Raw genomic sequence first — 112,821 nt, forward strand, 5'->3', positions numbered from 1 at the left:
ATAATGATTCTGTTTTATTTGATCTCGATTTTCAGTTCTATTTTCCTACCTGGTGAAAATCCCCCTTCTATTTTTTTTCCCTTTCTTTTATTTCACATGTCTTTAATGATCGGAATTCCTTATTTCGTAATCAGGCGAAGTGTTAAAAGAATGGTTTACGATGTAGAAAGAGACTTACATTACTGGGTAACAAAAAATTAATTATCCTACTTGTTTAAAGTACCAATAACCCAAATTCACGCAAAGTGTTTATCGGTTTAGAATACCAGAACAATTCGAAATCTTCTAGCGAACTTTCAAAGTCATTTTTTACTTCTTGAAAAGTGTAATTTTTAGCGTTTGAAATTGAGATTTTAAACAAAATTGAAAGCAGCCACTCGCCTTCTTCTTTACTGGTTTGAATATCAAAACTTTGTTTTTTATCATGAAAAGTTAAAGCCATCATTTCCCAGCTTCTTCCTTTTTTAGATTTTGTAAAGTTTTCTGCAAATGGTTTTCCGCCAAGCCAGACTACTTTAGCATTTGGCTTTGTATTGAAATCGTTTTGCTCTTCTAAGGCATTGAAAATAAAATCGGGATGAATTTTGGTTTTCGGAATTTTAAAATCGAACCAATCTTGCAATTCATAATCAAAACAGATTCCGTGCATGAAATTAAAAAGTGATTTTTTTAGTCCAAAACTAAATTTATCATGATTAATTCCTGTTGAATCGCTGTATTCAATATCGTTATTGGCAAAAGTCCCAATTGCTTCTGTTTTTTTGGTCACGCCAAATTTCTCTGGATACAGCCCTACCGGACTATGTGCCGTAAGTGCAAATTGATGCCAAAATCCAGATTGCAAAACCCCAGCTTCAAATAATTGCCGAACCATCTCAAGACTATCAATAGTTTCCTGAATAGTCTGCGTTGGATATCCGTACATTAAATAGGCATGAACCATAATTCCTGCTTCGGTAAAATTTCGGGTCACTTTTGCTACTTGTTCCACCGTAACGCCTTTATCAATTAGTTTTAGCAATCGGTCTGAAGCTACTTCTAGACCACCAGAAACGGCAATACATCCAGAAGCTTTTAGCAATAAACACAAATCTTTGGAAAAGCTTTTTTCAAATCGAATGTTTGTCCACCACGTGACAGCTAGTTTTCGTTTTAAAATTTCAAGCGCTAAAGCACGCATCAATGCCGGCGGTGCAGCTTCATCAACAAAATGGAATCCGTTTTGTCCAGTCTGCTCAATCAATTCTTCCATCCGATCACAAAGCAGACTTGCGGCAACGGGCTCGTAAACTTTTATATAATCTAAAGAAATATCACAAAAAGTACATTTTCCCCAATAACATCCATGCGCCATTGTGAGTTTGTTCCAGCGTCCGTCACTCCACATTCTGTGCATCGGATTTACAATTTCGATTACCGAAATATATTTATCCAAAGGCAGATCTGAATAATCTGGAGTTCCGACGTATGCTTGTTTATAATCGTGTTTTAAAGAATTATTTTTGTAGACAACTTCTCCATTTTCTAATAAAAAAGTTCGCTTATATCGCTTCTCGTCCCTCGTCTCCGCTCGGGATGACAAATTATCAACAAGTTCTTCAATTGGAACTTCGCCGTCATCTAAAGTGATAAAATCGAAAAACTCAAAAACACGTTTATCCGAAATAGAACGCAATTCGGTATTTGGAAAACCGCCTCCCATTGAAACTTTTATTTCAGGATGATTTTGTTTTACCCATTGCGCACATCGAAAGGCACTGTATAAATTCCCTGGAAAGGGAACAGAAATTAAAAAGAAAGTGGGTTTTACAGTTTCAATTTTCGCTTTTAAAAGTGAAATTAAAATCGAATCAATATAAGTTGGCTCTTGCTGAAGCGCTTCATATAATTCATCAAAAGAATTGGCGCTTCTTCCCAAACGTTCGGCATATCGGCTGAAGCCAAAATTTTCATCAACACATTCTACAATAAAATCGGATATATCTTCAAGATACAAAGTTGCTAAATGTTTTGCTTTATCCTGCGTTCCCATTGTTCCAAAAGCCCAGTCGAGTTCTTCCAATTGTGCAAAACGGGAAGCTTCGGGCAGAAAATCCTCCTGACAAATCTGTAATGCCAATGTTGGATTTTTTCCCTGCAAAAACTGAATTACAGAATCGATCGTTTTTATATATTCGTCTTGTAAAGCAAAAATTCGTTTTGAATTATCAGATATATCATTTCCAACAACTTGAAACTTTGAACTTGAAACTTGAAACAAGCTAATAAGACCTTTCTTCGAAAACAATTCTAAAATTACATCAATACCCAAATCTGCCTGAACCGATTCGATATTTTTAGTATTTAGGAAACCTTTTATATACGCCGTTGCTGGATACGGAGTATTCAGTTGCGTAAATGGCGGGGTAATTACAAAAAGTTTCGTTTTCAAAAGGGAATTGTTTTTTTTTGCAAAAATACGTGTTATTATGGACTTTTCATGAAAAGATTCCTGATACTAATTTTAGTTTCTTTTTGTAGATATTTAATTACATTTGTCTCATCCGAAAATTAACCTATGAAACATAAATTACTTATTTTATTTTTATTTTTTTCACTTTTTTGCTATTCCCAGGAAAACTGTAACAATGGAATTGATGATGATGGTGACGGTAAAATAGACCTAAATGATGAAGATTGCGCTTGTAATATTCTTACAAAAAAATCTTTACTTCAAAACCATTCTTTTGAAGAAAAAACAAATTGCCCTCAAGGTTACGATGACATTCTAACAACCACTTATTGGACAAAAGGCACAACCCCCTCCCCAGATTATTTAAACAAAGACTGTTATCTTTTTAATACTATTTACAATAAAAATCTTCAAAATTTCCCCGATGGTAAAGGAATTGTAAGAGCCGTATACAAAAACAATAAAAAAGAATATATCGCTGCAAAATTATCAAGCCCGTTAAATAGTGGAATAAAATATCAGTTAACACTGAATATTGCTACATTGATGAGTATCGAAACAAATAACTTAAGTAAACGTTTTGATTTTAATTTCTTAGAGCCTACTTACATAACACTTTACGGAAGTAACAATAAAGACAATTTACCGTTATATACCACTTCAGATCCAAATTCATTTGACCCATCTTGGATTGAAATTGGAAAAGTTTTATATCAACCGCAGACTAATTGGGGAGAAATAACAATTAGTTTTACGACAAATATTGATGTTAACGCAATAATGTTAGGACCAGAAAAAATACTACCTCCTTCATTTAATACTGATTATGAACCTTCTTTCTTATATGATAATTTAAGATTAAATACTGCTGAAAATTTTGGTGTTACTATTGTTCAAAGTGGCAATTTCTGCAATAATGATTTAACGTTGACTGCTAACCTGACTAAAAATGTGCATTTAGCAACAACTTTTCAATGGTATAAAAATGGAATAGCGGTAAATGGCGCAACTAATAAAACGTATTATATTCCTTCAGTTAAAACAAATTTAGGAGAATATTCTGTAAAAGTTACATCTGATAATGATTGTTTCATAAGTTCAAGATTAACTATAAACAATTCGATTCCTAATCCTTCTTTAACAGTAGTTCAGCCTACGTGTCAAGATATAAACGGTTATATAAAAGTTAACGACCCAGGTATAGAATATAGTTTTGATAAAGGTTTGGCCTTCCTTTCGGATGACAACTATGTTACAAAAGATTTGGTATGGCAAACAGATGCAACCTTTGCCACAAAAGAATATGGCAAATATTATGTTCAGATAAGAACCGCTTCTGGCTGTATTTCTACACCTACGATTGTAACAATTAATCCCCCAATATTATTAGACCGCCCAGCAGTTTCAATTATTCAACCAACTTGCAGTTCTGGCGGAACTATTACTATAACAACTCCGGGATCACAATTTAGTTTTGATAATGGTTTAACTTGGGAAAACAGTGCTGCCAAAACAAATTTACCAATTGGAAATTATTTACTTAAAATAAAAAATAGTAGCGGATGCGAATCCTATTCTCAAAGCGTCTTGCTTTTTCCGTCATATATTAATTCGCCAGACTATACCTTAATTCAACCTAACTGTAATCAAGGAGGCAGTATTACTATTACTACACCTGCTTCCGAATATAGTTTTGATAATGGAGAAACATGGACTACAAATTCAACTGCAACTAATTTACCTTCGGGTTATTATAATGTTAGAATTAAAGATAAATTTGGATGCGAATCGAAACCTTATTTTAATCAAATTTACTTTAATCCATTTTCTAAATCATATCCAGAAATTAAAGTTACTCAACCGAATACTTGCAGCAATACTGGACGTATAACTTTTTTAAAGTCTTCGCCTAAATATAGTATTGACAACGGATTAACATGGCAGGAAACACCTACTTTTAATAATTTAAAACCTGGCAATTATGTACTAAAAACAAAAAATGAACTAGGTTGTGAATCCGAAGTTTATCCAGTTAAAATAAATTTTTATTTATCTAAGCCAACTTATACCGCAATAAATCCTGCATGTACAACAAAAGGAAGTATTACTATTACAAGCCCAGCATCCGAATATAGTTTTGATAATGGAGAAACATGGACAACAAATCCAACGGCAGCTAATTTATCTTCGGGTTATTATAATATTAAAATTAAAAATGAATTAGGCTGTGAATCCGATGTTGTATATGTCAATTTACCTGCTTTTTATCTTGATGTGCCTACCTATAAGATAATAAATCCTAATTGTGAAACGGAATCAAAATGGAGTATTTCAATTACAACCCCTGCTGCATTTTATAGTTTTGACGGGGGAGCAACATGGGGTACAAGCCCAAATATTTCTAATTTAGATTATGGAAGTTATTTCTTGAAAATAAAAAATTCTTTAGGCTGTGAATCCAATTATGCATTTGCCAATATAAGTAATGCTTATTACTTAGCACCTCCCGAATTTTTAGTTACAAAACCTACCTGTACCACTCCTGCACGTGTTACCATAACTACTCCTGCTGCATTTTATAGTTTTGATGATGGAGCAACATGGAGTACGGATCCAAATCTTACTAAATATCCTAATGGTGGTGTAAGTGGCTTTCTTAGGATTAAAAACAAAGCAGGCTGTATAAGTGAAAATAATTGGTTTGGTCTTAACCTCAATTTCCTTGATGCTCCTACTTATACAATGGTGCAGCCAATGACTTGTGACAGTAATGCTGCCGGAAGTATTACCATTACTACATCTGCTGCTTTTTATAGTTTCAATGGTGGTTTAAGTTGGAGTACCAACCCTACAGCTTCAAATCTTCCTGTAGGATTTAAATATCAATTAAAAATTAAAAATAAAGATGGGTGTGAGTCTGGAAACCTTGTAGTTGAATTCACTCCTGTTAAAATAAAAGAACCCGAATACAAAGTTATTTATCCTAGCTGTGGCAAAGGAGGTTCGATTACGATTACAACACCAGCACCCTTTTACAGTTTTGATGGTGGTGAGACATGGGGCACAAGTCCAACCGCTGCAAATTTACCGATTGGTTTTTATTACCCTAAAATAAAAAATGAATCTGGATGTATCTCAGAAACACGTTATTCTGTGAATTTCAATGAAGAATATTTATCTAATTTTGATATAAAATTAACACAGCCAACTTGTGAATCAAAGAATAAAGGGAGTATTACAATAGACCCCCTATTTGATCAATATAGCTTTGATGATGGTAGAACCTGGAGTCAATACAACACAGCCACAAATCTATCTCCTGGTACTTATTCCATAATAGTAAAAAATAATTTAGGTTGCGAGTCCTGGTGGAGAGTTGTCACGCTTTATCATTTTTATTTACCTAAACCAAATTACACTACAACCGCTCCTGTATGTGGGACTGGGGGAAGTATTACAATTACTACTCCAGCTGCATTATATAGTTTTGACAACGGAGAAAATTGGACAACTAACCCAACGGCTGCAAATTTAGATGAAGGATATTACACAATAATTATAAAAAATGAATTAGACTGCCAATCCTACCCAATCTCTGTTTACATACCTAAATTTTACCTTGAAGAACCTTTATTTACAGTTACTCAACCTAATTGTAAAATTTTAGGAAGTATAAATTTTACAACTTCTGCTTCAGAATACAGCATTGATAATGGAAATAACTGGGTTTCAGATCCTATAATTTCAAATGTGAAAGAAGGAAGTTATTATTTAAAAATAAAAAATTCATATGGATGTGAATCTAATTCCAAATACATTTTCCTTTCTGATTTAAACCCCGCAGCTGAAAAACCAAATATTACAGTCCAACAACCAAGCAGCTGCACTTCCTCAGTAGGATTTATTACAGTATTAACAAATGCTTACCAATATAGTTTCGATGATGGAGTTACATGGTCTACCAATCCTCAGGCTCGCAAAACAACTCCTGGAGATTATTTGGTTCGAATTAGAAATAGTGCAACAGGCTGTCCGTCACCTTCTACAAAAGCGACAGTTAATCCTCCTTTAGACGCTATTAAAGTTCCTACTTACAATATTTCTCAACCTGTCAGCTGCACTAATCCTTTTGGAACTATTAAAATCACAACTTTAGCTTCAAAATATAGTTTTGATAATGGTTTAAGCTGGAAAACAGATTCAGATTCTGGTAATTTAGCTGTTGGAAATTATAAAATTAAAATTCAAAATGTAGCGGGATGCGAATCTGAAGCCGTTTCTGTACAAATAAATGCACCTGCAGATTCTCCAACTATTCCAACATTCAGCATAATTGAACCAAACTGTAACAATAATAAAGGAAAAATAACAATTTCATCTATTGCAGCAGAATACAGTTTTGATAATGGTGAAACCTGGAGTGTTAATTCAGCATCTCAATTTCTAAATCCTGGGCAATATTATCTAAAAACAAAAAATTTAACTGGATGTGTTTCCCAAGCTATAAAAGCTACTATAACACCTTTTGTTAATTCTGTACCGACTCCCGAAAGTTTAAATTCTCAAATCTTCTGTATTCAGCAAAACGCAACCTTAAATGATATACAAATTACCGGTCAAAATATAAAATGGTACGATGGCGCAACTGCAGAAACACCTTTACCGATCACAACATTACTTCAAGAAAACAAAAGTTATTTTGCTTCACAGACTATAAATGGCTGTGAAAGTGCGAGAGCGGTAGTTACGTCAAGAATTTTAGATACCTCAAAACCAACTGGAAATGCAAATCAATCTTTTTGTACGGGACAAAAAGCAACAATTGCTGCTATTCAGATCACAGGAACTTCCATAAAATGGTATGACTCATTAACTAATGGGTCTTTAGTAATAGAAACAGCAAATCTTGAAGATGGAAAAACTTACTATGCTTCTCAAACTATTAACGGTTGTGAAAGCCAAAGATTTGGAGTTGCAGTTTCAATTGTTAACACTCCTTCTCCACCAACAGGAAGTGGAAATCAAGCTTTTTGTAAAAAAGAAAATGCAACTTTGAATAACATTCAGGTTTCTGGACAAAATATAAAATGGTACGATACCAGTTTTTCTGCTGCTGCGCTGCCAAGTACAGCTTTATTAGAAAACAATAAAACCTATTATGCATCGCAAACTATAGGATGTGAAAGCGACAGGGCTCCGTTTTTAGTTCAAGTTCAAGATGCTGCCTTACCAGTTGGAAACAGCCGTCAGCAATTTTGTATAGATGAAAATGCATTAATTACAGATTTAAACATTACAGGAACAAACATTAAATGGTATGATGCACTAACAAATGGTAATATCTTACCTGAAACAACAGCATTACAAAATGGTATTTATTACGCCACACAAACTTTAAACAATTGCGAAAGCGAAAGATATGCTGTAACCGTAAAAATTCAAGATACTCCAAGTCCAAATGCAAATTCGCCACAGACATTTTGTGTTCAAAAAAATGCCCAAATAAGCAATATTGCTATTAGCGGGCAGAATATAAAATGGTTTGAAAGCATTTCTTCTAATAATACTTTATCTGAATCCACTATTCTTGAAAACGGAATTACTTATTATGCGACACAAACCATAAGTAATTGCGAAAGTGACAGAATACCTATTACGATAAATATTCTTGAAGCAAAAGATAGAGACTGTATTAATTTAGTTGAAGAACTTCCTTTTCCAAAATTCTTTACTCCAAATGGTGATGGTTTTAATGATCTTTGGACAATTGAACCAGAATACCTTGCTCCAAATACAGGAATTAGAATATTTGATCGTTATGGAAAATTCATAAAAGAATTAGCGCCAGGCACTTCTTGGGATGGAAATTATTTAGGCAGCCAAGAACCTGGATCCGATTATTGGTTTATTGTCACCAGATTAAACGGAACAGAATTTAGAGGTCATTTTAGTTTAAAAAGGTAAATAAAAAAAAGTCCGCAAAGTAAAAGTAAACTCTGCGGACTTTGTGTAAATATTAGTGTTTAAAAAAGTCTTTAAAACTTATGTTCTTCTTTACTAATTAACAAAAATGAAATTAAGGAAATTAGTGCCGCAGCGATTAGATAAAAACCAACGTAACTTACACTATAAGTCGAAGCCAGCCAGATTGCTATCATAGGTGCAAACGCAGCTCCCAAGATCCCTGCCATATTAAAGGTTAAAGAAGCACCAGAATAACGAACATTTGTTGGAAATAATTCAGATAGAAAAGTTCCTAAAGGTCCATAAGTGAATCCCATTAAACTCATTCCAATACAGGCAAAAGTTGTCACCAAAACAATGTTTCCTGAACTTAAAAAATAAGAAAAGAAAAATCCGAAAACGGCAATACCTGCTGTAGCTATAATAAGCATTTTACGGCGCCCAATTTTATCTGCGACTACAGCCGAAACTGGGATAAAAGCAGCAAAAAACAGTACCGAAAATAACTGAATCAACAATCCATCTCTTTTTACAATTCCTAAGTCTGAAGTAGCCCAGCTTAATGTAAAAACTGTCATTAAATAAAAAACTAAGAATGTTGTAATTGCGGCAAACGTTCCGAAAATCAGCTGGTTTTTATAAGATCTTACAAGCTCTAAAAATGGAACTTTAACTTCTTCATGTGCATTTCTAGAATTTTCAAAAGAAGGCGTTTCTGTAATTTTTGTTCGAATGTAAAACCCAACTATTACCAAAAGTGAACTGGCAATAAACGGAATTCTCCAGCCATAATCCATAAAATCTTCATTACTCATAGAATCTGTTAAGAACAAAAAAGTACCTCCAGAAAGCAGCAATCCTATTGGCGCGCCTAATTGCGGAAACATTCCGTACCAGGCACGTTTATTTGGTGGTGCATTTTCTATCGCTAATAAAACCGCTCCACCCCATTCGCCTCCTAAACCTACACCCTGTCCAAAACGACAAAGCATTAATAATAAGGGCGCAGCAACACCAATACTGGCATAACTTGGCAAAAATCCTATGGTAACTGTCGAAATACCCATGGTTAGCAAAGCTGCTACCAATGTGAATTTTCGACCAATTTTGTCTCCATAATGTCCAAAAAAGGCAGAACCTAGCGGACGTGATAAAAATGCAATTGAAAAAGTAGCTAACGATTCTAGTGTTGCCATTGTCGCATCTGAACTAGGGAAAAACAGCTGCGGGAAAACCAATACTGCTGCATTGGCATAAATATAAAAATCAAAAAATTCGATTGTCGTGCCAATAAGGCTTCCAAAAAGAACATGTTTTAAGGAGTTCTTTTGATTCGGGTTCGTTTTCATGTAAAATAGATATAACTTTTTTTTTGATTACAAAAATATAGTTTCGTTATTAATAATTCATCTTTAAAAGAATTAGTTTTAGAACAGTTATGGCTTTTTAACAAATTACATGTGATTTATATTTTAAAAAACATTATTTCATCTCATTTTAAAAACCTGATTACTGGAACTTTAAAACAAAAATTAAAAATCAAATCTTAAGCAATCGTTAAAAGCATTTTTAACTGTATATTTTCATTAAATTTACAGCTGTCAAAAATAAATTTAAAATTATGCCTACCGACTGTATCAGCTTTCAATCTTCTGGATATTTTTCTAAATTGATGCAAGATTATTTAGATCAAAAAACAGAATTAAAACCGCTGTACAACCACTTTCCTACAATAGAAAATTTCGAAAAACAAATTGCCGAAAAAGCAGCTAATTTTGATAACAATAACCGAATTGCATTAGTTGAAACTTTAAAAAAACAATATGAAAATATTGAAATTTCTGAGTCAACACAGCATAATATTGCACTTTTAGCATTAGAAAATACGTTTACAATTACAACTGGGCATCAATTAAATTTATTTACTGGTCCGCTGTATTTTTTATATAAAATAATTTCTACGATTAATTTAACTAAGGAATTAAAATCGAAATACCCTTCTTCTAATTTTGTTCCCGTTTACTGGATGGCAACTGAAGATCATGATTTTGAAGAAATTAATTATTTTAATTTTAAAGGAAAAAAAATACGCTGGAATGCCGAAAGCACTGGTCCCGTTGGAAGATTATCTACAAAAGGATTAGAAGATCTATTTGAAATTTATTCTAAAGAATTGGGCGCAAGCACAAACGCGAATACGTTAAAAAAACTTTTTGAAGAGGCCTATTTAAAACATGAAAATCTAGCCGATGCCACACGTTTTTTAGCCAACAGTCTTTTTGCAAATTATGGTTTAGTAATTATCGATGCTGATAATGCCGATTTGAAACGTGCTTTTATTCCATTTGTAAAAGAAGAGCTCGAAAATCAAACTTCATTTAAAGAAGTTCAAAAATCAATTGAAGATCTTGAAGCTTATACTGTTCAGGTAAATCCGCGAGAAATTAATTTGTTTTATATTGAAGATAAACTTCGCGAAAGAATCATTTTTGAGGATAACAAGTATCTTGTAAACAATACCAAAATTTCATTTTCTAGAGAAGAAATTTTAAATTTAGCAGAAAGCAATCCCGAAAAATTCAGTCCGAATGTAATTATGCGTCCGCTGTATCAGGAAATAATTCTTCCTAATCTTTGTTACATTGGCGGAGGCGGGGAAATTGCGTATTGGTTAGAATTAAAAGGATTTTTTGATGCTGTAAATATTACTTTCCCCATATTATTAGTTCGTAATTCGGTTCTTTTAGCTACCGAAAAGCAAGCTAAAAAAGCCGATAATTTAGATTTAAGCTGGAAAGATTTATTTAGTAAATCTGAAACTTTAATCAATACGATTACACACAAACTTTCTCCATTTACAATTGATTTAACAGAGCAGAAAGAAGTGTTGAAAAAACAGTTTGAATATCTTTTTGAATTGGCCGAAAAAACCGACAAATCTTTTTCTGGTGCCGTTAAAGCACAAGAATTGAAACAGAAAAAAGGTTTAGAAAATCTAGAAAAACGTTTATTGAAAGCGCAAAAAAGAAAATTGCAGGATCAATTGCAGCGCGTTACCGATTTGCAATGCGAATTGTTTCCAAATCACAGTCTTCAAGAGCGTCAGAGTAATTTTTCTGAATTTTATCTAGAAAATGGAGAACAATTAATTCCGCTCTTAATTCAAAAATTAAAACCGCTGGAAAATAATTTTAACATCATAATCACCTAAAATAATTATCTTTAAAAAATTTAAGTAATTATTTCGGAACAAATAACCAGCTCATTTCCGAGATTATTGCTTCTCTCAAACCAAATAGAATTATATTTTATAACCTATTAACTAACTAACCAAATGGTAAGAGAACGCCTAATTTCGCTTGATGTCTTTCGCGGACTGACTATTCTATTAATGACTATCGTAAACAATCCGGGAGACTGGGGCAATGTTTATCCGCCGCTTTTACACGCACATTGGAATGGCTGCACACCAACAGATCTTGTATTTCCTTTTTTTGTTTTCATAATGGGAGTTGCGGTACCGCTTGCAATGCCAGACAAAATTTACGACGACAATACGTTTAATAAAATTCTCGTACGTTCGTTAAGAATGTTATGTCTCGGAATATTCTTTAACTTCTTTGGCAAAATTCAATTATTTGGTCTGGAAGGCATTTCGTTACTAATCGCGCGATTAGCCATTACAATTGCTGTTGGCTATGCATTAATGGGAAATTTCAGCACTAAAATAAAAAACATTTTAGCCTTTTCTATATTATTTATTTATCTCATTTTAGCCTACGGCGGTTTTGAAAATTATGCAGATGTGAGACTTCCTGGAGTCCTACAGCGTATTGCAGTAGTTTATTTTGTTGTTTCTCTTTTGTATTTGAAAACAACTAAGAAAACGCAGATTATTACGGGAATCATTTTGCTTTTAGGATATTGGGCAGTTATGACATTGATTCCTGTTCCTGGATTTGGTGAAGCCAATTTAGAACGAGGAACCAATTTAGCCGCCTGGGTAGACAGTGTTCTACTAAAAGGACATATGTACCGTGAAACAAATACTTGGGATCCAGAAGGAATTTTGAGCACGATTCCCTCAATTGTAAATGGAATTATCGGTTTATTAATTGGACAATTACTACTGCAAAATATTTTGAAAACCGAGAAAGCAAAAAAAATGGCAATTGCCGGAATCACTTTAATTATCGGCGGGTTAATTTGGAATTTCGTTTTTCCAATCAATAAATCACTTTGGAGCAGCAGTTATGTTTTATACACAACAGGTTTAGCTGCAACATGCCTTGCCTTACTATATTATATTATCGATATTGCTGAATATAAAAAAGGCTTTAAACTTTTTGTTATTTGGGGAGTAAATCCAATGATCGTTTTCTTTGCTTCTCAGATAATCCCGCAGGCATTGACAATGATTCGATTTCAAAATCCGCACAATCCAGAAGAACAAACCAATCTTTTAGATTATTTATACCATTTTGGAATCGCTCCCTTTTTTAGTAATCCTATGGCAGCTTCCTTGGCAGGTGCTTTAACTTATGTAGCAATTTGGACATTTATTCTTTGGATTTTCTACAGAAACAAACAAATCTTTAAAGTATAAAATTTCAATAAAACTCATTTTAAGACCCACATTTGTGCGTCTTTTAATTTACTTATATTTTGTATTTCACATCTTTCTTAATCAAAACATCGTTCTGCTACGTTTTAATTATGAATTTATTAAAATCAATTCACAAAAAAAGTATACTTTTGCACAAAATTTAATAAAATATAAAATGGCAACAAATAGAACTTTTACAATGATTAAACCAGATGCTGTTGCAAACGGACACATCGGGAATATCTTAGCAATGATTACTAATGGTGGTTTCAAAATCGTTTCATTAAAATTAACTCAATTAACTGTGGCAGATGCAAAAGCATTTTACGCAGTTCACGCAGAAAGACCTTTCTACGGAGAATTAGTTGAATTCATGTCACGTGGACCAATTGTTGCTGCTATTTTAGAAAAAGATAACGCAGTAGAAGATTTCAGAACTTTAATTGGAGCTACAAATCCAGCTGAAGCTGCTGAAGGAACTATTCGTAAAGCATACGCTACTTCTATCGGAGAAAATGCAGTTCACGGATCTGACAGTGACGAAAACGCCGCTATCGAAGGTGCATTCCATTTTGCTGGAAGAGAGCAATTCTAATTTAGACTTCTTAGATTTAACGTAACTTAGATTTCCTAGGATATAAAAAAGAAAACCCGCTTCATTACTGAAGCGGGTTTTTCTTTGCCAGTTAAAAAATTAATTATAGTTTTTCCGTAGTCTTTTTAACCATTTTCTCAATTCTGCTGTCTAAATCTTTTAAAAGCTCATCTAATGCGCTTTCACACATTGGCAATACTTTATCAAAAGACAAAACAGGAATTCCACCTACAATTGTGCCCGTTTTTTTAGAGTTTGCACCTTCATTAAAAGCAAATACTTTTTTTCCGTTTTTATCATATAAAGCAATTCTTGCGTAAGCTCTCATCTTAACAGTACCAGTTCCACCAACAGCAAATCCTTTTACCAACGCAAAGTGAATTTCAGTAAATAAAACGCCGTCAGCATTATCTTTAAACATAGTAGCTGTTGCTACTTCATTTGCAGAACCATTTGTTCCCTCATAAATATATTTATATCCAGGATAATTGATAATATACTTTCCAGCTTCACCTTCTTTGTCAAAATGAGGAACGTAATCGATGTATTCCTGTTTTTGAGTTACTTCATTTTCAGGAATTAAATCAAAAGGAAATTTTTTCGAGTAATCATTAAAAAAAGCAGTATGATATTTCTCCAAAATTGGTAATAAATTAAAGTTCGGATTACTTCCTAAATCTGTTACTGCGGCAAGACCATTTAAGCCAAGCTCAGAAAGATCAATTGTTTTGTCGGTATAAAAGGAAACAACAGCCACCTTCTTCTTTTGTGAGTAACCATTCAAAGTAAATAATACAGTTAAAATAAGTAATGCTTTTTTCATAGATTTTTTTTCGGATTTATTAATTAAGTAAGTATTATTAAAAAAATACTTACGGTTCAAATATATCATAAAAAAAACACTTCTATAATAGAAGTGTAAAATTTATTTTTCGATATAAAACCAACAATTTAGAATCAGCGCAAAACCACTTCTTTCACCACTTCACGTCCAAGTTCTTCATTAATCATTTTAACAATTTTGGACTTTCCGTGGCTTAATTCTTCACGTAGAACTGCAGATCCCAATTCCACATAAAGTGTACTGCCTTTTAAAACAACATTTTTGGTATATGTATTTACACCGCTGCCCATAAGCTGTTTCCAGGCATCACGAACATCGATTTGATCCATTCCAGGCTGTAATTTATTTACCTGAATAATCTGTTGTAAAACAGCACTGATTGTGGATTCGCTATTTAGTCTTTTCGCCATCGTTTAATAAATTAATTGGTCCCGCTTTTTTATAATGATATTCTATTTTTTGTGGATTTTTAACCACTAATTGTTCATCAGAAAGCGAAATAATTTCTTCACTCCATTTTGCATAATCCGTTTTATAATCTAAAAAAACCTGTTCACCAGCAAAACGAACTGAGACTTTTTCAAAAGTATCTGTTGATAAAAATGTACCGTCAAACTGCGGCATCACTTTCGTTCGAACTCCTTTATTATCTTTAATTTGAAAAAAATCAAAAGTTTCATTCATTTTATAGTCTTTCTCTTCTCCTTTGTCAAAAACTACTTTTTCAATTTCCCAATAACCGTTTAATTTAGCAATGTCTGCTGGTTTAACATCTTGCTTGCAGCTAACAAACAAAAGAGACAAAATCAAAATCAAAAAAGTGTTTTTCATAACTATTATAGTATTAATCAGGAGCTGAAACCTGCTGTCCGCTGTATCTTTTCCTTTTTAAAGAAAAAAGAAAAAGGATGCCGCTTCCATCAGGGCTAGGGCTTCAGTTTTCAAAAGAAATTGCAGCGAACTACAAAGATAAACTTATAAATTTCAAAAGAAATCTTTATCACTTAATTTATTTCATTCACATAAAACAAACAAAAAAACTTAAGTAAAATTGTCCTATTTTAACAATAAAAAACCTTTTAAAGGCAAAATAAAAACAAATTTTCTAAGATTTTTATATCGAAAATTACTTTTTGAAAACCATACAGAAAAGATGAAAAATATATTGATATTACTTTTTAGCACAATACTGCTATATTCTAAATGCAGCACACCACAATCAAATGCAAAACTAAATAAAAGTCAAATTACTTTAATTAAAAACGATAGTATTAAAATAAAGACTGATTCTTCACTAAGCGACATTAAAGAAATCTCACCAATAAATATCATAAAAGCAAAGTTGCTTGAAAATGAGTATTCACATCATAAAGACATTCAAATAACTTTCAAAAACTCAGGCAAAAAAAGCATAAAAGCAATTAAATTTGAGTGGTTCTGCATCAATTCATTTGACAAGCCAGCAAACGGGAAATATTTTTACGGGGAAGGAAGATTTACTGAAAATTTCACATCACTTATACACCCCAATCATACAAAAACAAAAATTTGGGAAGACTTCTCTACAGATGCCTATAAAATAACAAAAATAAGAGTTTATTATATTGTATTTAATGATGGAACAAAATGGGGAAATGATGATCACTAGATCCAAGTAAGAATAAATGTTTTCTCAAAAATTAAATAAATTGCCAGCCTTTTGCTTTTAAAAACGTTTTGCATTTAAAGCAAAAGTCTTTTTCTTCATCAAGTGGGTTTCCTCCCTTAGCGTCACGCATTAAACAAGTTTTAATTTCGCAATGAGGCAAACCCGCTGTGTGACCAAGCTCATGAAGCACTAACTTATAAAACTGATTGTTTTTATTCTCTTGAGACAGTCTAAAATCAGATACCACACAGGCTTTTCCCGGTTTATAACCTAAACCATTACACCCCAATCTTTAATTCCGTTTTTAGTAGTGCTAATATCAAAATTAAACAAACCAACAATTACGGAATCTTTGCCAATGTTATTTTTAAGGCTCTTAATAATATTATCAGCTCGATATCTGTTTCTTGGTTTATAAAATGAATTTTCAGGAAAAGGAATGTTTTTTCTTAGAACTACATTATCACTTATAGCTTTAATTTCTATAAAGACTTCCTCAGCCTGTTCAATTTTAAAATTACCCAAAGGCTGAATTACAATTACTTTTTGAATTGCTATCTGACTTTCATTATTTTTCTTTTTCCCATTTGTGCAAGAAAGCATAATAAAAAGAAAAACAAGAAAATAATATTTCATAATCAAAGAATGTCAAAAAACAATTATTGCTTAGTGCGTAATCGTTTAATAACTCCCATAAAGAATAAAATAACCCCAACAACCAACAAGACATAATAAACAGAAAGATTACTATCTTTCAATACATTTGCTAAAACAAAACATATCACACTTGCAAAATAAAAAGCAACGGCTGATATATTTTTTAAAGATTCAAAACTCATTATAAATTATTTAAAGAAACTATCAACGAATTCATATTTATTAAAGACCTGTAAGTCTTCAATTCCTTCGCCAACACCAATATATTTTACCGGAATTTGAAATTGATCTGAAATACCAATAACAACTCCGCCTTTTGCAGTTCCATCCAATTTAGTTACAGCTAATGAAGTTACTTCTGTCGCTGCTGTAAATTGTTTTGCCTGCTCAAAAGCATTTTGACCAGTTGAACCATCTAAAACTAAAAGTACATCATGAGGTGCATCAGCAACAACTTTCTGCATTACACGTTTTACTTTAGTCAATTCGTTCATCAAATTGATTTTATTATGAAGACGGCCCGCAGTATCAATTATAACCACATCTGCGTTTTGTGCAACTGCAGACTGTAAAGTGTCAAAAGCTACAGAAGCTGGATCGCTTCCCATATTTTGTCTTACGATCGGCACATCAACACGATCTGCCCAAACTTGCAATTGGTCAATAGCTGCTGCACGAAAAGTATCAGCTGCACCTAAAACCACTTTATGACCTGCTTTCTTAAATTGATAAGCCAATTTACCGATTGTTGTAGTTTTTCCAACACCGTTAACTCCAACAACCATTAAAACGTAAGGTTTTTTATCTTTCGGAATTTCAAATTCTGTAGCTTCACCCGAATTAGTTTCAGATAATAAAGCTCCTATTTCTTCTCTCAGAATCTGATTCAATTCATCTGTTCCTAAATATTTATCTTCAGCAACACGTTTTTCTATTCTTGAAATTACTTTTAAAGTTGTATTTACACCAACATCCGAAGCCACTAGAATTTCTTCCAGATTATCTAAAACGTCATCATCAACTTTAGATTTTCCGGCAACGGCTTTACTTAATTTAGAGAAAAAAGTAGTTTTTGTTTTTTCAAGACCTTTGTCTAAAGTCTCTTTTTTTTCGGTAGAGAATAATTTTTTAAAAAAACTCATTTTTTGTAGATTTTTAGATTTATTAGATCTCTTGATTTTCAGATCAGAAATCCAAATCTTTAAAGAAAGTGCAATTGTTTTTCAATTAACCTTGGTTTAAACAGAAATCCATATTAAAAAAAGTCAATTACTGTTTTTCTTTAAATTTATAGACAAATATAGGTAATAAAAAAGCTACTTCCGAAAGAAAGTAGCTTTTCTATATAATGTAATTGTAATTATTTCTTTTTCAAGAATTCATCAACTTCTTCAGGAGCCATAATAGATTCTACGAATGTATATGCACCAGTTTTAGGAGATTTTACCATTTTGATGGCTTTTGATAATCTCTTAGAAGATGTTTGTAACGATGCTACGGTTTTCTTTGCCATGATTCAAATGTTATTTGAAGTTTTTATAAAACTCGCATGGCAAAACCATTCGAGATTTACAAAAATCTCTAATTATTACTTAATTTCTTTGTGAACAGTTACTCTTTTCAAAACTGGATTAAATTTTTTAATCTCTAATCTGTCTGGAGTATTTTTTTTGTTCTTAGTTGTAATGTATCTAGAAGTTCCTGCAACACCAGAAGCTTTGTGTTCAGTACATTCTAAAATTACCTGGATTCTATTACCTTTCTTTGCCATCTTGCTATATATTTATTTAGGAAAAGATTATTTGATAAATCCTTCTGACTGTGCTTTTTTCAAAACAGCAGTGATTCCATTTTTATTAATTGTTTTTATCGTAGATGCTGCTACTCTAAGAGTAATCCATCTATCTTCTTCTGGAAGATAAAAACGCTTTTTAACTAAGTTTACAGAAAACTTTCTCTTAGTTTTGTTCATAGCGTGAGAAACGTTATTTCCTACCATCGCTCTTTTACCTGTAAGGTCACAAACTCTTGACATTATACTTATCTTTTATCGTTATTCAAAATCAGGGTGCAAAGAAAAGAAAAATAAACCATTGTAGCAAAAAATTATTGCACAAATTTTAAAATTTCTTTCTGTAATATTTCTAAACTCTTAACTGTTGCCCTATCTACCACTTTTTCACGAGGTTGTCCGAAGTTAAATTCTTCTACAATTACCTCCGTTGGGGTTGCCAAAGCAATAAAAACGGTGCCTATTTCCGCAGCTGAATCACCTTTTGAGGGTCCGGCATTCCCAGTCGTAGCAATACCATAGTCCGTTTTTAGTAAGTTTTTCACATTCAAAGCCATAGCCGAAGCAACAGCGGCGCTCACGACAGAATGTTCCTTCACAATTTCTTGTGGCACTCCTAAAACATTTATTTTAGCTTCTGTTGCGTAAGACACAATACTTCCTTTAAAATAACTAGAAGCTCCCGGAACGGCAGACAAAAGCGACGCTACACGACCGCCCGTAAAACTTTCTGCAGTCGAAACTGTTTTATTTTGTTTCGTCAAAATCTTACCAACCACAGATTCTATGGTTTCATTCTCCTCATAACCCACAATAATATCATGGATAATCAAGTCTAACGAACGCACATTTTCTTCGATTGCAGCTTCTAAAAGCTCTTTATCAGTTCCTCTTGCCGTTAATCTTAAGCGAACGCGGCCTGGATTTGGCAGATAAGCGAGTTTTATAAATTCTGGAAGATTGTTTTCCCAATGTTCAATACGTTCTGCAACTAAACTTTCGCCCTGACCATAAGTCAAAATGGTTTTATGAATAATATACGGACGTTTGTATTCACGAACTATTTTTGGAATTATTTCTTCTTCTACTAAATATTTCATTTCATAAGGAACTCCCGGAAGCGAAATAAACACGGTATTTTCTTTCTTCATCCACATTCCCGGCGCAGTTCCTACTTGATTATGTAAGACCGTACAAGTTGACGGAACCAAAGCCTGATCTTTATTAAGCTGTGAAATTGGTCTCTTATAAAATCCTTCGATTAATTGCGTTACGTGTGCTAAAACTTCTGGATTTACAACAAGTTCATCATTAAAATAGTCGCAGAAAGTTTTTTTAGTAACATCATCTTTTGTCGGACCTAATCCGCCTGTTACAATTACAACATCCACTTTATTTTGCAATAGAGCAAAAGTATCTAAAATATGTTTTTTATCATCGCTGATCGAAAGCATCTCTATTACCTCAACTCCAATTCTATCCAGCGATTTAGCAATAAAAGCCGAATTTGTATCTACGATTTGACCAATTAAGATTTCATCTCCAATTGTTATGATTGCTGCTTTCATATGTCTATAAGGAAATTTTTACCTGCCTATCATTCACAGGTTTATTATATGAAGATTGTTAGTGGCACTATATATTTCTACCACATTTTACCCAAAATCATAAAGAACTAATTTCTCTACAAATTGGATAAAGAAAACCCAATTCTCTTTTAAGAAAACAAGAATTGGGTATTTTATATTTTACAAATCAAAGTCTTTTTTAATCTCTTTGATCGCATCTTTAACTTGTATTCTAATACTTTTAAAGGTTTCAATAATATCTTTTTTCTTGCCTTCTGCTTTTGTCCAAGCTTCAACTTGAAGAATCTCTTCAAAAGCCACATTTAACCCCATTAAATCTAAAGTAGGCTTTATCTTGTGAGCATATGAATAGGCGTATTTATGATCCTTTTTCTTTATTCCTTCTTTAATTTGTTTTAAATCTTCGGGAACTTCTGTAACAAATAAATTTAAAATTTCGTTTACAAATTCAGGGTCGTTGTCTGAAAGCGCATACACTTTCGAAAGGTTGTATTTTAAAGCCATTATTTTACTTGTATTCTGAATAATTTTTTATCTTCTAAAAAGCCTTCTAAAACATCATTTGGTTTTACAGCTGCAACACCCTCCGGCGTTCCTGTAAAAATAATATCTCCAATTTTTAACGTAAAAAACTGAGATACATAAGAAACTAATTCATCAATTTTCCAGAGCATCATGTTTGAATTTCCTTTTTGAACTGTTTCTGCATTTTTTTTCAACTCAAAATTAAGGTTTTCCATAGAAACAAAATCAGTTTTTGGCAAAAAATCACCAATAACTGCCGAGCCGTCAAATGCTTTGGCTTTTTCCCACGGAAGTCCTTTTTCTTTTAACTTACTCTGAAGATCTCGCGCTGTAAAATCTATTCCAACACTAATTTCATCATAATATTTATGAGCAAATTTTGGTTCGATGTATTTCCCAACTTTATTAATCTTTACGATTATTTCAAGTTCATGATGAACATCTTCCGAAAATTCTGGAATTACAAATGGATGTTGCTTCAACAAAACCGCCGAATCAGGCTTCATAAAAACCACAGGCTCACTTGGACGCTCGTTTTTTAATTCCTCTATATGATTGGCATAATTCCTGCCGACACAGATAATCTTCATGTTTTTAGTGTTCAGTTCTCAGTTTTTAGTGTTCAGTAAAAAGCTACGCATCCAAAAACTGAATACTAATTCCTGAACACTGAATACTTTATTTTGTGTTTAATTTTCTCAATTTAATTGCCGTCAAAACTTTTTTGGTATACAAAGGAAAATCGGCGTTTTGAATCCAGCTGAAATATCCTGGTTCCGTTTCCAAAACTTTATCCACTTTAGCGCCTTTATGTTTTCCGAAAGTAAAAATTTCTTCATTATCAGCATCAAATGCAATCATTCCAGCAAAATCTGCTATCTTTTTACGAGTTGTAAATTCAGACAATGATTTCATATCATTCTCCAATTCTGGATAACGATCTAACTGTGCTTTTAAAATTTCATAAGTTGCCATTGTATCTGCTTCTGCCGAATGGGCATTTTCCAGACTTTTTCCGCAATAAAATTTTAAAGCCGCACTTAATGTACGTTCTTCCATTTTATGAAAAATAGTCTGCACATCTACAGATACTTTATTTTTCATATCAAAATCAACACCTGCACGAAGTAATTCTTCGGCAAGAAGCGGAATATCAAAACGATCTGAGTTAAAACCTCCCAAATCACTATCTTTAATCATATTATGAACCTGCGGCGCTAATTCTGCAAAAGTAGGTTCGTTGGCTACTTTTGCATTAGTAATACCATGAACTGCAGTTGTCTGCGGAGGAATTGGAATAGTTGGATTAACCAGCCAGGTTTTACTTTCTTTATTTCCGTTAGGAAAAACTTTAAATATTGAAATTTCTACGATTCTATCTTTACCGATATCAATTCCCGTTGTTTCGAGATCAAAAAAGCAAATTGGTTTGTTTAGTTTGAGTTCCATTTCTAATTTTTATAAGTTTACAAATGTAATTTTTAAAGCCGAATTTCCTCGTTTATTCTTATTTTTTTTGTCGAAAAAAGCTTTCATTTCGCAATTTTAACTTTTCAAAAATGAGTCTTAATAAAGTTCTAGTTTTGATTTCTAACCTTTTCTTACAAAAGAAAAATCCGGTAAGTTCTTAATACTTACCGGATTTAAATTTATTTTTAGAATATTTTTTAGAAATCTCTATCTACATCAAAAGCTTCTAAATATTCTGCTACCCTTTTTACAAAACTTCCTCCTAATGCACCATCTACTACTCTATGATCGTAAGAGTGTGACAAGAACATTTTTTGGCGAATTCCAATAAAATCTCCTTCTGGAGTTTCTATTACTGCTGGCACTTTACGAATCGCTCCAAGTGCAAGAATTCCAACCTGAGGCTGATTGATAATCGGCGTACCGAAAACGCTGCCGAAAGTCCCCACGTTTGTTACTGTATAAGTTCCGCCTTGCGTATCGTCTGGTTTTAGTTTTCCAGCTTTTGCACGGTTTCCTAAATCGTTAACCGCTTTAGCCATTCCAACAAGATTCAATTGGTCAGCATTTTTAATAACAGGAACAATTAAATTTCCGTTTGGCAATGCTGCTGCCATTCCTAAATTGATATTTTTCTTTTTAATAATATAATCACCATCAACAGAAATATTCATTCCAGGGAAATCTTTTAATGCTTTTGCAACCGCTTCCATCATAATTGGAGTAAAAGTAAGTTTCTCGCCTTCTCTTTTTTCAAAAGCAGCTTTTACTTTCTCTCTCCATTTTACAATGTTCGTCACGTCAACTTCAATGAACGACTGTACGTGCGCAGAAGTCTGAACAGAAGCCGTCATATAGCCCGAAATCAGTTTACGCATTCTGTCCATTTCTATAATTTCGTCTCCTCCATTTACAGAAACTGGAACTGCCTGCTGGCTTTTTTGAACAACTGGTTCCGGCGCTTTTGGAGTAACTGGCGCTGCAGTCGCAGTCGCAGTCTCAATTGGTGCACTTTTAGGAGTTACAATTCCAGACTTACGATCTTCTATATATTTTAAAATATCTTCTTTGGTAACTCGGCCGTCTTTTCCAGAACCTGCCATGTTTTCCAATTCACTCAAAGAGATATTTTCTTCTTTTGCGATGTTTTTTACTAATGGAGAAAAGAATTTTTCTGATCCTGAGAAATCTTCACCTGCAACAGTTTCTTTAACCGCTTCAATTGTGTTTTCAATCTCAACTGCTTCCGCAGGAACAGCAGATTCTTCTACTGCATTTGTTTCTGTAATCACTGCATCACCACCTTCAGTTTCAATAATGGCAATCGTCTGCCCTACTTGTACTAAATCATCTTTACCAAACAACTGCTCAACTAAAATTCCTGATACTTCGCTAGGCACTTCGCTGTCAACTTTATCTGTTGCAATTTCAAGTACTGCTTCATCAGCTTCAATTTTGTCTCCAACTTCTTTCAACCAATTTGTGATAGTTGCTTCAGCGACACTTTCTCCCATTTTTGGAAGCTTTAATTCAAATCTTGCCATATTGTTAATCTAAAAGATGTTTTTGATTTTCAGATTGCGAAATTACTGAATATTTTAAATATAAATTACATTTAATATAATTTTTTACTCCATTTTTATAATTTGACCTCTGTCATTTCGAGAATCACTTCCAATAATAAAATTGGTGTTTTTGGGTAAAATTTTAAAAGTAATACTCTTATCTTTAAGAGATTCTATGATTTTGATACATTTTTTGAATGAAACATACTGATTATCCAAAATTATCTCCAGCTTTTTACCCTTAAAAACAAGGCACGAATTTACCATTTTTTCCGCGGGGATTTCTAAAAAGCTGACTTTATTTTTTAAAGTTAAGGCTAATTTTTCAGACAAATCTTTATTTAAAGAGTAAAAAACATACGATTCAGGACTGGTCTTTGTTTTCGTTTTTCCTTGAAACATTTTTACAAAAGAGAAAAACCAAGTTCCAATTTGAATGAAGAAACTAAAAAACAATGATTTTTTAAAATGCTTTTTGTAGAAAAAATTCATGGCTTCCTGAAAATGCATCATATATTTTTCATCTTTCACAGTACTTTCACCTTTATAATGCAAAACCGTTGTTTCGTGAAAATAAAAATTAGCTTTTTGTTTTTGTAAAGCACGGTAAGACAAATCAATATCATCAGCATACATAAAACAGTTTTCATCAAAACCATTTAATTCTTGGTATAATTTACTTTCCAAAAACATAAAAGCACCAACCAGAATATCAACTTTTCCTGTTTCATTTTCATTTAAATGCTGGGCGTAATATCGATTAAAAAGTTTTGTTTTAGGAAAGATTTTATACAAACCGAAAATCTTAGTAAATGCAACCCATGGCGTCGGAATACCGCGTTTGCTTTCTGGAAGAAAATCCCCCGTTCCGTCTACCAATTTACAGCCTATAATTCCGAGATTAGTCTGCCTTTCGGCGAAAGCCAGAATTTTCACAAAAGTATCTTCGGCAACGACAGTATCAGGATTTAAAATGCAGATGTACTTTCCTTTCGCTTGACGAAAACCAATATTATTTCCCTTTGGAAAACCAAAATTTTCATTGTTTTGAATTAATTGTACTTCTGGAAATCTTTCCTGCATCATCAAAACACTATCATCTGATGAATTGTTATCCACTACGATAATTTCTGCATCAATGTCAGTTATTGCTTCCTTAACACTTAAAACGCATTGTTCCAGAAAGTAACGGACATTATAATTGAGGATAATAATGGATAACTGCATGAATATTTGATCTGTAAATTCGGGTCGAAAGTTAAAAATTTTCTGATAACCCCAAACGCAAAGACCAATCGTTTTTACTAATTCCGTAATCGAGTGCTAAATTACTGCCGTTTCGTTTGTTCCATTTAATGCGAATTCCTGTTCCAACAGCTGGATTCCATTTTTTAAAATCGTAAGTTTCCAATTTAGAAACCGAAGAAATATTGGTGAAAAATACGGCGCCAAAAAATCCGTTCCGACTAATATCGGTTCTATATTCGGTTTCAAAATAAATCAAGGCGTTGCTTCTATAACGGTTTTTTGTAAAACCTCGTCCCGTTTTTCCTTCGCGGTCCCAGCCAATACTTGGAAGATCTAAATAATGTGGTTTTCCACCAAAAGTAGACCAATAAAAAGCTCTTGAAGCCCAGACTCTGTGTTTGGTTTTATTAAAAGAATGGTATTTTCGGGCATCAATATATAAGGACTGCCACTTATCGCCTTCTACTCCGCTGGTATTAATCCGTAAATCGGCTTCTACGTATAAACCTTGGTCTGGATTGATACTATTTTTTCTTGAATCGTAAAGACCTTGAATTGCAAATCCTAACGAACTTTCATTAGAATAATCGCCATTCATATATTGAAAATAGTCGGTTTCACCATCTATATAAGATTCTTCAGAAATATTCTGATAATTATCAAAAAGAAAACCAACTCCTAAACGATAATTGCCAACAATCTTTCGAGTTACAAACTGATAAAAACGCCATTGCTGATAATCGAGAGTCGACATTTCTTCTTTAGAATCGTGCTCGCCTAAACCGTAAGTAAGCTGCGGATAAATCATATACCGATAATCTCCCATAAAATTCCATTTGTCTTCACTGGTATAAATATAGGATTGAATAGGAAAAACATATTGTTTGGTAAAACTAAAATAAGGCGAAAATGTAACTTGAGACATTTTTGTTTTTTGATGGTCTTCGCCTAAATAAAATGTCGTTAAAAAAGAAACCACCAAACCCGTACTAGAATTTACATCTACAGGAACTGGCAATAAAGAGAAAGCTAATTTCTTTTGATTGTCTTTTTTGACCGTATCATTTTTGTGAAAAACTTTATGAATAACATCTAAAATATCTCGAGTACCCGTACTTATACTGTCGTTTTGAGCGTTGCAAAACGAGGCTGTAAAAAAAAGCAATAAAATATATGTAATTTTTAAACTATTCACTTACAACATTTTAAAAACCATCTCTTACAAATTTAAAATTTTATTAAGAATAACAATCAAAAATTGTAAGGGAATAAAAAAGATTTTTAAATGAGGTAAAAAAACTAAATTTGGTTTGAACTAATCATTTGATTTTGAAAAAAATTGTGCGCTATTTTACTCTTTACTTTTTACTTTTCTTCCTTTTAGGATTTTCTGCAAAATCTCAAGAAAAACAAACAGATCTTGTGAAGTCTAACAAATGGTTTATTGCCGGACCAGCTAAAGAAAATGGAGAAGAGATCAATCGCATCCGTAAACAAAAAGGAATTATTGCTGTTAGCGCCAAAGATAATCCGAAGGGGGAAGTAGAATTGAATGTACTAATTACTTCATCTGAAACCAATGATGGAATTCCGACGAATCTTTCCGACGAATCAAAATATGTTGAAATTACCTATCAGTCTACTCAAATTATAAAACTGCAAGCGAGAGAAGGAAATCATGAAGGAACGGGCTGTGTACATGGAGGATCACATCCAAGAGTTAGTCTGCCTGCGTCTCCAAACCAATTTAAAACCATCAAAATTCCTTGGTCTAATTTTAAACAAGATGAACTGCCTGACGGAAAGGTTTTAAATATTCATAATTTATGTAAATTCAACTTTGTGAATTACAATCCTGTTTCTGGATCTGTATTGAAGATAAAGTCGGTTATTATTTTTTAGTTTTCAAACCCAGTCTTCATTCACAGTCTGTTAACTAAAAACTGTGACTGCGACTAAAACCGAACATTAAAGCTGCATCTGTATTTTATATCTATTGAGGATTTTCATAACTAAAAGCATAATTGTAGAAAACACCAAAGACCAAACAATTCCAGGAATTCCTTCTCTGAAATATTCTGGTATAAAATGAATATTAAATGCATCACAGAAATAATAAATAACACCCGGCAAAATATAAATCAATAACGGATTTGCGGCGGCAGGCATGAAAAAATCACTCCATTTTGTTTGTTTTTTAACTTCCATAAGCCAATACAAAAAATAAAACAAAATAGTGCAAATTCCTGCCGATAACATTGCCCAAGATGGAGTTCCTTGTATTTTTGAAATTCCGAAATACGGTCTAAGAAAAAATCCAACGGCAAAAAACAAAACTATAAAACCAATAACCGGCCAATTGATTTTACTTTCGATTTTTCTATCAAAAAATAATAACGAAATAACGATTCCAGCAGCAGCTAAAGCTGCATGTGTAAGATGTCCAGCAATAAAACTAAGCCAAGAAATATTTTGAACAAATGAATTTTCGGTTAGGTTTAGCGAATTCATAACTACACAAAAAACTAAGAATCCAATCATTGCCCAAAGATTTCCAGAAACCAGCCAATAATAAACAACCGTAAAAAGATACGCCCAGCCTATAAGTCCCAAAATCCCCCACCATTTTGGAGTCATTCCCCTTTCTCCAGTATCTTGAATGTATAAAAAGTAAAGTGCGATTAAAACCAAGATTCCACCATATTGAAGTACATTTTTTAACCACAGAGGAAAATCTTTAGGATATTTATTCCAAATGGGAATTGGCATTGAATAAGCCAAAAGTCCCCAAAAAGCTGGTGCTATAATCATTTTAGCAGCGTCATAACCATATTCGGCATTGACCATAAAAACGCCGATTATTATTAAGGCTAAAGCTCGTTTGAAAGTATGTGTCCAAATTGTTTTTGCAGAGTCGCCTTTTAGCAGTCTGGCATTAAAAGCAAATGGAACAGACATTCCGACAATAAATAAAAAAGCAGGAAAAACTAAATCTACAAAAGTCATTGCATCTGCATCTGCAGGCATGTGTTTCATCCATTGCGGGACATTTTTAATACTGGCCAGTTCATTAACAAAAATCATTACAAAAATCGTAATTCCACGTAGAGCATCAATAGAAATAATCCTTTGATTGAACAAATTCTCTTTTATTTTCATAATTTTTTACTATTTTACTAAAAATCAAATATAGTATAATTCTAAAATGTCTTGTTACGATTTCTATGTTAATTTTGCATTTATAAACTGAGTTAAACACATCTGCCCCATGTTTACATTCTTCAAATCAAAACCTGTATTAAAAGATCTGTTTGACGGCAGCTTTGTCGATATTCATTCTCACCTTTTACCAGGAATTGATGATGGCGCCAATACTCTTGAAAAATCTGTTGAGCTTACTAAATCTTTTCAAGAATTAGGAATCAGCCAAATTATCACAACACCGCATATAAGTCATTTCATTTGGAACAATACTCCTGAAATTATAGAGTCAAAACTTCAGGAAACAAAAAATGCATTAGAAGAAAACAAAATTGAGATTCCATTTAAGGCATCTGCCGAATATTTTATGGATAATTGGTTTGACAATCATTTAAAAGAAGAAAAACTATTGACTTTAAAAGAAAATTATGTTCTTGTCGAAATATCTTATTTAAGTGCTCCCTTAAATCTTTACAAAACAATTTTTGACATACAAGTTGCTGGTTACACGCCTGTTTTAGCGCATCCTGAACGATATCTATTTTATCATGAAAATTTTAGTGAATACGAAAAACTAAAAAACGCAGGATGTTTTTTTCAATTAAATCTTCTTTCTGTTGTTGGATATTATGGTTCAAAAGTTGCCAAAACAGCAGATGAGCTGCTAAAAAAGGGAATGTACGATTTTTGCGGAACTGACGTGCACCATCGAAAACATATTGCATCGTTTAATGAAAAAATAAAAGTCGCAAATATTGATACTTTAAAAAAAGTTGTTGCCAACAATCAATTTTTTAAATTCTAGAAATAGTGGTTAATATGCATTTTCTTCTCCTTTAAGAATATTGATTACTGTTTTTACAATAATCTTTATATCAAGCAGAAAGCTCCAGTTTTCGATATACCAAATATCGTATTCTACTCTATTTTCCATATCACTTAAAACCTTCGTTTCTCCTCTAAAACCATTTACCTGAGCCCAGCCGGTAATTCCTGGTTTGGCATATTGGCGTACAAAGTAATTATCGATCAAATCGCTGTATTCTTTGGCAAGATTAACCATATGCGGTCTAGGTCCAACTACAGACATGTCTCCATAGAAAACATTAAAAAACTGCGGTAATTCGTCTATACTGGTTTTACGAATAAAAGCCCCAAATTTAGTAATGCGACTGTCGCCTTTTTCGGCCTGCTTATTATGTGCTAAGCCATTAACATGCATACTTCTAAATTTCAAGCACATAAAAGACCTATTATCCCTTCCTGATCTTTCCTGCTTAAAAAAAATAGGCCCTGGAGATTCTAATTTTATAATAATCATAATTATAGGAAACAGCCAAGGAAAAACAAGCAGGATTACAAGACTAGAAAAACAAATATCAAAAATCTTTTTTAAAAGTCTGTTAGATGCAAACTCTAAAGGTTCTGTACGGAACATTAATACAGGAGTATTTTCATAAAAAGCAACTTCTACTTTACTGGCTTTTGTATACAGCTGGAAGTCTGGAATAAATTTAATTCGAACCATGTTTTGTTCGCAGATTCTAATTAATTCTGTAATTATTTCGATGTTATCGATGTGTAATGCTACATACATTTCATCGATTTTCTTATCAATTACAAAATTTTCAATGTTTTCAAACTGCCCAACAATAAAAGCTGGATCAACAACTTTTACATTTTCTCTTTTATCAAAAAAACCTAAGAAACGATATCCGTACGTTAGATCTTTTGCAAGTACTTTTCTAATTCCCTCACCGGCTTCATTTGCACCGACAATTATAAATGTTTTAAAATTGTATCCCTGCGCTCGAATATATTTTAAAAGTTTCATCGATAAAAATCTGGAAACCATTAAAAGCCCGAAGAAAATGAGATAAAAATATACCATTCGGAGTCTTGATATATCGGCATATTTTAGGTAAACAACAAATATGGAAACTATTGCAGCGTGAATTAATACTTTCTTCATTGTCCTCCATAAAATAGATTCTATAGGTTCAACACGAACACTTCTATTTGAATCATTTTGAAGAAGCAATGTAATCCAGATTAAAATCGCCAAAAGAGCAATTGTTCGTTCCTCTTTAGACAACAAGTGCTCTAAACCGCCAAATCTTGCAAATGCAGAAAGTACTGTTGCTAAGTTTAACAATACAATATCTACTACAACAAACAAAAGTTTGAAGTAACGCGAGATTCGGTAATGAGACAGTTTTTGTAAAATCTTCATAATGGGGAAGAATTCTATTCTAAAGAATAAAATTTAATTGCTGCAAAGTAACATTTTAATTATATTTTTTGTAGTTATTTTATTCTAATTATTTAAAACTTTAATTTTAACCTATGCAACTTTAATTTTGCAATCATGATAAAATATTTTTTCTGCTTTCTTGTAATTACAACCTCTTCTTATTCACAAATTTCAGGATGCACAGATCCGATGGCTGAAAATTTCAATCCAAAAGAAACAGAAAACGATGGAAGCTGCAGTTACAAAAAAGTAAAATTAAAACCAGAGTTTTCGAAAGATTTAAGCGATTCTATAAAAGAGACTTCTGGATTAATTGCGTTCGATAATTTACTTTGGACACATAATGATGACCACGACAAAACAATTTACGGATTGGATTCTTTAGGAAAAATTAAAAGAAAAATTGTTCTAAATGATATTGTTAATCATGATTGGGAAGAAATTGCTCAAGACAGTTCACATATTTACATAGGTGATTTCGGAAATAATTATTCTGGAAACCGATCTGATTTAAAGATTTTTAAGATTGACAAAAAATCATTTTTAGAAGAAAAACCAAGAATTGAGACAATTTCGTTTTCCTATTCTGAACAAACTGATTTTTCTGCTTCAAAACCAAACAAAACAAATTTTGACTGCGAAGCTTTTATTGTCTCTAAAGACAGCATTTATTTGTTTACCAAAGAATGGAAATCTTCTAAAACCAGTATTTATGTTTTACCAAATCAAACAGGAACGCAGACAGCAAAACTAAAATCAAAATTAGACACTAAAGGTTTGGTAACTGGTGCGACCTACTTAGAAAATAAAAATCTAATTGTTTTGTGCGGTTATACCAAAGTCGGAAAACCATTTTTGTATCTGCTTTACGATTTTAAAAATCAAGATTTTTTGTCTGGAAATAAAAGAAGAATAAAATTGAAGCTTCCATTTCATCAAATTGAAGGAATTGCAACTACAGATGGTCTGCATTATTTTTTGACTAATGAAGCTCTTGTTCGAAAACCTATTATAAATGTACCGCAGCAGATTCATTATTTGGATTTGAGTCCTGTTTTGAACCTTCATTTAAAAAAATAAGCGTTACAATATTGCAACGCTTATGTAAAAAATCTTATTTGCCAGCCTCTAATAATTTTGCCTGAAAATCTGAAATTTTGGTAAATGCAAACATATTTCCTGTCAAATACAGGTCATTACCCTTAATTTTCATCTTATCAGCATCATTCAAATTAAGTGTTGAATGGTCTTTTCCTATTTGCACTTTTAACTCACCTCCTTTATATAAGGAAAGCGTACTGTTTTGCTGGTTTAATTTATAGATTCCTTTCTTCTGAACCAAAACAAACAAATCACCATTAGAATCAACAGCAATACTAGAATAAATATCTGTTGTAGTAGAAATTAACGTAGAAACTTTCCATCCTGCATCCAAAAGTTCAACTTTTCTAATGTTATTTTGTTTCCCTTCAATAGCTAAGCCGTCTACAACATATAATACATTATTTTTAGCAGCCATCAAATAAATATCTGAAAATCCTGCCTCAGTATTAAATCCATCTTTTACTTCTTTTAAGCCGGAGCCAGCAACTGGAATAGCCGCATTAATTCCTGGAGCTATTTTTCTAATTGCCATATTCCCATAATCAAAAATAAAATAAGTGTCATCATCATTTTTTGCAATTGCTCCAATTGATGCGGCATTGATATCTGGTTTTACGGTGTAAAAAGATTTTACTTCAGAAAAATTATTCTCAAAACGAAACAATTCATCACTATGCGCATTATCAAAAGTAAACATCAATACCTGCCCTGCACTATTATACGACAACCTATTATTGAAGAAAATAGACTTGTCAAGATTTAGCAAAGAGCTTTTTTTGCCATCTAAATCTATTTTATTAAAAACCATTAAATTTTGAGACGCACTATTTAATTGTCCTGTATAATAAACCGTATTGTCTGTATTTACAACGAAATCTTCAATTACACCTGTATCTACTCTATAATCTACCTTTACTTCACCCTTAATTGCCTCAGGAGCACTCTCAGAATCGCTGCTGCACGAATAAAATAAAGTTATGACAAAACTTAGCGCTAAAATTTGTTGTTTCATTTGTTTTTTTTTTAATGATTTTTAATTCTTTAAATAATGATTATGTGGTATTTTTTTCTGTTCTTATTTTAATCAAAATCCAGAAAAAGAAAGCAAAAATACTGTTTTGACAATTAGAAAATTAACAGGAAAAATAAAAGAGTAAGACTTTTATTAACAATTAAACCGATCTTAGAAATAATTCGCAAATCGTAAGATAATAGTTTACTTTTGCAAAAAATTTTATTCTTGTGAATTACTTATCTGTAGAAAATATATCGAAGTCATTTGGCGAAAGAGTCCTTTTTGACAACATTTCTTTTGGAATCAATAAAGACCAAAAAATCGCTTTTATTGCTAAAAATGGTTCTGGAAAAACAACCATTATGAGCATTATCAATGGTTTGGATGAACCAGACACAGGACAAGTTGTTTTGCGAAAGGGAATTAGAATGGCATTTTTATCGCAGGATAATAATCTGCAGGATGAGCTTACGATTGAAGAAAGCATTTTTGCTTCAGATAATGAAACTTTAAAAATTATCGAAGCTTACGAAAAAGCACTTGAAAACCCAAACGACGAAGAAGCTTACCAAAAAGCTTTTGACGGAATGGATCAGCATAATGCTTGGGATTTTGAAACACAATACAAGCAGATTTTATTCAAACTAAAACTAGAAGATTTTAAACTTAAGGTAAAAAATCTTTCAGGAGGGCAAAAAAAACGTCTTTCATTGGCTATCATATTAATCAATCGTCCTGATTTATTGATTTTGGATGAACCAACCAACCATTTGGATCTTGAAATGATCGAATGGCTTGAAAGTTATTTTGCCAAAGAAAATATTACCTTATTTATGGTTACGCACGACCGTTTCTTTTTGGAGCGCGTATGTAACGAAATCATCGAATTGGATAATGGAAAACTATACCAATACAAAGGAAATTATTCTTATTATTTAGAGAAAAAAGAAGAACGAATTACCTCTGAAAATGCGAGTGTTGACAAAGCCAAAAACTTATTCGTAAAAGAATTAGAATGGATGCGCCGTCAGCCAAAAGCGAGAACGACTAAATCAAAATCGCGTCAGGATGACTTTTACGTAATTAAAGAAAAAGCACAAAGCCGCCGCCAGGAAAACAAAGTCGAGCTTGAAATCAATATGGAACGTATGGGAAGCAAAATTATAGAGCTTCACAAAATTTCTAAAAAATTTAAGGATCACGTTATTTTGGATGATTTTAGTTTTGATTTCCAACGTGGAGCACGTATCGGAATCATTGGTAAAAACGGAACCGGTAAATCCACTTTCTTAAATCTTCTTACAGGGACACTTCCGCTTGATAGCGGCCGTGTTGTAAAAGGTGATACGATTAAAATTGGTTATTACACACAAAGCGGAATCAACCCAAAACCAAATCAGCGTGTAATTGACATTATTAAAGAATACGGAGAATATATTCCGCTTGCAAAAGGAAAAATCATTTCGGCTTCTCAATTGCTGGAGCGTTTTCTTTTTGATGCGAAAAAACAATACGATTATGTTGAGAAATTAAGCGGTGGAGAGTTAAAACGTCTGTATTTATGTACGGTTTTAATTCAGAATCCTAACTTTTTAATTCTTGATGAGCCAACAAACGATTTGGATATCGTAACGCTTAACGTTTTAGAAAGCTTTCTTTTAGATTATCCAGGATGTCTATTGGTGGTTTCGCACGACCGTTACTTTATGGACAAAATTGTGGATCATTTATTTGTGTTTAGAGGAAATGGAGAAATCGAGAATTTTCCAGGAAACTATTCTGATTTCCGTGCTTATGAAGACAGCGCCGACGTTGCTCAAAAAGAAGAAAACAAAGCTGAAAAGAAAGATTGGAAACAAAATAATCCAACTGGAAATCTAAGTTTTAACGAGCAAAAGGAATATCAAAAACTGGAAAGAGAAATTAAAGATTTAGAAATTGAAAAAACTAAAATCGAACAATTATTCTCTGACGGAAAAGTTGCCGATGCTGATATTGAGAAGAAAGCAAACGAATTGCAAAACATCATAAATAAAATCGACTCAAAAGAAGAACGCTGGTTTGAACTTTCTGCAAAGATTGAGGGATAGTATTTTTCTTTCAGGTTTCAGGTTTCAGGTTTCGAGTTTTAAACTGAGATAAAAAAAACAATTTTATTATATTAGAATTTTAAATACCACATGAAAAAATTATTAGCTGCATTATTTAGTTTAACGTTATTTGTTTCTTGCTCAAATTCTGAGAAAGACGCACAAACTGATTACAAAGAGCAAAACGAACAAGAGATTAAAGATTATATTACTAAAAATAATCTAACTGCTCAGCGAACAGATTCTGGTTTATATTATATTATTAATGAACCTGGAACTGGTAAACAGCCTACCGCAACATCGTCTGTTACTGTTGCATATACCGGATCTTTTACCAGCGGAAAAACATTCGATCAAAGTAGTAGTGCAGGAATTACTTTTCCTTTAAACGAAGTAATTCAAGGATGGACAGAGGGAATTCCTTTATTCAAAGAAGGTGGGAGCGGCGTACTATTAATCCCGTCACATTTGGGTTATGGAAGCACGAGCAGACCTGGTATACCAGGTGGTTCTGTACTTATATTTGATGTGAAATTGATCAAAGTAAATTAATTATTTGTTTCTAAAATGCTGTTTCAAATAGAATCTTATCTTAAATTTCTCTGGAAATCTAAAAACGAACATGCCGTTCATTCGCCCTTCGTTTTTAATCTATTGACGAAATGTTTTTATGATAGGAAGCCAAAACCAGAATATGCAATTCTTAAAAAGTACAGAAAAACACTTTTAGAGAACAAAAACTTCATTGAAGTAACTGATTTTGGAGCAGGTTCAAAAGTCTTTAAATCAAATAAAAGACAAATTTGTAAAATTGCGCAGACAGCAGGAATTTCACCCAAACGTGCCGAATTACTGTTCCGAGTAACAAACTATTTTCAACCAAAAAATATTTTAGAAATAGGAACATCATTAGGCTTGGCGACTTCTGCCCTTGCTCTTGGAAACACAAATGCAAAAGTTGTTACTTTAGAAGGTTGCCCGCAAACGGCAAATCAATGTCAATTACAGTTACAAAAATTCAATTTCAATAATGTAGATTCGGTTATAACTGAATTCCAGAGCTATCTGGAGGACATCAAACTGAGATTAAAAACTGAGACTGAAGAATTTGATTTAATATATTTCGACGGCAATCATTCTAAAAAAGCAACTTTAGCTTATTTTGAGCTTTTACTGCAAACTATCAATAACGATTCGGTTTGGATTTTTGATGATATTCATTGGTCAGAAGAAATGGAAGAAGCTTGGGAAATTATAAAAAAGCATCCCAAAGTAAAAGTTACAATCGATACTTTTCAATGGGGATTCGTGTTTTTTAGGAGAGAGCAGGAAAAAGAACATTTTATAATAAGAGCATAAAAAAATGGCAATCATTTCTGATTGCCATTTTTTTACTAATTCAAAATAATTTTATTTTTTTGCTTCTTTGTTTTCTTCAGATTTTGCACCCATTCTGTTAACAGTATACATTGGTGCAAATTTCACTTTCAAACCTGCAATCTTTCTATTATCTTCAGATGAAAGTCCTTCTTTTTCAACAGTGTTCTTTCTACTGTCTAATGCTTCATACAATAATTTAATTTCGTCCCAGTCTTCTCTAGAATAACTGTCTTTATTATTTTCTACTGTATGAACAAATTGTTGGTAAACACTATGAATATTTTGAGCGTTAACCCAGCTAAAACTCATATCGTCTCCAATTTTTCCTTCACCAAACAAAGCATTTCGCAACTGTTGTTTAGGACTCGCAGCTGGCGGGGCAATAAGGGTGGTCATTTCGTTTTTAAAATCCTCATATTTCGCTTTACTCGTATTTATTTTTTCAGTTTGAGCAGCATTATCTTTAATGTCAGCAAGTGCTAAACTAGCTTCAGCAGCTCTTCTGTCATATTCTGCTTCAACAGCATTCCAATTTTCTTTTAAATCTTCGGCTTTAACATTTTTAACCGAATCTACGTAGGTTACATAAGAATCAATTGTTCGCTGTGCCTTTTCTTGTTTTTCATCTTTACACGACGTAAAACTTAACGCCAATAATGCAATTACTGCAGTTATTTTAATATTTTTCATAATCTTGATTGTTATAATTAATAATATCAAATTTACTTAAAACATCATACCTTAAATTACATTATTACCACTTTTTTAATATTTAAAACATATTAATACTATAAAAATTAAAAAATAATGAAAATTATACAAAACACAGTAAAAACCATATAACATCTTTCAAAATTTCACGTGCTGAAATTAACATTTGATTATAAAAGAGGTCTTTGTAACAAAAACCAAATACCAGCTACTAATCAATTTATTCAAAAGTGTTTTGTACTTTTAAATCCAAAATTATAAAAACGAATGGCTGAACCATTAATTAAAATAACTGACATCAAACGAAATTTTGTTTTAGGTAACGAAATTGTTTATGTATTAAAAGGAATAGATTTAGAAATAAAAAAAGGCGAATATGTTGCTTTAATGGGACCTTCTGGATCTGGAAAATCTACATTAATGAATTTATTAGGCTGTTTAGACACGCCAACGTCTGGACATTATGTTTTAAACGGAAAGGATGTCAGCCAAATGAGAGATGATGAACTAGCCGAAATTAGAAATAAAGAAATTGGTTTCGTTTTTCAAACTTTTAATTTACTGCCAAGAACAACTGCACTTGATAACGTTGCGCTTCCAATGATTTACGCCGGTTACGGAAAATCTGACCGAATTGCAAGAGCAACTGAAGTTCTCAAACAAGTAAACCTTGCCGACAGAATGGATCACCAGCCCAATCAGCTTTCTGGAGGACAACGCCAGCGTGTTGCTGTTGCCCGAGCTTTAGTCAATAAGCCTTCAATCATTCTAGCCGATGAGCCGACAGGAAACTTAGACAGTAAAACTTCTGTAGAGATTATGAAACTTTTTGGAGATATTCATGCACAAGGAAATACTGTAATTCTAGTAACTCACGAAGAAGATATCGCTGCTTACGCACATCGTGTAATTCGTTTACGCGATGGATTAATTGAAAGTGATGTAACTAAATAGTTTTAGTCCTAAATACTATAATAATGACATTAAAAAGCAAAAAACTTTTACCTATATTTTTATTTATGCTTAACTGTGTCAACGCACAAACAAGTGCACCCTTAAAAGGAAAGGTTATTGTTGATGACGGATATACAGTGGGTATAATTAAGTACGACAAAACAATTGATTATTATGTTGAAGATTCCTTAAACAATCCTGTTTCTATCAAAAAAATTGAGGCATCAGTTATGTTTAAATTTTCTGACAATACGAACAAATTTCTAAAAGGCTCAAAAAATAAAAAGAAAAATGTTTTTTCATCTGAAATACCAACAGAAGACAAAAAAATAGAAAATATTGCCATACTTATTAAGATTAACGACAAAAAATACGTAGCCGCTTTTCGCTATCCAAAAAGCTAAAATTTTTAAAATCTTAGCATCTTAGAATCTCAGAACCTTAGCACCTCAAAAAAAATGAAAGTATACACCAAAACTGGCGACAAAGGAACAACGGCTCTTTTTGGAGGAACTCGTGTACCAAAAGATCATATTAGAATTGACAGCTACGGAACTGTAGACGAGTTGAACTCCTATATAGGATTAATTCGCGATCAGGAAATCGATTCTCAGTATAAAACTATTTTGATAGAAATTCAGGATCGTCTTTTTACTGTTGGTGCCATTTTGGCAACACCACAAGAAAAAGAGGTTTTAAAAAACGGTGAACTTCGTTTGAAAAATCTTGGTATAATTGATTCAGATATTGAATTATTAGAAAACGAGATCGATAAAATGGACGAAAGCCTTCCTCCAATGACCCATTTTGTTTTACCAGGAGGGAATCCAACAGTGTCACATTGTCATATTGCGCGCTGTATTTGCCGTCGAGCGGAGCGTTTAGCGGTACATTTAAGTCATAACGAACCCGTTCCAGAAATAGCAATTCAGTACTTAAACCGACTTTCTGACTACCTTTTTGTCTTGGCACGGAAGTTGTCGTTTGACTTAAAAGCGGAGGAAGTGAAATGGATTCCGAGAAAATAAATTTTCTTAAAATCCCAATTTTTGAAAATCCCAAATTCCAAAGAAAAAATTAAAAATTCTGCGAATTTAAATAATATAGAAATCTCCAAATAGTGGCAATTTCAGGTTCTTTTTTTGGAATTTGGAATTTAATTTTTGGAATTTCGAGAAGACGTTCTTAAATTTTATTAAAATAAATCAAAATTTACTTGTCTTTTTCAGTAAAAAATTTATTTTTGCACAAACTAAACAGATAACAGATGTATTGGACATTAGAATTAGCATCTTATTTAAGTGATGCGCCATGGCCTGCTAACAAAGATGAACTTATAGACTACGCAATTAGAGCTGGTGCTCCATTAGAAGTAGTTGAGAACCTTCAATCAATCGAAGATGAAGGCGAGATATATGAATCAATGGAAGAAATTTGGCCTGATTATCCAACAGACGAAGATTATCTTTGGAATGAGGATGAATATTAAAAAATAAACCAAAGGAAAAAGTCTCATCACAGAGGCTTTTTTTTTGGTTCAAATACATATAATAATAAAGAAATACAATAAATCATGAGTTTCATAAACAGTATTATTAAAGTCTTTGTAGGTGATAAATCACAGAAAGATGTCAAAGCTTTACAACCTTACTTAAACAAAATTAAAACATTCGAAACTACTTTAATGAGTCTTTCAAACGACGAATTAAGAGGGAGAACTGTATATTTTAAAGATAGAATCAAAGAAGCTAGAGCTGATAAAGATGCTAAAATTGCTGCGCTTAAAGCGGAAGTAGAAAACATCGAAGACATTGACAAAAGAGAAGATCTTTATGATGCTATTGATTCTCTTGAAAAAGAGGCTTATGAAATTTCAGAAAAAACTTTACTGGAAATTCTTCCAGAAGCATTTTCTGTTGTTAAAGAAACAGCTCGTCGTTTTAAAGACAATTCTCATATCGAAGTGAGCGCAACTCCTAGAGACCGCGAATTTTCAGCTACAAAACCTTATATTACTATTGATGGTGACAAAGCGGTTTGGGCTAACAAATGGAATGCTGCCGGAAAAGACATTACTTGGGACATGATTCACTATGATGTTCAGTTAATTGGTGGTATGGTTTTGCACGAAGGTAAAGTTGCCGAAATGCAAACGGGTGAAGGGAAAACTTTGGTTGCTACACTACCTCTTTACTTAAATGCTTTGACAGGAAACGGTGTTCACTTAGTAACTGTAAATGACTACTTGGCAAAACGTGATAGTACATGGAAAGCACCCTTATTCGAATTTCACGGTTTAACTGTTGATTGTATCGATAATCACCAGCCAAGTACAGAACAAAGAAAAAAAGCATACGACGCAGATATCACTTACGGAACCAACAACGAATTTGGTTTTGACTACTTAAGAGATAACATGGCGCACTCGCCTAGCGACTTAGTACAGAGAAAACACAATTATGCAATTGTCGATGAGGTCGATTCTGTATTAATTGATGATGCTAGAACACCGCTTATTATTTCAGGACCAGTTCCACAGGGAGATCGTCATGAATTTAATGAATTGAAACCAAAAATCGAAAACTTAGTTGCACAACAACGTCAGTTAGCAAATGGTTTCTTGGCAGAAGCTAAAAAATTAATTAAAGAAGGAAATACTAAAGAAGGTGGTTTCTTATTATTAAGAGCTTACAGAAGTTTACCTAAAAATAAAGCATTAATTAAATTTTTAAGTGAGGAAGGAATTAAACAATTACTTCAAAAAACTGAAAATCAATATATGCAGGATAACAATCGCGACATGCATAAAGTTGACGAAGCTTTGTATTTTGTGATTGAAGAAAAAAACAATCAGGTTGAATTAACAGATAATGGTATCAAATACCTTTCTGGAGATACTGATGCCGATTTCTTCGTTTTACCAGACATCGGAACAGAAATTGCTGCTATCGAAAAGCAAAAACTGGATAAAGATTCTGAAGCTGAAGCTAAAGAAAGATTATTCCAAGATTTTGGTGTAAAAAGCGAGCGTATCCATACTCTTACACAACTTTTAAAAGCTTACGCTTTATTTGAAAAAGATGTAGAATATGTGATCATGGACAACAAAATTATGATTGTCGATGAGCAGACAGGCCGTATCATGGATGGTCGTCGTTATTCTGACGGTTTACACCAAGCGATCGAAGCAAAAGAAAATGTAAAAATTGAAGCTGCGACACAAACTTTTGCTACTGTAACATTACAGAATTATTTCAGAATGTACAGCAAATTAGGTGGTATGACAGGTACAGCGGTTACAGAAGCTGGCGAGTTATGGCAGATTTATAAATTGGATGTTGTTGAAATTCCAACCAACAGAGGAATTGCAAGAATTGACAAAGAAGATTATATCTACAAAACAACACGTGAAAAATTCAACGCTGTTATTGAAGACGTTACCGAATTATCAAACGCTGGAAGACCAGTATTGATTGGAACAACTTCTGTAGAGATTTCAGAATTATTAAGCCGAATGTTGAAAATGAGAGGCGTTACACACAACGTCTTGAATGCTAAAATGCACAAACAAGAAGCACAAATTGTAGAAGAAGCTGGTAAGGCCGGAGTTGTAACTATTGCTACAAACATGGCTGGTCGTGGTACCGATATTAAATTATCTCCAGAAGTAAAAGCTGCCGGAGGTTTAGCAATCGTTGGTACAGAGCGCCATGATTCTCGTCGTGTTGACAGACAGTTACGTGGTCGTGCAGGACGTCAGGGAGATCCAGGAAGTTCTCAATTCTATGTTTCTCTTGAGGACAACTTAATGCGTTTATTTGGTTCCGAAAGAGTTGCAAAAGTAATGGACAGAATGGGATTAAAAGAAGGTGAAGTAATTCAGCACTCTATGATGACTAAATCTATCGAACGCGCTCAGAAAAAAGTAGAAGAAAACAACTTTGGTGTTCGTAAACGTTTATTAGAATATGATGATGTTATGAACTCACAGCGTGAAGTAGTTTACAAACGTCGCCGCCACGCTTTGTTTGGTGAGCGTTTGAAACTAGATATCGCTAATATGCTTTATGATACTTGCGAATTAATTGTAAGCAATAATAAAGTAACAAATGATTTCAAAGCATTTGATTTTGATTTAATTCGTTATTTCGGAATTACATCTCCACTTTCAGAAGCAGATTTCTTAAAATTATCTGATATTGAAATCACAGGAAAAGTATACAAAGAAGCATTGGCATTCTATACTGAAAAAACAGAAAGAAGCGCTAGAGAAGCTTTCCCAATTATTAAAGGAGTTTACGAGGAGCCAAATAACCACTTTGAAAGAATTGTCGTTCCGTTTACAGATGGAATCAAAACTTTAAATGTTGTTACGGACTTGAAAAAAGCTTATGATAGTGAAGGTTCTCAATTAATTGCTGATTTTGAAAAGAACATTACGCTTTCTATCGTTGATGAAGCTTGGAAAAAACACTTACGCAAAATGGACGAATTGAAACAATCTGTTCAATTAGCTGTTCACGAGCAAAAAGATCCATTGCTTATTTACAAATTAGAAGCTTTCAACTTGTTTAGAGGAATGTTAGACAACGTTAACAAAGAAGTTATTTCATTCTTATTTAAAGGTGATTTACCTGCTCAAAACGTTCCTGAAATCCACGAAGCAAGAGAAGTTCGTCCAAAAGAAAATTTACAATTAAGCAAAGACGAAATTCCAAACAGCGAAAGCATCAACCGTGAAGCTGGAGAAACGCAGCAGCGTCAAGTTACAGAAACTATCGTGAGAGATATGCCAAAAATCAATCGTAATGATACTGTAACTGTTCAAGAAGTTGCAACTGGTAATACAGAAATAATGAAATTCAAAAAAGCAGAAACTTTAATCGCTTCTGGCGAATGGGTTCTTGTTAAATAGTTTTCAGTATTCAGTGACAGTTTTCAGGCTGATAGGAATTAAATATAAAACCCCGACAATTTTAAAAATTGTCGGGGTTCTTTTTTTAGCTTAGTTAGAGATTATTTATCTTTTCCAACTGTGACTCATACTTGAGACTGAGACTGACTGAGACCGAAAACTGAAAAATGAAAACTGAGACTGAATACTGAACTATCTAGGATTCTCTTCGTAATATCGTGCTTCAATTCTCTTTATATCTTTAATTGAATTTTTAGCCCAAGCCAGACGTTTTTCTAGAATTTCCTCTTCTGATAAATGCCAGTCGATATCTGAATTTTGCAATCTGTTTGTTAAATTCTGAATGATGATGGCAGCAGAAACTGAGATATTTAAACTCTCTGTAAAACCAACCATTGGAATTTTAAGAAATCCATCGGCTTTTTGAAGAATTTCTTCCGACAATCCATCTCTCTCAGTTCCAAAAAATAAGGCACTTGGTTTTGTAATATCAAAGTCTTCCAATAAGCAATCATTTTCATGAGGTGTAGTAGCGATGATTTGATAACCTTTTTCTTTTAAAGTCGAAATACAAGTAGTTACCGAATCGAACTGATTAATGTCCACCCACTTTTGAGCCCCCATCGCAATTTCTTTGTCAATTTTTTTTCCGTAACGTTGTTCGATTACATTCAATTCCTGAATTCCAAAAACCTCACAACTTCTCATAACAGCACTTGTATTGTGCATCTGAAAAACATCTTCTACTGCAATTGTAAAATGCTTGGTACGATTTCCTAGTACTTTTAGGAATTTTTCTTTTCGGTTGTCTGTTAATATATTTTCTAAAAATGCGAGGTAATCTAAATCAATCATTTTAATTCTGTTTGTTGCAAAAATACATTTAAAAAGAAATATTCAGATTTCTTTACTTTTATTTTTTACTAAAAATCCCATCTAAAACATCATGGAAAATGGTTTCTCCAAATGTTCTATTTTTATTTTGATCTGGAAAAATAGGTTCAGGTTCTTTATTACTCATTTCTCTCTTCAGTAATAACTGTGTATTTACAAAAGAGTAATATTTTTGTGCTTCTATTGTAGTTGATGCAAATCCAGGTTTCGGATTATAAATTGAAAATGGAGCTGGAGAATTGTAATACTTTTGAAATTGGAGCGTCAATGGTAATTCATTTGAGAATGAAAACGCAGTTAAAGATTCACCTTCTATAAATAAATTTTTACTTTTAGAAATTGTTTGCGCAAAAAAAGAAATACTCGCTAAAAAAGATCCTATTAAAAATAACTTTTTCATTTGATAAAAATAAAACATAAAAGTAAGAAAAAACTATTTTTACAATAAAAATCAAAGTTGTATTTTGTTTTACAAAAATGCACAGAAAATAATTGGAAACATGAAAAAGAAACTTGTAGTCTTAACTGGAGCCGGAATCAGTGCAGAAAGCGGTATCAAAACATTTCGTGACAGCGACGGTTTGTGGGAAGGACATGATGTAATGGAAGTTGCAACACCTGAAGGCTGGCATAAAAATCAAGAATTAGTTTTGGATTTTTATAATAAACGCCGTCAGCAGTTAAAAGAAGTGAATCCGAATCTTGGGCATATTATTCTGGCTGAACTCGAAAAAGATTTTGATGTTCATGTTATCACTCAAAATGTGGACGATTTACACGAACGTGCCGGAAGTACAAAAGTTCTGCATTTGCATGGAGAATTATTAAAAGTTCGAAGTGTTCAAAATAAAAATCTAATTTTAGATTGGACAGAAGATTTATTTACCGGAGATTTTGATGTGAACGGAAATCAATTACGTCCTCACATTGTTTGGTTTGGCGAAGAAGTTCCAGCGTTAGAAGAAGCCATTGATATTACTGAAACAGCCGATTATTTTGCCGTAATCGGAACTTCCCTGCAGGTTTATCCAGCTGCAGGTTTAATTTCTTATGTTCCAAGTACAACTCCTGTTTTTTATATTGATCCAAAACCTATTGCAATTCCCAATCTTAGAAATAAGGTTGAAACTATTGCCAAATTTGCTTCGGAAGGAGTTGCCGATTTAAGAGAAAAATTAAAATCAATTTAGAGTATAATCATTAAACACAAATTTCAAGAATTATCACGAACCTTCTGCTAATCTATAAAGGCAAAAAAATTAGTGCTAATTCGTGAAATTTGTGTTTTGTCTTCTTTTTAATGTATTCAATTGGATTTAGGATTACTTAAATCCGTAAATTCTGTTTATATTTGCACCTTTCGAAAAACAACATAACAATGACTACTCTAAACGAACTGAATGCTATATCACCAATTGACGGAAGATATAGAAATAAAACCCAAAATTTAGCCCCTTTTTTCTCTGAAGAAGCTTTAATAAAATACCGTGTTTTGGTTGAAGTGGAATATTTTATTTCTTTATGCGAAATTCCATTACCACAATTACAAGGTATTGATTCTGGTTTATTTGAAAGTTTAAGAAATATCTACAAAAACTTTTCGACAGAAGATGCACTTTGGATTAAAGAAACAGAAAAAGTAACTAACCACGACGTAAAAGCAGTGGAGTACTTTATAAAAGATGCTTTTGAAAAATTAGGTTTATCTCAGTACAAAGAATTCATTCATTTCGGATTAACATCTCAAGATATTAATAATACTGCTATTCCGCTTTCTACTAAAGAAGCGTTTGAGCAAGTTTATATGCCGACTTTAATCGCCGTAATTTCTAAATTAAAAGAATTGAGCGTTGAATGGAAAGACATTCCGATGCTGGCACGTACACACGGACAGCCTGCCTCTCCTACTCGTTTGGGTAAAGAACTTTTGGTTTTTGTAGAGCGTTTAGAAGAGCAGATGCGTTTGTTATTCAATGTTCCGTTTGCTGCTAAATTTGGCGGCGCTACAGGAAACTTCAATGCACATCATGTAGCATATCCGCAAATTGACTGGAAACAATTTGGAAATAAATTTGTTGAAACTAATCTTGGTTTACAGCATTCTTTTCCAACAACTCAAATTGAGCATTACGATCATTTTGCTGCTTTCTTTGATGCTTTAAAAAGAATTAACACTATTATTATAGATCTAGACCGTGACATTTGGACGTATGTTTCGATGGATTATTTCAAACAAAAAATCAAAGCGGGAGAAATTGGTTCTTCTGCAATGCCGCACAAAGTAAATCCAATTGACTTTGAAAACTCTGAAGGAAATTTAGGAATTGCAAATGCTATTTTTGAACATTTGTCAGCAAAATTACCAATTTCAAGATTACAGCGCGATTTAACTGACAGTACTGTTTTACGTAATGTTGGTGTTCCGTTTGGACATACTATTATTGCTTTTGAAGCCACTTTAAAAGGTTTAAACAAATTACTTTTAAATGAAAGTAAATTTGCCGAAGATTTAGAAAGAAACTGGGCAGTTGTTGCTGAGGCTATTCAGACAATTTTACGCCGCGAAGCTTATCCAAATCCTTATGAAGCCTTAAAAGGACTTACTAGAACAAACGAAGCTATTGACAAAAATGCAATTCATAATTTTATTGCAACTTTAGAAGTTTCTGATGCTGTTAGAGCAGAATTAATGCAAATAACTCCTAGTAACTACACAGGAATTTAAAGAAAACACCTAATATTTTACCAAAAAAAGCTATCTTTATCGAGATAGCTTTTTTTATTTAAATCGAGAGTTAGCCCAGATTAAAATGAAAAGCCTTTTGAGAAAAAAGCCATATTTTTTTGCAGGTACAGAGCGACCAACGGAAGCTCCTGAAACTGCTTAAAAAATAGGCGTTTTTGAACAAAAGCTTGTAATGTAAAGCTGGATCAGCTCCTAAAAAAAATACCACTTATTATATGATTGCCTTAAATGCCGCGGCCGAAAGTACACATCACCTACAACCTTTAATTAGTGATTTGGGATTAATCCTTATGACTGCTGGAATTGCCGTTTTATTATTTAAAAAAATGAAACAGCCTCTGGTTCTAGGATACCTAATTGCAGGATTCTTAGCTGGAAACCATTTTGATTTTTTCCCATCTATAACCGACATGAAAAGTGTTGAAGTATGGGCCGAAATCGGGGTAATCTTTTTGCTTTTTAGTTTGGGACTCGAATTCAGTTTTAAAAAACTAATGAAAGTTGGAGGAACCTCATCGATCACCGCCATAACCCAGATTTTGTTTATGACACTGATTGGGTATTGTGTCGGCCAATGGATGGGCTGGGGAAAAATGGACAGCATCTTTTTGGGTGCCACTCTTTCCATTTCTTCCACTACTATTATAATTAGAGCTTTTGACGAACTTGGGGTCAAAGGGAAAAAGTTCGTTGGAATTGTATTCGGAGCTTTAATCGTTGAAGATATTGTAGCTATTTTAATGCTTGTGCTATTATCGACAATTGCGGTCAGCGATCAGGTTTCTGGGGGTGAATTGCTTCAATCTGTTTTAAAATTGGTTTTCTTTTTAATTATATGGTTTTTAGGCGGTATTTTTATAATTCCGACAATATTTAAAAAAGCCAAACATCTTATGACAGATGAGATGCTTTTGATTATTTCATTAGCATTATGTTTAATGATGGTAATTTTTGCTGCAAATGTTGGTTTTTCACCAGCTTTAGGAGCTTTTATTATGGGTTCAATTATCGCTGAAACTACAATGGCTGAAAAAATCGAACATTTGATTCAGCCGGTAAAAGACTTATTTGGTGCTGTTTTCTTTGTATCGGTAGGAATGTTGATCAATCCGGGAACTTTAGTGACTTATGCACTTCCTGTTGCATTGATTACGCTTTTAACTATTTTCGGAAAAGCATTTAGTTCTTCTATTGGAGCCTTAATTTCTGGTCAGCCTCTTAAACAATCTGTTCAAACGGGAATGAGTCTGGCGCAAATTGGAGAGTTTTCCTTTATTATTGCGACTCTTGGAATGACTTTAAAAGTAACCAGCGATTTCTTGTATCCAATTATTGTGGCAGTATCTGCAGTAACAACTTTTACAACTCCATTCTTAATCAAATATTCTGAAACATTTGCTCAATTTTTAGAATCAAAAATGCCTAAAAAATGGGTTAAAAATATTAACCGCTACAGTGTAAATGCACAAGCCATTAAGTCTGTCAGTACTTGGCAGGTGGTACTGCGTTCTTCAGTCACTCAAATTATTCTTCACACCATTATTATTGCAGCTATTATTTTACTGTCGTCCCGATTTGTAGCGCCATTAGTAGCCGATACACGTTTCGGAAATACTTTAGCTGCTTTATTAACACTAGTAATAATTGCGCCATTTTTATGGGCGCTTTCGCTTCGTCGTGTTAAAGTGGAAGAAGTAGAAATACTTTGGGAAGAGCGCAAATATCGCGGTGCACTTTTAATGCTGATTTTAATTCGAATGAGCCTTGGATTATTCTTTGTTGGATTTCTATTGAATATTTTCTTCTCGCCTTTAGTAGCATTTGTGGCGCTGATTATTGCGATTGCCGCCTATCAAATTTTCCCTAAAAAACTGAACGAACAATACCATAGAATCGAAAATCACTTTTTGAAAAATCTTAATGATCGTGAAAACAAAAAAATCGACAGAAGATATGCTAATCTAATGCCGTGGGATGGTCACATGTCATTTTTTGAAATAAAAAAAGAGTCTAATTTAGTTGGTAAGACATTACAAGAATTAAAGATTCGGGAAGAATTAGGAATTAATATTGCCTATATCAAAAGAGGCGAAGTTACGATACCAATTCCAACCAAAATTGAACGTTTATTTCCTGGAGATGAAATCTGCGTAATTGGTACCGATGCTCAGATTGTTGAATTCACTAAATTTTTAACTCAAAATGAAACTGAAGCTCCTGGAAAAGTAGAAGAAACCAATATTGTACTACGTCAGCTTGAAGTTTCTCAGGAAGAATTTATTCAGAAAAGTATCGGACAATTTAGAGCGAAAACCGACGGAATGGTTGTTGGAATAGAAAGAAACGGAAATCGTATCCTAAATCCAGAATCTAGTTTAATCTTAGAGAAAAACGATATTCTTTGGGTCGTGGGCGACAAAAAAAGAATGACTGCTTTATTGGCGGTTAAGTAAGTTTTTTTTTTGAGGTTCAAAGGGACAGAGGTTCAAAGATGCAAAGGTTTTTCTGCGAGCATATCATTTTCTTATATAAAAAGCACTACAATTTTCAAAATGAAAATTGTAGTGCTTTTTATTTTATGAGCCTTTGAACCTCTGCCCCTTTGAGCCTTTGAACCTAAAAAAAACTTACTTATTTGGCTGTGGTGTCAAACGTAAATAAGGTTTAATTGGCGTATGTCCTTTTGGGAATTTCGCTGGAATGTCGCTGTCTGGAATTGCAGGTGCAATTACAACATCTTCACCGTCTTTCCAGTTTGCGGGCGTTGCAACGCTGTAATTTGCAGTCAATTGCAAACTGTCAATAACACGAAGTAATTCGTCAAAATTTCTTCCTGTCGAAGCTGGATAAGTTAAAGTCAATTTGATTTTTTTATCTGGTCCGATCACAAAAACAGAACGAACTGTAAATTTGTCGCTCGCATTTGGATGAAGCATATCGTATAAATTCGCAACTTCTTTATTTTCATCTGCAATAATTGGAAAAGTAACTTCTGTATTTTGAGTTTCGTTAATATCTTTAATCCACTCTTTGTGTGAGTCTAAACCATCTACACTCAAAGCAATAACTTTCGTATTCCTTTTGGTAAATTCAGGAACATAGTTCGCTACAGTTCCCAATTCAGTAGTACAAACAGGAGTAAAATCTGCTGGATGCGAAAATAACACGCCCCATGAATCTCCCAACCATTCATGAAAATCAATTGGTCCCTGCGTGGTTTCTGCGTGGAAATCTGGAGCTATATCGCCTAATCTTAATGTTGACATAATTTCATTTTTTTAGTTCCTTTAAAATTAAATAAAAAATGCATTTAGAAAACATTCAAAACGTAAAAAAAAGTTAAAATTCTACTTTCTCGATATAATTACTATTTTAAACTAAATAAAACTTAGAATAAAGTACCAGAAGGCAAGGGTTACAAAAGAAATTGGAATTCCGTAACCAATCATCATACTGCTTAATTTTGGCTTTAATCCGTAAGTCGAAGCTAAAATTGCTCCAGTAATCATGGGTGCCATGGCAGTTTCCATTAAAGTAATTTTGATCACTTCGGAACGTTGATTGAAAATAAAAACATAAAGAACAAAAATTACGAAAGGAACTAAAATCAGTTTAAAGAAAAGTCCCAATCTTAAGAATTTCCAATGCTGGCTTTTTCGATCAAAACTTAACTGCAATCCGACTGAAAGTAAAGCCAAAGGTGTGACCAAACTTCCAATTGCTAATAATATAGATTGAAAATTTTCATTTAAATCAACTTGAAAAATATTCATCAAACAAGCCAAAACAAACATTATAAAAGGCGGAAACAAGATTATCTTTTTTAAAATCCCTAAAGCATTTGGACTTCCTTTCGAATAAAAAGCCGCAGTAAAAACACCAAGTGTAGAAACCACTACAAAAGTCCCCGGCTGATCTACCAAAACAGCGGTTTCTAATCCTTTCTTCCCAAATAAAGCTTCAATAATAGGATAACCGAGAAAAGAACTATTACTCAAACCCGCTGTTAAAATCAGACAGCCAATTAATTTATTGGACCAGCCGTTTCTTCTTCCCAAAAAATGAAAAAATATAAAAGCAAATATGTAGGTAATCCAGCCCGCACCTATTGGAAAAAGCAAATCACTGCTCCACTTTATTTTCGGAATGTGATATAAAGTAATCGCAGGAAGGCAAAAATAAATAACAATTTTATTTAGTGTCTTATAAATGTGTACAGGAAATTGTTTTACCTGCTGTAAAATTAAACCGATTGAAAGAAAGAGAAATATTAAAAGGAAGTTGTTCATTAATTGGTTGTTAGTAATTAGATAACTAGTCCTTAGCAATTAGTTGTAGTACTTATTTTTAAGATCAAATTGTTAGGCTGAATTAAAGCTCACATTTTTTTTACTAAACATTTCATACAATAATAGTTATTACTAATTACTATGCAAAAGTAATAATTACAAAGCATTAAAACTCAAGACTAATTACTAAGGACTAGTTACTAATCACTAAGGAATAAAAAAAAAGTTAAATTAGTATTTTGTGTTACAAAAAGATGTAAATTTGTAACATATTTTATTACAGTATGATTTCAGGTAAATTTGCCATAACTATTCACATTCTTACTTTACTCAATAAATTTCCAAACGATTATTTGTCTTCGGAGTTTATTGCGGGAAGTATTAATTTAAATCCGGTTTTGGTTCGAAAAGAAATTGCCAATTTAAAAGCACATCATATTGTAGAAAGTAAAGAAGGGAAAAATGGAGGAACAAAATTGGCCGTAAATGCTTCTAACTTGACTTTAAAAGAAATATTTGAAATGACTTTTGAAACTATTGGTCTGGGCTTCGCTAAAAATCAACCAAATCCTGATTGTCCCGTTGGGAAGAAAATCAATCAGAATCTGGAAGCTTTATACAGCGAAATGAATCAGAAAGTCAACGCGCAGCTTGAAAACATTTCTTTAGAAGATTTTTCGAATCAGTTTTAAAAACTATTTTTTTGCCTAAAACTGTAACATTTTTTATTACTAAATAAATTTATATATTATGAAAATCGCAATTATTGGAGCTACAGGATTTGTTGGCTCAGCAATCTTAAACGAATTAGCAGACAGAAAACATGAAATTACTGCAATCGCAAGAACTCCAAAAGATACTGCAAATGCAACTTGGGTCGCTGCAGACATTTTTAATGTTGACGCTTTAGCAGAACTTTTAAAAGGACACGATACTATTATCAACGCTTACAATCCAGGATGGACAAACCCAAACATTTACGATGACTTTTTAGCAGGTTCAAAAGCTATTCAGGAAGCAGTTAAAAAATCGGGTGTAAAACGTTTTATCACTATCGGAGGAGCTGGAAGTTTATTTGTTGCGCCAGATTTACAAGCTGTTGATACGCCAGATTTCCCAAAAGAAATTTATCCAGGAGCAAATGCTGCAAGACATTATTTAAACATCATCAAAGAAGAAAAAGATCTAGACTGGGCATTTTTTAGCCCTGCGTTCGAAATGCACGCTGGAATTAAAACAGGAAGAACTGGAAATTACCGTTTAGGTTTAGAAAATCCTGTTTTCAATGATGAGCAAAGAAGTATTTTATCTGTAGAAGATTTAGCGGTTGTAATTGCTGATGAAACTGAAAATCCAAAACACCACCAAGTAAGATTTACTGCTGGTTACTAAAAAGATGCTAAGGTTCTGAGATTCTAAGCTGCTAAGTTTTTTTCTTGCCACGATTTTTCGCGCACTATTTTTTAAACAAAATGATCTGTCATCCTGAGCGAAGTCGAAGGACACGCAAAGTAATTCTGCAATACTTCTCAGACCCGACAGGTTTCGAAAACCTGTCGGGTCTCTTTGTAGTAAACAATTCTTGTCGAGTTGCTTGCGTGTCTTTCGACTTCGCTCAAGATGACAAAAAATGTAACAAATTAGTGTAAATACATATAATTCGTGGCAAACTAACTTTTTGAAACTCTTTTTGTTTTCTGTACTTTTACATTTCTAAAAAATGCGTTTTGTCAAATCTCAATAAACAAGCTGGAAGCTTAAGTGAAAAAGCTGGAATTTCACCTCCTGAAATCACCAATGTTTCGGCTATTAATCAAATTAAGTACAAACGCAGACAACAGCCTTCGTCAGAAGAATTAATTAATGGTATTTTAGAAGGAAATAGAACTTCTTTAAGCCGTGCCATAACTTTAATCGAAAGCACCAATTCAGATCATTATGAAAAAGCGGGCGAAGTAGTTCAGGGCTGTTTGTCTCATGCAAATAAGTCAATTCGTATAGGAATTACAGGCGTTCCCGGTGTTGGAAAAAGCACTTTTATTGAAGCTTTTGGAAAACAACTCACAGCATTAGGCAAAAAAGTTGCAGTTCTAGCAGTTGATCCCAGCAGTTCACTTACGCATGGAAGCATTCTAGGCGACAAAACCCGAATGGAAGAACTGGTTAAAGATGAAAATGCTTTTATAAGACCCAGCGCTTCTGGAGAAACTTTGGGCGGTGTGGCACGCAAAACTCGAGAAACTATTATTCTTTGTGAAGCAGCAGGATTTGACACTATAATTATTGAAACTGTTGGTGTTGGCCAAAGCGAAACTGCGGTACACAGTATGGTCGATTTCTTTTTACTTTTAAAAATATCAGGCGCCGGAGATGAACTTCAAGGTATTAAACGCGGTATTATGGAAATGGCAGACGCAATTGTCATTAATAAAGCGGATGGTGATAATATCAAAAAAGCCTATCAGGCGAAAGTAGAATTTAATCGCGCTTTGCATTTATTCCCTCCAAAAAAATCAAACTGGCAGCCAAAAGTTACGATTTGCAGTTCTTTAACAAAAGAAGGTATTTCTGAAGTATGGAATACAATTTCTGACTACTTTGAAATGACTCAAGAAACTGGAGTCTTTCAAGAAAAAAGGAAAGAACAAAATCATTTCTGGATGATGGAAGCCATTAATGAGCAGTTAAAACAAAACTTTTACAATCAGCCAGAAATCATTTCACTTTTAGAAGAAAATAAAAAAGCAGTGCAAAATGATGAAATTTCACCTTTTGCCGCTGCTTCTGAATTATTAAAATTGTATTTTAATAAAGGTGCAAAGTAGCAAAGGTTCAAAGGAACAAAGTTTTTTCTCTGTTTCTTTGAACCTTTGTTCCTTTGTAACTCTGAGCCTTTGAACCTTTATTTAGCTCTAAGCTTATACTTACTCTCCTTATACAAATTCCCCGCTGTAATTACATGTGCCAAAGCATCTTTTGCTAATTCTTCATTTAATTTTACAGGAATTAAAGTCGTATCATTTTTAACTTCAAATTGCAAAGGTTTTAAATTTGGCTGCATAATCACAACCTGATTTTCAACTCTAAATGCATTGATGTCGTTAAACTGCATAATCGATCTCCCTTGCACTTTTGGATCTAATTTATTTAGATTTCTACCCACCATTGGTGTTTCAAACGGAATTCCTAAATAGCTTAATAATGTTGGCGGAATATCAATCTGACTTGCCAATCTATCGTAAACGGCTCCTCGTGAAACTCCTGGTCCTATTATAAATGCCGGAATATGGAATTTGTTTATGGGTACTAAATTCTTTCCGTATGTTCTGGTATTATGATCTGCTATTACGATAAAAATAGTATTCTTGAAGTAATCCTCTTTTTTAGCCAATTCGAAGAATTTTCCAATAGAGAAATCGGCATATTTCATTGCGTTGTTTACAGTCGCTGCTTTTTTATCATAAGGTTTAATTCTTCCCGCTGGATATTCAAATGGTTCATGATTTGAAGTTGAGAACATCAAGGAGAAAAATGGCTTATTGCCTTTTGATTTAAAATATTGGTTGGCTTTGGTTACTAAATCTTCATCAGAATATCCCCAAGTTCCTTTAAAAGCATATTTATTTCCATCAGACTCAAAATCGGATTGATCGATAATATCACTAAAGCCGTTTCCGTTAAAGAACGAAGCCATATTATCAAAATTGGCCATACCGCCATAAATAAAACTTGTATCGTAACCTTTGTGTTTTAAAGCGTCAGCAAGTGTAAAAAATCCTTGTTGCGAGTTTCCTAATCGAACCACACTTTCTGAGGGTGAAGGTAAAAAACCAGTTACAACTGCTTCAATGCCACGAACGCTTCTGGTTCCTGTACAATACAAATTGGTGAATAATGTTCCTTCTTTAGATAATTTATCAAACTCTGGCGTTAATGGTTTCCCGCCAAGAATCCCCACGTATTCTGCACCTAAACTTTCTTGTAAAAAAATCACCAAATTATAAGGTTTTTTCAAAACAGAGTCTGGCTGCTGTACATGCAGAAACGGAATTTCAGCATCTGTAAAGTCATTTTGGCCTGCGATCATATATTTTTTTACGCGTGCAATCGCTTCGGCTTCATCCATTTTACCGTACATTTTGGTGTTTCCTTCATTTTTTATAGAATATGCCGCAAAAGCAACTGTATAAAATGAATTTAACCCCAATGTATTAGTCAACTGATCTGTTGAGAAAACAGCATTACTAGCATTTATAGGACGTTTTGAAGTTAGACTCGAACGAGCGCCAAAAAACAATAGAAAAGCAAGTAATGGAAACACCATCAACTTGAACTTATAATCAGTATTTGTGGTGTAAAAATATTTCTGCCCTTTTTTGAATGCAAAATAAAGCACAACTGCTAAAATCAGAAAAGTAATGATTATAGAAGTCAGGTAACTTTTCAAAAGCATTCCAACAACTTCTTTTGGATAAATAAGATAATCCAAGAAAATCTTATTGGGCCTTGTATCGTATTGTTTTATAAAATCCGGCGAAGCCAATTCTACAAAAAGAATAAAAAACAGGAATAAAAAACTATAGATTACTAGAAATTTATTGGTGAATTTTATCCTTTTATTGGGTAAAAATGTAATCAACAAAGCTGGAAGAAAAGATAAATAACAAAGTAATATCAAATCCATTCTTAGACCAATTGGAAAAATATACCAGAAATTAGGTGTTTCTGCGACCCTTTCTTTAAAAAGGAAAAATAAAAAGATTCGGCTTAAAGTAGTTATCACTAAACCGCTTGCTATAAAATTAAATATAGGTTTTAAAAAACTTAATTTTTTCATTAGATAATGTAAATATTTTTACCGTGCAGCCATAAAGACGCACACAGAGCGCAGTCTTTATTCTTCGTAACGGTTTAATTCGCGGTCGTAAAAATCATTTGCTTTTTCGATCAAACCTTCCATTTCTGCATTTAATTCTGCTTCGTCAAGATCTTCTGCTTCTTCTAAAAATTCTACCTCATCATCTTTTAAATTGATAATAAATCTTGGGTAATCAAGGTGAATGATAAAAATATCATCTGGAAAATCAGTATTGTCTCCAAGTAAAAATTTAGGTAATTCCATGTTTTATTTATTTTTTTAGTGTTTATATTATTTTGTCACAGTTTGAAAACCTTTATAATCTGTATCTTATTTTCTGTTCAAATTTAGTTATTTGAAACCGATTTTGTCATTAATCTTCTGGTTAAGTAATGAAAGCGAATGTACAGTAAAATTGCTGCTGCCGTCAATCCTGCCAAAAGTCCGATCCAAACTCCCTGTGCTTTTAATTCTGTATATTCTCCCAAATAATAAGAAATTGGAAAACCAATAATCCAATACGCTGCAAACGTAATGTACATTGGAATTTTCACATCCTGTAAACCGCGTAAAGCACCCAAAACCACAACTTGAATTCCGTCAGAAATTTGAAAAACCGCTGCGATTAAAAGTAATTTTGAGGCAATACTTATTACTTCTTCATTATCTAAAATCTGTCCTGTGTTTTCCATATTTAAAAAGATATACGGCAGATAATCATGAAAAACAATAAAGAACAACGCAAAAACCGTTTCTAATATAATAGCGAGAAGGAAAATAGACCGCGCCACAACAATCAGTTTTTTATAATCCATTAAACCTCTTTGATTACTAACTCTGATCATCGAAGTCACACTTAATCCCATCGCAAACATAAAAGTCATCGATGCGAGACTCAAGGCAATTTGATTTGCTGCCTGACTTGTTTTCCCGATATTACCGCAAAGCCAGATAGAAGCCGTAAACAATACCACTTCAAAAAGCATCTGCATAGCCGAAGGGAACCCGATACTGATAATCTTTTGAATGGTTGATTTTTTTATTTCATCGAAACTAAAATTCTTGAAAAAGCGTTTTAAATCATTTCTTCTAGAAAGCATGATGTGCATGAACATGACCAAAAATATTCTTGAAATTACAGTTCCCAATGCAGCACCAATAATTCCCATTTTTGGAAAAAACCAGATTCCGTAAATCAAAACATAATTTATTCCAACATGAAGCACATTTGCCATAACCATTGCATACATCGAATATTTGGTCATCGACATTCCGTCTGCAAATTGTTTATACCCTTGATACATAATTAACGGAATCAGCGAAAAAGCAACCCACCCCAAATAAGGTTTCGCAAGTACAATTACATCTGCAGGCTGTTCTAACAATTCCATTATTGGTTTTGCGAACATAATCACGCCAAAAAGCACTAAGCCCAGAATAGTACAAAGAAATAAGCCGTGATGAAATGCAGAACGAATTTTGTTATCATTTTTCTCTGCATCACCTTCCGCAACAATTGGAGTAATTGCAGTCGAAAATCCAATTCCAAGAGACATTGCAATAAAAATCATACTATTTCCTAAAGAAACCGCGGCAAGCTCTGTACTTCCTAATTTCCCTACCATTATATTGTCGACAATACCTATTAAAGTATGGCCCACCATTCCTAAAATAATAGGATACGCCAGTCTTAAATTATACGAAAACTCCTTGGTGTACTGCTTTAAATTCACTTGTAATCAATTTTAGTCGGCAAAGATAATCAGAAGCTTCCAATTCTATCCTATTAATAAAAATATAAGCCAATATTAAGCTTAAAATCATTATAGCATAATATTATATAACGATTTTTAAAAATTGTATAACAATCTCGAAATACCTCCGTTTTACTTTTACATCATTAATAATTCAAAATTATAAGCCATGAAAAAATTACAGATTATTTGCCTAGCTGCTTTTGCTTTTTTATTCTCTAACACAACATTCGCTCAAGAAACAGAAGCAACAAATTACGATCAAGGATTTAGATTAGGATTTGGAGTTAACGGAGGACTTCCAACCGACAACGATTATGACTGGGCTCTTGGTGGAGACGTTCGTTTACAATACGATCTTTCTAAAAAGACATCGTTAACCTTAACAACAGGTTTTACTAATTTATTTAATGGCAAAAAAGATGCCGTAGGAAATGACATTAAAGATCTTGGATTTATTCCCGCTAAAGCTGGTTTTAAAGCCTTCGTTTTAAAAGATCAATTTTATGTTCTAGGAGAACTAGGTGCTGGTTTTGCAGTAACAAACGGTTACAACAACACTACTTTTTTATGGGCGCCAGGAATTGGATACGCTAATAAATACATCGATTTAAGTGTTCGTTACGAAGATTATCATGATTTTAGAACCAATCAAGTAGCACTTCGTGTTGCATATGGTTTTAAACTTTAAAAAATAGGTTTAATTTATTATTTTGTTTTTGGTAAAAACCCGACAGCTCGCATAGTCTGTCGGGTTTTTTATTTCTAAAATTTTCCAGTTATAGTAAAAAGCAACCCGACAGATTTTAAAACCTATCGGGTTGCTTCGTCTATAAAAATTATCTAATTGACATATTCTCAAATTATGCAATTCTAACTCTTTTCCAATGTTTTCTTATACATTTCAAAATTGTCTTTAATTTCCTTAGCTAAGTCAGGAACCTGAATATCAGTATATTGTTTCATTTCTTCCCAGATAATTTTAGCTACAATATAACGCGCCATATCTTTATCATCTGCAGGAACCACGTACCAAGGCGCATGCTCTTTAGAAGTCTGATTTATTGCTTCTTCATAATATTCCTGATATTCATCCCAATGTTCGCGTTCCTTAAGATCTCCCGGCGAAAATTTCCAATTGTGCTTTCCTTCTTCTAAACGGCGTAATAATCGAGATTTCTGTTCGTCTTTGCTTAAATGCAGAAAAAACTTCATTACAATCGTTCCGTTTTCAGCAATATGTTTTTCGAAATTATTGATTTGTTCAATTCTGTTATTCCAAAATTTTGGCTTGATATCGTCAACCGACTTAATATCTGGTAGATTCTCTGCCAAAATATACTCAGGATGCACTCTTGTCACCAAAACATTCTCATAATGTGTTCTATTAAAAATCGCAAATTTTCCTTTTTCGGGCAAAGCAATATAATGACGCCATAAATAATCGTGTTCCAATTCAGTCGAATTTGGTGTCTTAAAACTATGAACCACAACCCCGCGTGGATTAAATTCTTTAAAAACTTCTCGAATCAAACTATCTTTTCCAGAAGTATCCATTCCTTGCAGGCAGATTAAAACCGAATATTTATTATGCGCATACATGATATCCTGCAAATCACTCAATTTTGACTGAACCTTATCTAGTTTTTCTTCTTTTTCATCATCATCTGCATCAACATTTAATAAAGTCGGAAGCGTCTTTAATTTTATTTTATCTACAACTTTAAAATCTTTCGGGTCTATTGATTTCATATTTTTAATTTTTTGTCTCATAAATATACTAATTTTACGAAGCATATTCCTGCTATTCATTGCAATACTTTTCAATAAATTGCTTTTTTCTAAGCCATAACAAGAGCTTCCGCTGGTCGCTTTGTTCTGTCAAGAAAAAATTCAATTTCTTTTCAAAGTATTTTCATTGCTATCAGGGCTAGGCAGTTATTTTCAAAACAACAATTCATGGAAAAATTCACATTAGAAATACTATTTCAAATCATCGGAATCGGCTCGGCATCAGGATTATTTTATAATAACGATGCACTTTACATCATTGGCGACAACAGCGGATTCTTGTACGAGTACAATATGCAGAACCAGCAATTAAATCAACACGCTTTAATTGAAAATCCGACACAAAATATCCCAAAAAATTTAAAACCCGATTTCGAATCATTAACACATCATAACGACACGCTTTATGTTTTTGGTTCCGGTTCTACCGAAAACCGAAACAAAATGATCGAATTCGATTTGAAGTCCAAAACCGTTTTAAAGAAAAACAATTTGGTAGATATATACGGTTTAATGCAAAGTTTTGGGGAAATAAAACCCGAAGATTTCAATTTGGAAGGTGCCATTTTCGATGGCGAAAACTGGTATTTATTCAATCGAGGCAACGGAATTTCAAACAAAAACACCATTTTTACCATTCATGCAAAAAGTCTTGAAGATGAATTTGCGTTGATTGCTGTCAATTACAAACTTCCAAAAATAAATGGCGTTCGTTCGAGTTTTACCGATGCCGTTTTAGTCGATGATAAAATCTATTTCCTTTCAACCGCAGAAGACACTAAATCAACTTATGACGACGGCGAAATCTTAGGAAGTTTCATTGGCAGAATTGATCTTAAAACCATGAAAATCGATTTTACCCAAAAAATAACGGCAACCAATAAATTTGAAGGTTTGACTTTCTATAAAAAAGAAAACAATAAAATCGAGTTTTTACTTTGTGAAGATAATGACACGGATCTTTTAGAAACTAAGATTTATAAATTGACGATTCCTGTAAAATAATGCAGCATTTTTTTATTTAGACAGTCTTTGTCTATATCAGAATATCATAAGTAATAATTATAAACCATAAAAAAATAATGATCAGAAAAACCACTTTCGCTCTTTTAGTTTTTATTACAAGTCAAATATCACACGCACAATTTCAATATCCTTCAACACCTGAACATCCAGTTGTAGATGATTATTTTGGAACAAAAATCACAGATTCTTACCGCTGGATAGAAGACATGAAAAACCCAGAAGTGCAAAAATGGTTTAAAGATCAAGGCGATTATACCAATTCTGTTATTAAAAAAATCTCTGGCCGTGATGCTCTTTTCAATAGAATGAAAGAAATGCAGACTTTAGGAGGAGATACTTATAGTTATGTGCAGCAATACGGAGAGAATTATTACTACACCAAAAAGAAAAAAGAAGAAAGTATTGATAAACTCTTCATTCGTAAAGGCTTAAATGGAACCGAAGTTTTAATCTTAGATCCTAATACTTATAAAAAAGATGCAACGATTACCAATTTTACAATAAGCCCGGATCAGAAAAAATTAGCGGTTACCTTATCTCAAGACGGTGCAGAAGTTTGTGATCTGCGAATTATGGATCTTGAGTCTAAAACTTTTCTCGAGGATAATTTAACGCCGGTATGGAGCGAATTTAGTTTCACATTTACCCCAGACAGTAAAGGGATTACTTATACAAAAATGAGTACTAATGATAGTAAAAGTGATAATTTTCTAAAAAACATGAAATCTTTGCTTCACACTATTGGCAGCAATCCTGAAACAGATAAAATTCTGGCTTCAAAAGAGAATAATCCAAATTTAAACCTTCTGTCGGAGCAGTTTCCTGACATCACTTTCTCTGACAATTATACATACATAATTTTAGAAATCGGATCTACAAAAAGCGAAATATTGGCTTTTTATGCTCCTTACTCAGAACTTAGCAATCCTAAAATAAATTGGAAACCGCTTATTAAATATGAAGACGAAATTACAAGCTATCAAATAATTGGAGATCAATTCTTTTTTCTTTCACACAAAAATGCACCAAATTATAAAATAGGATTAACGGATATTAAAAATCCTACTATCAACAATGCTAAAATTGTAATTCCGGAAGGCAATAAAATATTGCGCAGAATTCAGAAAACTAAAAATTTCATTTATTATACTTTAAGTGACGGAATCGTTCAGGACAAATATCAGATTAACCCAAAAACATTAGAAAGTAAAACAATAGCTCTTCCAAAAGGTTCAAATGGAGGTTATGCTTTAAACTCTCGTGAAAATGATAATTTACTGTTTTTCAACAATGGCTGGATCACGCCTTCTACGACTTATTATTTTGATGGTGGTTCTGGCCGCTTAGAAAAGTCAAAACAATTTATTTCCAGCGGAAATTATCCCGACTTTTCAAAACAATATGTTGTAAAAGAAATTGAAGTACCAAGTCATGACGGCGTTATGGTTCCTTTATCTATTATTTATCCTAAAAATATTAAAATGGACGGTTCTGCTCCTTGTTATATTAGCGGTTATGGTGCATACGGATCAAGCAGAACGCCGTATTATATTGGCGATGATTTTATGGCATTGCTGGAGCAAAACACTGTGATTGCTTTTGCACACGTTAGAGGCGGCGGGGAAAAAGGAGCAAATTGGCATAAAGGAGGTCAAAAAGCAACTAAACCAAATACTTGGAAAGATTTTATCGCTTGTTCTGAATATTTGATAAAAGAAAAATATACTTCAGCTGCTAAACTTATTGGAAATGGCGCCAGTATGGGAGGTGTATTAATTGGAAGAGCAATTACAGAACGCCCTGATCTTTTTAGAGTGGCACTTATTGAGGTTGGCGACACCAATATTATACGAAGTGAAATTACTCCGAATGGTCCAAATCAAATACCGGAAATTGGCACTTTAAAAAATGAAACAGACACTAAATATCTTCTAGAAATGGATGCGCAAAGCAAGGTTAAAAAAGGAGAAAAATATCCTGCTGTATTAGTTCATACTGGAATCAACGATGCAAGAGTAGATTCTTGGATTCCAGGTAAGTTTGCAGCAATTTTACAAAATTACAATAGTTCAGAAAGACCAATCTTATTGCATGTAAATTACGCAAACGGACATTTTTCTAATGATCTAGACGTAACTTATAATGATAGTGCTGATATGTTTGCTTTTGCGTTGTGGCAGGTTGGAAATTCAAAATTTCAAATTGCGGAATAATCAATTAGCATAAATTAAATTCACCTTTTACTTTGTATAATTCTTTGTGAATCTCTGTCTAATAATTTTACCGCAAAGATTCACAAAGAATAAACGCAGAGAAGCACAAAGTATTTCGATTACCATAATCGTAGAGACGCACTGTAGTGCGTCTACACAAAGAATGTCAATACCAAACATTGCAGATTCTGTGGTGTTAGACGCACTGCAGTGCGTCTCTACATAAAAATTTTCATGAAATCAAAAATCACGAATGAAAAAACTCTACAAAACCATTACAATTATTCTGTTTTTTGTAAGCCTTAAAAGCTATTCTCAAACACGAGAAGCCATAATTCATTTTAAAGACGGAGATTCTATTGAAGGTTTTGCTTCTTTAAAATTCAATAAAATAAAATTTAAGGTTACTCCCGAGGATAAACCAGATACTTGGGACGAGGAATTTGTTAAAAAAATTACATTCCTTGATTTTGGCGTTACTAGAACTTTCGAATATGTAAAGTTAAACTCTTTAGACAAACCAAAATTGGTTGAAATAATTACCCAAGGTGAAGCGACTTTATATAAAAAAATAGGATCCGATTTTAGTCTTACAGACATGATTTATAATCCGTACGATGATCGCCCTGATAATACCTTAAGCCCAACTTTAAAAACACAATTAGGATCGCAGGCTCAACAACAATTATCAAATTCTAATGTAAGCGAACCTTCTACATTCTATTATATCAAAAAGCCAAAAGATAAATACCCAACTTGTTTAAACTGCGGTGTTATAAACGCGTGGAGAAAAAACACTTCCAAATTTTTCTCCGACTGTGATTTCATCGTTAAAAAATTAAAAGGCGACAAATGGGTTTTCGAAGACATTAAAGAAATTGTGGAATTTTATAATGATATTTGTTTGGGAGAATAAAAAACTGCAAACTGTCAACATATCACGAAAGACGCACTGCGGTACGTTTACTAAAGTATATATAAAAAAAAACATCATCGATTCTCTGACGTTAGACGCACTGCAGTGCGTCTCTACAGTAAAAACTTTGAACCTTTGTAGCTTTGTAACTTTGAACCTAAAAAAAATATTTTAATATTTTTTTCATACCTCTCCCAACCTTTTTATCTTTTTATCTCTCTATATAAGAAAGACAACAATTGTGATAAACGAGACTCAAATAGCAAACTGTAAAAAAATGCACCGCGATGCCCAGCGCGAGGTGTACGAATACATGGCGCCCAGATTGTACCGCCTCTGTAAACGATATTTAAAAAAGGAAGAAGAAATTGAAGAAGCGCTGGCCGATTCTTTCTTCACCATTTTTACCAAACTGGATCAATTAAAAGAAGCGTATGCTTTTGAAGCATGGGCTAGAAGAATTACTGTAAACCATTGTTTGGCGAGGATTCGAAAAGAAACAAACTTCAATATGTACCTTGACGATGTTAAGCTGATTGCTCAGCCTTCAACAGAAGAATTGACAACATTGGAAGAAGAAGATTTACTCAATTTATTAAACCACATCCCAGACGGCTGTAAAACAGTCTTTAACCTTTTTGTTATTGAAGGTTTCGGACACAAAGAAATAGCCGAAATGCTGAAGATCTCCGAAGGCACCTCAAAATCACAATTGAATGCCGCAAAGACCAAATTGAAAGAACTGGTTAATAAACTGTATTATCAAAAAGCAAAATAGTCATGGACAATCAAGATAAATTATTCGATAAAATAAAACAAGCTTCGCAAAATGCCGAGTTTAAGGACTTTCCCGGAATAGAAAAAGTCTGGTCGCGTGTAGAAGACAAATTAGACAAAAAAGAAGATAAAAAAACAATTGCTTTATGGAAAAAAATTGCCATTGCTGCTTCTCTCCTTTTACTGATTTCTTTAGGTTCTCAGTTTTTACATACCGATAAAAATACCGTAACTGAAACTCCAAAGATGGTTATTCAGGAAACTGAAAAAGAGAATTCTCCAAAACCAGTTTTAGATGAAAAAAATACTTCTACTGGAATTGTTTCAAATGAAGAAGGGGTTAAAATTTTAGAAAATCAAACTAAAAGTAAAGAGCGCGTTGCCATTCAGGAATCTATTGCACCAAATACAGAGTTAGTCCAAGCTGCGCCTGCGCCAAGAATTGCAGCAGAAGCTGTTGTAGTTGCTGCGCCCGTAACGGAAGAATCAATTGAAGAAGATGATAAAATTATTTCAAAAAAAGAACTTTCTTCAGAATCGCTTTATTTAAGAAGTCAGGAAAGAGAATCTGCTAAAGTCGCCTTTGCAGATAAAAGTGCCCAAAGAGCTAAGAAAAGTGCGCCTTTAGTAATTCTTAACGGAAACGCTATGGCACACAGCGACGAAGCGAAAAAAGATAAAATGATGCAGAACGAACTTCCGAATCTAAATCCAGAAAATGTTGATTCACTCGTAGTTCTAGATGAACCATTATACATTATCGACGGTATTTATTATTCTGAAAATGATTTATTCGGCAATAATCCAACAAGTCCTTATGCACCGTTAGACAAACAAGACATTAAAACCATAACGATTTTACAAGATCTTGAAGCCACTTCTAAATATGGCGAAAGAGGAAAAAAAGGCGTTGTCATTATTACTACTAAAACAGGAAAACCGGCTTTAAAAAAATAGCCAGACAAAAAAATCTGTGTCAAAGTTTAAAACCTTGACACAGAAAAACATCCGAACATTAATCTAAAAACTTATTATCATGAAAAGTCTAAAACTTATTTCATCAGCCATTGCTATGCTTATATGTTTCGTAAGCGCAGCGCAAGAAAGAATTATTACAGGAATCGTCTCAGATGAAAACAAACAGCCTCTTCCCGGCGTAACCGTCATCAATCAAACTTCTAAAATAAATACTGCAACCAATTTTGATGGCCAATATAGCATTAAGGCCAAAACAGGAGATATGTTGGTTTTTACCTACCTTGGATACAAAAACCAAAGCCAAAAGGTTCAAAATTCTAGTATTATGAACATTAAGCTTCTTCTAGATAATCAGACCTTAAATGAAGTTGTTGTAGTTGGTTATGGCACAAGTAATTCAGAGTATGAAGACCGCAGTTACGCACGTGCCGAAAGAAAAAAAGAAAAAAGAGATAAGTCGCAGGCTCTCCAAGGAAAAGTGGCAGGAGTTCAAGTTCAAAGCAACGCATTATATATGCCAAGTCCGAGTGTTGTAATACGCGGAACGGCATCTGTTTCTCCAAAAAACGAACCACTTTATATTGTTGACGGAGTTCCTGCAAAATCAAATCAAATAGCTAAAATTAACCCAAACGACATTGATAATGTTTCTGTTTTAAAAGATATTGCAGCAACTTCGGTTTATGGAAGTAAAGCTTCAAATGGTGTTGTGGTTATTTCAACAAAAAATGAACTTTATAAAAATCTTTCGGAAAAAGAATTAGACAAAAAATTAAATATCATTACGCCAATTCCTGCTGAACCAACTCAGGAAGATTACGATACTTTTGTTGAAAACGCTTTTGAAAGTCCAAAAACAGCACCGCTTTCTACATTTTCTATTGATGTTGATAATGCTTCTTATACCAACATCAGACGTTTTTTAAATAACGGACAGCAGGTTCCAAAAGACGCAGTGCGTGTAGAAGAAATGGTGAACTTTTTCAAATATACTTATCCACAGCCGAAAGATCAGAATCCGTTTTCTATTAATACAGAGGTGAGTGATTCGCCTTGGAACGCCAATAATAAAATTTTGAAAATTGGTTTACAGGGAAAAAACATTCCAACAAATGATTTACCAGCTTCGAATCTTGTTTTCTTAATTGATGTTTCAGGTTCTATGAGCGATATAAACAAACTGCCTTTATTAAAACAATCTTTAAAAATATTGGTAAACGAATTAAGATCAAAAGACAAAGTGGCAATTGTAGTGTATGCAGGCGCTGCAGGAATGGTTTTACCTCCAACTTCCGGCGATGAGAAAAAAACAATTATTGATGCTTTGGATAAATTACAATCTGGCGGCAGTACAGCAGGCGGAGCAGGAATTGAATTGGCTTATAAAACTGCAGCAGAAAATTTTATTAAAGGCGGCAACAATCGTGTCATTCTAGCAACTGACGGCGATTTTAACGTAGGAAGCACTTCTAACTCTGACATGGAAAAACTTATTGAAGAAAAAAGAAAAACAGGCGTTTTCCTGACTTGCCTTGGTTACGGAATGGGAAATTACAAAGACAGTAAAATGGAAATTCTTGCCGATAAAGGAAACGGAAATTATGCGTATATCGATAATATTCAAGAAGCAAATCGTTTTTTAGGAAAAGAATTTAAAGGTTCTATGTTTGCTATCGCGAAAGATGTAAAAATTCAGATTGAATTCAATCCAAAACAAGTTCAATCGTATCGTTTGATTGGTTATGAAAACAGAAAATTGCGTCCAGAAGATTTTAAAAACGATGCCATTGATGCAGGAGAATTGGGAAGCAATCATACCGTTACGGCTTTATATGAAATTATTCCTGCAGGTGTAAAAAGTAATTATTTAGACGGACAGCCTGATGATTTAAAATATACCAAAACAGAAACCAGTTCAACGAATTACAGTAATGAATTGGCAACGATAAAATTCCGTTACAAAAAACCTGACGGCGAAAAAAGTATCGAAATGGTTCAGGTAATTGAGAACAAATCGGCTGCTATGGAGAAAGCGAGTGATGACATGAAATTTAGTGCTGCCGTAGCTTGGTTCGGATTAAAACTAAGAGATTCAAAACTGATTGCTGACAAATCTTCTGAAGAGATTGTGAAATTGGCAAAACAAGGAAATTCAAACGACAGCGAAGGGTATAAAGCCGAATTTATTCGTCTTGTTGAAGGAGCGAAACAGTATAATTAATAGATATTGTATTACATTTGGCTTTTTTAAAACATTAATTTTTATACTCGTATGAACCCTATTTTAAGCCAAAATCTATTTTTAGTAAAAGAACATGTTGGAATGTTTAAAGCCGCAAATAATTATGACATATACAATCCAGAAACGAATCAGATAATTATGAATTGCCGAGAAAACAATCTTGGTTTTTTCACTAAAATACTTCGTTTTACAGATTACAAAAGAGCAACTCCGTTTAATATTGAAATCACAACTGCTTCTGGCGAAAAGCTAATTACCGTAAGAAGAGGCGTTGCCATATTCAGATCGACAGTTGAAGTATTAGATGAAAAAGATCGTCTGATTGGAACTTTCAAACAAAAATTCTTTTCTATTGGAGGAAAATTTGATATTCTAGACAAAAATGAAAGACCCGTTGCAACTTTACAAGGAAAATGGACTGGCTGGGATTTTAAATTCTCACACGAAAACAGACAATTGGCTCAAGTAAGTAAAAAATGGGCGGGACTAGGAAAAGAATTTTTCACAAGCGCCGATAATTATGTGCTTCAAATTGAAGAAAATGTTGCAGCCGACAGTCCGTTGAGACAATTAATCTTAGGAGCTGTAATGTGTATCGATATGGTTTTGAAGGAATAATAAAAGTTGTTAAACTTAGATTAAGAATATATTTTAAAGCATCATTTTAGTTTGCAAAAGCTTATTTTTGTAGTACTTAAAATGATGCTTTCTGCATTTCTAAAAATACAATCATGACCGACTTAAAAAATAAAAATGCACTTATTACAGGTGCTGGAAAAGGAATTGGAAAAGCTGTAGCAATTGCTTTGGCAAAAGAAGGCGTAAACCTAATTTTAGTTTCTAGAACCAAAAGTGATATTGATCAATTGGCAGAAGAAACTGCAAAACTTGGCGTAAAAACTTTGGCTTTGTCTGCTGACGTTTCTGATATTCATTCTATAAATACGGCTGTAGAAAAAGCTATAGCAGAATTTAAAAGTATTGATATCTTAATCAACAGTGCCGGAATTGCTTCTTTTGGAAAATTCTTAGAATTGGAGCCAGAAGCTTGGGAAAGAATTATTCAGGTGAATTTAATGGGAACATATTACACAACGCGCGCCGTTATTCCAAACATGATCGAAAGACAAACCGGCGATATTATTAATATTTCTTCAACTGCAGGTTTAAATGGAAACGCATTGACAAGTGCTTACAGCGCTTCAAAATTTGCTGTTTTAGGTTTAACCGATTCTTTAATGCAGGAAATGAGAAAACACAATATTCGTGTTACGGCTTTAACACCAAGTACTGTGGCGACTGATATGGCAAAAGACTTAAACCTGACTGACGGAAATCCAGAAAAAGTAATGCAGTCTGAAGATATGGCAGATTTGATTATTGCGCAGTTAAAATTAAACCGAAGAGTATTTATTAAAAACAGCAGTATCTGGTCTACTAATCCTTAACAAATTGAAACTCCAAAAAATCAAATTCCAAATCCCAACTTAAAACAAGCGGCATTTGGAATTTCAGATATTGGAATTTAAAATAATTTACAAATCACAATTTCAAAATACCAAGTACTTTTTATAGTTGGAATTTGGAATTTAAAAAATTTGGAATTTAAAATAAATATGATGGAACAATATTTAAGACAATTAGTCGAAATAGAATTTCAGGATAAGAAAGAAATCTTCAGCGGATTTTTAATTGATTATTCTGATGAATGGATTTTACTTCGAAATAATCCAGTAGATTTTATCTTGGACGGTTTTGTTATTTTGAGAAACAAAAATATTGAAGCAGTAAACCGAGACCATGATCTGGCTTTTACAGAAAAGGTAATTCGTATGAAAGGACTAAAAATTAATTCTGACGATATTATCCCGATTAAAGATTTAGCTTCAATTATCAATTACATTTCCAAGAAATATGGCGTTTTTCAGATTGCCAAAAAATCATCTAAATCTGCTTATTTAGGAAAATTAATAGAATTGAATGAGGAAGAATTGACAATTAATTTTTTAGATACCAAAGGTCAGTTTGGAGGAGAACTGAGTTTTAATCCAGAAAAAATTCGTGTTATTGAGTTTGATACAGATTATATTAATTCTTTGAAATTGATTGTTGCAGAGGAACAGAAGTAAAATATTTTAAAGCAACAAAGCCCTCTGCAAAAAAGGGCTTTGTTGCTTTTTGTCATTTCTCCCTTCGGTCGAAATGACAGTACTTTGCGTATATTTTTTTTAAGCTTCCGCCAACTTATTCAAAAACTCCAAACGAACACTTCCGTCTTCGTCAATTTTTGTTAAGTTGATTTCTTGTAATGTATTCACCAATTCAGGATTCCAAGGTGTTTTTACTTTTACGTAATTTTCTGTAAATCCGTGAATATATCCTTCTTTGTTTTCACTTTCAAAAAGAACAGTTCTGTTTGTCCCCAATTGGCTTTCGTAAAAAGCACGGCGTTTTTTAACCGATAAACCGCGAAGCATTTTACTGCGTTTTGCTCTTACATTTGAGGGAACAACGGCTTCCATGTCGGCTGCTTCTGTATTATCTCTTTCTGAATACGTAAATACGTGCAGATATGAAATATCCAAATCATTTAAGAAATGATAGGTTTCTAAAAAGTGTTCATCCGTTTCTCCAGGGAAACCAACAATTACATCGACACCAATACAAGCGTGAGGCATTACTTCGCGAATTTTATTGACACGATCAATATACACTTCACGTAAGTAACGACGTTTCATCAATTTTAAAATATCGTTGCTTCCCGATTGCAACGGAATATGGAAATGCGGTACAAAAGTTCGGCTTTTAGAAACGAATTCAATTGTTTCATTTTTTAGCAAATTTGGTTCGATTGACGAAATTCTTAAACGCTCAATACCTTCTACTTCGTCTAAAGCCTTAACTAAATCTAGAAAAGTATGTTCGTGTTTTTTATTTCCAAACTCCCCTTTTCCGTAATCACCAATATTTACCCCCGTTAAAACAATTTCACGGATATTTTGAGCCGAAATTTCTTTGGCATTTTTAAGTACATTTTCTAAGGCATCACTTCTCGAAATTCCTCTCGCCAATGGAATTGTACAATACGTACATTTATAATCGCAGCCGTCCTGCACTTTTAAAAATGCTCTAGTACGATCACCAATAGAATAACTTCCAACATAGAAATCAGCCTCGGCAATTTCGCATGAGTGAACTTCACCCATATCGTTTTTACTCAAATCATGGATATAATCGGTGATTTTGAATTTTTCTGTTGCTCCCAAAACCAAATCAACGCCGTCTACTGCTGCTAATTCTTCTGGTTTTAATTGTGCATAACAACCAACAGCAGCAACAAAAGCTTTTTCATTCAGCTTCATCGCTTTTTTAACTACCTGCTTAAACTGTTTATCTGCATTTTCTGTTACAGAGCAAGTATTAATAACATAAATATCTGCTATTTCTTCAAAATCGACGCGGTCAAAACCTTCGTCATTAAAATTTCTGGCAATTGTAGAAGTCTCTGAAAAATTCAGTTTACAACCCAGCGTATAAAAGGCAACTTTCTTTCTATTTTCCATAATCTGTCTTAAATTAATGAAATCGTTGTCAAAAAATTTAAGGTTGCAAATTTACAAACAATATTCATCAAAAGAAAGGGATTAATTTACTTCGAATCAATAATTTGCATGGAATGTTAATTTAGAAACATTCAAAACATATTTTGGTAATTTTTCTTTTTGAAAAACAAAGTCATGAAAACAGACCTTTTTTAAGGTTCTAATAAGAATAAAATGACAAAATAATCGATCAAATGCACTTTTTATCGATTAAATACATTTTTTATTGGTTTAAATTGAAAATTTCTTACATTTACTTTTGTTATAATTCCGTCTTAAAATAATCCATAATTAAGAATTTTAAGAAGCTTTAATTAATTTAATAATAATTCGGGCATAACAATTTTGAATTTTACTCGTTATGTTGTTGTTTTGTGTTACAAAATGAAATGGGAAAGCCGAAAACCAAAGAGAGTAGGCAAAATATAATAACAAATACCACTTTATGAAAGCATTTTTACCCACAATCTGCTTGATGTTCTTAACCATTTTTAGTTCGCAAGCGCAAACTAATGCCCCAGCCGCAAATCCATTTCCTTCTATTAGTACATTAACGACTTGGGCGAGCTTAAATTCACAACAGCAATTTGATGTTGCTATTCGTGCAGTTGGGTTTAAGTTTGAAGTTAAAGAACCAGGTGAAGGATCTACAGCTTACACTTATATTCGTAAAGTAACGGTTAACGAAGTAAATTATACTGATAGAATTGTGTATAGAATTACTAATAATAATTCAGCAAGTATTATCTCATTAGTAACTGCTTCTACTGACTTAGTTAGTTTATATACACCACAATTGAGTACTTTTAAAAACAACAACTGTAAAACAGAAATGTCTAAAGACAAAAACACAACTTGCAGCTGCTACGAAAGTGCTAATTTTGCCATCGATCTTTGCGACGAACGTGTAAAATTAACTATGGGTGATGGAAATAAATATTTTGTTTCTGTAGCTAAAAAATAATAGTATAACTCTGAATTGTTTCCAAATCTTTACTGACTTTTAAGTATGTAAAGATTTGGAATGCATTTCTTAGTTTGAGTTTGGATTTTTGAGTTCGTACCAAACTTCAATTTCTCCTTCATATTCGAAAGAATTAACAAAATGGAAACCTAATTTTTCTAAAATCTTTCTAGAATTTTCGTTTCCTGCATCGGCATACGCATAAAGCGCTTCCACTTTCATATCCTTAAAAGCATAATCAACAAAAGCTTTTCCTGATTCAGACGCATATCCTTTTCCCCAATGTTTTTCAATAAAACGGTATCCTAATTCGTAAAAGTTTTTATGATTATTGATTTCGTTAGTAATATACTTTATTCCTGACCATCCAATAAATTCATTGGTTTCTTTGAGAACAACAGCCCAGCGCCCTATTCCAAAATCTTTGTATTGTTTCTGAATATTCTGAATCATATCGATACTTTCCTCAATATGTTTTACTGGATTATTTCCTAAAAACAAATGCACATTCGGATTCGAATCCAATTCGAACATTCCTTCTGCATCAGAAAGTGCAAGCTCTCGTAAAATCAAACGTTCTGTTTCAATTGGATTTTTCATCTTTATTTAATTTAAAATATATCGCATTACCACTTCGGCAACACCATCATTATTATTTGAAGCGACAATTAAATCGGCTTTATCTCGCAATTCTGGCGTTACATTATCGACCCAGACTCCAAGACCGGCGTATTCAATCATTGTTAAGTCATTTCCAGCGTTTCCTACGGCAATAATTTCACTTTGATGAATTCCTAACTTATCTGCCAAGAGTTTTAAACTCGCTGCTTTATCAATCCCTTGCTGCGCTGCTTCTAAGAAAAAAGGTTTCGACATAGAAACACTCAAATGGGGCATGGCTTCAATTAAATCATTTTCAACAGTTTTTAAGTAAGCAGGATCTTGTAATAAAATACATTTTACCGCTGGTCTGTCTACATACTCTTTGAAATTAGCAACCTTACGATGCACCATTCCTGTAATTTCCTTTTCTACTTCAATGTATTCAGAATCGGTTTCGCTTATAATTTCATTATCTAAATAAGTGATAATATCCGTCTTCATTTTAACACTGTAATCGTATAACTCATGAATTTGTTCTACGGTAAGCTTTTGTTCAAAAAAAACTAAATCATCTTTTGCCCTGCTGATAATAGCACCGTTAAATGAAATGATATAAGAATCGTTACTATCTAATTCTAATTCTTTAGCATAAGACAACATTGCGATTGTAGGCCTGCCCGAAGCCAAGACTACATAAACGCCCTTAGCCTGCGCTTCTAAAATTACTTTTTTGTTTAAATCTGAAATTTTATGATCGTCTGTCAACAAGGTATCATCCATGTCAAGCACCAACATTTTGTATTGCATGTTTTTTAGTTTTCAGTCTCAGTTGCAGTTTTCAGTTTCTAACGTAAACTGAAAACTGCGACTGAGAACTTTTTTAAATACTCATTCTAAAATCTTCAATAACTGGATTTGCTTTTGCGAAATCAGTTTCCTGAATGAAAACCTCAACAGCCAAGTCAGATTGTCCAAAGCCTCCTAAACGAGCCGACTGAATATTATCTTTTTTCACGGTTTCGACACCCGCTTGTTCTAATCTTTCCTGCAAAGCAATTGCTAATACTTCACTACCCGAAAACACCTTCATTAATCCCATGATACTCTTTATTTTTATTCTAATATTAATTTTATCTAAGAATCAAAAATCCCGATTTTCAGAACACTGTAACTGAAAACCGGGACTGATTACTTATTCTTCTTCTTGAATATCGTCTTCCTCTTCGTCAAGCTCTTCTCCTTCTTCATCCATACCAAACAAAAAAGGTTCGACTAACATTTTGTCAGCCAAAATTTCAATACGTTCTGTCAAAGCTTCAGCAAAAATCAAACGCTGTGTTTTTGCAATACTACCCGAAATACGCATAATTTTTGTTTCGTTACGCAATTTCAAAATAGGATCTGCATCGTCAAGAATCAGCATTTTTAATCGGTTAACATTGTAGCCTGCTGTACTAAACATATCGTTTAGCTTTACGGGCGTACCAATTAAAACATCGATTCCTGTTGAAATATAATTTTTATCATAATCCATGTCGCCCTTTTCATTTACACCATAAACTTCTAAATTGGTGTATTTTCCATATTTTTCAAAAAGCGATACCATTTCCAAAACCTTCGCTTTGTCTTCTACAATAATTAAAGCACGTGGTGATTCCTCCGTTTTTCCAGCCAATTGCTGAATCACATTCAAAACAATCGTAGTTGTTTTTCCGCTTCCTGTTGGAGAAATAATGATACAATCGGCACCACTTTTTATGGTCGAAAACGTTTCGAGTTGCAGCGCATTAGCTTCTGTCAAACCATTCTCTATTAATCCGTCTTGTAATTTCTCGTTTATTTTTTTTAGTTTCATTTTTTTTATGCTTTAAGCTTTAGGCTATAAGCCTTAAGCAAAAATTTGTATTATTTAAAAAGCCTAAAGCCTATTGCTTAAAGCCTGCTGCGCAAAGCACCTACTTGCTTGCGAACAATTTAACATCAGTTTCAGAGATTTCGTTTCCTCCCAAAATGATTAATCTTTCGACAACATTTCGAAGTTCGCGAATATTTCCTGTCCAATCGTATTCTTGTAACAATTTTACGGCTTGTGCCGAAAACACCTTTACAACATTTCCTTGCTCAGAAGCAATTTTTTCTGCAAAATGTCTAATCAAAGCCGGAATATCATCACGTCTTTCATTCAACGGCGGTACTTTTATCAAAATAACAGCCAGACGGTGGTACAAATCTTCACGGAAACGTCCTTCTGCAATTTCTGTTTTTAAATCTTTGTTTGTTGCTGCGACTACACGAACATCAACTTTAATATCTTTATCGGCACCAACTCTCGTAATCATACTTTCCTGAAGCGCGCGTAAAACTTTAGCTTGCGCCGAAAGACTCATATCTCCAATTTCATCCAGAAAAATAGTTCCTTTATCTGCTGCTTCAAATTTCCCAGCACGATCTTTAACAGCCGATGTAAAAGCACCTTTTACGTGTCCGAATAATTCACTCTCGATCAACTCGCTCGGAATAGCGGCACAGTTTACTTCAATCAAAGGGAAATTAGCACGTTCGCTTTTTTCATGTAATTGATGCGCTACCAATTCTTTTCCAGTTCCGTTTGGACCAGTAATTAAGACTCTGGCTTCGGTTTGAGCCACTTTATCAATCATCAATTTTATATGATTAATTGATTCGCTCTCGCCTATCATTTCGTAATTTTTACTGACTTTTTTCTTTAGGATTTTATTCTCAACAACTAATTGTTTTTTATCCAAAGCATTACGAACGGTATTCAATAAACGATTTAAATCCGGCGGTTTTGAGATATAATCAAAAGCTCCTAAACGCATCGTATGAATAGCCGTTTCCATATCGCCGTGACCCGAAATCATTACCATCGGAATCTCTGGTTTTATCTTTTTTACTTCTTCTAAAACCTCAACACCGTCCATTTTTGGCATTTTGATATCACACAAAACCAAATCGTAATCGTTGTTTTTTATTTTTTCAAGACCTGCCACACCATCCTCAGCTTCATCAACCTGATACGAATCATTTTCTTCTGATAAAATTTTTACCAAAACTCTTCTGATTGCTGCTTCGTCTTCGACAATTAGTATTTTACTCATTTTTTTTGAGGTTCAGAGGTTCAAAGTATCAGAGGTACAAAGGTTAAAATCTTTGTCACCTTATACTTTTGAAACTACATTATTTTATTAATTTATGCTCTTTTTTGTAAAATTCCTAAGATATTTTTTTTCTCAATCACAAAAGCTAGTATGCCCAAGAAACCTCTGTTCCTTTGCCCCTCTGAACCTTTGTAACTATATAAACTAATACTTCAGCCATCTATACAATTCCTTCCATGTTGGTTTTTTACCATACATTAAAATACCTACGCGGTAAATTTTTGCAGCGAACCAAACAACGAAGAAAAAGGTAGCAAACAATAATGATACCGAAATTGCGATTTGCCACCACGGCACGCCAAACGGAATACGCATTAACATTACAATTGGCGACGTTAACGGAATCATCGAAAACACAACCGCAACTGTTCCGTGAGGATCATTTACTACGGTGAAAAATCCGATGTAAACACTTAAAATTAGAGGCATTATAATGGGCAGTAAAAATTGCTGCGAATCGGTTTGATTGTCAACCGCCGCTCCAATTGCTGCATAAAATGAACTGTATAAAAAATAACCTCCTATAAAATACACTACAAAGCCGATTATAATACTTGCAATTGGAAGATTCCATAATTCAGCAATATACATTTGCGCTGATCCTGCAAATTCATGTTGTGCCGACTGCATTAATTCTGGTGAAATTCTGGCAGTTGGCCCAATGTTGACACCAAAAAATGCCGACGCCGCAAACATTAATCCCAAACCAATAATCGCCCAAATCATAAATTGTAAAATTCCTGCAAGCGATGTTCCCACAATTTTTCCAATCATTAATTGAAATGGTTTTACCGATGATATAATGATTTCGATAATACGGTTTGTTTTTTCTTCGATTACACTTCGCATTACCATATTTCCGTAAATGATAATAAACATCATAATCAAATAACCAAAAGCACCGCCAATTCCGATTTTTATCTCGTTCAAACCTTTTAAACTCTCTTCTCCAGATGCTTTAACCAAATGAATATTTACTTTTGACTGCGCTTTTTGGATAGCAAGAGTATCTAAATTTGCTTCTTCCAGATTTAGTTTTGTAATTTTTGTTCCGATGATATCCTGTGTGCTTTCTACAAAAGAAATACTGGGACTGTTATTCGAAATAAATTCGATTTTACTTTCTAAATCTTTCGCGTTATTTGTTTTTGGGATTACAATTAATCCGCTGAAATTTTCTTTTGTAATGCTGTCTTTTAAAGCTTTTACATCAATTTCAGATAAATTAATGTATTTAAATTCGGCTCCTTTTTTATTTTCCTTTAAAAAATCGGCAGCAAAAAGTCCAGTTTCGTCGTGAATGGCAATACGTTTTGTTTCGGCTTTCATGGAACTCAAATAGCCAATAAATACAGCTATCGCCACAAATAAAAGCGGACTCAAAAAAGTCATAACAACAAAGGACTTATTGCGGACTTTTGCAATAAATTCTCTTTTTATAATCAACGAAATGATGCTCATAAATATTTTAATTTTCAAATTCCAAATTCCAATTTAAAACGCTGTAAAATTGGAATTTGGAATTTATTTTTTGGAATTTTAAAATTTATTCTCAGTAACAGTTTGAATAAAAATATCGTTTACACTTGGAATTTTTTCTACAAAATGCGTTACCTGTCCGCGTTGTGTCAAAATATTCAATAACTCGTTTGGCGCAGCATCTCCAATTTGAATGTTTAATTTTAAATCGTCATTTAAAGATTTAAAACTAGCTGGCGAAACGGTGAATTTTTGTGTAATGTCATACATCAAACCTTCTACATTACTGGTTAGGATTCCAACTTCAAAACTATTGGTTTTAAACTGGCGTTTTACATCACTCACTTTTCCTTCAATCAGTTTATTTGATTTGTGAATTAAAGCAATATGATCGCAGAGTTCTTCAACGCTTTCCATTCTATGTGTAGAGAAAATAATAGTAGAACCTTGCTCTTTTAAAGCCAAAATTTCATCTTTAATCACATTTGCATTTACAGGATCAAAACCAGAAAAAGGCTCATCAAAAATTAATAATTTTGGCTTATGCAAAACACAAACTACAAACTGAATTTTCTGCGCCATTCCTTTAGAAAGCTCTTGAATTTTCTTGTTCCACCAGCCTTGAATTCCTAAACGATCAAACCAATAATCCAATTGTTTTTTGGCTTCGGCTTTAGAAAGCCCTTTCATCTGTGCCAGATACAAACACTGCTCTCCTACTTTCATCGAACTATACAAACCTCTTTCTTCTGGAAGATAGCCAATTGTCTGCACATGTTTGGGCTGTAGTCTTTCTCCATCCAAAATAACTTCACCGCTGTCTGGCATAGTAATTTGATTGATGATTCTAATAAGGGAAGTTTTTCCAGCTCCATTTGGACCTAAAAGTCCGTATATGCTGCCTTTTGGTACATTTAATGAAACCTCGTTAAGCGCTACATAATCGCCATATTGTTTTACGACTTTATGTACTTCAAGTAAGTTACTCATGCTGTTTTTTAGATTTTCTGCGTCACTTTACCTATTATGGCTCAGCGACTGTAAAAGTAAATAATTCGAAGCGAACTTGCATTATATTAAGCAAAAAACCCATTCTAATTTGCACTAGAATGGGTTTTTGATAGTATATCATTTTAGAAAAAGTTTCAATTATGAAAACATATCTTTTACTTTTTCGAAAAATGATTTCTCTGATTTCTCTGGACTTGGAACAAAATGTTCGTCGTTTAGAGCATTTTCAAAGAATTGTTTTTGTTCTTTATTTAAAGTTTTAGGAGTCCAAACATTTACGTGAACTAATAAATCTCCATTTCCGTACCCATTTAAACTTGGGATTCCTTTTCCTTTTAATCTTAAGATTTTTCCAGATTGAATTCCTTCTTCAAGTTTAATACGAACTTTTCCGTTGATAGCTTCAATATCTTTTGAAGATCCTAAAACAGCTTCTGGGAAACTAATATATAAATCGTAGTGAACGTTTTCACCTTCACGTTTTAGGAATTCGTGCTCAATTTCCTCAATAGCAACAATTAAATCACCCGGAATACTGTTTCCTGGTGCATCGTTACCTTTGTTAGAAACTTTCAACTGCATTCCGTCAACAACTCCCGCAGGAATTTTGATTGATACCGTTTCGTCTTCTTGAACCATTCCTTGTGCATCTGCCTCAGAAGGTCTTTTATCTAAAATCTGTCCAGAACCACCACAAGCAGGACAAGTTGATGCAGATTGCATTCTTCCTAAGATGGTATTGGTTACACGCATTACCTGACCTTGACCGTTACAAGTTGTACAAGTTTTATACGTTACGCCTTTTGCCTGAACTTTACGTTTTACTTTTACTTTTTTCTCTACTCCATTTGCAATTTCTTCTAAAGTTAATTTTACTTTAATTCGAAGATTGCTTCCTTTCGCACGGCGAGGACCACCGCCTCCGCCTCCGAAACCGCCAAATCCGCCGCCAAAAATATCACCAAACTGGCTGAAAATGTCATCCATGTTCATGCCGCCGTGACCGCCGCCAAATCCGCCTGAACCATCAAATGCTTGATGTCCGTATTGATCGTATTTCGCTTTTTTATTTGGGTCGCTCAAAACTTCATAAGCTTCTGCCGCCAATTTGAAGTTTTCTTCTGCCTCTTTGTCGCCTGGGTTTTTATCAGGGTGGTATTTTAGCGCACTTTTTCTATATGCTTTTTTTATTTCAGCAGCGTCGGCATTTTTTGAAATGCCTAGTATTTCGTAAAAATCTTTTTTCATAATTAGAATTAAATTCCAAATCTAAAAATTCCAAATTCCAATTTTTATATTGGCATTTGAAACTTCTATTTTTATTTTTAGTTTCCGATCACCACTTTAGGGAAACGAATAATTTTGTCTCCTAATTTGTATCCTTTTTCAATAACATCAACAATTTTCCCTTTTAATTTTTCAGACGGAGCTGGAATTTGGGTAATTGCCTCAGCAAAATCAGCATTAAAAGCATCACCTGCTCTTACTTCAACTTGCTCTAAACCTTTAGTTACTAAAGTGCTTTTTAATTTTTCGTGAATTAATTCAACACCTTTAGTTAAATTCTCATCTTCAGATTTATTGATTTCTACCATCGCTCTATCAAAATCATCTAAAACTGGAAGCATTGCCAATAAAACTTCTTGGTTTGCGGTTTTAAATAAATCGATACGCTCTTTTGAAGTTCTTTTTTTGTAATTTTCAAATTCGGCAAATAATCTCAAAAACTTATCTTTTTCTTTAGCCAAGTCTTGAGCCAATTGCTCTTCAACACTTAATTCTTCAACAATTAACTGTTCTCCGTTGGCATTGTTCTCTAACGTTACGTCGTCTAATTCCTGATCGAATTCTGTATTTTCCGTAGTCATATTACTTTTATTTTTAAAAATATTTTTAAACTTCATTTTTATTTCTTTCTGTTGGATTGCAAAAGTACTGCCAAATCTTATAAAATGTCAAATTGTCACTTTATTAATTATGAGACTTTTAAAAAACGAAATACAGCAATTAAAATTTAGTATAATTTTAAGACTATTACGTTATAGTTTATTTTATCTTTGAGACGTAAAAACTAAATCATTACCTATCAAAATTGAATTTAAGGGTTGGCCTCGGCCTCAAAATAATTATTAATTCAAATTTACCTTATATTAAAAAAAGCTTCGCCTTATTTAGACGAAGCTTTTTTTTTGTTTGTTTTTGTTTTTAACGCAAAGAACGCAAGGTTTTTTTACTTAAGATTTATAAAAATAAAGTTCGCAAAGCTTTGTATTGCTATAGCTTTGCGAACTTTGTAATTCTAAAAGTATTCTTAGATATAAATAACTTTGCGCCCTTTGCGGTAAAAAAACAAAGCTTTGTATTACTATAGCTTTGCGAACTTTGTAATTCTAAAAGTATTCTTAGATATAAATATCTGTGCGCCCTTTGCGGTAAAAAACAAAGCTTTGTATTGCTATAGCTTTGCGAACTTTATAATTCTAAAAGTATTCTTAGATATAAATCTTTGCGCCCTTTGCGGTAAAAAAACACAAAGCTTTGTATTACTATGGCTTTGCGAACTTCATAATTCTAAAAGTATTCGCAGATATAAATCTTTGCGCCCTTTGCGGTAAAAAAACACAAGCTATGTATTATTATAACTTTGAAGTCTTTGCGGTAAAAAAAAATCGCAAAGCTTTATATTGATATAGCTTTGCGAACTTTATTTTTTAATATCTAGAACAAAAAAACTTTGCGTTCCCTGCTGTAAAAGATATTTTTTTTGCACGGGCGGAGGGATTCGAACCCCCATCAACGGTTTTGGAGACCGCTATTCTACCCTTGAACTACGCCCGTAACTTAAGGTGGGCAAATTAAAAGTTTTTTTTCTTTATCGGCAACTATTTTAAGCAGAGATTTAAAAAGAAATTCCTTTAAATCCGAGCAATCTGCGACAAAAACCTACACTCCAAATAGTTAACCTATCAAAGTATTTTTAAATATTTCTACAGAAATCCCTTCTTCTGAACTAAATTTTTATTTCACGCAGATTTGAAAAAGATTTAGGCAGATTAAAGCAGATTTACTTTTTACAAAATCAAATTAAATCTGCTTTACTCTGTTGTAGAAAACTTTAGAATCAAATTATGCCAGTAAAGCATTTTTCAATCCTTCAAGATCAACTGAAATCTGTTCTCCTGTCACTAAGTTTTTAAGCGCATAAGAATTTGACTCAATTTCCTGATCACCAGCAATTACCGCAAACGGAATCAATCGTTTGTCTGCATATTGAAATTGTTTCCCAACTTTTACATTATCAGGATATAACTCAACTTTTATATTTTCTTGTCTTAATTGTTGAATTGCTTTTGAGGCATACAACGCTTCTTTGTCTCCATAATTGATAAAGATTGCTTTTGAAGTCGCTGCAACAGTTTCTGGAAACAATTGTAGTTCTTCCAAAACCAAATAAATTCTATCCAAACCGAAAGAAATACCGACACCGCTCATATTTTTCAAACCAAAAATACCAGTCAAATCGTCGTATCTTCCGCCGCCGCCGATAGAACCCATCGAAACAGTTTTTGGCGCTGCTACTTCAAAAATAGCTCCAGTATAATAATTTAAACCACGTGCCAAAGTCACATCCAAATCTAAAGTCGCAGTTGCCAAACCTAAAACGGCAACATTGTCACATATAAATTTCAACTCTTCAACTCCTTTCATCCCTTCTTCTGAAGAAGCTAATAATTCCGAAAGCTGCTTAATTTTATCTGAGAAAGTTCCTGAAAAACTGAAAAGCGGCTGTACTTTTACTAAGGCTTCCTCCGCAATTCCTTTTTCAATCATTTCTTTTTTTACGCCGTCTTCTCCAATTTTATCTAATTTATCAAGAGCGACCGTAAAATCTATTAATTTATCTGAAGCGCCGATTACCTCCGCGATTCCAGATAATATTTTTCTGTTATTAATCTTAATCGTTACACCTTCTAATCCCAAAGAAGTAAAAACCGTGTCGTATAACTGAACCAATTCTACTTCCTGCCAAAGTGATTTTGAACCAACAACGTCGGCATCACATTGGTAGAATTCTCTATAGCGTCCTCTCTGCGGTCTGTCAGCTCTCCAAACCGGCTGAATCTGATATCTTTTAAACGGAAATTCAATTTCGTTTTGGTGCTGTACCACATATCTTGCAAATGGAACTGTCAAGTCGTAACGCAATGCTTTTTCTGAAATTCTTCCTGTAAACTTGTTCAGTTCAATTCTTTGACTCAAATCAATTGTTTCGGCAGAATTAGATTGAAGCGCCTCTATAGATTCTGGTAATTCAATTTTATTTTTATTGAAGAAAAAATTACCCGAGTTCAGGATTTTAAAAATCAAACGATCGCCTTCTTCTCCATATTTTCCCATCAAGGTATCTGAATTTTCAAAAGAAGGAGTTTCTATCGGCTGAAAACCAAATTTCTCAAAATTAGTTTTTATCGTCTGAATAATATATTGACGTTTTGACACCTCTGCAGGCGAAAAATCTCTTGTCCCTTGTGGAATGCTTGGTTTTGAAGCCATCTTGCTGTTTATTTTAGATTTCTGATTTTAGATTTTAGATTTTTTTGAAACCTAAAATCTAAGACCTTTAAAATTAATTTATTTTTAGTTTTTTTTTGATTGTTGGCTTTTTAGACTTTCGACTTTATGACTTTCCAACTTTCGACTTAATTTAAAATCGTGTGCAAATATCTTATTTTTTAAAATAAATATTGGCAGTTCGAAAACAAACTTGTAACAAAAAACGTATTTTCGTGACAAATTGGTCATGATGCTAAAATTATTTAAAGAAAATATCCGAATTGCTTTTGGTTCTATCAAAACACAATTACTGCGTACTATTCTTACCGTTTTAATTATCGCTATTGGTATTACAGCTTTGGTTGGAATATTAACAGTTGTTACGGCACTTGAAAATACGGTTTCGACTAATTTTGCATCGATGGGCTCTAACACTTTCAACATTAACCAATACGAAAACAATGTTAAAAATCGTGGCGGAAATGAGCGTGAAATTGTGAACCCAATTATTTCATATCCTGAAGCTGTCGCTTTTAAAAACAAATACAAATATCCTTTTACAGAAACTTCATTATCTTTTACCGCAACTGCAACCGCTGAAGTAAAATATCTTGATAAAAAAACAGATCCTGAAATTAAAATTGTTGGAGTCGACGAACATTTTATTTCGAACTCTGGTTTAGAAACAACTTCGGGACGCTCTTTCAATCAATTTGATATTGAAAACAATACATATTCCTGCATCGTTGGTTCTGATTTTGAAAAAGGCTTACTGAAAGATGTGAATCCAATTGATAAAGTTATTTCAATTCGCGGAGCGCGTTTTAAAGTTATAGGTGTTTTAAAAGAAAAAGGATCAACATTTGGAAACAGTCAGGATTTACGAGTTCTTATTCCAATTCAAGTCGCGCGTTCTTTATTTACTGCTCCAAATATTAATTATACCATGAGTGTAATGGTTTCGAAAAAAGAACTATTAGATGAAGCTGTAGACAATGCCACAAGTACAATGCGAAGAGTGCGTAAATTAAGTCCTGTTCGTGACAACAATTTTGGAATTGGCAGAAGCGACGATTTAATTAACAGAATTCTTGGAATTACTCAATATTTAGGATGGGCCGCTTGGATCATTAGTGTTATTACCATTTTAGGATCATCAATAGCATTAATGAATATTATGATTGTTTCGGTTACAGAGCGTACTCGCGAAATTGGTGTCCGCAAAGCTTTGGGTGCCAAAAGATCTACGGTTGCATTTCAATTTTTTATAGAGACTTTACTAATTGGACAAATTGGCGGTTTGGTCGGAATTGTACTGGGAATTTTGGTAGGATCAGGTTTTGCAGCGATAATGAATTTTGCATTTGTGATTCCATGGATGGCAATTTTTGCCGCTTTTGCAACAAGTTTTTGCGTTGCACTGGTTTCTGGTTTATATCCAGCTATTAAAGCATCGAAATTAGATCCTATTGAGGCGCTTCGTTATGAATAGTTTTTTTTTAGTGTTCAGTGTTCAGGTTTTTAGTGTTCAGTAGCCTGACTAAATTAAATTTTGTCGCAAACCAAAACTGAATACTAAAAACCTTGTTCTCATGTTATCTGAATTATCAAAACCGGCTTTACCTTCATTTGAAGAAGCTGTCTATACAAGTTGTTCGTGAGATACTTCATAACCTGGAGGTACTTTATTGCCATTATGCACCAATATTCCATCTTCGGTTACATAATAGTTTTCATTATCTAATAGTTCCAGATTGAAATGATTTTAATTCTCTACGATTTGTTTACCAAAAAAACATATTCCCAATTATCTTTTGGTCTATAAAAATGTTGGTTGAAATATTTATCCTTTTCATCTCTTTTTTTATTATAGATTACATATTCTAATTCTTCCTCCTTGTCTATTCCTAGAAAGCACTTATAAGCTATAAAATCAGTCCAATCAGCATTTAATGATATTTCAAATAAAAGAGGAGTAACCCATTCATTAATTGTACCCGATTTCCCATAGATTATGTTACCCAAAATACTTAATTTATTTGGTAAGACTTTTATATCTCGTATTAAGATATCATCTATCCAATTATCTTTTTCCAATCATTTTTTTCTAGTAAGTGCTGTAAAAGACCAGATAAAATTGCCCTACCGATATCTAAATATTGATTAAAATTTAAGTTCGGAGGAATCTCTTTATTATAAAATTTATCCTTTAAAACATCAACAAATCTTTTTTGAACCTCTTCTAATTTCTTCATTTTATTTCCCTATTTGATATTTTGTTCTTTTTCTTATCCTGCACGATGTAATAACCCATCCCTATTACTGTAGACACAACAATCAATATTGCTATAATACCTCCTATTTTGATTTTCTGCTTTGTATTTTGAGCAGAGATATATTTGTCTCCTTGACCATAACGAAGATAATTTTTTACATTAAATGTATATTTATCCTCACTTAATTGGTCTTTTAAATCATCCAAGGTTGCATAATTTAATGCTACTATTGGATAGTTATAGTCTCCCTTTCTTTTTTCTTCAAGATTGACATATAAATAAATATTACCCATATCAATATTGATAGCCGGATATTCACTTTTAAAAGTTGTATAAAAGTTAACTAAGTAAAATTTATTTTTAACCGTGTCTTTACATAAAAATTCCAGTTAGATATACCAAAATCTTTATAACTTTCAATTACTTATATATTTTCAATTTTTATCCATTCTGAATTTTTCTTGTATAAAAAAACATCTCTATCACTTATTTCAATGAAAGGTCTGATAATCCAAATTCCTACTATCAAAAGTATAATAAGAAAAATATTAGGAGTCATTTTGTAGATTTTATATGTAGTCATTCTCATCATTTATTTACAATAACCGTTTTTTTTTGATGATATTAATTGGGTTTATCATCTAAAACATCACTATAAAAGTATTTCATAATTTAATTGTTTTATTTAAAAATTTCACAACCTCTCCTTTAGCTTTTGTTACATTTCCAGATATATCTCCATAATGACTTTCTTTAATACCAAACTTTCTCATATATAAATCCTGAATAGTAATAATCATTCCGACTAAAGCATCGTTGTCCTTTTCTATATGAATTGCATTATATATATAGAGTACTATTTCATTTTTTGTATCTGGATTTCGATGCCAAATTTGCCTCATAGAAGTAGCACAATATCCTCTAAGTAAAGGATTGCTATCCTTAATCATCCGATTGTTCAAAACATCCAGATCTTTTGGAGTTCCTGTCCAACCCAATACAATAATACTGTTATATCTCAGGTCATAATCAGGCGAAGATATTTCTTTTTCAGCCAATTCTTTGGCTAATGGAATTCGCAGATGTCCTAACATTCTTAGTAGCTCCCCTTTACCTTTATTATTCAATATTTCAAGATATTTTCCATATAAGAAAGCAGCCACCTTATTTTTATCTCTATTATTATCTACATCTGCATAAAAAAAAGACTTAATCATATTTCGAATACCATCTTTCAGAGATAAATCATAAGAAATCTCATAATGGAATTCTAGAAAATTATCAGAATCCGAAGACAATAATTCTTTCTTCAATTTGAAAATATTTTTCTGTAAAGAATTTTCTTCTTTAAATCTTTTATAATCTTCTTGTAATTCTTGTATAGTAATCATATCTCGAAAATTTTAATCAATTATTTTCATGAGGTTTATTTACATGCTCAAACTCATGATATTGATCTCCGCAAACCATATGCCTTTCTCTATGTATATCTTTAGGTTATGTTCTCATGTTATCTGAATTATCAAGACCGGCTTTACCTTCATTTGAAGAAGCTGTATATAGAGGTTGTTCGTGAGATACTTTGTAACCTGGAGGTACTTTATTGCCATTATTCTCAATATTAAAATCTCTAGCTTCTTGGCTTAAACCACTATTTGGATCATTTACACCTCTAAGTAAGGCTTCTTTTAGCATTCATATCTATTTGATATTGAACACTTTAAATATTCCCTTTCAACATCCTGTCATTATCATAAATATCTTTTCGCAATTCAATATTTTTAAAACTCATATTTTCAAGTAAATCGATCATTTCTTTTCCTAGATATTGATTAATTTCAAAATATAATTTCCCTTTTTCAAAAAGACGTTTTTGTGCCAGTAAAGCAATTTTTCTATAAAAAATTAAAGCATCGTTGTCTTCTACAAAAAGTGCCAGATGGGGCTCGTAATCCAAGACATTTTTTTTAATTTCTTCTTTTTCTAAATTTCGAACATAAGGTGGATTAGAAACAATTATATCAAAATTGCATCTTAATTCCTCTGTCTCCAAAATATCCAAGAGAACAAAAGTTACATCGACATTATTTTTGACCGCATTTCTTTTTGCAGTTTCAATAGCTTTTTTAGAAACATCAATACCAAAAACTTCCGCATTAGGCAGGTTTTTTGCCAGTGAAACAGCAATACAGCCGCTTCCTGTTCCGATATCTAAAATTTTTATTTTTTTTGATTTATCTGGATTTGAATTTTCATTAATTATCCATTCTACCAATTCTTCTGTTTCTGGTCTTGGAATCAAAACATTTTCATTTACTTCAAAATCCAAACCGTAGAAATTTGTTTTCCCAAGTAAATATTGAATAGGAACCTCTTTTTTTAACTGTTTTACAAGCTCGTCCCATATAACAAAATCATTTTCTTCAAAAGTCAATTCATGATTCAAGGCTAAATCAATCTGACGAAGTTTATGTTTCTCTTCCAGAATTAAATAAAAAAAACTCTCCGCTTCATACGCATCGTAAAAAGGCGATAATTCTTTAATAAATTGAGTGCGGTATTGTTTAATTTTCATTTCAATTTTTTGAACATTATGGCATCAGCTTAAAACTGATTTTACAATTCAATAAGTCTCTTTAACACTAATTTGTTACAATTTCTAATTACAAAACTTTCAGCATCCATACAGGACAGGAACAATGTCCTGTTGATCCTAACGGTGCATCGAGATATTCAAAACCAGATTTTTTATACAACTTTTGAGCCGCATGCATAAAAGGCATAGTTTCGATATAACATTTCTCAAAACCAAAGTCCCTTGCTTGTTCCAAACATTTTTCCATCATTTTTGCCCCTATTCCTAATCCGCGGGTTTTAGGCAAAAAATACATTTTCTGTAATTCACAGATTTCTGGATCACCATTTTCTAAAGGCGCAATTCCGGCGCAACCCACAATTTCTCCTTCATTTTCTACAACAAAATACGCAGATTTTGCTTTACTATATTCTTCAAACATTAAATCCAAATATGGATCTTCGTAAGCAGTTCCGACTTTTGGTATTTCCAATTCATCAAAAACAGACCTTATTAAACTGGCAACTGCCTGATTGTCTTCTTTTTCAATTGCTCGTATTAGCCAATTTACCATTTTTTTTAATCTAAAACATTATAAACACAAAAGTAAATATACTTTTTTGATAGTTTCTTAACTTAGTCATAAACTCAAAAATTAACTACTTTTACACTGTGAATATACAAGAAAAATACATAAAACGCTGTATCGAGCTGGCACAAAATGGGCTCGGAACTACATATCCGAACCCAATGGTCGGAAGTGTAATTGTTTACGAAGATCAAATTATTGGCGAAGGCTGGCATAAAAAGGCTGGAGAACCGCATGCAGAGGTAAATGCAGTGAAATCTGTGAAAGATAAATCACTGTTAAAGAAAGCAACAATATATGTAAGTCTAGAACCCTGCAGTCATTTTGGAAAAACACCTCCTTGCTGTGATTTGATTATTGCAAATGAAATTCCGAATGTAGTTGTTGGAACCGTCGATCCTAATGAAAAAGTAGCAGGAAGAGGAATTCTGAAATTAATTGAAGCCGGAGCAAATGTTACGGTTGGAGTTTTAGAAAAAGAATGCAACGAATTAAACAAACGCTTTTTTACTTTTCACCAAAAGAAGAGACCGTACATTATACTAAAATGGGCAGAAAGTCAGGATGGATATTTAGCGCCTGAAAAAACACCCGATCAAGATCGAAAACCAATTTGGATTACCAATCAATATTCTAGACAATTGGTTCACAAATGGAGAACCGAGGAACAGGCTATTTTAGTCGGGACACAAACTGTTGTTGATGACAATCCGAAATTGAATGCCAGAGATTGGAGTGGTACAAATCCCGTTAGAGTTATAATCGATCGTGAAAATAAAATAGAGACAAACAGTTTTGTTTTTGACGACTCTGTAAAAACTATTGTTTTTTCTAATGAGAAAATAAAATCATCAACCGAAAACACACAATTTGAAGTAATTGATTTCTCCAAAAATACCATTCCACAGATTTTAGATGTTTTATACCAAAATCAAATTCAATCTATAATAATTGAAGGCGGAAGACAAACGCTCCAATCTTTTATAGACGAAAACATTTGGGATGAAGTCCGAGTTTTTATTGGAAAACCAAGTTTTGGAAGCGGAACAAAGGCTCCAGTGATTTCTAGAAAAAACAGCATTAAAACCACTATTATAAACGACGAACTAATACAGATTAGAAATTATGATTGATACTATAATTTTTGACTTTGGAGATATTTTTATCAATTTGGATAAACCTGCCACAATTTCTGGTTTACAGAAATTAGGAATGACAGAATGGAATACAGAATTGAACGAGCTTAATTTTTCGTTTGAAACTGGCGATATTTCACCAGAAGATTTTATTGGAGGTTTTCAAAAACAATTGCCCAATGCTTCTAAAGAGGATATTCTAAAATCCTGGAATGCCGTACTGGCAGATTTTCCTTTGTACCGTTTAGAGTTCCTTAAAGAATTATCCAAAAAATATCGTTTGTTTTTATTAAGCAATACCGATTCTATTCATATCAACACATTTGAGACACAAAACGGAGCGGGCTTTTACAAAGATTTCTATAACTGTTTTGAAAAAGTTTATTTTTCATTTGATATAGGATTGAGAAAACCAGATCCGAAAATTTACCAATTCTTAATCGACAAACACAATTTAGTTCCAGAGCACACTTTATTTGTTGATGATAAAAAAGAAAACACAGACAGCGCGGCCGCTTTAGGAATTAAAGTATGGAATCTTCAAGTTGGAAAAGAAGATGTGGTAGATTTATTTACCAAAGGATTATTATAAGTTCCACAGATTTCACAAAACAAAAAATCTTTTAATCTTTTAATCTGTGGCTAAAAACAATTTTAAAGCTTAACATTTGGAAATTAACGACACTTATCAAACTATTGCTTTTGCATCTGAAGAAATACTGTTTAAAGAAAAAGGCAGTAAATTCTTTGGCTACGCATTTCCGATAGATCATGAAGACGAAGTAAAACCAATTATTGAAGATCTAAAAAAACAACATCCGCACGCGGTGCATTATTGTTATGCATACCAATTGGGCGTTGGAAATAAAATTTCATACCGGACAAACGATGACGGCGAACCAAGCAATACTGCAGGAGCACCAATTTACGGGCAAATACAATCTTTTGGATTAACTAACGTTCTTGTTGTGGCTGTTCGGATTTTTGGAGGAGTAAAATTAGGCGTAGGCGGCTTAATCAGTGCTTACCGAACAACAGCTCAAATGACTTTGGAAATTTGTGAAATTGTCGAAAAAACAATTGACGAATCATTTTTAATTTCATTTGATTATAAAAACATGAATAAAGTAATGCGCGTGATCAAAGAGAAAAAATTAGAAATAATATCTCAGGAAATGGAAATGGATGAAATTTCAGGACTGCCAATTGGCAAAATTACGATCAAAACACGAAAAAAAAATGCCGAAACAGTGTTCAGCATTTTTGATTTAATGTTCGAAATCGATATTAAAATTATCTAAATTAGTATAAAATCTTTAAACGATTTAACAATTATTCTAGCGATTTAAATATTTCTAAAATATAATCTGGAGGAGCTGTCGGACGACCCGTTTTTAACGAAATAAATACCAAAATAAACGTCGCAGTTGTTAATAACTCATTTGACTCATTATAGATCTCGCAGTCAAATTCAATCTTCACAGAAGAGTGACTTTTGAAAGTCGTATGAATTGTTAAAAGCTCGTCGTATCTTGCCGATTTTTTGTAACTTATATTCATGTTTACAATTGGCAGACCAATACCGCTTTCTTCCATGCTTTTATACGAAACCCCTTTGTTTCTAAGCCATTCCACGCGTCCGATTTCAAAATAAGGAACATAATTTCCGTGATAAACGACTCCCATCTGGTCGGTTTCTGAGTAACGAACTCTTACTTGAGTCTGGTGATTTTTCATTATTTAGAGATTAAAAAAATTCAAATTAAAAAAGCCTACTTACAACTTTTTTTTATAAAATTAGATGACAAAATATTTTTTTTTACAGAAATTTGTTCACATATTTGTTATCCCGAAATACGGAATAAAATTGCTCCTATTTTATTAGGAGAATCTTTATCAACAATAATAAAAATTTATCTGAATCTATGACTAAAACTGCTCAATCGGTATGGGAAAACTGTTTGTCCTTTATAAAGGATAATATTCAAGATCAAGCATACAAAACTTGGTTTGAACCAATCAAATCAGTTGAGCTAACCGATAATGCATTATACATTCAAGTTCCAAGTAAATTTTTCTACGAATGGCTCGAAGAGCACTATGTAAAATTATTGAAAGTTGCGCTTACCAAAGAACTAGGAAAAAACGCAAAGTTACTCTATAAAATTAAAATGGAGAACACTTATGGAAACAAACAGCCGTTTACCGAACAGCTGCCAAGTTCCAACAGAGTGCCAATGAAACCGCAAGAGGTTGATGCTCCGTTTAAAAACTTAAATCCTGAACTAAAAAATCCGTTTGTAATTCCTGGAATTAGAAATTTAAAAATTGAGTCTCAGTTAAATCCCAACTACAGTTTTGACAATTTCTTAGAAGGAGATTCCAACCGTCTGGCTCGTTCTGCAGGTATGGCTGTTGCCAATAAACCTGGAGGAACTTCATTTAATCCGTTATTGATTTTTGGAGGAGTTGGTTTAGGAAAAACACACTTAGCACATGCTATAGGCGTAGAAGTAAAAGATAAGTATCCGGAAAAGACCGTTTTATATATTTCTGCTGAGATTTTTACACAACAATATATTGATTCTGTAAAAAAGAATAATCGTAATGATTTCATTCATTTTTACCAATTGATCGATGTTTTAATTATTGACGATGTTCAGTTTTTATCTGGAAAATCAGGAACGCAAGATGTATTCTTCCATATTTTCAATTATTTACATCAAAACGGAAAACAAGTAATCTTAACTTCAGATAAAGCGCCTGTTGATATGCAGGATATCGAACAAAGATTATTGTCTCGTTTCAAATGGGGATTGTCTGCAGAATTGCATCAGCCTGATTACGAAACCCGTGTATCGATCTTAAAAAATATTTTATATCGTGATGGTGTAGAAATGCCGGAAGATATTTTAGAATATGTAGCTCGTAATATTAAAACTAATGTTAGAGAGCTTGAAGGTGCTATTATTTCATTGATCGCGCAGTCATCTTTCAACAAAAAAGAAGTTACGATTGAACTAGCAAAAAGTGTTGTAGAGAAATTTGTTAAAAATGTAAAAAGAGAAATCTCGATCGATTATATACAAAAAATCGTTTCAGATTATTTCCAATTAGACATTGAAACACTTCAATCTAAAACCCGAAAGAGGCATGTTGTGCAAGCACGACAATTAGCCATGTTTTTTGCTAAAAAATTCACCAAAGCTTCTTTGGCAAATATAGGTTCCCAAATTGGAGATCGTGATCACGCAACTGTTCTTCACGCTTGCAAAACAGTTGATAACTTAGTTTCTACAGACAAACAATTTAAAAAGTTTGTTGAAGACATCAATAAAAAACTAACGCTTTAAGACGCATCATGCCTGTAAAAATCCTAATGGTTTGTTTAGGGAATATCTGTAGATCTCCCCTAGCAGAAGGAATTTTAGCTTCTAAATTACCTAAAGATAAATTCTTTGTTGATTCTGCAGGAACAGGTTCTTGGCATGTAGGACATTGTCCAGACAAACGCTCGATAGAAGTTGCCCGAAAAAACGGAATTAATATCAGCGAACAAAAAGGAAGGCAGATTAAAACTAGTGATTTTGACGAATTTGATTACATCTTTGTAATGGATAATTCCAATTTCAATGATGTAAATAATCTTGCCAAAAGTCCAGAGCAAAAAAGTAAAGTTTATTTAATTCTAAATGAATTATTTCCAGACGAAAATGTAGATGTGCCAGATCCTTATTTTGGAGCTTCCAACGGATTTGAGAATGTCTATCAAATGCTTGACGAAGTGACAGATCTTATCGCTGAAAAACTAATCAAAAAACACGCTTAACTTAATTCAATTGTTTCAAAAAATGAGATAATTGAATTTTTTAATTTAAACACATACACATGAAACTTCTAGGAAAACTATATTTAATTCCAACTACAATGGGCGAAAGCGATCCGATGGACGTTTTACCACAGACAGTAAAAAGAAGTATCGAACTTATAGATCACTATATCGTTGAAAACGATAAAACGGCTAGAAAATCAATAAAAGCAGTTTATCCTGAAAAAAAACAGTCCGAATTGGTGCTTTTTACCCTTAACAAACGTACAGAACCAAGCGAACATTTAGACTTTATCAAACCTTTATTAGAAGGAAAAAATATGGGCTTAATGAGCGAAGCCGGTTGTCCAGGTGTTGCAGATCCTGGGGCGGTCATTGTAAAACTGGCGCATGAAAAAGGAATTCAAGTCGTTCCTTTAGTCGGGCCTTCTTCTATCCTATTAGCGATGATGGCTTCTGGAATGAACGGTCAAAGTTTTACTTTTAATGGCTATTTGCCTATTGACAAAGACGAGAAAAAATCAGCTTTGAGGCATTTTGAAAAATTATCTCACGATAAAAATCAATCGCAGATTTTTATTGAAACACCATATAGAAACAATAAATTAGTTGAAGACATTTTACAGATTGTAAGTCCGTCAACACATTTGTGTATTGCAACAGATATTACGCTGCCAACAGAATTCATTAAAACAATGAAAATTTCAGATTGGAAGAAATTAAAAGTAGATTTACATAATCGACCGACGATTTTTATTATTCATAAAATGTAAGTTAATCTCAAAACCTTCATAATGAAAAAAATTTTATTCCTAATTTCAATTTGCTTTATACAAAATACTTTTTCTCAACACAAAGAGCCAACTATTAAATCAGATCCTGATGCAATAGTCAACAGCAGTACAAATAATTTACGTGTGGATTCACAACCTGAGTTCCCTGGCGGATCAGAAGCTTTATATAACGATTTTATAAAAAACAATTATAGAATGCCGATTGTGAAAAATTTAAAAGGAAAAGTGTATGTCTCCTTTATAGTTGAAACAAATGGAACTTTAAGTGATATAAAAATTTTAAGAGACATTGGATATGGAACAGGTGAAGAAGCAATTAGAGTATTAAAATTATCTCCTAGATGGACTCCCGCAAAAAGAAATAACAAATATGTGAGATGGAACTATTCATTTCCTATTACCGTAAAAGGCATTGACTCAGCTGAATCCTTAGAATTTTACAACCGTACTAATAATAATCCAATAGCTGAAGTAGTTAGAGAAGACGAAGAAAATCAAGTATATAATACTGCTGGCTTAGAAGTGATGCCTGAATTTCCAGGTAGCCAAGAAGCACTAGAACGTTTTTTAAAAGATAACTATAAAAATCCACAAAAAGATCTAAAAGGAAGAGTGTATGCTACTTTTATTATTGAAAAAGATGGATCTTTAAGTGATATAAAAATCTTGAGAGATATTGGATATGGAACAGGTGCAGAAGCAATTAGAGTTTTAAAATTATCTCCCAAATGGAGTCCAGGAAAACAAAATGACAAGGTTGTTAGAGTTTTAAAGGCTATTCCTATAGCCGTCGATTAAATTTAATCATCTCTTTTCCCCAATCACACTTCATCATGAGTAAACTCCCAAACGCAACCACAAGCATTTTTACGGTAATGTCAAAAATGGCAGCCGAATATAATGCGATAAATCTTTCGCAGGGATTTCCAAATTTTCCTGTTGACGAAAGACTAACAGATATAGTTGCAAGATTAGCGAAGGAAAATGTACATCAATATACTCCAATGGCAGGTTATCCTCCGTTGATGAATAAAATTGCCAAACTAATTCAAGATTCTTATAACAGAACAATTAATCCTGATTTAGAACTTTTGGTAACAGCGGGCGCAACACAGGGAATTTTCACTTCAATTCTGGCTTTAGTAAAAGAAAATGACGAAGTAATTATTCTCGATCCGAGTTACGATTCTTATGAATCTCCTATTTTACTTTGCAAAGCAAAACCAGTTAGAGTTGCCTTAAACGATGATTATACGCCGAATTGGGAAACGATAGAAAAAGCTTGTTCTGCAAAAAGCAGGATGATGATAATTAATAATCCTCATAATCCGACGGGAAAAATATTAACCGAGGCTGACTTTATTCAACTAGAAAAAATCCTTTCCAAATATCCTGACATTATAGTTTTATCTGATGAAGTTTACGAATACATCACTTTTGAAGAAAAACATATTTCAGCACATACCAAAAGCTTTCTTTTAGATCGCTGCATAATGGTTTCTTCTTTTGGGAAATCATTTCACATCACCGGCTGGAAAATTGGTTACACCATTGCGCCAGAACATTTAATGAAAGAAATCAAAAAAGTTCATCAATTTTTGGTTTTCAGTGTAAACAGTATTTCGCAATTTGCCATCAGCGAATATTTAGATGTTGTTGATGTCAACCAGCTTGGCAAATTCTATCAGGAAAAAAGAGATTATTTTAGGCAACTTATGCAAAACAGCCAATTTGAACTAAAACCTTGTGAAGGAACTTATTTCCAAGTTGCCTCTTACGCCAATATTTCAAATGAAGATGACGTTACTTTCTGCAAAAACTTAATTATAAATCATGGTGTTGCAGCCATTCCAATTTCTACTTTTTATTCTGATCATAAAGACCAAAAGTTAATCCGTTTCTGCTTTGCCAAAGATGACTTTACGTTAGAATCTGCAGCAAAAAAATTATGCAAAATATAAAGTTTTTTGAAATTTTATAACATTATTATGCATGCATCCTATTTTATTTAACTAATATTGCAAAAAAAGAAAAAGTATGAGCTATACAGACAAAATGTTACGTGATGATGCTTTACAAGGCAAAGTCATTGTCGTTACAGGCGGCGGAAGTGGTTTAGGTAAAGCTATGACCAAATATTTTCTCGAATTGGGAGCTCAAGTAGCGATAACTTCTAGAGATCTGGAAAAGTTAAAAACTACAGCTGCTGAACTGGAAAGCCAGACTGGAGGCAAATGCCTTCCTTTACAATGCGATGTTCGTCATTATGAGGAAGTAGAAAACATGCTTCAGGAAACTTTAAAAGTTTTTGGCAAAGTCGATGTTCTTTTAAATAATGCGGCGGGAAATTTTATTTCACCAACCGAAAGATTGTCAGCAAATGCTTTTGATACCGTTATTGATATTGTATTAAAAGGTTCAAAAAACTGTACGTTAGCTTTTGGAAAACACTGGATCGATACCAAACAAACTTCGGCAACGATTTTAAATATAGTAACTACTTACGCTTGGACAGGATCGGCTTATGTTGTTCCTAGTGCAACTGCAAAAGCGGGAGTTTTGGCAATGACAAGAAGTCTTGCTGTAGAATGGGCAAAATACGGAATTCGTTCTAACGCAATCGCGCCGGGACCTTTTCCAACAAAAGGAGCTTGGGACAGATTATTGCCAGGAGATTTGGCAGAGAAATTTGACATGGCCAAAAAAGTGCCGTTAAAGAGAGTTGGTGATCATCAGGAATTAGCCAATTTAGCAGCTTATTTGGTTTCCGATTTTTCATCGTATATCAATGGAGATGTAATTACCATCGATGGTGGAGAATGGCTGAAAGGCGCAGGACAATTCAATTTATTAGAAGCAATTCCAGAAGAACTTTGGGATCAGCTGGAAATGATGATAAAAGCAAAAAAGAATAAATAATTACAAGTGCTTACTAAATTCAGAATATTTTTTTTAAACTATACTGATTGCACGAAATCCCGACGGCTCTGCTGTCGGGATTTTTTTTATAATTTTTACTATATAAGTGATATAAGTTCAAATATGTCTAGCTTTATCTAAACATCTGTTTACTTAAATTTACTTACATTACTTATATGGTTTAAATAATTAATATACATAAAAAATTCACTTAAATTATTATTTTTGCCAAACAAATATCAAACAAAAATTTTATGCTCATTATTGGAATTGCAGGAGGAACAGGAAGTGGAAAAACTACAGTAGTACACCAGATTATGAATGAATTGCCACACACAGAAGTTGGTGTAATTTCTCAGGATTCGTACTATAAAGAAACAACCAATTTGTCTTTTGATGAAAGAGCATTAATTAATTTTGATCATCCTCGTGCGATTGATTTTGAATTGTTAGAGAAACATTTAAAAGCTTTAAAAGCGGGAGAGACAATCGATCAGCCTGTTTATTCTTTTGTACAGCATAACAGAACAGATGATACGGTTTCGACCCATCCAAGAAAAGTGATGATTGTAGAAGGAATTCTAATTTTAACAAATCCAGAATTACGTGAAATGTTCGATATCAAAATCTTCGTTCATGCCGATTCTGACGAAAGATTAATTCGTCGTTTAAAAAGAGATATTTCAGAACGCGGCCGTGATATCGATGAAGTTTTAAACCGTTATCAAACGACTTTAAAGCCTATGCACGAGCAATTTATCGAACCATCTAAGGCATTTGCAGACATCATTATTCCAAATGACAAATACAATACTGTAGCGATTGATGTAGTTCGCGCCGTAATTAATCAGCGAATTTCATAATTTTTATTGTAAATTTAAACCATAATAATTAGGAGCTGTTTCCCGCTCTCGCCTTTATCTTTTTATGGTCTCGTTAAAGAAACGAAACCATAAAAAGGATACCGGCTCCATCGGGGCTAAAAAAACCAAGCATATTCAAAAGAAATATTCGTTTAAAAATGAAATTAAAAAATCCATACAAAGGCAAAAAATGGTTTAAATACCTGGGCAACAAATACGTTTGGGTTTTGCTGTTTTTTATTGTTTGGATGTTATTTTTAGATAACTACTCTTATTTTGATCATCGCTTTCTGGATGAGCAAATAAATGAACTTCATGACAATAAAAAGTATTATCAGGAAGAAATAAAAAAAGATCAGGAACAGATCAAACAATTAAAAAATCCAGAACAAATTGAGAAATACGCCCGCGAAAAGTATTTCATGAAAAAAGACAGTGAAGACATCTACATCATTCAATTTGAAGGAGACACTATTCAAGAAAAAGAATAATCAAAAAAAATAAAATGGCTACTAACCTATTCGACGATTTTAATCCGATTTCATCCAAACAATGGAAACAAAAAATTCAGTTTGAATTAGATGGAGCCGATTACAATCAAACTGTTATTTGGAACTCTCCAGAAGATATTCAGGTAAAGCCTTTTTATCATAGCGATGAATTTACAAAAGCAGCAAATGTAAATACTCAAGTTTCAGATTTTAAAATCTGCCAGAATATATTTGTTTACGATCTAGACAAATCTGTAGAAAGAGCTTTGAACACCTTAGAAAGAGGTGCAGAAAGTATACGTTTTACTATCGAAAATGATAAAATTGATATTCAAAAATTATTAAAGAATCTTCCTTTAGAAAATAAAATCGTTTACTTTAATTTGAGTTTTATCTCAATCGATTTCGTTAAAAAATTAGATACTATTTCTATTCAGAAAAAGGCTGTTTTTTACTGTAATTTTGATCCTATTGGGCAGTTGGCACGAGATGGAAATTGGTTTACCACTTCAGAAAAAAATAATTTTGAAACTTTAGATTTACTATTTAAAAACACAACAAATTTGAATCTTCTAAGTGTAGATTTAGGTTTGTATCAAAATTCTGGTGCCAATATAACACAGCAAATTGCTTACAGCCTGGCACATGCAAACGAATACTTCAATCGTTTCTCTGACTTTTCTAAACCGATTGTTTTTCAAATATCCGTTGGAACTAATTATTTCTTCGAAATTGCAAAACTTCGTGCACTGCGAATGCTTTTCGATTTAATCGCCGCAGAATATAATTCGAAAATAAAATGTTATTTTTTGGTCACGCCAACAAAACGAAACAAAACTATTTACGATTATAATGTCAATATGCTCCGCACAACAACCGAATGTATGTCGGCAATTTTGGGCGGCGCTGATGCGATTGCTAATTTACCTTACGACGCTTTATATCACAAAGACAATGAATTTGGAGATCGTATTGCAAGAAACCAGCTTTTGATTTTAAAACACGAAAGCTATTTTGACAAAGTAAACAATCCCGCCGACGGAAGTTATTATATTGAAAGTCTAACCATACAGCTCGCTGAAAAAAGTTTAGCCTTATTTAAAGATATTGAAGCTAATGGCGGTTTCTTGAAACTTTTGAACGATGGAACAATCAAAAATAAAATTCAAGAAAGTGCTAATAAAGAGCAAGAATTATTTGATTCTAAGAAAGAAATTTTATTAGGAACCAATAAATATCCGAATAAAGAAGATAGAATGAAACATGATTTAGAATTGTTTCCTTTTGTAAAAATAAAACCAAGAAAAACATTAATTACACCAATTATCGAAAAGAGATTGGCTGAAAAAATGGAGCAGGAAAGATTGGAGCAGGAATAAAGCTAAACTATTTTATTAAAAAAACTAAATTAATTATGGAAGCAATTAGACAAATTATATCCGTTAAAAACCATTCTGTAACAATCTTATTACCCGATGATTTCACAGCAGAAAAAGTAGAAGTAATTATTTTACCTGTTCAAAATGAAGGTTATCAGGTACCGCAATGGCAGATTGACCAAGTTAGAGAAAGAACAGAGAACTATCTAAAAAATCCTAGTAACGTAACTGATATTGATGATTTTTTAAAAGAAATTGAAGATGAATTATAGAATAGTTATTCTTGATGAAGCTAAACTAGATTACAAAAAATCATTATTTTGGTATAAAAATATAAATCCAAAATTATCTGTAAGATTTAATGATTCTTTTAAAAAAAGTGTTGCTATTCTAAAAAAAGACCCTTTTTTATTTCAAATAAGATACGACAATATTCGAATACTATTTTTAAAAACTTTTCCCTACGCAATCCATTATTCTATTTATGAAAATTCAGTAGTTATCAAATCTATTTTTCATACATCAAGAAATAGTGATTTAAACGTATTTTAAATAAAAACATTTACATTGAGAAAAGACCTAAAACATATTAAGCTTAATTTTAAAAGTGATAAGTTAGACGAACTGACGCATAACTCAGAACCTGTAACTCAAAACTTTTTAACTGCTGAAGGAATTGAGATTAAAAAAAACTATTCCGATAAAGATATAGAAGATTTAGAATTTCTTGATTTCGGAGCTGGTTTTGCACCCAATTTACGCGGACCGTACGCTACAATGTACGTAAGACGTCCGTGGACCATTCGACAATATGCAGGATTTTCGACGGCAGAAGAAAGTAATGCTTTTTATAGAAAAAATTTAGCGGCAGGCCAAAAAGGACTTTCAATTGCATTTGATTTACCGACACACCGCGGTTACGATTCAGATCACGAAAGAGTAGTTGGCGATGTCGGAAAGGCGGGCGTTGCAATAGATTCTGTTGAAGACATGAAAGTACTGTTTGATCAGATTCCACTTGACGAAATGTCCGTTTCTATGACGATGAATGGAGCCGTACTTCCTATTATGGCTTTTTATATAGTTGCGGCAGAAGAACAAGGCATTAGTCCTGAAAAACTTGCTGGTACGATTCAGAATGATATTTTGAAAGAGTTTATGGTGCGAAATACCTATATCTATCCGCCAGCTCCTTCAATGAAAATAATCGCTGATATATTTGAATTTACAAGCAAAAAAATGCCTAAATTCAATTCTATCTCTATTTCTGGATATCATATGCAAGAAGCTGGAGCGACTGCGGATATTGAGTTGGCCTACACTTTAGCCGATGGTTTAGAATATATTAGAACTGGCTTATCAACAGGAATGACAATTGACGAATTTGCACCAAGATTATCTTTCTTTTGGGCAATTGGCATGAATCATTTTATGGAAATTGCTAAAATGAGAGCCGGCCGAATGATCTGGGCAAAATTATTACAGCAGTTCAATCCAAAGAGTGATAAATCTCTAGCTTTAAGAACACACTGCCAAACCAGCGGATGGAGTTTAACAGAACAAGATCCGTTTAATAATGTTGCCAGAACTTGCATTGAAGCTTCTGCAGCGGTTTTTGGAGGAACACAATCACTTCACACCAATGCTCTTGATGAGGCAATCGCACTTCCTACAGATTTCTCAGCGAGAATAGCACGTAATACACAGATTTTTCTTCAGGAAGAGACTAAGATTACCAAAACAGTTGATCCGTGGGCTGGAAGCTATTATGTAGAAAGTTTGACAAATGATTTAGTCGAAAAAACTTGGAAATTAATTGAAGAGGTCGAAGAATTAGGCGGTATGACAAAAGCAATCGAAGCCGGAATTCCGAAACTCCGAATTGAAGAAGCCGCAGCAAGAAAACAAGCACGCATAGACAGCGGGCAGGATATTATTGTCGGCGTAAATAAATACCGTTTAGAAAAAGAAGACCCTCTAGATATTTTAGATGTTGACAATCAATTGGTGCGTAAACAGCAAATTGAACGTCTGGAAGAAATAAAACAAACCAGAGATTCTGAAAAAGTAAATAATTCACTAGAAAAATTAATCGTTTGTGCAAAAACTGGACAAGGAAACTTATTAGAAATTGCAATTGAAGCCGCCAGAAACAGAGCAACATTAGGCGAAATTAGTACTGCATTGGAAACCGTTTTTGGTCGTTTTAAAGCACAAATCAAATCTTTTAGCGGTGTGTATAGTGCAGCAATTAAAAATGACGAGAATTTTGAGCGTGCAAAACAACTAGCAGATGTTTTTGCAAAACAAGAAGGAAGACGCCCAAGAATTATGATTGCCAAAATGGGACAAGATGGTCATGACCGCGGCGCAAAAGTTGTCGCTACAGGTTATGCAGATGTAGGTTTTGATGTTGATATTGGTCCCCTATTTCAAACTCCCGCCGAAGCAGCAAAACAAGCAGTTGAAAATGATGTACATATTTTAGGCGTTTCATCGCTTGCAGCGGGTCATAAAACATTGGTTCCTCAAGTTATAGAAGAACTAAAAAAACATGGCCGTGATGATATTATGGTAATTGTAGGAGGCGTTATTCCGTCTCAGGACTATCAATTTTTGTTTGATGCCGGAGCAGCTGCGGTTTTTGGACCAGGAACTAAAATAAGTGAAGCGGCTATAAAAATTCTAGAAGCCTTGATAGATTAAGTTTTACAGTCTCAGTCTCGGTTTTCAGTAATTCCTTTGAGGATTAAATATTGAGATTTTCAGACTTTCTGAAGAAAATAAAAAATAGAAAAAGAGGTTGTTTCACAATTGCGAAACAACCTCTTTTAATTTAGTCGTTAACGGTTGCGTTACTGTCTGCTTCTATAAAAGAAAGATCGTAACCTGCAAAATCTCTCATATAGCTTTTCAAAGACGTTCCGAATGCATCTCTAAAATGTCTGCTTCCTTTGTTTTTGAAAAAATTCTTTACAGAACCTGCACCACCTAAATGCGCTGCAGCTAAAATTCCAGATTCGGTAATTTCAATACCACTGATGATTTTGCCTTCGTACTTTGTGATTTCGTTACGTAAAATCCATTTGTTTTTGGCCAATAAAGCCATAAATGCTTTTTCTTGTAAGGCAGGATCTTTTAAAAAGGCTTTGTTATCATTAATTCCGATCGCTCTTAGAGCTTTAGAACCAAATTGATATTTACCCATATAACCAAGAGAATTTACTAGTCTGTATTTCCCTTGAGATTCTTTAAAAGCAACTGCTTCTTTAAAACCTATTAGATGATTCCCTGTGTATGGGACGTTGGTATTCGGGTAATCATCCTTTTCTTTTGATGGAAAAATATATTCTGATCCATCTGTTTTTTCAATTAAAAACCAAGGTTTGGTTTCTTTGTTAGAGGGAATAAATCCCAAACTTAAAAATGTAATAATAACGACTAAACTCGCATAAAAATACCATTTCTTTATCATAAATTGTTTTTCTTCAAAACGCTGTCACCCTCTTGAAATTTCTACGGTGCAAAGATAAGACATTTTAAAAATATGCTAAAAATCAACGTTTTACCATTTTTATTAGAAAAGTAGAAATCGCTTTGATCCCAGTTATAATAATGGATTCCAAAAGATTTTGAGTCTCCTTTTTTACCTTCAAAAATTGAAATTTAGGAGCAAAAAAAATCAAATTTTATATTAATTTTAAGGAAAATACACTAAAAAGAAAGAAATAGATTACAAAAAATCACTCATTTTTATGCAAATCTTGAAAAGTACTTTTTGAATTTTATAAAATTTACCATTAAAAAATGTTTATTTTTTCATTAAGAATAGTCAAAAAACACTCAAAATAATAATTCAATAATTTTTCGACAGGAAATTCATTTTCAATTAAAATTAGACATAAAAAAAACCGAAGCAAATGACTTCGGTTCTTTCTTTTTTTAAAAATAAATTATCTTGTTACTCCTTGACTAGCGATCCAGTCAGAATATTTTTTTGCATTTACATTATGTTCTGCCAATGTTGCTGCAAATTCATGGTATCCAAAACGCTCCACACTTGCACAGAAATAGATATAATCGTTCTTTTCCGGGTTTAAAACTGCCTCTAAAGCTGTAATATCCGGCATCGCAATTGGCCCTGGCGGAAGTCCTTTATTTACATAAGTATTATATGGCGATTTCATTACCAAATCATTATAAAAAACTCTTTTAATTACTTGATCAAAATTATTGTCTCTTAACTTCAAAGAATAAATAACAGTTGGATCTGCCTGTAATGGCATTTCTAAACGAAGACGATTTAAATAAACCCCAGCAATACGCGGTCTTTCGTCCTTTTTTACTGATTCTTTGTGTACGATTGAAGCTAAAATAGTCGCTTGAACAGGAGTTAATCCTTGTTTTTTTGCTTTTTCAATTCTTTCTGCTGTCCAGAAATTATTGTATTCCTTAATCATTTTATCACGAAACTTCTCTGCAGAAGTATTCCAATAGATTTCATAGGTGTTCGGAATAAACATAGCAAAAACATTTTCTTCGGTGAAACCGTTTGCCGCCATGAAAGTAGAATCTTTTATCGCTTTTAATAATGATAAACTGTCTGCTTCTATTTCGGCACCAATTCTTCCTGCAAAATTTTCTAAACGTTCTTGATTATTAAATACCAATTTAACTGGAATATTAGAACGCATTGCTCTAACTAAATCAATATTATTCATATCTTTCTTTAAAAGAAAGCGTCCAGATTTTACATTTTGCGGATAATCTCTTTTTTCGGCAACCATTTCAAAATTGTCGAAATTTTTGATGTAAGGCGTTAATATCTTTTTTACATCGGCGTAACTAGCGTCTGTAGGTACATAGACATATAATTCTTTTTCTTCAAACTTAGTATTAGAACTAAAAATTTTACTGATTAAAATAAAACCATAAATCATTAAAACTGAAATTACGGCTACGGCGCTTATTGTGATAATTTTTTTTAGAGTCAAAGCTTAAAATTTAAATTTGTTTATTAATTAGCTGAAAAACTGCTTCATCTTGATAGTGGTTATGATGCAGAATCCAATCTTTCTTTATTCCAATTTTCTCAAAACCAAATTTAGTAAAAAGTGCGATACTTGCTGCATTTTCTACACCTATATTTGCGTATAATTGATGAAGATTTAAATTATAAAAAGCATACTTTATCAAAAGCTCTAAAGCCTCAGAACCAATATTCTGTCCTTTATTTTCGTTTTTTTGAATAACAATACCAATTCCCGCCCTATTATTTCTAGGATCAAAATCAAATAAATCAATTAATCCGACAGCTGGAAAATCATCGTCTTGACAAATCGCCAACCGAAGCTGCTTTGCTTCATAAATATCTTGGTGGGCATTTTCTAAATATTGTTTAATTAAAAAACGACTATAAGGGGTTTGTGTGTTGCTCACTTCCCATATATTCTGATCGTTTTCTACAGCATAGATAAACTCTAAATCTTCAGGTTCTAGTGCACGCAGATAAATCGAATCGCCTTTTAGTGTTATCATTTACAATTTTAGATTTTAGATTGCAGATTTTAGATTTTAAAAATCTCGATTGGTATTTGGGATTTAAAATTTTGGGATTTAACTATTAAATTTCTATTGTTCCTTTAAAAACAAATTTTGCAGGTCCAGTTAAGAAAACATTTGTAAACTGATCATTTTCTTTATCAAAAGAAACAACTAGTTTTCCTCCTTCAACATTTAAATTAATAGCCGTTTTATCTGTTTCTCCAATAGCATTCATCGCTATTGCAACTGCAGTAGCACCAGTTCCACAAGCTAATGTTTCGTCTTCAACACCTCTTTCATACGTTCTCAAAGAAAAGGTATCATTATCTACTTTTTTTACAAAGTTGATATTGCTGCCTTTTTCTCCATACAATTCTCCATAACGAATTGCTGCACCATTTTCTTTTACATTATAATGTTCCAAATCATCTACAATTTGAACATGGTGAGGCGATCCAGTGTTTAAGAACGTATAAGAATCTTTTTTCTGTATTTCATTAACATCAATCATTTGCAAAGAAACAATTGAATCATCATTAACAGAAGCATGGTGTAATCCGTCAGTAGCAATAAATGTAGTTTTATCATCAATTACTCCCAATTGATTGGCAAAAGCAACCAGACAGCGGCCGCCGTTTCCACACATTGAACTTTGATTTCCGTCTGAATTATAGTAGACCATTCTAAAATCGGTTTCAGTGTCATTTTCCAGCAGAATTAATCCGTCTGCTCCAATTCCGAAACGTCTGTCGCACAAGCGTTCAATAAGTTTAACATCTTCTTTTGGAAAGAAATTTGATCGATTATCAATCATTACAAAATCGTTCCCAGTTCCTTGATATTTGTAAAATTCTATTTGCATTTTTTAGTCATTAGAAGTACAAAAGTACGAACTATTAATTAATGAAATGTTAATCATTGTTAAAGAGAGTTAAACCGTTTTTACAAATAATTTTTTGAAGTAATTTTACGTTAAATAACATGAACATAAATTCTAATAACTTAATTACAAATTCTAATATGAAAAGATTTTCAGCCTTATTTTTAGTGTCATTATTAAGTGGTGCTATTACTCTTGGTGCTTACAAGTTATTATTTGAAAGCAACAATTCTTTTTTTGGAAAAGGAAATTCTGTTGTTACTCTTGCCCCCAATTCATTTGGAAAAAATGTTGGTTTAGCAGCTGAAACAGTCGATTTTACCGAAGCCGCAGACAAAACTATCCATACCGTTGTTCACGTAAAAAATGTTTCGAGAAGAACTGTAAGCAACCCAATGCTTGAGTTTTTCTATGGTTATGGCGGACAGCAGCAACAAGAACAAGTAGGAACTGGTTCTGGCGTAATTATTTCTGAAGACGGATATATTGTTACCAACAATCACGTAATTAAAGATGCTACAGAAATTGAAATTACTTTAAACAATAAAAAATCGTATAAAGCGAAGTTAATTGGCACCGATTCTAAAATGGATATCGCGCTTTTGAAAATAGATGCAGATGTAAAACTTCCTTACACCGCTTTTGCAAATTCTGACAGCGTAAAAGTTGGCGAATGGGTATTGGCAGTTGGAAATCCGTATAACTTAACTTCTACTGTAACAGCCGGAATTGTTTCGGCGAAAGCCAGAAATTTAGATCAAAGCGGAATTCAGTCATTTATTCAAACCGATGCTGCCGTAAATCCAGGAAATAGTGGTGGTGCGTTAGTCAATACCAGAGGAGAATTAATTGGTATTAATACGATGATTTCTTCAATGACTGGTTCTTATGTGGGTTATTCGTTTGCAGTTCCTTCTAATATTGCTCGTAAAATTATCGAGGATATTATGGAATTTGGAAATGTCCAAAGAGGAATTTTAGGAGTTGAAGGAGGGGAATTGAACAGCACTGCCTCCAAAGAATTAGGAATTACGGAAACGCAAGGATTTTATATTAATAGAGTTACTAAAAATTCTGGTGCAGAAAAAGCAGGTTTGGGTAAAGGTGACATTATTATAAAATTGGATGAACAAAATATTTCTACTTATGCAGATTTATCAGGTTATATTAATACCAAACGACCAAATGATGTGGTGAAAGTAACTTATGTTAAAGACGGAAAAACTAAAACGGTTCCTGTAACTTTGAGTAAAAATGAATTTTACAGCGCTGAATTTAAAGGAATCGAGTTAGAAAATATCGATGCAGCAGACAAGAAAAAATTCAGAATTGATTATGGTGTAAAAATTAAAAACATCACTAATGAAAATTTAATGCAGTACCAAAATGAATTGCAAGGAAATATTATTTTAAGTATTGATAATGTAAAAGCAACAAATGTTGAAACCGTTTCAAAACTTTTAAGTAAAAAGGATGAAGGACAAAGTGTTCGAATTGAAATGATCAATAGAAACGGAGAAATTTTTAGAATCATTATTTAAGTCCAATTATTCAGTCACAGTATTTAGTGACAGTCTCAGTTTAAACTGAAAATTAAAATTGCGACTGAGAACTAAAAAAAGCCATCTTAAAAAATAAATTAAGATGGCTTTTTTATTTTCAAAAATAAATGCCTAAATAGTTTACGAAATCGATTGAAATAGATACTTTTGCGCCAAATTATAAAATAAGTGAGCGTTTTATTATTTCAATTAAAGTAAATTATGAACAACAAATCATTGTACCAAAAAGAGGTATCATTACAAGTCGACCGAAGAAGAGCTGGTGTCGAATTAATTAAAATCATAAGTGATTTATGGTATGACAAATCGATAGAAATGGTTTTATTTAAAAACCAGCTGCTCGATAAAAATGTCAGCGACATTATCAACCTTCATCAATATGCAGGTGAATTTGTTGGAAAACCAATCACAATATTTGATTCTGTAGAAATCGCAAAAGTCGTTTTGTCGTTAGATCTTCCGCCATCTAAAATAGATCTTGGAAAATTAACTTACGAATATCGTTTAGAAGATGAAAAATATCCAGATGCAAGATATTTTGTTATGGATAAATTGAAGAAAGCAAAATCATCTAAAGAGATTCAACCTAAAGATGTTGTCCTTTATGGTTTTGGTAGAATCGGGCGTTTATTAGCGAGAGAATTAATGTCTAAAACTGGAAAAGGAAATCAATTGCGTTTGAGAGCAATTGTAACTCGAGACAAAAATGATGTGTCTAGTTTAGAAAAGCGTGCTTCTTTACTACGTTATGATTCTATACATGGAGATTTTCACGGATCTGTAATTGCCGATCCAAAAAACAATGCGTTAATAATTAATGGAACTACTGTTCATATCATAACAGCAAATTCTCCCGAAGAAATCGATTATACGCATTACGAAATAAATGATGCATTACTTATAGACAATACCGGAGCTTTTACTACAGAAGAAGCTTTAAAAAAGCATTTAAAATCTAATGGAATAGAAAAAGTACTATTAACAGCTCCAGGAAAAGGGGTTCCAAATATTGTTTATGGGGTCAATCAAAACGAATACAACCCCGATGAAATTGCCATATTTTCTGCCGCTTCATGTACTACAAATGCTATTACACCAATTTTGAAAGTTATTGAAGATACATTAGGCGTTACAAAAGGCCATTTAGAAACCATTCATGCATACACAAACGATCAAAATCTGGTTGATAATATGCACAAAAAATACCGTCGTGGAAGAGCAGCTGCTTTAAACATGGTGATTACAGAAACGGGCGCAGGAAATGCCGTTGCAAAAGTACTTCCATCATTAGAAGGAAAATTAACTTCAAATGCAATTCGAGTTCCTGTTCCAAATGGTTCTCTAGTAGTTTTGAATTTAGATGTTAAAAAGGCAACGTCAATTACAGGCATTAATAAAATCATGAAGAAATATGCTCTTGAAGGAGAATTGGTAGAGCAAATTAAATATTCTTTAAACAATGAACTAGTATCATCTGACATTGTTGGAACTTCGGCTCCTTCCATTTATGACAGTAATGCAACGATTGTATCAAAAGATGGAAAAAACATAGTTTTATATATATGGTATGATAACGAATACGGATATAGTCATCAAGTTATTCGTTTAGCAAAATATATTGCCAAAGTAAGACGTTATACTTATTATTAATTCGACCAAACTAACTATTTTGCTAAAACCATCAAGATTTCTTGGTGGTTTTTTCATTATATTAAATAGGTAATACTGTGGTACTTTTTACTTCTGAAATCACAAAAACGGTATTTATTAAAGAAACTTCAGGTAAAACAGATAATTTTTTTTGATGAAAATGATGGTAACTTTCCATATCTGGAATAATAATTTTCAGCATGTAATCGAAATTTCCAGATACATAATTACACTCAACAACTTCTGGTAAATTCAAAATCGATTGATTAAACCCTTCAGAAGTATCATAGGTTTGTTTTGTCAATGTTACTTGACAATAAACCGTGAGATTATTTCCGAGTTTTTTCTTATCTAAAATCGTCACATATTTTTCTATAATCCCGTCTTTCTCAAGACGTTTCACTCTATCATGAACTGGAGTTAAAGACAGGTTTATTTTGTTTGCGATGTCTTTTAAAGTATAATGTGCATCTTCCTGCAGAAGACGTAAGATTTTTTTGTCAATTTCATCTAAAGCCATAACGAAAACGTTTTATTAGATTCATACTTTTTAGTCTTTTTTTCTTTTTGACGAATAAAATCAGATCAAAAAAAGAATATTTTTCTGTAAAAGTAAAAAATAAAATAATATTTTCTTATTTAACATTCATTAAACCATAATTTATTCTCTCTCTGTAGCTTTGTAAAACAATTTCAATAAAAACAAAAAAATATAACAACATGATAATAGGTATTCCAAAAGAAATAAAAAATAACGAAAACAGAGTTGCTTTGACTCCTGCTGGTGTTTCAGAAATGAAAAAACATGGACATACAGTGTACGTTCAAGCTACTGCTGGTTTAGGAAGTGGTTTTAGCGATGACGAATATGCACAAGCTGGAGCATTAGTTTTACCAACTATTGAAGAAGTTTATGCAATTGCAGAAATGATTATTAAAGTAAAAGAGCCAATTGCTTCTGAATATCCATTGATTAAGAAAGATCAATTATTATTTACTTACTTCCACTTTGCTTCATCAGAAGAGTTAACTCATGCAATGCTCGAAAAAGGTGCAGTTTGTTTAGCTTACGAAACTGTTGAAAAAACAGACCGCAGTTTACCTTTATTAGTTCCAATGTCAGAAGTTGCAGGTCGTATGGCAATTCAACAAGGAGCAAAATATCTTGAAAAACCATTGAAAGGAAGAGGAATCCTTTTAGGAGGTGTTCCTGGAGTTCCACCAGCAAAGGTTTTAGTTTTAGGTGGAGGAATCGTAGGAACTCAAGCAGCAAAAATGGCAGCAGGTTTAGGAGCTCAAGTTACTATCATGGATTTAAGCTTACCTCGTTTACGTCAGTTAGATGACATTATGCCAGCTAATGTAAACACAGAAATGTCTAACCATTATAACATCACTAGAGCAATTAAAGATGCTGACTTAGTTGTTGGAGCAGTTTTAATTCCAGGAGCAAAAGCACCACACTTAATTACTCGTGATATGTTGAAATTAATGCGTCCGGGAGCAGTTGTTGTTGACGTTGCAGTTGACCAAGGTGGATGTATCGAAACTTGTACTCCTACAACTCACGAAAACCCAACTTTCATTATAGATGATATTGTTCACTATTGTGTAGCTAATATGCCAGGTGCTGTTCCTTACACATCTACATTGGCTTTAACAAATGCAACTTTACCTTATGCTGTACAATTAGCTAACAAAGGATGGGAAAAAGCATGTGCTGAAAATGAAGAATTGAAAAAAGGATTAAATGTTGCTAACGGAAAAATCCTTTACAAAGGAGTTGCTGAAGCTTGGAATCTTCCTTTTAACGAAGAAATAGTATTAGCAAACGCATAGTGCTACTACTTAAATAAGTGCTTACTAAGTCACTATTATAAAGGCTTTTCTTAATTGAAAAGCCTTTTTTATGCCATAAAAAAACCTGCCTTAAAAGACAGGTTTTAAAAACTGATATATTAGAGACTATTTCTTTTCATCTAAAACTTCCTGCAATACTTTTGCTTCAGTTCCATTAGGGAAAGTAACTTTAATTTTCTGAGCTATTGTTGGCGCAATTTCAGTAATCGCTTTTTTATCGTAAGACTCTCCTTTTTTAATATGCCATCCATAAAAAATAGCCGGTACATGAGTATCATAACTATAAATTGTTCCGTGAGATGTTCCAGTAGTACTGTATTCAATATCACCCGGTTTATCAACGATAACTAAATCACCGTTTTGTGTAACATCATATCCTTTAGCTACAAAATTAAGTGAATAGTCGTTTCCTCCATTAGCCAAAATTTCTTCTTCTGTATAAACCTTTTTAACTTGAGGCTGCATCATTAAAAAGTCTTTAAAAGCTTTTTTAACTTTTGCTAATTCTAAACCTTTATCTTTAATGATTTGCTTATTAAGGAAAACATTGAAGTTTGAATAGTTTAAAACTAAATCTACTCCAAAAGTTTTTACTGAGAAATCCTGCATGCTTTTCTTTACTTCTTTTGACGGATAGTTGTCTACATTGTATTTACGGTCTTTTAAGTAAATTACATTCTCTGCTCCCGCGTGATCTGCAGTTAGGAACAATAAATAATTGCCTTTACCAACAGTTTTATCTAAATACACTAAGAAATCAGCAATAGTTTGATCTAGTCTTAAGTAAGTATCCTGAAGTTCCATTGATCTAGGCCCAAGAAGGTGTCCAACATAGTCAGTAGATGAAAAACTAACTGTTAAGAAATCTGTAATATTATCTTTTCCTAGTTCTTCTTTTTCTATTGCTCTTTTTGCAAAGTCTGCTAAAAGATCGTTTCCATAAGGAGTTGCACGAATAATTCCTGCATCATTTTTCTCATACATAGATTTTAAATCATATGGAAAAACAGGTGCAGCACTTCCGTATAATTTGCCTTCATAAGGATTATTATCTGGAAGACTTTCATTATATACTGAAGCTGGTTTGTATAAATCCCAGCCTTTATTGATATATGTTAGATAATTTTTCTCATTATTGAATTCAGATACCCATTCTGGTAATTTTTCACCGTAAAAAGTACTAGAAATGAATGAACCTGTTTTGCTGTACCAAAATGCCCAATTTGCAAAATGACCCGCTGGTAAAATTGCACCACGATCTTTAAGACTCATTCCGATTACTTTTCCAGCGAAATTTGTCGCCATTCTGACTTCATCAGTAATTGTAGTACTTTGAAGATTTTTAGGAGACATTGCTCCTTCTTCTGCGGTTCCATCTCCAACAGTTTTCACACCAGCATCATCTGTACAATACATTTCTTTACCAAGAGTTCTGCTGAACCATTCGTTACCAACAATTCCGTGTGTAGCTGGGGTAGTTCCTGTATAAATCGAAGCATGTCCTGGAGCAGTATATGTTGGCATATAATTATAATGCATATTTTGAAAAACATATCCATTATTCATTAACTTCTTAAAACCGTTTGGGGAAAAATCATCTGAAAAACGATATAAATATTCCATTTTCATTTGATCAACTACTATACCTACAACTAATTTAGGACGTTGTTGTGCACTTAAATTTGTGATAACAAAAAGAGCCAACAGTAAAATACTTTTTCTCATGTTTAAATAATAATTTGAACACAAAAATACTCATTCAAATTCAAAACTTCTAAACTATCAATGTAGAAGAACACACAATTGACTATAATTTAACAGTATCCGTTTTTAACAAAGGCTATTTAGGAAAACCATATAAAAGCAAAAAACCCTATCCGGTTTGGATAGGGTTTTTCAAAGAAAGGCGACGACATACTCTCCCACATAACTGCAGTACCATCTGCGCAGGCGGGCTTAACTACTCTGTTCGGGATGGGAAGAGGTGAGCCCCGCCGCAATAACCACCTTAAGGTTTTT

At 33.1% G+C, this 112,821-nt stretch carries 109 protein-coding genes, 1 tRNA gene, 1 rRNA gene and 1 pseudogene (1 of these 112 only partly in view); 53 read left to right on the forward strand and 59 right to left on the reverse strand.

What is annotated here, in order from left to right; translation table 11 throughout:
* Positions 1-201, forward strand: partial view of a hypothetical protein gene (locus BSF42_RS04695; RefSeq protein WP_095951955.1) — the final stretch only. Its footprint begins 327 nt before the window's first position; the window shows 201 of its 528 coding nt (coding positions 328-528); its start codon lies off the left edge, out of view; the stop codon is at positions 199-201.
* A gap of 13 nt (positions 202-214) precedes the next feature.
* On the opposite strand, the gene BSF42_RS04700 is transcribed toward BSF42_RS04695, so the two are convergent.
* Positions 215-2,431: a radical SAM protein gene (locus BSF42_RS04700; protein WP_095951956.1), complete on the reverse strand. Its 2,217-nt coding sequence runs from the start codon at positions 2,429-2,431 to the stop codon at positions 215-217.
* 126 nt (positions 2,432-2,557) lie between these two features.
* Here BSF42_RS04700 and BSF42_RS04705 point away from each other — a divergent pair, with 126 nt between their 5' ends.
* Positions 2,558-8,416 carry a T9SS type B sorting domain-containing protein gene (locus BSF42_RS04705; protein WP_095951957.1) on the forward strand — a complete coding sequence of 1,953 codons (5,859 nt, stop codon included), beginning with the start codon at positions 2,558-2,560 and terminating at the stop codon, positions 8,414-8,416.
* Between the two features lie 71 nt (positions 8,417-8,487).
* Here BSF42_RS04705 and BSF42_RS04710 read toward each other — a convergent pair whose 3' ends face one another.
* Positions 8,488-9,765, reverse strand: coding sequence for an MFS transporter (locus BSF42_RS04710; RefSeq protein ID WP_095951958.1), 1,278 nt, complete (start codon positions 9,763-9,765; stop codon positions 8,488-8,490).
* A 272-nt stretch (positions 9,766-10,037) separates the two neighbouring features.
* Here BSF42_RS04710 and bshC point away from each other — a divergent pair, with 272 nt between their 5' ends.
* The 3 genes from bshC (at position 10,038) to BSF42_RS04725 (ending at position 13,617) form a co-directional block, all read left to right on the forward strand.
* Complete coding sequence (gene bshC / locus BSF42_RS04715; protein ID WP_095951959.1) at positions 10,038-11,627, forward strand: bacillithiol biosynthesis cysteine-adding enzyme BshC; 1,590 nt, start codon at positions 10,038-10,040, stop codon at positions 11,625-11,627.
* A 123-nt stretch (positions 11,628-11,750) separates the two neighbouring features.
* A complete protein-coding gene (locus BSF42_RS04720; RefSeq protein WP_095951960.1) occupies positions 11,751-13,022 on the forward strand; it encodes an acyltransferase family protein in 1,272 nt (423 codons plus the stop codon).
* Between the two features lie 175 nt (positions 13,023-13,197).
* Positions 13,198-13,617, forward strand: a complete 420-nt coding sequence (locus BSF42_RS04725; protein WP_031456090.1) for a nucleoside-diphosphate kinase — start codon at positions 13,198-13,200, stop codon at positions 13,615-13,617.
* A gap of 103 nt (positions 13,618-13,720) precedes the next feature.
* On the opposite strand, the gene BSF42_RS04730 is transcribed toward BSF42_RS04725, so the two are convergent.
* From BSF42_RS04730 to BSF42_RS04740, 3 genes are all read right to left on the reverse strand, one after another.
* Positions 13,721-14,440, reverse strand: coding sequence for a hypothetical protein (locus BSF42_RS04730; RefSeq protein ID WP_141248430.1), 720 nt, complete (start codon positions 14,438-14,440; stop codon positions 13,721-13,723).
* A gap of 134 nt (positions 14,441-14,574) precedes the next feature.
* Positions 14,575-14,871 carry a DUF721 domain-containing protein gene (locus BSF42_RS04735; RefSeq protein ID WP_095951962.1) on the reverse strand — a complete coding sequence of 99 codons (297 nt, stop codon included), beginning with the start codon at positions 14,869-14,871 and terminating at the stop codon, positions 14,575-14,577.
* Positions 14,852-15,292, reverse strand: coding sequence for a lipocalin family protein (locus BSF42_RS04740; RefSeq protein WP_095951963.1), 441 nt, complete (start codon positions 15,290-15,292; stop codon positions 14,852-14,854). Before BSF42_RS04740 ends, BSF42_RS04735 begins: the two co-directional genes overlap by 20 nt.
* A 322-nt stretch (positions 15,293-15,614) precedes the next feature.
* Here BSF42_RS04740 and BSF42_RS04745 point away from each other — a divergent pair, with 322 nt between their 5' ends.
* Positions 15,615-16,109, forward strand: coding sequence for a hypothetical protein (locus BSF42_RS04745; protein ID WP_141248431.1), 495 nt, complete (start codon positions 15,615-15,617; stop codon positions 16,107-16,109).
* Between the two features lie 31 nt (positions 16,110-16,140).
* On the opposite strand, the gene BSF42_RS22660 is transcribed toward BSF42_RS04745, so the two are convergent.
* The 14 genes from BSF42_RS22660 to BSF42_RS04810 form a co-directional block, all read right to left on the reverse strand.
* A complete protein-coding gene (locus BSF42_RS22660; protein ID WP_253250979.1) occupies positions 16,141-16,398 on the reverse strand; it encodes a hypothetical protein in 258 nt (85 codons plus the stop codon).
* Positions 16,380-16,745 (reverse strand): hypothetical protein, encoded by a 366-nt coding sequence (locus BSF42_RS22665; RefSeq protein WP_253250980.1) that lies wholly within the window; start codon positions 16,743-16,745, stop codon positions 16,380-16,382. Before BSF42_RS22665 ends, BSF42_RS22660 begins: the two co-directional genes overlap by 19 nt.
* Before the next feature lie 23 nt (positions 16,746-16,768).
* The gene (locus BSF42_RS04755) at positions 16,769-16,948 is read right to left on the reverse strand and encodes a hypothetical protein (RefSeq protein WP_095951965.1); all 180 of its coding nucleotides are present in this window, start codon (positions 16,946-16,948) and stop codon (positions 16,769-16,771) included.
* A 6-nt stretch (positions 16,949-16,954) separates the two neighbouring features.
* On the reverse strand, positions 16,955-17,908 hold the full coding sequence (gene ftsY / locus BSF42_RS04760; protein ID WP_095951966.1) for a signal recognition particle-docking protein FtsY: 954 nt from the start codon (positions 17,906-17,908) through the stop codon (positions 16,955-16,957).
* Between the two features lie 218 nt (positions 17,909-18,126).
* Positions 18,127-18,279 carry a DUF4295 domain-containing protein gene (locus BSF42_RS04765; RefSeq protein WP_008468081.1) on the reverse strand — a complete coding sequence of 51 codons (153 nt, stop codon included), beginning with the start codon at positions 18,277-18,279 and terminating at the stop codon, positions 18,127-18,129.
* Between the two features lie 75 nt (positions 18,280-18,354).
* On the reverse strand, positions 18,355-18,537 hold the full coding sequence (gene rpmG, locus BSF42_RS04770) for a 50S ribosomal protein L33 (protein WP_011963553.1): 183 nt from the start codon (positions 18,535-18,537) through the stop codon (positions 18,355-18,357).
* Positions 18,538-18,564: 27 nt separating this feature from the next.
* Complete coding sequence (gene rpmB / locus BSF42_RS04775) at positions 18,565-18,801, reverse strand: 50S ribosomal protein L28 (protein ID WP_008468080.1); 237 nt, start codon at positions 18,799-18,801, stop codon at positions 18,565-18,567.
* A 71-nt stretch (positions 18,802-18,872) separates the two neighbouring features.
* Positions 18,873-20,126: a CinA family nicotinamide mononucleotide deamidase-related protein gene (locus tag BSF42_RS04780; RefSeq protein ID WP_095951967.1), complete on the reverse strand. Its 1,254-nt coding sequence runs from the start codon at positions 20,124-20,126 to the stop codon at positions 18,873-18,875.
* 180 nt (positions 20,127-20,306) lie between these two features.
* Positions 20,307-20,651 (reverse strand): Hpt domain-containing protein, encoded by a 345-nt coding sequence (locus BSF42_RS04785; RefSeq protein WP_095951968.1) that lies wholly within the window; start codon positions 20,649-20,651, stop codon positions 20,307-20,309.
* On the reverse strand, positions 20,651-21,262 hold the full coding sequence (locus BSF42_RS04790) for a fumarylacetoacetate hydrolase family protein (RefSeq protein ID WP_095951969.1): 612 nt from the start codon (positions 21,260-21,262) through the stop codon (positions 20,651-20,653). The genes BSF42_RS04785 and BSF42_RS04790 overlap by 1 nt, the downstream gene beginning before the upstream one ends.
* 88 nt (positions 21,263-21,350) lie before the next feature.
* Complete coding sequence (locus BSF42_RS04795) at positions 21,351-22,121, reverse strand: 3'-5' exonuclease (RefSeq protein WP_095951970.1); 771 nt, start codon at positions 22,119-22,121, stop codon at positions 21,351-21,353.
* Between the two features lie 218 nt (positions 22,122-22,339).
* Positions 22,340-23,686 (reverse strand): dihydrolipoamide acetyltransferase family protein, encoded by a 1,347-nt coding sequence (locus tag BSF42_RS04800; protein WP_095951971.1) that lies wholly within the window; start codon positions 23,684-23,686, stop codon positions 22,340-22,342.
* Positions 23,687-23,770: 84 nt separating this feature from the next.
* Entirely contained in the window at positions 23,771-24,934 is a 1,164-nt protein-coding gene (locus BSF42_RS04805) for a glycosyltransferase family 2 protein (RefSeq protein WP_095951972.1), read from the reverse strand.
* Positions 24,935-24,965: 31 nt separating this feature from the next.
* Positions 24,966-26,150: a hypothetical protein gene (locus BSF42_RS04810; protein ID WP_253250981.1), complete on the reverse strand. Its 1,185-nt coding sequence runs from the start codon at positions 26,148-26,150 to the stop codon at positions 24,966-24,968.
* Between the two features lie 134 nt (positions 26,151-26,284).
* Between BSF42_RS04810 and BSF42_RS04815 the strand changes: the two genes are divergently transcribed.
* Positions 26,285-26,857: a hypothetical protein gene (locus BSF42_RS04815; RefSeq protein WP_253250982.1), complete on the forward strand. Its 573-nt coding sequence runs from the start codon at positions 26,285-26,287 to the stop codon at positions 26,855-26,857.
* Positions 26,858-26,923: 66 nt separating this feature from the next.
* Here the strand turns inward: BSF42_RS04815 and BSF42_RS04820 are convergent, their stop codons facing one another.
* Positions 26,924-28,114 (reverse strand): DUF5009 domain-containing protein, encoded by a 1,191-nt coding sequence (locus tag BSF42_RS04820; RefSeq protein WP_095951974.1) that lies wholly within the window; start codon positions 28,112-28,114, stop codon positions 26,924-26,926.
* A 109-nt stretch (positions 28,115-28,223) separates the two neighbouring features.
* Here BSF42_RS04820 and BSF42_RS04825 point away from each other — a divergent pair, with 109 nt between their 5' ends.
* The gene (locus BSF42_RS04825; protein WP_095951975.1) at positions 28,224-28,961 is read left to right on the forward strand and encodes a tyrosine-protein phosphatase; all 738 of its coding nucleotides are present in this window, start codon (positions 28,224-28,226) and stop codon (positions 28,959-28,961) included.
* A 9-nt stretch (positions 28,962-28,970) separates the two neighbouring features.
* Here BSF42_RS04825 and BSF42_RS04830 read toward each other — a convergent pair whose 3' ends face one another.
* Complete coding sequence (locus BSF42_RS04830) at positions 28,971-30,389, reverse strand: undecaprenyl-phosphate glucose phosphotransferase (RefSeq protein WP_095951976.1); 1,419 nt, start codon at positions 30,387-30,389, stop codon at positions 28,971-28,973.
* A 135-nt stretch (positions 30,390-30,524) separates the two neighbouring features.
* Between BSF42_RS04830 and BSF42_RS04835 the strand changes: the two genes are divergently transcribed.
* Positions 30,525-31,490 carry a hypothetical protein gene (locus tag BSF42_RS04835; RefSeq protein WP_095951977.1) on the forward strand — a complete coding sequence of 322 codons (966 nt, stop codon included), beginning with the start codon at positions 30,525-30,527 and terminating at the stop codon, positions 31,488-31,490.
* A 34-nt stretch (positions 31,491-31,524) separates the two neighbouring features.
* On the opposite strand, the gene BSF42_RS04840 is transcribed toward BSF42_RS04835, so the two are convergent.
* A complete protein-coding gene (locus BSF42_RS04840; protein ID WP_095951978.1) occupies positions 31,525-32,526 on the reverse strand; it encodes a hypothetical protein in 1,002 nt (333 codons plus the stop codon).
* Between the two features lie 230 nt (positions 32,527-32,756).
* Here BSF42_RS04840 and BSF42_RS04845 point away from each other — a divergent pair, with 230 nt between their 5' ends.
* The 3 genes from BSF42_RS04845 to BSF42_RS04855 all read left to right on the forward strand — a co-directional run bounded on the left by BSF42_RS04845 (position 32,757) and on the right by BSF42_RS04855 (position 35,978).
* Positions 32,757-34,619, forward strand: coding sequence for an ABC-F family ATP-binding cassette domain-containing protein (locus tag BSF42_RS04845; RefSeq protein WP_095951979.1), 1,863 nt, complete (start codon positions 32,757-32,759; stop codon positions 34,617-34,619).
* Positions 34,620-34,709: 90 nt separating this feature from the next.
* Positions 34,710-35,171, forward strand: a complete 462-nt coding sequence (locus BSF42_RS04850) for an FKBP-type peptidyl-prolyl cis-trans isomerase (RefSeq protein ID WP_095951980.1) — start codon at positions 34,710-34,712, stop codon at positions 35,169-35,171.
* 15 nt (positions 35,172-35,186) lie between these two features.
* Entirely contained in the window at positions 35,187-35,978 is a 792-nt protein-coding gene (locus BSF42_RS04855) for an O-methyltransferase (protein ID WP_095951981.1), read from the forward strand.
* Positions 35,979-36,029: 51 nt separating this feature from the next.
* Here BSF42_RS04855 and BSF42_RS04860 read toward each other — a convergent pair whose 3' ends face one another.
* Positions 36,030-36,689, reverse strand: a complete 660-nt coding sequence (locus BSF42_RS04860; protein WP_095951982.1) for a DUF6565 domain-containing protein — start codon at positions 36,687-36,689, stop codon at positions 36,030-36,032.
* Between the two features lie 288 nt (positions 36,690-36,977).
* Here BSF42_RS04860 and BSF42_RS04865 point away from each other — a divergent pair, with 288 nt between their 5' ends.
* From BSF42_RS04865 to secA, 5 genes are all read left to right on the forward strand, one after another.
* Positions 36,978-37,664 (forward strand): ABC transporter ATP-binding protein, encoded by a 687-nt coding sequence (locus tag BSF42_RS04865; RefSeq protein ID WP_095951983.1) that lies wholly within the window; start codon positions 36,978-36,980, stop codon positions 37,662-37,664.
* Positions 37,665-37,687: 23 nt separating this feature from the next.
* On the forward strand, positions 37,688-38,068 hold the full coding sequence (locus BSF42_RS04870) for a hypothetical protein (protein WP_095951984.1): 381 nt from the start codon (positions 37,688-37,690) through the stop codon (positions 38,066-38,068).
* A 54-nt stretch (positions 38,069-38,122) separates the two neighbouring features.
* Entirely contained in the window at positions 38,123-38,692 is a 570-nt protein-coding gene (locus tag BSF42_RS04875) for a cob(I)yrinic acid a,c-diamide adenosyltransferase (protein WP_095951985.1), read from the forward strand.
* 239 nt (positions 38,693-38,931) lie between these two features.
* Complete coding sequence (locus BSF42_RS04880; RefSeq protein ID WP_007138072.1) at positions 38,932-39,153, forward strand: DUF2795 domain-containing protein; 222 nt, start codon at positions 38,932-38,934, stop codon at positions 39,151-39,153.
* An 84-nt stretch (positions 39,154-39,237) separates the two neighbouring features.
* Positions 39,238-42,579, forward strand: a complete 3,342-nt coding sequence (gene secA / locus BSF42_RS04885) for a preprotein translocase subunit SecA (protein WP_095951986.1) — start codon at positions 39,238-39,240, stop codon at positions 42,577-42,579.
* 192 nt (positions 42,580-42,771) lie between these two features.
* Here the strand turns inward: secA and BSF42_RS04890 are convergent, their stop codons facing one another.
* The gene (locus BSF42_RS04890) at positions 42,772-43,434 is read right to left on the reverse strand and encodes an RNA methyltransferase (RefSeq protein WP_095951987.1); all 663 of its coding nucleotides are present in this window, start codon (positions 43,432-43,434) and stop codon (positions 42,772-42,774) included.
* Positions 43,435-43,492: 58 nt separating this feature from the next.
* On the reverse strand, positions 43,493-43,873 hold the full coding sequence (locus tag BSF42_RS04895) for a hypothetical protein (RefSeq protein ID WP_141248432.1): 381 nt from the start codon (positions 43,871-43,873) through the stop codon (positions 43,493-43,495).
* Positions 43,874-43,973: 100 nt separating this feature from the next.
* On the opposite strand from BSF42_RS04895, the gene BSF42_RS04900 reads away from it, so the two are divergent.
* The 3 genes from BSF42_RS04900 to BSF42_RS04910 all read left to right on the forward strand — a co-directional run bounded on the left by BSF42_RS04900 (position 43,974) and on the right by BSF42_RS04910 (position 48,672).
* Entirely contained in the window at positions 43,974-44,663 is a 690-nt protein-coding gene (locus BSF42_RS04900) for an NAD-dependent deacylase (protein ID WP_095952073.1), read from the forward strand.
* A gap of 188 nt (positions 44,664-44,851) precedes the next feature.
* A complete protein-coding gene (purB, locus tag BSF42_RS04905; RefSeq protein ID WP_095951989.1) occupies positions 44,852-46,198 on the forward strand; it encodes an adenylosuccinate lyase in 1,347 nt (448 codons plus the stop codon).
* Positions 46,199-46,434: 236 nt separating this feature from the next.
* Positions 46,435-48,672, forward strand: coding sequence for a cation:proton antiporter (locus BSF42_RS04910; RefSeq protein ID WP_095951990.1), 2,238 nt, complete (start codon positions 46,435-46,437; stop codon positions 48,670-48,672).
* 174 nt (positions 48,673-48,846) lie between these two features.
* Here BSF42_RS04910 and BSF42_RS04915 read toward each other — a convergent pair whose 3' ends face one another.
* Entirely contained in the window at positions 48,847-49,485 is a 639-nt protein-coding gene (locus tag BSF42_RS04915; protein ID WP_095951991.1) for a peroxiredoxin, read from the reverse strand.
* A 111-nt stretch (positions 49,486-49,596) separates the two neighbouring features.
* The gene (locus BSF42_RS04920) at positions 49,597-50,508 is read right to left on the reverse strand and encodes an AEC family transporter (RefSeq protein ID WP_095951992.1); all 912 of its coding nucleotides are present in this window, start codon (positions 50,506-50,508) and stop codon (positions 49,597-49,599) included.
* Between the two features lie 284 nt (positions 50,509-50,792).
* Here BSF42_RS04920 and BSF42_RS04925 point away from each other — a divergent pair, with 284 nt between their 5' ends.
* The 3 genes from BSF42_RS04925 (at position 50,793) to meaB (ending at position 53,333) form a co-directional block, all read left to right on the forward strand.
* Positions 50,793-51,200, forward strand: a complete 408-nt coding sequence (locus tag BSF42_RS04925) for an Rrf2 family transcriptional regulator (protein ID WP_095951993.1) — start codon at positions 50,793-50,795, stop codon at positions 51,198-51,200.
* A gap of 58 nt (positions 51,201-51,258) precedes the next feature.
* Positions 51,259-51,900 (forward strand): NAD(P)-dependent oxidoreductase, encoded by a 642-nt coding sequence (locus BSF42_RS04930; RefSeq protein WP_095951994.1) that lies wholly within the window; start codon positions 51,259-51,261, stop codon positions 51,898-51,900.
* A gap of 335 nt (positions 51,901-52,235) precedes the next feature.
* On the forward strand, positions 52,236-53,333 hold the full coding sequence (gene meaB, locus BSF42_RS04935; protein ID WP_095951995.1) for a methylmalonyl Co-A mutase-associated GTPase MeaB: 1,098 nt from the start codon (positions 52,236-52,238) through the stop codon (positions 53,331-53,333).
* Between the two features lie 77 nt (positions 53,334-53,410).
* Here the strand turns inward: meaB and BSF42_RS04940 are convergent, their stop codons facing one another.
* The 3 genes from BSF42_RS04940 to BSF42_RS04950 all read right to left on the reverse strand — a co-directional run bounded on the left by BSF42_RS04940 (position 53,411) and on the right by BSF42_RS04950 (position 57,099).
* Positions 53,411-55,192, reverse strand: coding sequence for an LTA synthase family protein (locus BSF42_RS04940; protein ID WP_253250983.1), 1,782 nt, complete (start codon positions 55,190-55,192; stop codon positions 53,411-53,413).
* A gap of 210 nt (positions 55,193-55,402) precedes the next feature.
* Positions 55,403-55,630, reverse strand: coding sequence for a hypothetical protein (locus BSF42_RS04945; RefSeq protein WP_095951997.1), 228 nt, complete (start codon positions 55,628-55,630; stop codon positions 55,403-55,405).
* 83 nt (positions 55,631-55,713) lie between these two features.
* Positions 55,714-57,099: an MATE family efflux transporter gene (locus tag BSF42_RS04950; RefSeq protein WP_095951998.1), complete on the reverse strand. Its 1,386-nt coding sequence runs from the start codon at positions 57,097-57,099 to the stop codon at positions 55,714-55,716.
* A gap of 190 nt (positions 57,100-57,289) precedes the next feature.
* Between BSF42_RS04950 and BSF42_RS04955 the strand changes: the two genes are divergently transcribed.
* Positions 57,290-57,811, forward strand: coding sequence for a hypothetical protein (locus tag BSF42_RS04955; RefSeq protein ID WP_095951999.1), 522 nt, complete (start codon positions 57,290-57,292; stop codon positions 57,809-57,811).
* Positions 57,812-57,993: 182 nt separating this feature from the next.
* Here BSF42_RS04955 and BSF42_RS04960 read toward each other — a convergent pair whose 3' ends face one another.
* On the reverse strand, positions 57,994-58,872 hold the full coding sequence (locus tag BSF42_RS04960; RefSeq protein WP_095952074.1) for a PPK2 family polyphosphate kinase: 879 nt from the start codon (positions 58,870-58,872) through the stop codon (positions 57,994-57,996).
* Between the two features lie 207 nt (positions 58,873-59,079).
* Here BSF42_RS04960 and BSF42_RS04965 point away from each other — a divergent pair, with 207 nt between their 5' ends.
* The 9 genes from BSF42_RS04965 to BSF42_RS05005 all read left to right on the forward strand — a co-directional run bounded on the left by BSF42_RS04965 (position 59,080) and on the right by BSF42_RS05005 (position 69,192).
* Positions 59,080-59,916: a hypothetical protein gene (locus BSF42_RS04965; protein WP_095952000.1), complete on the forward strand. Its 837-nt coding sequence runs from the start codon at positions 59,080-59,082 to the stop codon at positions 59,914-59,916.
* 77 nt (positions 59,917-59,993) lie between these two features.
* Complete coding sequence (locus BSF42_RS04970; RefSeq protein ID WP_095952001.1) at positions 59,994-62,150, forward strand: prolyl oligopeptidase family serine peptidase; 2,157 nt, start codon at positions 59,994-59,996, stop codon at positions 62,148-62,150.
* 253 nt (positions 62,151-62,403) lie between these two features.
* Positions 62,404-63,066 (forward strand): hypothetical protein, encoded by a 663-nt coding sequence (locus BSF42_RS04975; protein WP_095952002.1) that lies wholly within the window; start codon positions 62,404-62,406, stop codon positions 63,064-63,066.
* A 277-nt stretch (positions 63,067-63,343) separates the two neighbouring features.
* Positions 63,344-63,844, forward strand: a complete 501-nt coding sequence (locus BSF42_RS04980) for an RNA polymerase sigma factor (protein ID WP_095952003.1) — start codon at positions 63,344-63,346, stop codon at positions 63,842-63,844.
* A gap of 2 nt (positions 63,845-63,846) precedes the next feature.
* Positions 63,847-64,800 (forward strand): hypothetical protein, encoded by a 954-nt coding sequence (locus BSF42_RS04985; RefSeq protein WP_095952004.1) that lies wholly within the window; start codon positions 63,847-63,849, stop codon positions 64,798-64,800.
* A 79-nt stretch (positions 64,801-64,879) separates the two neighbouring features.
* Entirely contained in the window at positions 64,880-67,042 is a 2,163-nt protein-coding gene (locus tag BSF42_RS04990) for a VWA domain-containing protein (protein ID WP_095952005.1), read from the forward strand.
* 51 nt (positions 67,043-67,093) lie between these two features.
* Positions 67,094-67,681, forward strand: a complete 588-nt coding sequence (locus tag BSF42_RS04995; protein ID WP_095952006.1) for a phospholipid scramblase-related protein — start codon at positions 67,094-67,096, stop codon at positions 67,679-67,681.
* 113 nt (positions 67,682-67,794) lie between these two features.
* Complete coding sequence (locus BSF42_RS05000; RefSeq protein WP_095952007.1) at positions 67,795-68,511, forward strand: 3-ketoacyl-ACP reductase; 717 nt, start codon at positions 67,795-67,797, stop codon at positions 68,509-68,511.
* Between the two features lie 171 nt (positions 68,512-68,682).
* Complete coding sequence (locus tag BSF42_RS05005) at positions 68,683-69,192, forward strand: hypothetical protein (protein WP_095952008.1); 510 nt, start codon at positions 68,683-68,685, stop codon at positions 69,190-69,192.
* A 99-nt stretch (positions 69,193-69,291) separates the two neighbouring features.
* Here the strand turns inward: BSF42_RS05005 and mtaB are convergent, their stop codons facing one another.
* On the reverse strand, positions 69,292-70,626 hold the full coding sequence (gene mtaB / locus BSF42_RS05010; protein WP_095952009.1) for a tRNA (N(6)-L-threonylcarbamoyladenosine(37)-C(2))-methylthiotransferase MtaB: 1,335 nt from the start codon (positions 70,624-70,626) through the stop codon (positions 69,292-69,294).
* A 484-nt stretch (positions 70,627-71,110) separates the two neighbouring features.
* On the opposite strand from mtaB, the gene BSF42_RS05015 reads away from it, so the two are divergent.
* Positions 71,111-71,629 carry a hypothetical protein gene (locus BSF42_RS05015; RefSeq protein ID WP_095952010.1) on the forward strand — a complete coding sequence of 173 codons (519 nt, stop codon included), beginning with the start codon at positions 71,111-71,113 and terminating at the stop codon, positions 71,627-71,629.
* 69 nt (positions 71,630-71,698) lie between these two features.
* On the opposite strand, the gene BSF42_RS05020 is transcribed toward BSF42_RS05015, so the two are convergent.
* From BSF42_RS05020 to hisS, 11 genes are all read right to left on the reverse strand, one after another.
* Positions 71,699-72,229, reverse strand: coding sequence for a GNAT family N-acetyltransferase (locus tag BSF42_RS05020; RefSeq protein ID WP_095952011.1), 531 nt, complete (start codon positions 72,227-72,229; stop codon positions 71,699-71,701).
* A gap of 6 nt (positions 72,230-72,235) precedes the next feature.
* Positions 72,236-73,039, reverse strand: a complete 804-nt coding sequence (locus BSF42_RS05025) for a Cof-type HAD-IIB family hydrolase (protein ID WP_095952012.1) — start codon at positions 73,037-73,039, stop codon at positions 72,236-72,238.
* Between the two features lie 73 nt (positions 73,040-73,112).
* A complete protein-coding gene (locus BSF42_RS05030; RefSeq protein WP_095952013.1) occupies positions 73,113-73,331 on the reverse strand; it encodes a putative signal transducing protein in 219 nt (72 codons plus the stop codon).
* Positions 73,332-73,424: 93 nt separating this feature from the next.
* On the reverse strand, positions 73,425-74,087 hold the full coding sequence (locus BSF42_RS05035; RefSeq protein WP_095952014.1) for a DEAD/DEAH box helicase: 663 nt from the start codon (positions 74,085-74,087) through the stop codon (positions 73,425-73,427).
* A 100-nt stretch (positions 74,088-74,187) separates the two neighbouring features.
* Positions 74,188-75,351: a sigma-54 dependent transcriptional regulator gene (locus BSF42_RS05040; protein WP_095952015.1), complete on the reverse strand. Its 1,164-nt coding sequence runs from the start codon at positions 75,349-75,351 to the stop codon at positions 74,188-74,190.
* 204 nt (positions 75,352-75,555) lie between these two features.
* Entirely contained in the window at positions 75,556-76,872 is a 1,317-nt protein-coding gene (locus tag BSF42_RS05045; protein WP_095952016.1) for an ABC transporter permease, read from the reverse strand.
* A gap of 78 nt (positions 76,873-76,950) precedes the next feature.
* A complete protein-coding gene (locus BSF42_RS05050) occupies positions 76,951-77,880 on the reverse strand; it encodes an ABC transporter ATP-binding protein (protein ID WP_095952017.1) in 930 nt (309 codons plus the stop codon).
* Positions 77,881-78,039: 159 nt separating this feature from the next.
* Positions 78,040-79,149 carry a molecular chaperone DnaJ gene (gene dnaJ / locus BSF42_RS05055; RefSeq protein WP_095952018.1) on the reverse strand — a complete coding sequence of 370 codons (1,110 nt, stop codon included), beginning with the start codon at positions 79,147-79,149 and terminating at the stop codon, positions 78,040-78,042.
* Positions 79,150-79,226: 77 nt separating this feature from the next.
* On the reverse strand, positions 79,227-79,805 hold the full coding sequence (locus BSF42_RS05060) for a nucleotide exchange factor GrpE (protein ID WP_095952019.1): 579 nt from the start codon (positions 79,803-79,805) through the stop codon (positions 79,227-79,229).
* Between the two features lie 863 nt (positions 79,806-80,668).
* A tRNA-Trp gene (locus tag BSF42_RS05065) sits at positions 80,669-80,739 on the reverse strand.
* A 288-nt stretch (positions 80,740-81,027) separates the two neighbouring features.
* Positions 81,028-82,455, reverse strand: coding sequence for a histidine--tRNA ligase (gene hisS, locus BSF42_RS05070; RefSeq protein WP_095952020.1), 1,428 nt, complete (start codon positions 82,453-82,455; stop codon positions 81,028-81,030).
* 247 nt (positions 82,456-82,702) lie between these two features.
* Here hisS and BSF42_RS05075 point away from each other — a divergent pair, with 247 nt between their 5' ends.
* Positions 82,703-83,947 carry an ABC transporter permease gene (locus BSF42_RS05075; protein ID WP_095952021.1) on the forward strand — a complete coding sequence of 415 codons (1,245 nt, stop codon included), beginning with the start codon at positions 82,703-82,705 and terminating at the stop codon, positions 83,945-83,947.
* A gap of 150 nt (positions 83,948-84,097) precedes the next feature.
* Here the strand turns inward: BSF42_RS05075 and BSF42_RS22835 are convergent.
* The 8 genes and pseudogenes from BSF42_RS22835 to BSF42_RS05115 all read right to left on the reverse strand — a co-directional run.
* A pseudogene (locus BSF42_RS22835) lies at positions 84,098-84,211 on the reverse strand (hypothetical protein); the annotation flags it as partial.
* Positions 84,212-84,228: 17 nt separating this feature from the next.
* Positions 84,229-84,552, reverse strand: coding sequence for a hypothetical protein (locus BSF42_RS05085; protein ID WP_095952022.1), 324 nt, complete (start codon positions 84,550-84,552; stop codon positions 84,229-84,231).
* Positions 84,531-84,710 carry a hypothetical protein gene (locus tag BSF42_RS05090; protein ID WP_095952023.1) on the reverse strand — a complete coding sequence of 60 codons (180 nt, stop codon included), beginning with the start codon at positions 84,708-84,710 and terminating at the stop codon, positions 84,531-84,533. The genes BSF42_RS05085 and BSF42_RS05090 overlap by 22 nt, the downstream gene beginning before the upstream one ends.
* Positions 84,707-85,024, reverse strand: coding sequence for a hypothetical protein (locus BSF42_RS05095; RefSeq protein ID WP_095952024.1), 318 nt, complete (start codon positions 85,022-85,024; stop codon positions 84,707-84,709). The genes BSF42_RS05090 and BSF42_RS05095 overlap by 4 nt, the downstream gene beginning before the upstream one ends.
* 372 nt (positions 85,025-85,396) lie before the next feature.
* Positions 85,397-86,122, reverse strand: a complete 726-nt coding sequence (locus BSF42_RS05100; protein ID WP_095952025.1) for a HEAT repeat domain-containing protein — start codon at positions 86,120-86,122, stop codon at positions 85,397-85,399.
* 106 nt (positions 86,123-86,228) lie between these two features.
* Positions 86,229-86,426, reverse strand: a complete 198-nt coding sequence (locus BSF42_RS05105; protein WP_095952026.1) for a hypothetical protein — start codon at positions 86,424-86,426, stop codon at positions 86,229-86,231.
* 25 nt (positions 86,427-86,451) lie between these two features.
* Entirely contained in the window at positions 86,452-87,306 is an 855-nt protein-coding gene (gene prmC / locus BSF42_RS05110; protein WP_095952027.1) for a peptide chain release factor N(5)-glutamine methyltransferase, read from the reverse strand.
* A gap of 88 nt (positions 87,307-87,394) precedes the next feature.
* Entirely contained in the window at positions 87,395-87,880 is a 486-nt protein-coding gene (locus tag BSF42_RS05115) for a GNAT family N-acetyltransferase (protein WP_095952028.1), read from the reverse strand.
* Between the two features lie 98 nt (positions 87,881-87,978).
* Here BSF42_RS05115 and ribD point away from each other — a divergent pair, with 98 nt between their 5' ends.
* The 3 genes from ribD (at position 87,979) to BSF42_RS05130 (ending at position 90,332) form a co-directional block, all read left to right on the forward strand.
* Entirely contained in the window at positions 87,979-89,028 is a 1,050-nt protein-coding gene (gene ribD / locus BSF42_RS05120) for a bifunctional diaminohydroxyphosphoribosylaminopyrimidine deaminase/5-amino-6-(5-phosphoribosylamino)uracil reductase RibD (protein WP_095952029.1), read from the forward strand.
* Entirely contained in the window at positions 89,021-89,623 is a 603-nt protein-coding gene (locus BSF42_RS05125) for an HAD family phosphatase (protein WP_095952030.1), read from the forward strand. The genes ribD and BSF42_RS05125 overlap by 8 nt, the downstream gene beginning before the upstream one ends.
* Positions 89,624-89,699: 76 nt before the next feature.
* Positions 89,700-90,332, forward strand: a complete 633-nt coding sequence (locus BSF42_RS05130) for a YigZ family protein (RefSeq protein WP_095952031.1) — start codon at positions 89,700-89,702, stop codon at positions 90,330-90,332.
* A gap of 31 nt (positions 90,333-90,363) precedes the next feature.
* Here BSF42_RS05130 and BSF42_RS05135 read toward each other — a convergent pair whose 3' ends face one another.
* Complete coding sequence (locus BSF42_RS05135) at positions 90,364-90,768, reverse strand: thioesterase family protein (RefSeq protein ID WP_095952032.1); 405 nt, start codon at positions 90,766-90,768, stop codon at positions 90,364-90,366.
* A 188-nt stretch (positions 90,769-90,956) separates the two neighbouring features.
* On the opposite strand from BSF42_RS05135, the gene dnaA reads away from it, so the two are divergent.
* The 12 genes from dnaA to scpA all read left to right on the forward strand — a co-directional run bounded on the left by dnaA (position 90,957) and on the right by scpA (position 102,012).
* Positions 90,957-92,384 (forward strand): chromosomal replication initiator protein DnaA, encoded by a 1,428-nt coding sequence (dnaA, locus tag BSF42_RS05145; protein ID WP_095952034.1) that lies wholly within the window; start codon positions 90,957-90,959, stop codon positions 92,382-92,384.
* An 8-nt stretch (positions 92,385-92,392) separates the two neighbouring features.
* Positions 92,393-92,860 (forward strand): low molecular weight protein-tyrosine-phosphatase, encoded by a 468-nt coding sequence (locus tag BSF42_RS05150; RefSeq protein ID WP_095952035.1) that lies wholly within the window; start codon positions 92,393-92,395, stop codon positions 92,858-92,860.
* 59 nt (positions 92,861-92,919) lie between these two features.
* Positions 92,920-93,633 (forward strand): SAM-dependent methyltransferase, encoded by a 714-nt coding sequence (locus tag BSF42_RS05155; RefSeq protein WP_095952036.1) that lies wholly within the window; start codon positions 92,920-92,922, stop codon positions 93,631-93,633.
* A 21-nt stretch (positions 93,634-93,654) separates the two neighbouring features.
* Positions 93,655-94,452: an energy transducer TonB gene (locus BSF42_RS05160; protein ID WP_095952037.1), complete on the forward strand. Its 798-nt coding sequence runs from the start codon at positions 93,655-93,657 to the stop codon at positions 94,450-94,452.
* Between the two features lie 35 nt (positions 94,453-94,487).
* A complete protein-coding gene (locus tag BSF42_RS05165) occupies positions 94,488-95,615 on the forward strand; it encodes a methionine aminotransferase (protein WP_095952038.1) in 1,128 nt (375 codons plus the stop codon).
* A 76-nt stretch (positions 95,616-95,691) separates the two neighbouring features.
* A complete protein-coding gene (locus tag BSF42_RS05170; protein ID WP_162614997.1) occupies positions 95,692-96,573 on the forward strand; it encodes an SDR family oxidoreductase in 882 nt (293 codons plus the stop codon).
* A gap of 254 nt (positions 96,574-96,827) precedes the next feature.
* Positions 96,828-97,436: a uridine kinase gene (udk, locus tag BSF42_RS05175; protein ID WP_057116957.1), complete on the forward strand. Its 609-nt coding sequence runs from the start codon at positions 96,828-96,830 to the stop codon at positions 97,434-97,436.
* A gap of 158 nt (positions 97,437-97,594) precedes the next feature.
* Complete coding sequence (locus BSF42_RS05180) at positions 97,595-97,927, forward strand: septum formation initiator family protein (protein WP_095952039.1); 333 nt, start codon at positions 97,595-97,597, stop codon at positions 97,925-97,927.
* Positions 97,928-97,941: 14 nt separating this feature from the next.
* Entirely contained in the window at positions 97,942-99,306 is a 1,365-nt protein-coding gene (locus BSF42_RS05185; protein WP_095952040.1) for a methylmalonyl-CoA mutase subunit beta, read from the forward strand.
* 35 nt (positions 99,307-99,341) lie between these two features.
* A complete protein-coding gene (locus tag BSF42_RS05190) occupies positions 99,342-99,578 on the forward strand; it encodes a hypothetical protein (RefSeq protein ID WP_095952041.1) in 237 nt (78 codons plus the stop codon).
* The gene (locus BSF42_RS05195; RefSeq protein WP_095952042.1) at positions 99,568-99,858 is read left to right on the forward strand and encodes a type II toxin-antitoxin system RelE/ParE family toxin; all 291 of its coding nucleotides are present in this window, start codon (positions 99,568-99,570) and stop codon (positions 99,856-99,858) included. Before BSF42_RS05190 ends, BSF42_RS05195 begins: the two co-directional genes overlap by 11 nt.
* A 15-nt stretch (positions 99,859-99,873) precedes the next feature.
* On the forward strand, positions 99,874-102,012 hold the full coding sequence (gene scpA, locus BSF42_RS05200; protein WP_095952043.1) for a methylmalonyl-CoA mutase: 2,139 nt from the start codon (positions 99,874-99,876) through the stop codon (positions 102,010-102,012).
* A gap of 130 nt (positions 102,013-102,142) precedes the next feature.
* Here the strand turns inward: scpA and BSF42_RS05205 are convergent, their stop codons facing one another.
* The 4 genes from BSF42_RS05205 to dapF all read right to left on the reverse strand — a co-directional run bounded on the left by BSF42_RS05205 (position 102,143) and on the right by dapF (position 105,712).
* Positions 102,143-102,781, reverse strand: a complete 639-nt coding sequence (locus BSF42_RS05205) for a peptidoglycan-binding protein LysM (protein ID WP_095952044.1) — start codon at positions 102,779-102,781, stop codon at positions 102,143-102,145.
* Positions 102,782-103,259: 478 nt separating this feature from the next.
* A complete protein-coding gene (gene mltG / locus BSF42_RS05210; protein WP_095952045.1) occupies positions 103,260-104,300 on the reverse strand; it encodes an endolytic transglycosylase MltG in 1,041 nt (346 codons plus the stop codon).
* Between the two features lie 10 nt (positions 104,301-104,310).
* The gene (locus BSF42_RS05215) at positions 104,311-104,844 is read right to left on the reverse strand and encodes a GNAT family N-acetyltransferase (protein ID WP_095952046.1); all 534 of its coding nucleotides are present in this window, start codon (positions 104,842-104,844) and stop codon (positions 104,311-104,313) included.
* Positions 104,845-104,929: 85 nt separating this feature from the next.
* Complete coding sequence (dapF, locus tag BSF42_RS05220; RefSeq protein WP_095952047.1) at positions 104,930-105,712, reverse strand: diaminopimelate epimerase; 783 nt, start codon at positions 105,710-105,712, stop codon at positions 104,930-104,932.
* A 158-nt stretch (positions 105,713-105,870) separates the two neighbouring features.
* Between dapF and BSF42_RS05225 the strand changes: the two genes are divergently transcribed.
* Both BSF42_RS05225 and BSF42_RS05230 read left to right on the forward strand, forming a co-directional pair.
* Positions 105,871-107,271 (forward strand): trypsin-like peptidase domain-containing protein, encoded by a 1,401-nt coding sequence (locus tag BSF42_RS05225; protein WP_095952077.1) that lies wholly within the window; start codon positions 105,871-105,873, stop codon positions 107,269-107,271.
* Between the two features lie 222 nt (positions 107,272-107,493).
* A complete protein-coding gene (locus tag BSF42_RS05230; protein WP_095952048.1) occupies positions 107,494-108,942 on the forward strand; it encodes a glyceraldehyde-3-phosphate dehydrogenase in 1,449 nt (482 codons plus the stop codon).
* Positions 108,943-109,003: 61 nt separating this feature from the next.
* On the opposite strand, the gene BSF42_RS05235 is transcribed toward BSF42_RS05230, so the two are convergent.
* Complete coding sequence (locus tag BSF42_RS05235) at positions 109,004-109,462, reverse strand: Lrp/AsnC family transcriptional regulator (RefSeq protein ID WP_053474073.1); 459 nt, start codon at positions 109,460-109,462, stop codon at positions 109,004-109,006.
* Between the two features lie 200 nt (positions 109,463-109,662).
* On the opposite strand from BSF42_RS05235, the gene ald reads away from it, so the two are divergent.
* Positions 109,663-110,781 (forward strand): alanine dehydrogenase, encoded by a 1,119-nt coding sequence (ald, locus tag BSF42_RS05240; RefSeq protein ID WP_095952049.1) that lies wholly within the window; start codon positions 109,663-109,665, stop codon positions 110,779-110,781.
* 126 nt (positions 110,782-110,907) lie between these two features.
* Here the strand turns inward: ald and pafA are convergent, their stop codons facing one another.
* Both pafA and rrf read right to left on the reverse strand, forming a co-directional pair.
* Entirely contained in the window at positions 110,908-112,527 is a 1,620-nt protein-coding gene (gene pafA, locus BSF42_RS05245) for an alkaline phosphatase PafA (RefSeq protein ID WP_095952050.1), read from the reverse strand.
* 176 nt (positions 112,528-112,703) lie between these two features.
* Positions 112,704-112,813, reverse strand: a 5S ribosomal RNA gene (rrf, locus tag BSF42_RS05250).
* Positions 112,814-112,821 lie beyond the last annotated feature (8 nt).

This window comes from Flavobacterium sp. ACN6, from assembly GCF_002304005.1.
Classification (GTDB): domain Bacteria; phylum Bacteroidota; class Bacteroidia; order Flavobacteriales; family Flavobacteriaceae; genus Flavobacterium.

Coding starts and splice junctions, on each gene's coding strand:
- BSF42_RS04945 (WP_095951997.1), bottom strand. CDS start 55,630: ATGGAATTACCTAAATTTTTACTTGGAGACAATACTGATTTTCCAGAT.
- BSF42_RS05045 (WP_095952016.1), bottom strand. CDS start 76,872: ATGAGCATCATTTCGTTGATTATAAAAAGAGAATTTATTGCAAAAGTC.
- BSF42_RS05100 (WP_095952025.1), bottom strand. CDS start 86,122: ATGATTACTATACAAGAATTACAAGAAGATTATAAAAGATTTAAAGAA.
- BSF42_RS04960 (WP_095952074.1), bottom strand. CDS start 58,872: ATGAAATCAATAGACCCGAAAGATTTTAAAGTTGTAGATAAAATAAAA.
- BSF42_RS05060 (WP_095952019.1), bottom strand. CDS start 79,805: ATGAAGTTTAAAAATATTTTTAAAAATAAAAGTAATATGACTACGGAA.
- BSF42_RS05180 (WP_095952039.1), top strand. CDS start 97,595: ATGAAATTAAAAAATCCATACAAAGGCAAAAAATGGTTTAAATACCTG.
- BSF42_RS04925 (WP_095951993.1), top strand. CDS start 50,793: ATGATTTCAGGTAAATTTGCCATAACTATTCACATTCTTACTTTACTC.
- BSF42_RS05215 (WP_095952046.1), bottom strand. CDS start 104,844: ATGATAACACTAAAAGGCGATTCGATTTATCTGCGTGCACTAGAACCT.
- dnaA (WP_095952034.1), top strand. CDS start 90,957: ATGACTAAAACTGCTCAATCGGTATGGGAAAACTGTTTGTCCTTTATA.
- BSF42_RS04705 (WP_095951957.1), top strand. CDS start 2,558: ATGAAACATAAATTACTTATTTTATTTTTATTTTTTTCACTTTTTTGC.
- BSF42_RS04890 (WP_095951987.1), bottom strand. CDS start 43,434: ATGATTGATTTAGATTACCTCGCATTTTTAGAAAATATATTAACAGAC.
- pafA (WP_095952050.1), bottom strand. CDS start 112,527: ATGAGAAAAAGTATTTTACTGTTGGCTCTTTTTGTTATCACAAATTTA.
- BSF42_RS04995 (WP_095952006.1), top strand. CDS start 67,094: ATGAACCCTATTTTAAGCCAAAATCTATTTTTAGTAAAAGAACATGTT.
- BSF42_RS05095 (WP_095952024.1), bottom strand. CDS start 85,024: ATGGGTAATATTTATTTATATGTCAATCTTGAAGAAAAAAGAAAGGGA.
- BSF42_RS05040 (WP_095952015.1), bottom strand. CDS start 75,351: ATGAGTAAAATACTAATTGTCGAAGACGAAGCAGCAATCAGAAGAGTT.
- BSF42_RS04785 (WP_095951968.1), bottom strand. CDS start 20,651: ATGGCTTTAAAATACAACCTTTCGAAAGTGTATGCGCTTTCAGACAAC.
- rpmG (WP_011963553.1), bottom strand. CDS start 18,537: ATGGCAAAGAAAGGTAATAGAATCCAGGTAATTTTAGAATGTACTGAA.
- BSF42_RS05135 (WP_095952032.1), bottom strand. CDS start 90,768: ATGAAAAATCACCAGACTCAAGTAAGAGTTCGTTACTCAGAAACCGAC.
- BSF42_RS05125 (WP_095952030.1), top strand. CDS start 89,021: ATGATTGATACTATAATTTTTGACTTTGGAGATATTTTTATCAATTTG.
- BSF42_RS05005 (WP_095952008.1), top strand. CDS start 68,683: ATGGAACAATATTTAAGACAATTAGTCGAAATAGAATTTCAGGATAAG.
- BSF42_RS22665 (WP_253250980.1), bottom strand. CDS start 16,745: ATGAAATATTATTTTCTTGTTTTTCTTTTTATTATGCTTTCTTGCACA.
- secA (WP_095951986.1), top strand. CDS start 39,238: ATGAGTTTCATAAACAGTATTATTAAAGTCTTTGTAGGTGATAAATCA.
- BSF42_RS04850 (WP_095951980.1), top strand. CDS start 34,710: ATGAAAAAATTATTAGCTGCATTATTTAGTTTAACGTTATTTGTTTCT.
- BSF42_RS05000 (WP_095952007.1), top strand. CDS start 67,795: ATGACCGACTTAAAAAATAAAAATGCACTTATTACAGGTGCTGGAAAA.
- BSF42_RS04805 (WP_095951972.1), bottom strand. CDS start 24,934: ATGCAGTTATCCATTATTATCCTCAATTATAATGTCCGTTACTTTCTG.
- bshC (WP_095951959.1), top strand. CDS start 10,038: ATGCCTACCGACTGTATCAGCTTTCAATCTTCTGGATATTTTTCTAAA.
- hisS (WP_095952020.1), bottom strand. CDS start 82,455: ATGGCTTCAAAACCAAGCATTCCACAAGGGACAAGAGATTTTTCGCCT.
- BSF42_RS04780 (WP_095951967.1), bottom strand. CDS start 20,126: ATGAAAGCAGCAATCATAACAATTGGAGATGAAATCTTAATTGGTCAA.
- BSF42_RS04730 (WP_141248430.1), bottom strand. CDS start 14,440: ATGAAAAAAGCATTACTTATTTTAACTGTATTATTTACTTTGAATGGT.
- BSF42_RS05115 (WP_095952028.1), bottom strand. CDS start 87,880: ATGGTAAATTGGCTAATACGAGCAATTGAAAAAGAAGACAATCAGGCA.
- BSF42_RS04900 (WP_095952073.1), top strand. CDS start 43,974: ATGAAAAAGAAACTTGTAGTCTTAACTGGAGCCGGAATCAGTGCAGAA.
- BSF42_RS05105 (WP_095952026.1), bottom strand. CDS start 86,426: ATGCTAAAAGAAGCCTTACTTAGAGGTGTAAATGATCCAAATAGTGGT.
- BSF42_RS04830 (WP_095951976.1), bottom strand. CDS start 30,389: ATGAAGATTTTACAAAAACTGTCTCATTACCGAATCTCGCGTTACTTC.
- BSF42_RS05165 (WP_095952038.1), top strand. CDS start 94,488: ATGAGTAAACTCCCAAACGCAACCACAAGCATTTTTACGGTAATGTCA.
- BSF42_RS05195 (WP_095952042.1), top strand. CDS start 99,568: ATGAATTATAGAATAGTTATTCTTGATGAAGCTAAACTAGATTACAAA.
- BSF42_RS05205 (WP_095952044.1), bottom strand. CDS start 102,781: ATGATAAAGAAATGGTATTTTTATGCGAGTTTAGTCGTTATTATTACA.
- BSF42_RS05020 (WP_095952011.1), bottom strand. CDS start 72,229: ATGAAAAATCCAATTGAAACAGAACGTTTGATTTTACGAGAGCTTGCA.
- BSF42_RS04895 (WP_141248432.1), bottom strand. CDS start 43,873: ATGAAAAAGTTATTTTTAATAGGATCTTTTTTAGCGAGTATTTCTTTT.
- BSF42_RS04875 (WP_095951985.1), top strand. CDS start 38,123: ATGAAAGTATACACCAAAACTGGCGACAAAGGAACAACGGCTCTTTTT.
- BSF42_RS04940 (WP_253250983.1), bottom strand. CDS start 55,192: ATGGATTTGATATTACTTTGTTATTTATCTTTTCTTCCAGCTTTGTTG.
- BSF42_RS04870 (WP_095951984.1), top strand. CDS start 37,688: ATGACATTAAAAAGCAAAAAACTTTTACCTATATTTTTATTTATGCTT.
- dapF (WP_095952047.1), bottom strand. CDS start 105,712: ATGCAAATAGAATTTTACAAATATCAAGGAACTGGGAACGATTTTGTA.
- BSF42_RS04920 (WP_095951992.1), bottom strand. CDS start 50,508: ATGAACAACTTCCTTTTAATATTTCTCTTTCTTTCAATCGGTTTAATT.
- purB (WP_095951989.1), top strand. CDS start 44,852: ATGACTACTCTAAACGAACTGAATGCTATATCACCAATTGACGGAAGA.
- BSF42_RS04820 (WP_095951974.1), bottom strand. CDS start 28,114: ATGAAAATAAAAGAGAATTTGTTCAATCAAAGGATTATTTCTATTGAT.
- BSF42_RS04990 (WP_095952005.1), top strand. CDS start 64,880: ATGAAAAGTCTAAAACTTATTTCATCAGCCATTGCTATGCTTATATGT.
- BSF42_RS04755 (WP_095951965.1), bottom strand. CDS start 16,948: ATGAGTTTTGAATCTTTAAAAAATATATCAGCCGTTGCTTTTTATTTT.
- BSF42_RS04720 (WP_095951960.1), top strand. CDS start 11,751: ATGGTAAGAGAACGCCTAATTTCGCTTGATGTCTTTCGCGGACTGACT.
- BSF42_RS04765 (WP_008468081.1), bottom strand. CDS start 18,279: ATGGCAAAGAAAACCGTAGCATCGTTACAAACATCTTCTAAGAGATTA.
- dnaJ (WP_095952018.1), bottom strand. CDS start 79,149: ATGAAAAAAGATTTTTACGAAATACTAGGCATTTCAAAAAATGCCGAC.
- BSF42_RS04965 (WP_095952000.1), top strand. CDS start 59,080: ATGGAAAAATTCACATTAGAAATACTATTTCAAATCATCGGAATCGGC.
- ftsY (WP_095951966.1), bottom strand. CDS start 17,908: ATGAGTTTTTTTAAAAAATTATTCTCTACCGAAAAAAAAGAGACTTTA.
- ald (WP_095952049.1), top strand. CDS start 109,663: ATGATAATAGGTATTCCAAAAGAAATAAAAAATAACGAAAACAGAGTT.
- mtaB (WP_095952009.1), bottom strand. CDS start 70,626: ATGGAAAATAGAAAGAAAGTTGCCTTTTATACGCTGGGTTGTAAACTG.
- BSF42_RS05170 (WP_162614997.1), top strand. CDS start 95,692: ATGAGCTATACAGACAAAATGTTACGTGATGATGCTTTACAAGGCAAA.
- BSF42_RS05030 (WP_095952013.1), bottom strand. CDS start 73,331: ATGGGATTAATGAAGGTGTTTTCGGGTAGTGAAGTATTAGCAATTGCT.
- BSF42_RS05075 (WP_095952021.1), top strand. CDS start 82,703: ATGATGCTAAAATTATTTAAAGAAAATATCCGAATTGCTTTTGGTTCT.
- BSF42_RS05150 (WP_095952035.1), top strand. CDS start 92,393: ATGCCTGTAAAAATCCTAATGGTTTGTTTAGGGAATATCTGTAGATCT.
- BSF42_RS05230 (WP_095952048.1), top strand. CDS start 107,494: ATGAACAACAAATCATTGTACCAAAAAGAGGTATCATTACAAGTCGAC.
- BSF42_RS04930 (WP_095951994.1), top strand. CDS start 51,259: ATGAAAATCGCAATTATTGGAGCTACAGGATTTGTTGGCTCAGCAATC.
- BSF42_RS04970 (WP_095952001.1), top strand. CDS start 59,994: ATGATCAGAAAAACCACTTTCGCTCTTTTAGTTTTTATTACAAGTCAA.
- BSF42_RS05185 (WP_095952040.1), top strand. CDS start 97,942: ATGGCTACTAACCTATTCGACGATTTTAATCCGATTTCATCCAAACAA.
- BSF42_RS05035 (WP_095952014.1), bottom strand. CDS start 74,087: ATGAAACTAAAAAAAATAAACGAGAAATTACAAGACGGATTAATAGAG.
- BSF42_RS04860 (WP_095951982.1), bottom strand. CDS start 36,689: ATGAAAAATATTAAAATAACTGCAGTAATTGCATTATTGGCGTTAAGT.
- BSF42_RS04800 (WP_095951971.1), bottom strand. CDS start 23,686: ATGGCAAGATTTGAATTAAAGCTTCCAAAAATGGGAGAAAGTGTCGCT.
- prmC (WP_095952027.1), bottom strand. CDS start 87,306: ATGAAAATTAAACAATACCGCACTCAATTTATTAAAGAATTATCGCCT.
- BSF42_RS04910 (WP_095951990.1), top strand. CDS start 46,435: ATGATTGCCTTAAATGCCGCGGCCGAAAGTACACATCACCTACAACCT.
- udk (WP_057116957.1), top strand. CDS start 96,828: ATGCTCATTATTGGAATTGCAGGAGGAACAGGAAGTGGAAAAACTACA.
- BSF42_RS05090 (WP_095952023.1), bottom strand. CDS start 84,710: ATGAAGAAATTAGAAGAGGTTCAAAAAAGATTTGTTGATGTTTTAAAG.
- BSF42_RS04790 (WP_095951969.1), bottom strand. CDS start 21,262: ATGAAGATTATCTGTGTCGGCAGGAATTATGCCAATCATATAGAGGAA.
- BSF42_RS04880 (WP_007138072.1), top strand. CDS start 38,932: ATGTATTGGACATTAGAATTAGCATCTTATTTAAGTGATGCGCCATGG.
- BSF42_RS04725 (WP_031456090.1), top strand. CDS start 13,198: ATGGCAACAAATAGAACTTTTACAATGATTAAACCAGATGCTGTTGCA.
- BSF42_RS05025 (WP_095952012.1), bottom strand. CDS start 73,039: ATGCAATACAAAATGTTGGTGCTTGACATGGATGATACCTTGTTGACA.
- BSF42_RS04710 (WP_095951958.1), bottom strand. CDS start 9,765: ATGAAAACGAACCCGAATCAAAAGAACTCCTTAAAACATGTTCTTTTT.
- BSF42_RS04825 (WP_095951975.1), top strand. CDS start 28,224: ATGTTTACATTCTTCAAATCAAAACCTGTATTAAAAGATCTGTTTGAC.
- BSF42_RS04735 (WP_095951962.1), bottom strand. CDS start 14,871: ATGGCGAAAAGACTAAATAGCGAATCCACAATCAGTGCTGTTTTACAA.
- BSF42_RS04835 (WP_095951977.1), top strand. CDS start 30,525: ATGATAAAATATTTTTTCTGCTTTCTTGTAATTACAACCTCTTCTTAT.
- BSF42_RS04855 (WP_095951981.1), top strand. CDS start 35,187: ATGCTGTTTCAAATAGAATCTTATCTTAAATTTCTCTGGAAATCTAAA.
- BSF42_RS04745 (WP_141248431.1), top strand. CDS start 15,615: ATGAAAAATATATTGATATTACTTTTTAGCACAATACTGCTATATTCT.
- BSF42_RS05050 (WP_095952017.1), bottom strand. CDS start 77,880: ATGAGTAACTTACTTGAAGTACATAAAGTCGTAAAACAATATGGCGAT.
- BSF42_RS05225 (WP_095952077.1), top strand. CDS start 105,871: ATGAAAAGATTTTCAGCCTTATTTTTAGTGTCATTATTAAGTGGTGCT.
- BSF42_RS04975 (WP_095952002.1), top strand. CDS start 62,404: ATGAAAAAACTCTACAAAACCATTACAATTATTCTGTTTTTTGTAAGC.
- BSF42_RS04865 (WP_095951983.1), top strand. CDS start 36,978: ATGGCTGAACCATTAATTAAAATAACTGACATCAAACGAAATTTTGTT.
- BSF42_RS04980 (WP_095952003.1), top strand. CDS start 63,344: ATGCACCGCGATGCCCAGCGCGAGGTGTACGAATACATGGCGCCCAGA.
- BSF42_RS05160 (WP_095952037.1), top strand. CDS start 93,655: ATGAAAAAAATTTTATTCCTAATTTCAATTTGCTTTATACAAAATACT.
- BSF42_RS04915 (WP_095951991.1), bottom strand. CDS start 49,485: ATGTCAACATTAAGATTAGGCGATATAGCTCCAGATTTCCACGCAGAA.
- BSF42_RS04840 (WP_095951978.1), bottom strand. CDS start 32,526: ATGAAACAACAAATTTTAGCGCTAAGTTTTGTCATAACTTTATTTTAT.
- BSF42_RS04740 (WP_095951963.1), bottom strand. CDS start 15,292: ATGAAAAACACTTTTTTGATTTTGATTTTGTCTCTTTTGTTTGTTAGC.
- BSF42_RS04795 (WP_095951970.1), bottom strand. CDS start 22,121: ATGGAACTCAAACTAAACAAACCAATTTGCTTTTTTGATCTCGAAACA.
- BSF42_RS04955 (WP_095951999.1), top strand. CDS start 57,290: ATGAAAAAATTACAGATTATTTGCCTAGCTGCTTTTGCTTTTTTATTC.
- rpmB (WP_008468080.1), bottom strand. CDS start 18,801: ATGTCAAGAGTTTGTGACCTTACAGGTAAAAGAGCGATGGTAGGAAAT.
- BSF42_RS04985 (WP_095952004.1), top strand. CDS start 63,847: ATGGACAATCAAGATAAATTATTCGATAAAATAAAACAAGCTTCGCAA.
- BSF42_RS05155 (WP_095952036.1), top strand. CDS start 92,920: ATGAAACTTCTAGGAAAACTATATTTAATTCCAACTACAATGGGCGAA.
- BSF42_RS05015 (WP_095952010.1), top strand. CDS start 71,111: ATGAAAGCATTTTTACCCACAATCTGCTTGATGTTCTTAACCATTTTT.
- BSF42_RS05190 (WP_095952041.1), top strand. CDS start 99,342: ATGGAAGCAATTAGACAAATTATATCCGTTAAAAACCATTCTGTAACA.
- BSF42_RS05235 (WP_053474073.1), bottom strand. CDS start 109,462: ATGGCTTTAGATGAAATTGACAAAAAAATCTTACGTCTTCTGCAGGAA.